This is a genomic window from Chryseolinea sp. T2, assembly GCF_037203685.1.
GTDB lineage: Bacteria > Bacteroidota > Bacteroidia > Cytophagales > Cyclobacteriaceae > Chryseolinea.
In genome coordinates this window covers 576,716-692,058 of the sequence record NZ_JBBCAU010000001.1, presented here as the reverse complement: position 1 = coordinate 692,058, position 115,343 = coordinate 576,716, and the positions used below count along the sequence as shown (strand labels likewise).

At 47.9% G+C, this 115,343-nt stretch carries 92 protein-coding genes and 1 tRNA gene (2 of these 93 running past the window's edge); 53 read left to right on the top strand and 40 right to left on the bottom strand.

Annotation, left to right across the window (positions count from 1 at the left end; translation table 11 throughout):
* Positions 1-212: the final stretch of a M81 family metallopeptidase gene (locus tag WBG78_RS02955; protein ID WP_337324872.1), read on the top strand. It extends 1,369 nt beyond the left edge of the window; the window shows 212 of its 1,581 coding nt (coding positions 1,370-1,581); the start codon falls outside the window, past its left edge; it ends in the stop codon at positions 210-212.
* Positions 213-277: 65 nt separating this feature from the next.
* Here WBG78_RS02955 and WBG78_RS02950 read toward each other — a convergent pair whose 3' ends face one another.
* The 6 genes from WBG78_RS02950 to WBG78_RS02925 all read right to left on the bottom strand — a co-directional run bounded on the left by WBG78_RS02950 (position 278) and on the right by WBG78_RS02925 (position 7,118).
* Complete coding sequence (locus WBG78_RS02950; RefSeq protein WP_337324871.1) at positions 278-1,222, bottom strand: polysaccharide deacetylase family protein; 945 nt, start codon at positions 1,220-1,222, stop codon at positions 278-280.
* Between the two features lie 92 nt (positions 1,223-1,314).
* Positions 1,315-3,738 (bottom strand): ABC transporter permease, encoded by a 2,424-nt coding sequence (locus WBG78_RS02945; RefSeq protein ID WP_337324870.1) that lies wholly within the window; start codon positions 3,736-3,738, stop codon positions 1,315-1,317.
* A 152-nt stretch (positions 3,739-3,890) separates the two neighbouring features.
* Positions 3,891-4,349, bottom strand: coding sequence for a response regulator (locus WBG78_RS02940; RefSeq protein ID WP_337324869.1), 459 nt, complete (start codon positions 4,347-4,349; stop codon positions 3,891-3,893).
* An 83-nt stretch (positions 4,350-4,432) separates the two neighbouring features.
* Complete coding sequence (locus WBG78_RS02935) at positions 4,433-4,954, bottom strand: hypothetical protein (RefSeq protein ID WP_337324868.1); 522 nt, start codon at positions 4,952-4,954, stop codon at positions 4,433-4,435.
* A 102-nt stretch (positions 4,955-5,056) separates the two neighbouring features.
* Entirely contained in the window at positions 5,057-6,421 is a 1,365-nt protein-coding gene (locus tag WBG78_RS02930; protein WP_337324867.1) for a sensor histidine kinase, read from the bottom strand.
* On the bottom strand, positions 6,405-7,118 hold the full coding sequence (locus WBG78_RS02925) for a response regulator transcription factor (RefSeq protein ID WP_337324866.1): 714 nt from the start codon (positions 7,116-7,118) through the stop codon (positions 6,405-6,407). Before WBG78_RS02925 ends, WBG78_RS02930 begins: the two co-directional genes overlap by 17 nt.
* Positions 7,119-7,407: 289 nt before the next feature.
* Between WBG78_RS02925 and WBG78_RS02920 the strand changes: the two genes are divergently transcribed.
* A complete protein-coding gene (locus WBG78_RS02920; protein ID WP_337324865.1) occupies positions 7,408-7,746 on the top strand; it encodes a hypothetical protein in 339 nt (112 codons plus the stop codon).
* A 14-nt stretch (positions 7,747-7,760) separates the two neighbouring features.
* Here the strand turns inward: WBG78_RS02920 and WBG78_RS02915 are convergent, their stop codons facing one another.
* The gene (locus WBG78_RS02915; protein WP_337324864.1) at positions 7,761-10,616 is read right to left on the bottom strand and encodes a PQQ-dependent sugar dehydrogenase; all 2,856 of its coding nucleotides are present in this window, start codon (positions 10,614-10,616) and stop codon (positions 7,761-7,763) included.
* A 193-nt stretch (positions 10,617-10,809) separates the two neighbouring features.
* Here WBG78_RS02915 and WBG78_RS02910 point away from each other — a divergent pair, with 193 nt between their 5' ends.
* Positions 10,810-11,166 (top strand): four-helix bundle copper-binding protein, encoded by a 357-nt coding sequence (locus tag WBG78_RS02910; RefSeq protein WP_337324863.1) that lies wholly within the window; start codon positions 10,810-10,812, stop codon positions 11,164-11,166.
* A 245-nt stretch (positions 11,167-11,411) separates the two neighbouring features.
* Complete coding sequence (locus WBG78_RS02905) at positions 11,412-12,407, top strand: 2-hydroxyacid dehydrogenase (RefSeq protein WP_337324862.1); 996 nt, start codon at positions 11,412-11,414, stop codon at positions 12,405-12,407.
* Between the two features lie 54 nt (positions 12,408-12,461).
* Here WBG78_RS02905 and WBG78_RS02900 read toward each other — a convergent pair whose 3' ends face one another.
* Positions 12,462-12,872 (bottom strand): PRC-barrel domain-containing protein, encoded by a 411-nt coding sequence (locus WBG78_RS02900; RefSeq protein ID WP_337324861.1) that lies wholly within the window; start codon positions 12,870-12,872, stop codon positions 12,462-12,464.
* Positions 12,873-13,147: 275 nt separating this feature from the next.
* Here WBG78_RS02900 and WBG78_RS02895 point away from each other — a divergent pair, with 275 nt between their 5' ends.
* The 13 genes from WBG78_RS02895 to WBG78_RS02835 all read left to right on the top strand — a co-directional run bounded on the left by WBG78_RS02895 (position 13,148) and on the right by WBG78_RS02835 (position 28,948).
* Positions 13,148-15,139: an FAD-dependent oxidoreductase gene (locus WBG78_RS02895; protein ID WP_337324860.1), complete on the top strand. Its 1,992-nt coding sequence runs from the start codon at positions 13,148-13,150 to the stop codon at positions 15,137-15,139.
* A 78-nt stretch (positions 15,140-15,217) separates the two neighbouring features.
* Positions 15,218-16,411 carry an anhydro-N-acetylmuramic acid kinase gene (locus WBG78_RS02890; protein WP_337324859.1) on the top strand — a complete coding sequence of 398 codons (1,194 nt, stop codon included), beginning with the start codon at positions 15,218-15,220 and terminating at the stop codon, positions 16,409-16,411.
* A gap of 157 nt (positions 16,412-16,568) precedes the next feature.
* Positions 16,569-17,372, top strand: coding sequence for a hypothetical protein (locus WBG78_RS02885; protein ID WP_337324858.1), 804 nt, complete (start codon positions 16,569-16,571; stop codon positions 17,370-17,372).
* A gap of 648 nt (positions 17,373-18,020) precedes the next feature.
* Positions 18,021-18,479, top strand: a complete 459-nt coding sequence (locus WBG78_RS02880) for a pyridoxamine 5'-phosphate oxidase family protein (RefSeq protein WP_337324857.1) — start codon at positions 18,021-18,023, stop codon at positions 18,477-18,479.
* Between the two features lie 129 nt (positions 18,480-18,608).
* Positions 18,609-20,981 (top strand): heavy metal translocating P-type ATPase, encoded by a 2,373-nt coding sequence (locus WBG78_RS02875; RefSeq protein ID WP_337324856.1) that lies wholly within the window; start codon positions 18,609-18,611, stop codon positions 20,979-20,981.
* 1 nt (position 20,982) lies between these two features.
* Positions 20,983-21,198, top strand: coding sequence for a cbb3-type cytochrome oxidase assembly protein CcoS (gene ccoS / locus WBG78_RS02870; RefSeq protein WP_337324855.1), 216 nt, complete (start codon positions 20,983-20,985; stop codon positions 21,196-21,198).
* 44 nt (positions 21,199-21,242) lie between these two features.
* The gene (gene hemN / locus WBG78_RS02865; RefSeq protein WP_337324854.1) at positions 21,243-22,613 is read left to right on the top strand and encodes an oxygen-independent coproporphyrinogen III oxidase; all 1,371 of its coding nucleotides are present in this window, start codon (positions 21,243-21,245) and stop codon (positions 22,611-22,613) included.
* Between the two features lie 118 nt (positions 22,614-22,731).
* Positions 22,732-24,894, top strand: a complete 2,163-nt coding sequence (gene ccoN, locus WBG78_RS02860; protein WP_337324853.1) for a cytochrome-c oxidase, cbb3-type subunit I — start codon at positions 22,732-22,734, stop codon at positions 24,892-24,894.
* A gap of 11 nt (positions 24,895-24,905) precedes the next feature.
* Positions 24,906-25,106, top strand: a complete 201-nt coding sequence (locus WBG78_RS02855; RefSeq protein ID WP_337324852.1) for a cytochrome C oxidase Cbb3 — start codon at positions 24,906-24,908, stop codon at positions 25,104-25,106.
* Positions 25,099-26,049, top strand: a complete 951-nt coding sequence (locus WBG78_RS02850) for a cbb3-type cytochrome c oxidase N-terminal domain-containing protein (protein ID WP_337324851.1) — start codon at positions 25,099-25,101, stop codon at positions 26,047-26,049. Before WBG78_RS02855 ends, WBG78_RS02850 begins: the two co-directional genes overlap by 8 nt.
* Positions 26,050-26,058: 9 nt before the next feature.
* A complete protein-coding gene (gene ccoG / locus WBG78_RS02845) occupies positions 26,059-27,522 on the top strand; it encodes a cytochrome c oxidase accessory protein CcoG (protein ID WP_337324850.1) in 1,464 nt (487 codons plus the stop codon).
* A gap of 223 nt (positions 27,523-27,745) precedes the next feature.
* On the top strand, positions 27,746-28,171 hold the full coding sequence (locus WBG78_RS02840) for a FixH family protein (protein WP_337324849.1): 426 nt from the start codon (positions 27,746-27,748) through the stop codon (positions 28,169-28,171).
* 96 nt (positions 28,172-28,267) lie between these two features.
* Positions 28,268-28,948, top strand: a complete 681-nt coding sequence (locus tag WBG78_RS02835; protein ID WP_337324848.1) for a sulfite exporter TauE/SafE family protein — start codon at positions 28,268-28,270, stop codon at positions 28,946-28,948.
* Positions 28,949-29,070: 122 nt separating this feature from the next.
* Here the strand turns inward: WBG78_RS02835 and WBG78_RS02830 are convergent, their stop codons facing one another.
* A complete protein-coding gene (locus WBG78_RS02830; RefSeq protein WP_337324847.1) occupies positions 29,071-30,132 on the bottom strand; it encodes a response regulator in 1,062 nt (353 codons plus the stop codon).
* Entirely contained in the window at positions 30,110-31,384 is a 1,275-nt protein-coding gene (locus WBG78_RS02825) for a PAS domain-containing sensor histidine kinase (protein WP_337324846.1), read from the bottom strand. The genes WBG78_RS02830 and WBG78_RS02825 overlap by 23 nt, the downstream gene beginning before the upstream one ends.
* Before the next feature lie 83 nt (positions 31,385-31,467).
* On the opposite strand from WBG78_RS02825, the gene WBG78_RS02820 reads away from it, so the two are divergent.
* Positions 31,468-31,905 (top strand): universal stress protein, encoded by a 438-nt coding sequence (locus tag WBG78_RS02820; protein WP_337324845.1) that lies wholly within the window; start codon positions 31,468-31,470, stop codon positions 31,903-31,905.
* 106 nt (positions 31,906-32,011) lie between these two features.
* The gene (locus tag WBG78_RS02815; protein ID WP_337324844.1) at positions 32,012-32,437 is read left to right on the top strand and encodes an SRPBCC family protein; all 426 of its coding nucleotides are present in this window, start codon (positions 32,012-32,014) and stop codon (positions 32,435-32,437) included.
* Between the two features lie 207 nt (positions 32,438-32,644).
* Here WBG78_RS02815 and WBG78_RS02810 read toward each other — a convergent pair whose 3' ends face one another.
* Positions 32,645-33,169: a hypothetical protein gene (locus WBG78_RS02810; RefSeq protein WP_337324843.1), complete on the bottom strand. Its 525-nt coding sequence runs from the start codon at positions 33,167-33,169 to the stop codon at positions 32,645-32,647.
* A gap of 216 nt (positions 33,170-33,385) precedes the next feature.
* On the opposite strand from WBG78_RS02810, the gene WBG78_RS02805 reads away from it, so the two are divergent.
* The 7 genes from WBG78_RS02805 to WBG78_RS02775 all read left to right on the top strand — a co-directional run bounded on the left by WBG78_RS02805 (position 33,386) and on the right by WBG78_RS02775 (position 39,842).
* Entirely contained in the window at positions 33,386-35,038 is a 1,653-nt protein-coding gene (locus WBG78_RS02805; RefSeq protein ID WP_337324842.1) for a carboxylesterase/lipase family protein, read from the top strand.
* Between the two features lie 180 nt (positions 35,039-35,218).
* Positions 35,219-36,169: a bifunctional helix-turn-helix transcriptional regulator/GNAT family N-acetyltransferase gene (locus WBG78_RS02800; RefSeq protein ID WP_337324841.1), complete on the top strand. Its 951-nt coding sequence runs from the start codon at positions 35,219-35,221 to the stop codon at positions 36,167-36,169.
* A gap of 151 nt (positions 36,170-36,320) precedes the next feature.
* Positions 36,321-36,629: a DUF6496 domain-containing protein gene (locus WBG78_RS02795; RefSeq protein WP_337324840.1), complete on the top strand. Its 309-nt coding sequence runs from the start codon at positions 36,321-36,323 to the stop codon at positions 36,627-36,629.
* 139 nt (positions 36,630-36,768) lie between these two features.
* The gene (locus tag WBG78_RS02790; RefSeq protein ID WP_337324839.1) at positions 36,769-37,656 is read left to right on the top strand and encodes a cation diffusion facilitator family transporter; all 888 of its coding nucleotides are present in this window, start codon (positions 36,769-36,771) and stop codon (positions 37,654-37,656) included.
* Between the two features lie 629 nt (positions 37,657-38,285).
* The gene (locus tag WBG78_RS02785; RefSeq protein ID WP_337324838.1) at positions 38,286-38,642 is read left to right on the top strand and encodes a DUF4180 domain-containing protein; all 357 of its coding nucleotides are present in this window, start codon (positions 38,286-38,288) and stop codon (positions 38,640-38,642) included.
* A gap of 91 nt (positions 38,643-38,733) precedes the next feature.
* A complete protein-coding gene (locus WBG78_RS02780) occupies positions 38,734-39,225 on the top strand; it encodes an RNA polymerase sigma factor (protein ID WP_337324837.1) in 492 nt (163 codons plus the stop codon).
* Between the two features lie 2 nt (positions 39,226-39,227).
* Positions 39,228-39,842, top strand: a complete 615-nt coding sequence (locus WBG78_RS02775) for a hypothetical protein (protein ID WP_337324836.1) — start codon at positions 39,228-39,230, stop codon at positions 39,840-39,842.
* 132 nt (positions 39,843-39,974) lie between these two features.
* On the opposite strand, the gene WBG78_RS02770 is transcribed toward WBG78_RS02775, so the two are convergent.
* Positions 39,975-41,915 carry a S9 family peptidase gene (locus WBG78_RS02770; protein ID WP_337324835.1) on the bottom strand — a complete coding sequence of 647 codons (1,941 nt, stop codon included), beginning with the start codon at positions 41,913-41,915 and terminating at the stop codon, positions 39,975-39,977.
* Between the two features lie 48 nt (positions 41,916-41,963).
* The gene (locus tag WBG78_RS02765) at positions 41,964-42,380 is read right to left on the bottom strand and encodes a winged helix-turn-helix transcriptional regulator (RefSeq protein ID WP_337324834.1); all 417 of its coding nucleotides are present in this window, start codon (positions 42,378-42,380) and stop codon (positions 41,964-41,966) included.
* Between the two features lie 94 nt (positions 42,381-42,474).
* Between WBG78_RS02765 and WBG78_RS02760 the strand changes: the two genes are divergently transcribed.
* Both WBG78_RS02760 and WBG78_RS02755 read left to right on the top strand, forming a co-directional pair.
* Positions 42,475-43,044 (top strand): YceI family protein, encoded by a 570-nt coding sequence (locus WBG78_RS02760; protein WP_337324833.1) that lies wholly within the window; start codon positions 42,475-42,477, stop codon positions 43,042-43,044.
* 193 nt (positions 43,045-43,237) lie between these two features.
* Positions 43,238-44,290: a zinc-binding metallopeptidase family protein gene (locus tag WBG78_RS02755; RefSeq protein ID WP_337324832.1), complete on the top strand. Its 1,053-nt coding sequence runs from the start codon at positions 43,238-43,240 to the stop codon at positions 44,288-44,290.
* A 215-nt stretch (positions 44,291-44,505) separates the two neighbouring features.
* On the opposite strand, the gene WBG78_RS02750 is transcribed toward WBG78_RS02755, so the two are convergent.
* Positions 44,506-44,994: a PA2169 family four-helix-bundle protein gene (locus tag WBG78_RS02750; RefSeq protein ID WP_337324831.1), complete on the bottom strand. Its 489-nt coding sequence runs from the start codon at positions 44,992-44,994 to the stop codon at positions 44,506-44,508.
* A 256-nt stretch (positions 44,995-45,250) separates the two neighbouring features.
* Here WBG78_RS02750 and WBG78_RS02745 point away from each other — a divergent pair, with 256 nt between their 5' ends.
* The gene (locus tag WBG78_RS02745; RefSeq protein ID WP_337324830.1) at positions 45,251-46,477 is read left to right on the top strand and encodes an iron-containing alcohol dehydrogenase; all 1,227 of its coding nucleotides are present in this window, start codon (positions 45,251-45,253) and stop codon (positions 46,475-46,477) included.
* Positions 46,478-46,548: 71 nt separating this feature from the next.
* On the opposite strand, the gene WBG78_RS02740 is transcribed toward WBG78_RS02745, so the two are convergent.
* A complete protein-coding gene (locus WBG78_RS02740; RefSeq protein WP_337324829.1) occupies positions 46,549-47,205 on the bottom strand; it encodes a metal-dependent transcriptional regulator in 657 nt (218 codons plus the stop codon).
* A gap of 103 nt (positions 47,206-47,308) precedes the next feature.
* Between WBG78_RS02740 and WBG78_RS02735 the strand changes: the two genes are divergently transcribed.
* The 3 genes from WBG78_RS02735 to WBG78_RS02725 are packed head-to-tail and all read left to right on the top strand — an operon-like array spanning position 47,309 to position 50,225.
* Positions 47,309-48,499 carry a di-heme oxidoredictase family protein gene (locus tag WBG78_RS02735; protein WP_337324828.1) on the top strand — a complete coding sequence of 397 codons (1,191 nt, stop codon included), beginning with the start codon at positions 47,309-47,311 and terminating at the stop codon, positions 48,497-48,499.
* 2 nt (positions 48,500-48,501) lie between these two features.
* Complete coding sequence (locus WBG78_RS02730; protein WP_337324827.1) at positions 48,502-48,933, top strand: Rieske (2Fe-2S) protein; 432 nt, start codon at positions 48,502-48,504, stop codon at positions 48,931-48,933.
* Positions 48,930-50,225, top strand: coding sequence for a hypothetical protein (locus WBG78_RS02725; protein WP_337324826.1), 1,296 nt, complete (start codon positions 48,930-48,932; stop codon positions 50,223-50,225). Before WBG78_RS02730 ends, WBG78_RS02725 begins: the two co-directional genes overlap by 4 nt.
* Before the next feature lie 62 nt (positions 50,226-50,287).
* On the opposite strand, the gene WBG78_RS02720 is transcribed toward WBG78_RS02725, so the two are convergent.
* From WBG78_RS02720 to WBG78_RS02705, 4 genes are all read right to left on the bottom strand, one after another.
* A complete protein-coding gene (locus WBG78_RS02720) occupies positions 50,288-51,073 on the bottom strand; it encodes a phosphatase PAP2 family protein (protein WP_337324825.1) in 786 nt (261 codons plus the stop codon).
* Between the two features lie 72 nt (positions 51,074-51,145).
* Positions 51,146-51,346, bottom strand: coding sequence for a hypothetical protein (locus WBG78_RS02715; protein ID WP_337324824.1), 201 nt, complete (start codon positions 51,344-51,346; stop codon positions 51,146-51,148).
* A gap of 123 nt (positions 51,347-51,469) precedes the next feature.
* Positions 51,470-52,165, bottom strand: coding sequence for a response regulator transcription factor (locus WBG78_RS02710; protein WP_337324823.1), 696 nt, complete (start codon positions 52,163-52,165; stop codon positions 51,470-51,472).
* Positions 52,162-53,388 carry a sensor histidine kinase gene (locus tag WBG78_RS02705; RefSeq protein WP_337324822.1) on the bottom strand — a complete coding sequence of 409 codons (1,227 nt, stop codon included), beginning with the start codon at positions 53,386-53,388 and terminating at the stop codon, positions 52,162-52,164. Before WBG78_RS02705 ends, WBG78_RS02710 begins: the two co-directional genes overlap by 4 nt.
* A gap of 132 nt (positions 53,389-53,520) precedes the next feature.
* Here WBG78_RS02705 and WBG78_RS02700 point away from each other — a divergent pair, with 132 nt between their 5' ends.
* Entirely contained in the window at positions 53,521-56,691 is a 3,171-nt protein-coding gene (locus WBG78_RS02700) for a glycosyltransferase family 117 protein (RefSeq protein WP_337324821.1), read from the top strand.
* Positions 56,692-56,718: 27 nt separating this feature from the next.
* On the opposite strand, the gene WBG78_RS02695 is transcribed toward WBG78_RS02700, so the two are convergent.
* The 3 genes from WBG78_RS02695 to WBG78_RS02685 all read right to left on the bottom strand — a co-directional run bounded on the left by WBG78_RS02695 (position 56,719) and on the right by WBG78_RS02685 (position 64,059).
* Entirely contained in the window at positions 56,719-59,085 is a 2,367-nt protein-coding gene (locus WBG78_RS02695; protein ID WP_337324820.1) for an FtsX-like permease family protein, read from the bottom strand.
* Positions 59,086-59,183: 98 nt separating this feature from the next.
* Positions 59,184-61,571: an ABC transporter permease gene (locus WBG78_RS02690; RefSeq protein ID WP_337324819.1), complete on the bottom strand. Its 2,388-nt coding sequence runs from the start codon at positions 61,569-61,571 to the stop codon at positions 59,184-59,186.
* A 127-nt stretch (positions 61,572-61,698) separates the two neighbouring features.
* Entirely contained in the window at positions 61,699-64,059 is a 2,361-nt protein-coding gene (locus WBG78_RS02685; protein ID WP_337324818.1) for an ABC transporter permease, read from the bottom strand.
* A gap of 240 nt (positions 64,060-64,299) precedes the next feature.
* Between WBG78_RS02685 and WBG78_RS02680 the strand changes: the two genes are divergently transcribed.
* From WBG78_RS02680 to WBG78_RS02670, 3 genes are all read left to right on the top strand, one after another.
* Entirely contained in the window at positions 64,300-65,670 is a 1,371-nt protein-coding gene (locus tag WBG78_RS02680) for a sigma-54-dependent transcriptional regulator (protein WP_337324817.1), read from the top strand.
* Positions 65,660-66,991 (top strand): sensor histidine kinase, encoded by a 1,332-nt coding sequence (locus WBG78_RS02675; protein WP_337324816.1) that lies wholly within the window; start codon positions 65,660-65,662, stop codon positions 66,989-66,991. The genes WBG78_RS02680 and WBG78_RS02675 overlap by 11 nt, the downstream gene beginning before the upstream one ends.
* 206 nt (positions 66,992-67,197) lie before the next feature.
* Positions 67,198-68,229 (top strand): RluA family pseudouridine synthase, encoded by a 1,032-nt coding sequence (locus WBG78_RS02670; RefSeq protein WP_337324815.1) that lies wholly within the window; start codon positions 67,198-67,200, stop codon positions 68,227-68,229.
* Between the two features lie 203 nt (positions 68,230-68,432).
* Here the strand turns inward: WBG78_RS02670 and WBG78_RS02665 are convergent, their stop codons facing one another.
* Positions 68,433-68,627 carry a hypothetical protein gene (locus WBG78_RS02665; RefSeq protein ID WP_337324814.1) on the bottom strand — a complete coding sequence of 65 codons (195 nt, stop codon included), beginning with the start codon at positions 68,625-68,627 and terminating at the stop codon, positions 68,433-68,435.
* Positions 68,628-68,793: 166 nt separating this feature from the next.
* On the opposite strand from WBG78_RS02665, the gene WBG78_RS02660 reads away from it, so the two are divergent.
* The 3 genes from WBG78_RS02660 (at position 68,794) to WBG78_RS02650 (ending at position 72,666) form a co-directional block, all read left to right on the top strand.
* Positions 68,794-71,829: a PVC-type heme-binding CxxCH protein gene (locus WBG78_RS02660; protein ID WP_337324813.1), complete on the top strand. Its 3,036-nt coding sequence runs from the start codon at positions 68,794-68,796 to the stop codon at positions 71,827-71,829.
* Between the two features lie 117 nt (positions 71,830-71,946).
* On the top strand, positions 71,947-72,261 hold the full coding sequence (locus tag WBG78_RS02655; RefSeq protein WP_337324812.1) for a DUF2752 domain-containing protein: 315 nt from the start codon (positions 71,947-71,949) through the stop codon (positions 72,259-72,261).
* 63 nt (positions 72,262-72,324) lie between these two features.
* Positions 72,325-72,666: a TM2 domain-containing protein gene (locus WBG78_RS02650; protein ID WP_337324811.1), complete on the top strand. Its 342-nt coding sequence runs from the start codon at positions 72,325-72,327 to the stop codon at positions 72,664-72,666.
* A 127-nt stretch (positions 72,667-72,793) separates the two neighbouring features.
* On the opposite strand, the gene WBG78_RS02645 is transcribed toward WBG78_RS02650, so the two are convergent.
* Entirely contained in the window at positions 72,794-75,781 is a 2,988-nt protein-coding gene (locus WBG78_RS02645; protein WP_337324810.1) for an AsmA family protein, read from the bottom strand.
* Between the two features lie 412 nt (positions 75,782-76,193).
* Between WBG78_RS02645 and WBG78_RS02640 the strand changes: the two genes are divergently transcribed.
* A complete protein-coding gene (locus WBG78_RS02640) occupies positions 76,194-77,012 on the top strand; it encodes a hypothetical protein (protein WP_337324809.1) in 819 nt (272 codons plus the stop codon).
* A 426-nt stretch (positions 77,013-77,438) separates the two neighbouring features.
* On the top strand, positions 77,439-78,368 hold the full coding sequence (locus WBG78_RS02635) for a hypothetical protein (protein ID WP_337324808.1): 930 nt from the start codon (positions 77,439-77,441) through the stop codon (positions 78,366-78,368).
* A gap of 132 nt (positions 78,369-78,500) precedes the next feature.
* Here the strand turns inward: WBG78_RS02635 and WBG78_RS02630 are convergent, their stop codons facing one another.
* From WBG78_RS02630 to lysA, 6 genes are all read right to left on the bottom strand, one after another.
* Positions 78,501-79,208 (bottom strand): OmpA family protein, encoded by a 708-nt coding sequence (locus WBG78_RS02630; RefSeq protein WP_337324807.1) that lies wholly within the window; start codon positions 79,206-79,208, stop codon positions 78,501-78,503.
* 7 nt (positions 79,209-79,215) lie between these two features.
* Positions 79,216-81,246: an OmpA family protein gene (locus WBG78_RS02625; protein ID WP_337324806.1), complete on the bottom strand. Its 2,031-nt coding sequence runs from the start codon at positions 81,244-81,246 to the stop codon at positions 79,216-79,218.
* Positions 81,247-81,373: 127 nt separating this feature from the next.
* Complete coding sequence (locus WBG78_RS02620) at positions 81,374-83,671, bottom strand: patatin-like phospholipase family protein (protein WP_337324805.1); 2,298 nt, start codon at positions 83,669-83,671, stop codon at positions 81,374-81,376.
* Positions 83,672-83,970: 299 nt separating this feature from the next.
* On the bottom strand, positions 83,971-85,254 hold the full coding sequence (locus WBG78_RS02615) for a peptidoglycan DD-metalloendopeptidase family protein (protein ID WP_337324804.1): 1,284 nt from the start codon (positions 85,252-85,254) through the stop codon (positions 83,971-83,973).
* A gap of 234 nt (positions 85,255-85,488) precedes the next feature.
* Entirely contained in the window at positions 85,489-87,621 is a 2,133-nt protein-coding gene (locus WBG78_RS02610) for a protein-disulfide reductase DsbD family protein (protein WP_337324803.1), read from the bottom strand.
* Positions 87,622-87,745: 124 nt separating this feature from the next.
* Complete coding sequence (gene lysA, locus WBG78_RS02605; protein ID WP_337324802.1) at positions 87,746-88,978, bottom strand: diaminopimelate decarboxylase; 1,233 nt, start codon at positions 88,976-88,978, stop codon at positions 87,746-87,748.
* A gap of 81 nt (positions 88,979-89,059) precedes the next feature.
* Between lysA and WBG78_RS02600 the strand changes: the two genes are divergently transcribed.
* The 7 genes from WBG78_RS02600 (at position 89,060) to WBG78_RS02570 (ending at position 96,312) form a co-directional block, all read left to right on the top strand.
* Positions 89,060-89,308, top strand: coding sequence for a hypothetical protein (locus WBG78_RS02600; RefSeq protein ID WP_337324801.1), 249 nt, complete (start codon positions 89,060-89,062; stop codon positions 89,306-89,308).
* A gap of 62 nt (positions 89,309-89,370) precedes the next feature.
* Entirely contained in the window at positions 89,371-90,135 is a 765-nt protein-coding gene (locus WBG78_RS02595) for an alpha/beta fold hydrolase (RefSeq protein ID WP_337324800.1), read from the top strand.
* Positions 90,136-90,170: 35 nt separating this feature from the next.
* Positions 90,171-91,043, top strand: coding sequence for an aldo/keto reductase (locus WBG78_RS02590; protein WP_337324799.1), 873 nt, complete (start codon positions 90,171-90,173; stop codon positions 91,041-91,043).
* Positions 91,044-91,182: 139 nt separating this feature from the next.
* A complete protein-coding gene (gene uvrA, locus WBG78_RS02585; protein WP_337324798.1) occupies positions 91,183-94,032 on the top strand; it encodes an excinuclease ABC subunit UvrA in 2,850 nt (949 codons plus the stop codon).
* Positions 94,033-94,045: 13 nt separating this feature from the next.
* Positions 94,046-94,291, top strand: a complete 246-nt coding sequence (locus WBG78_RS02580) for a hypothetical protein (protein ID WP_337324797.1) — start codon at positions 94,046-94,048, stop codon at positions 94,289-94,291.
* Positions 94,292-94,553: 262 nt separating this feature from the next.
* Positions 94,554-95,612 (top strand): sensor histidine kinase, encoded by a 1,059-nt coding sequence (locus WBG78_RS02575; RefSeq protein ID WP_337324796.1) that lies wholly within the window; start codon positions 94,554-94,556, stop codon positions 95,610-95,612.
* Complete coding sequence (locus WBG78_RS02570; RefSeq protein ID WP_337324795.1) at positions 95,590-96,312, top strand: LytR/AlgR family response regulator transcription factor; 723 nt, start codon at positions 95,590-95,592, stop codon at positions 96,310-96,312. Before WBG78_RS02575 ends, WBG78_RS02570 begins: the two co-directional genes overlap by 23 nt.
* Positions 96,313-96,563: 251 nt before the next feature.
* Here WBG78_RS02570 and WBG78_RS02565 read toward each other — a convergent pair whose 3' ends face one another.
* Together WBG78_RS02565 and WBG78_RS02560 are read right to left on the bottom strand one after the other, a co-directional pair.
* Positions 96,564-99,071 carry a DUF3857 domain-containing protein gene (locus WBG78_RS02565; RefSeq protein ID WP_337324794.1) on the bottom strand — a complete coding sequence of 836 codons (2,508 nt, stop codon included), beginning with the start codon at positions 99,069-99,071 and terminating at the stop codon, positions 96,564-96,566.
* Between the two features lie 96 nt (positions 99,072-99,167).
* Complete coding sequence (locus WBG78_RS02560; RefSeq protein WP_337324793.1) at positions 99,168-100,499, bottom strand: DEAD/DEAH box helicase; 1,332 nt, start codon at positions 100,497-100,499, stop codon at positions 99,168-99,170.
* Positions 100,500-100,526: 27 nt separating this feature from the next.
* Between WBG78_RS02560 and WBG78_RS02555 the strand changes: the two genes are divergently transcribed.
* The 3 genes from WBG78_RS02555 to WBG78_RS02545 all read left to right on the top strand — a co-directional run bounded on the left by WBG78_RS02555 (position 100,527) and on the right by WBG78_RS02545 (position 102,936).
* Positions 100,527-101,867, top strand: a complete 1,341-nt coding sequence (locus WBG78_RS02555; protein ID WP_337324792.1) for a dihydroorotase — start codon at positions 100,527-100,529, stop codon at positions 101,865-101,867.
* A 47-nt stretch (positions 101,868-101,914) separates the two neighbouring features.
* Positions 101,915-101,988: transfer RNA gene (locus WBG78_RS02550), tRNA-His, on the top strand.
* Between the two features lie 693 nt (positions 101,989-102,681).
* On the top strand, positions 102,682-102,936 hold the full coding sequence (locus tag WBG78_RS02545) for a hypothetical protein (protein ID WP_337324791.1): 255 nt from the start codon (positions 102,682-102,684) through the stop codon (positions 102,934-102,936).
* Positions 102,937-103,168: 232 nt separating this feature from the next.
* Here WBG78_RS02545 and WBG78_RS02540 read toward each other — a convergent pair whose 3' ends face one another.
* The gene (locus tag WBG78_RS02540) at positions 103,169-103,468 is read right to left on the bottom strand and encodes a hypothetical protein (protein WP_337324790.1); all 300 of its coding nucleotides are present in this window, start codon (positions 103,466-103,468) and stop codon (positions 103,169-103,171) included.
* 112 nt (positions 103,469-103,580) lie between these two features.
* Entirely contained in the window at positions 103,581-104,339 is a 759-nt protein-coding gene (locus WBG78_RS02535; RefSeq protein ID WP_337324789.1) for a TIGR00730 family Rossman fold protein, read from the bottom strand.
* A 36-nt stretch (positions 104,340-104,375) separates the two neighbouring features.
* Between WBG78_RS02535 and WBG78_RS02530 the strand changes: the two genes are divergently transcribed.
* Positions 104,376-105,587 (top strand): glycoside hydrolase family 130 protein, encoded by a 1,212-nt coding sequence (locus WBG78_RS02530; protein ID WP_337324788.1) that lies wholly within the window; start codon positions 104,376-104,378, stop codon positions 105,585-105,587.
* Between the two features lie 42 nt (positions 105,588-105,629).
* Here the strand turns inward: WBG78_RS02530 and WBG78_RS02525 are convergent, their stop codons facing one another.
* From WBG78_RS02525 to WBG78_RS02505, 5 genes are all read right to left on the bottom strand, one after another.
* Positions 105,630-106,535: a TIGR01777 family oxidoreductase gene (locus tag WBG78_RS02525; protein ID WP_337324787.1), complete on the bottom strand. Its 906-nt coding sequence runs from the start codon at positions 106,533-106,535 to the stop codon at positions 105,630-105,632.
* 429 nt (positions 106,536-106,964) lie between these two features.
* On the bottom strand, positions 106,965-107,516 hold the full coding sequence (locus WBG78_RS02520) for a hypothetical protein (protein WP_337324786.1): 552 nt from the start codon (positions 107,514-107,516) through the stop codon (positions 106,965-106,967).
* Positions 107,517-107,592: 76 nt separating this feature from the next.
* A complete protein-coding gene (locus WBG78_RS02515) occupies positions 107,593-109,398 on the bottom strand; it encodes a hypothetical protein (protein WP_337324785.1) in 1,806 nt (601 codons plus the stop codon).
* 283 nt (positions 109,399-109,681) lie between these two features.
* Positions 109,682-112,519, bottom strand: coding sequence for a TonB-dependent receptor (locus WBG78_RS02510; RefSeq protein ID WP_337324784.1), 2,838 nt, complete (start codon positions 112,517-112,519; stop codon positions 109,682-109,684).
* A gap of 264 nt (positions 112,520-112,783) precedes the next feature.
* Entirely contained in the window at positions 112,784-113,770 is a 987-nt protein-coding gene (locus tag WBG78_RS02505) for an AAA family ATPase (protein ID WP_337324783.1), read from the bottom strand.
* A 96-nt stretch (positions 113,771-113,866) separates the two neighbouring features.
* On the opposite strand from WBG78_RS02505, the gene WBG78_RS02500 reads away from it, so the two are divergent.
* Positions 113,867-114,553: a metallophosphoesterase gene (locus WBG78_RS02500; protein WP_337324782.1), complete on the top strand. Its 687-nt coding sequence runs from the start codon at positions 113,867-113,869 to the stop codon at positions 114,551-114,553.
* 514 nt (positions 114,554-115,067) lie between these two features.
* On the opposite strand, the gene WBG78_RS02495 is transcribed toward WBG78_RS02500, so the two are convergent.
* Positions 115,068-115,343, bottom strand: the end of a protein-coding gene (locus tag WBG78_RS02495) for an exonuclease domain-containing protein (RefSeq protein WP_337324781.1). 1,101 nt of this gene lie beyond the right edge of the window; 276 of the gene's 1,377 nt are visible here — the last part of the coding sequence; the start codon falls outside the window, past its right edge; its stop codon occupies positions 115,068-115,070.

Sequence of the window (115,343 nt, the reverse complement as noted above, 5' to 3'; positions counted from 1 at the left end):
TTGTAGTTAAACTCGGCTATCTGGTTCCGGAACTTTATGACATGCGTGCCGACTGGATCATGGCACTTACTCCAGGAGGCGTAGATCAGGATTTAGAACGGCTTACATTTAAAAGAATCGAACGTCCAATGTTTCCATTCGATCACGACATGGCGGATCCGGACCTGCGTGCAGAGATGATTCCTCTTTCAGGAGAGGGCGAAAAAGAATGACATAATATGGTCCACCATTTAACTACCTCGGTGATTACCACAGGGCGCACGATAACGTCCGCTATTTACTTCTTCAACTGCGACAATTCTTTCTCAAATGCCTCTGAATCCGGTGCTGCCCGCATCAGCTGCATGCGTAGCTTTTCATCTTTGATCCATCGGTACACCCACGATACACCGAAACGCTGCTCGTAATAATCCTGCTGTTTGTAGACAGGATCTTTCATCGCTTCATCGAGGGTAATGAACGAATAACCTCGTTTCATAAGCGCTGTTAGCAGCTCGTCAAGATAATCGGCATTCAGCAGATTGTCGTGCATGAGATAGATCTGTGAAACATTGCGTCCAAGCTTCTGATCGGTGATGCTCTCGATGTAGTCAAAGTTCTTTAAAGTGAAATCGATGAATGTTTTGCCTATGCGCTCCGCATCTTTGCCACGGCCATGCGATTTATAATATTCATACAACTGTGTCACTAGCCAATCGTCGCTGTGAACAGTGTAAGGCGTGATGATATAGCTTCTTGACTTGAGGAAGTCCGCGGCCTGCTTATGTTGCGCGGCATCCTTTCCCAGATCGTTATAAGGAAACCGGTAGTAATTCTCTCCTTTTCCATATCGCTTAGCCAGTGGGGAAGTGATCGCTTCGCCCTGAAGAACATCGATCTGAAATGAGTCGATACCCTCTTTTGAGTACATCCGGTGCTGATAGCCATGATTGCCGATAATTACATTCGGACTGGCGAGCCATTCGTCAAAAAGGTTAAGTGCCTTGTCTGCCTCCTCCACATCGAAGATCCGTACCTCGTTGATGAAAATGGCAACAGGAAGTTTCATCGAGTCGATCATGTGCAGAAGACGGCTACGGAATCCCTCGCTCTTGTAAAGCATCGAATTAGGTACGTCATCTATGGTTATGGATACCTTCTTCTGCGCAAAGGAGCCGGCTGAAAATCCAATAACGATGGCAAAAATCAGGCAAACTCTCATGACATTAAGACAAACTTTCATGACCTTGTTAAATGGCAAAAAGCCCCGGTTAAGGGGCTTTAAGTGGTGATTGGTTTGGTTATGACCTTTCGATCGGATGTGAATATAATAAATTATTCGCTTCTCAAAGAATTCACAGGATTCTGAGACGCGGCCTTTACTGATTCAAAACTTACCGTAAGCAAGGCGACGGCAAGTGCGCCAAGGCCTGCATAAACGAAAATCATGAAGTTGATGCCTACGGCGTAAGCGAAGCCTTCCAGCCATCGATTCATGGCGTACCACGCCAACGGTACGGATATAGCAAAAGCGATGATCACCAGTTTGATAAATTCCTTCGACATTAACGCTACAATAGAATTTACATTCGCACCCAACACCTTGCGTACACCGATCTCTTTAAACCTCCTCTCGGCCATGTAAGTAGAGAGGCCGTAGAGACCGAGGCAGGAAATCAGCATGGCAAGAACTGTGAAGTAGGTGATGATGCGGGATATCCTTCTGTCTTCATCATACTGCTTTTGAAGTGTATCATCCAGCAAAGAATAGTCGAAAGGAGAATCGGGAACGATACGGTTCCAGACGCTTTCCATTTTCGCCACCTTCTCCGGCATATGCTGCGTATCAATCGATCCGATAAGGAACTCAAAGTGCTTATTGTCACTGTTCATTTCAAAGCTCATGGCATCGATCTCCTCCTTAAGTGACCTCTGGTGATAGTCCTCCATCACACCAATCACTTCGAAGTGATATGTGGTGTCCTGCCAGTCGAAATGCAGACGCTTTCCAATCATACTCTCGGGCGTCTCACCAAACGACTTCACTGCTTTCTGATTCAGGATAAGCTTATTGCTTTCCATTTTATAGTTGTCAGTAAACCCGCGACCCGCGATGAGTTTCACACCCATGAGGTCCATGTAATTATGGTCAACCGAATTCCGTTTCATGTTCAGGGCTGAGTTCATGTCTTTGCCATCTGTATAAAAGGACATGTCATGAAATATCCGTGAGCCAGGCAGATAGTCAGTTGCAGAAACGTTCTTAAGGATGCCTTCCTTTTCCAGCTCCGTTTGCAAAGAAGCATACTGCTGCTTGGCTGCATCACTGCGCAAGGGAAGATAAACTTTGGCACTTGGATCAAAGCCGAGGTTCTTGTTTCTCATGAACGTGAGTTGTTGCGAGATAACGATCATCCCGCATATGAGTGTGATCGCGATCATAAACTGGACAACGACCAAACTCTTTCTCAACAAGCCTGAAGCATTGCTCATACTGAACTTTCCTTTCAGCACTTCAGCAGGATTGAATGACGACAGGTAAAAGGCAGGATAGCTTCCTGCGAGCAGACCTGTAACGATGGTAAATAATACGAGCGCTCCTGCGAAATAAAGGATGTTGTCGGTGCCGAAAGTGATCTCCTTCATGGTAAGCTCATTAAACATCGGCAACGCCACCTGGACCAGAATGACGCTGATCAGCATCGAGACAGTGACTATCAATAGTGCTTCTCCCATAATTTGACTTACCAAAGCGCTTCTGAATGCACCCATCACTTTCCTCACGCCAATTTCACTGGCTCGCTTGGTAGCCCGTGCCGTTGAAAGGTTCATGAAATTGATACAAGCGATAACCAGTACAAAAACCGCTATCGAGGATATAACATATAAATAAGTAATGCGCGGATTCGGTGAATTGAATGTTCGCAGGTGCATGTCTTTCACTGGATAGATGTCCAGCGTCTTCTTCATTCCAAGCGCCTCCATCGACTTAGCCCCATGCCGTTGAAGAACTTCATTGATCTTCCTCTTGACAGCCGCGCGATCTGCACCTGGAACCAGTTTGAGGTATCCGGGAATAAAGTTGTTTCCCGCCCATTGTTGATTGGCCTCGGGCGAACGTAGATACGCTCCCATGCCCTCACTCATCATAGAGGTCAGGAAGTTAACATGAAGATGTGTCTTCAGATTATCTTTGATTACTCCCGTGATTTTGTAATTAACACCTGTTCCCCCCTGGTTAATGTTAATCATCTTATCAAGCGCTGATCCACTACCAAACAGCTTGCCGGCAAGCTTGTCTGTAATGACAACGGTATTGGGATCCGTCAATGCCTTATGAGGCGTTCCTTCGATAAATTCATAGGTCAACACATCGAAGATCGTGGAGTCAGCAATCAGCCCATCGGTTTCATAAAACACTTTGTCTTCATACTTAATAAGGCTTTGGGTAACTCCTGGTATGGCCAGTATCCTCGCGGCATTCTCTACTTCAGGTACCTCCTCACGAATAGTCATTGTAACCGGCGGCGACACCGCAGCAAAGGCGTCGAGTCCGCGTCCTGAAGTAAAGTGCGTTGTAAGGATATACAAGTCATCCAATCGTTCCTGATGGCGATCGTAACTCAACTCATCCTGTATATACAGAGCCAGCAATAAACAGCTCGTTACCCCCAGCGACAATCCAAATACATTTATCGCGGTATACACCTTTGTACGAAAAATGTTGCGGAAGGCCACTTTCAGATAGTTTGTAAACATTATTTCCTGGATTTAAGAATTGGTGTGTGGCCAATACAATGCCACAGAGGTCAGATAAGCATAGTAGCCCAAAACGACTGGTTTCTGAAAGGTACGGTATTTGAAAATGAACAAGACCGTCCGAATCTGGACGATTACCATTTCCTGTAAATTCAGGAATTTGGATGTTTGCAAACAGCCCAGTAATCAAGAATCAGGCGGAGCCGGTCTGTCATTTCACGAAGGTTATTACCCTTTTCGAAGAATCCCTGCACGGTCAGCTGATACGCCTCCTCTACTTCGCGCTGCACAGCGTTGGTAGAAAAAAAAACAAATGGAATGGACTTCTTTCTCAAGAACTCATCTTCATCAATCTTCCTTCTTACTTCAAGTCCATTGATAAAGGGCATATTAATGTCACAAAGAATCAGGAATGGTTTCTCAGAAGTGATCCGGAGAAATTCAAGAAGAAGAACCCCGTTCTCAAATGAAATAATCTTGTTAGTATAGTTCAACGAAGTACAAACCAACTCCATCAGTTGTCGGTCATCAGCATCATCATCTACAAGAACAATTGGCCCTGATTTCACAATGTGTACGCCTCCGTCGTATGATTCCGATTGAAGATACACATTTCAGTTAAATAGTAAGGGCCGCTCATGCAGAGACGGCCCTACCCCCCTTACTCCTATAAAAACCGATACAAAAGTTCCAGTTATAATGTGCCCGCGGTGTCCGGAACCACTTTCAGTTCGGGATCAAGTTGAAAGATGCCCGAAAGCGAGTCCGCTGCTGCGTCGGCAGTCCGCTGCCACGAAATCATACGCGTTCGTTTGTTAGCCGTATGGATGTAACGCATCGGGTTGACCGATCTGTCACTCGGCATACGAAAGGTATACGCTTCAGGAGCAAGAATAAGCTCCACCTGGTTGCCTTCAACAAAATTTTCAAAGGCTCGTTGCCCCCTGCCGGTGAACAGATCCATTTCCACATCTCTGATCGTCGATGCATAGCGATTGTGAATAATCTTCGACGCTGTGATGAAATCCTTGTTGGAGATCGACTCAATGAATGCTGCCTTAGAGAAGAAGAGCAATTCAGTAATAGAAAAGTCTGAGAGTTCTATTGAATGGAAAAGAATGATCCGTTTTGGTCGGGCGTTCATTGTGGCCGCGGCCTTCACCAGATTGAGCGATTCAATCGTAAAATCCGTTGGAATTAATACATGCTGCATCATAACCTTTTGCCTTTACGCAGTACAAGGCTAAGGATCGGGCATTAGGCGGGTATAAGAATGGCATTAGAAAGTGATTAGAACCTCAGTCCTTCTCAAAAGGGCCTACTTCGCTATTGGAATGGTCAATTCCACTACGGTTCCAACGTTTACTTTTGACGTTACGCGAATGGTACCGTGATGCAAACGAAGGATATTTCTTGTTAACGGTAGCCCTATGCCATAGCCTTCGTATGGAGAAGTATTTGCTGCTCTGAAGAAGGGATCATAAATAAAGCCAATTTCGGATTCCGGGATACCGATACCACGATCTTTCACAGAGAGAATAACCTCAGTCTCCGTTGTTCCAACCGAGACGATCACAACCTCATTGTTAGAATACTTGATCGCGTTATTCACAACATTGCTGAGTGCAATCTGAAGAAGACGTTGATTTCCAATGATTCTAAGCCGTTCGGGGTTCTCAGGCATCATACTCAGATTAAGCTGCACTTTGTTACCTGGAAGCATACGGTCGATCATTTCCTTTACCTCCCAAAGTAGTTCATCAGCTCTAAGTGATTCATCGGCTTCAAGTTTCCCGGTAAATCCTGTTTGGGCCAAATAGAGCAGAGACCTTGTAATTTCATGCAGACGCTCTGCTTTGGAAAGAATTACTTTCAGTGATTCAACGTACTCCCCAGGCGCCCGGTCCTTTGCTAAAGTTACCTCAGCCTGACCGATGATTGCCGTAAGCGGCGTATTCAATTCATGCGATGCATTGCTTACAAAGTTATTTTGCGTGGCAAAAGATGCTTCAAGGCGGTCGAGCATGTTATTGAATGTTCGTTGCAGCTCACCGATTTCGTCGCTTTGAGTTTCGTCCAGCCGAAGGTGAAGACTACGGGAACTGATCTCGCGAACCTGCTGGGTGATCTTTTTCACCGGAGTGAATATCTTGGTTGAATAGGTGAGCGAAATCATCAGTGTTAAGATAGAAGTGACTGAAATTCCGATCAGCAGAAAATTCCTCAAATGGCTGAGCAAAGTAATGTTATTGTAGTTATCTGCCGAAACCACAACCACGTAGGCCCCGCTTCGCGATTCATACTTAACGCCTGCATAGCAGGTATTTCCCACCCTGTGCGTAGCCTCTCCGTTATTCACAATGCTGGTAAAGAAGGAACGCGGTAGGCTCAGCTCATTGGAAGCGGAATCGAATGTGTCATTGTCCGCGATGCGGAAGTAGTACTCTCTTTCCTCAGGCAATTTTTCGAGGTGCATTTCGCGCACTTCCTGTAGCACCTGGACACTTGCCTGTTCATGATCAAGCGTGGTGCGGGCCATTACCACAGCGCGAATCTCCAGGCGCTTGTAAAAGTCACGCAGAGAGTATCGGTCCGTGAGAAAGTACACACCCAGACTTAGGAGGATGAGCGCCCCTGACACAACGCAAAAGAAGATCAGCGCTATCTTAGTGTGTGTCTTCATCGCCGTGTTTCATTACGTATCCCATTCCAATCACCGTATGAATCAGCTTTACCGGCCAGTTCTTATCTATCTTCTTGCGTAGATAGTTCACATACACATCCACCACATTTGTCCCCATGTCGAAGTTGACACCCCATACGGCATCAAGCAATTCGGTTCGCGACAAAACACGTCGCTGATTTCGAATGAACATTAAAAGAAGACGATACTCGGTAGAGGTGAGCATGAGGCTGGTTTCCCCCCTTTTAACAGTTTTAGCAACATCATTCACAACGAGATCTCCAATTTGATAAGTATTGTCCGGCGTAATCGGGGCGGGAGGCGCTCCAATATCCGCCCGCCGCAATAATGACCGGATGCGGGCCAACAGCTCGTTGAACTTAAATGGCTTAACTATGTAGTCGTCCGCTTCTGCTTCCAGCCCCATCACGATATTTTCAGAGGCGCCAAGCGCAGTAAGAAGTAATACCGGTACCTGCCGGTTTTCGCGACGGATGGCCTTACACACATCCAGACCATTCATGCCCGGCAACATCACATCAAGAATGATAAGGTCGTATGATCCGGACGTGGCTAGTTTTAACCCTGATACTCCATCAAAGGCAAGGGTTACGTCAAACGCGGCTTCAGTCAGGCCCTTATTAATGAAAGATCCAACTTCCGCATCATCCTCAACTAACAGTAGTCTCTTTTGCATATGTCCGGTTCAATATGCAAAAAATCGGGCGTAAGCATGGCAGTCTATTATGTCATATACCAACTCCTGCCTCCAGTGATAAACGGCATACAAATTGAAACAACGGTACACAGATAGAGCTAACAGAAAGGTAAATTCAATTCAGCGATTGGCTATGTCAACTCATCGATTCGCTATGCACCTTTTGAACTACTGTGCGTTTACTTTGTTGTAGTTGCATCGCTGGTCATCAGAGCATTTTTTCCAGCGTAATATTATTCCAGGGAGGCGGGCCTAAGAATCTGAAGTTGTGGAATCCATCGTCATTAATATTGTTTGGATAATTAGCGGGTTGGGAATCATCCTTTACCCTGCCGTTTTGCTAGCCAATGTTATGAGCATGCGAAATGGCATTGATCGCGAAACGGTCGGAGCGCTGGAATACTGGCGCAAGAACCTGCCGTGGAGAATCGTGCAAATCCTCACCACCCTGTTTCCGGTGATAGAATACGCATGTCAGCGCATGTCACGCGATGCCTTTGAATCCGGCACCATGCTTCCTGCAGTTCTTTGGATGCTTCCTCCACTGCTGACCACAATCAGCATCTTCTGGGTTTTCAAACGCAGCAAATCTGGTGTGGCGGTATAAACCGCCATCTTCCATCAGTTAGCAACGAAAGTCGATTGAACAACCTGCACCAGGATCTGCCCTGGCTGCGCCTTTGGATTTCTGAAGACAAAGTATACATCATGCAATCCTTCCGTTGCCTCAAGCTTCGCGCTTTTATTGATTGACATCAGTTTTCGCATCAGATTGAAATCTATACTTGCCGCCGTTGGTGGCTCATTGGATTTCTTTCCATTGGAATTCTGTGCTGCAATCTTTGCCATCACCGCCTGACGATCAATGTGCGTAGGAACGATCAAATCAGTTTGACCGATCAGCTTACCCGTTGGCGAATCCAGGTGAACTTCGATAACACCTCCAACAGCACCGATCCGGGGTGGCGCCTGGATCATGAAATCGATCGACTGAATTCCGGTAAGATCCAGCTGCCGGTATCCAATGTAACTATTGTCTGCTATGATATTAAATGAACGGCTCGGCGTGGTCATCAACTGAGTTCCCTTGGAAATCTCGGCCTTCTCCGGATCCATGGTTGGATTTCGCAATGCTATTATCTTCTCTGTAGTCAGTCCATCTAATCCTGAAGACCCCTTGTCCTTGTAAGCGACACGCAACAGATATCCTCCTCGTCCATTGTCGCCTGCAGGAACTTCCTCTTTGAACGACCCGCTCGTGGCAATTGATTTCGCGCCAGACTTAGCTCCGCCAAGACTGATGATGTATTTAACCATCAACGCCGCATCGGCTTCGGATACTTGTGGATGGGCGCTCATGGCATGATCTCCCCAAACACCAGCACCACCGGAAATGATCTTCTTCGCGATTCGTTCCTGCTCCTTTGCATTTCCATCGTAGCGCTTAGCCACATCGATGTAAGCGGGGCCAACGGATTTCTTGTCAAGCATGTGACAGGACTTGCAATCACTTTTCGCGATCAGGTTCTGCCCCTTAGAAAAAGTTGTCCACTCATCGGTGCTGCGGTGATTTTGAGCTATCTCGATCAAATCAAATCCCTCCGGCGCGTAATCGAAGTTGATCGCCACTTCATTAGACTTTATCGTACCCGTCTTAAGGCTGCCGTCTTCCTTGTCGCTTACGTCGATCTCGTAATCGATCGATTTGCCGGGGAAGAAGAATGACCTGTTGCCCTTTGATATGTTGATCTGAGTGACAGGAGGCTCATTACCTACGCTCACATCAAACGACTGAGAATTGGACGCACCCTTGTTGTCAGTGACCGTGAGGTTCACATGATAAACTCCAGCTTTGTCAAGGTTTAACTGCGGGTTCGCATCCTGATAGCTTTGGTCAAATCCATTGTCAGACTTGACCTGCCAGTTGTACTTTAACTCATCCTTGTCGTAATCTACAGTTCCTTCTGAGGAAAGCTTCACCTGCATCGGCAACGCCCCGGCTATCCGGTCGGCGGCCGCATGAACGATTGGTTTACGGTTCCCACCGTTGAATTCGATCTTCTTGATCTGCGCATTTTCGTTACCCCGGAACCAGGCAGAACCGTACTCCAATACATAGAGATCGCCGTCCGGGCTGAACTTCATGTCTATAGCGCTACTGAAATTTTCACCTGGCAGGAATCGCTCCATCGACTGATAATTGCCTTCTCCATCCATCGTTATACTCATGATCCATCCGCGCATGAATTCCACGATAAGGAGTTTGCCTTCGTAGTAACCAGGGAATCTCTTGTCTGATTTTTCAAAATCCGCCAATCGGAACACCGGCCCTCCCGTTGCGCTGCGACCCGAACTCCCTACCAAAGGAAACTCTTCTGAATTGCCATATGGATACCAGATGAAAGCCTTCTGCGGTGCGGGCAATTCGGACAGCCCTGTGTTGTTGGGCGAATTGTTTACCACATGGGTTGAATCAAAGTAACTGCCGATCACGTTGGTTGCATAATCATAATCAGGATAAGGTTTGTTGTTGCCAATGAAGTAAGGCCACCCGAAGAAACCTGCCTTCTTTGCCTGGTTAAATTCATCATATCCTCGTGGACCAATTGTTGAATCCTTAGATGCGTCAGGCCCCACCTCTCCCCAATAGATGTACTTTGTCTTACTGTCAACCGATACACGCCAGGGGTTCCGATGACCCATAGTGTAAATCTCAGGTCTTGTTTTATCCGTGCCTTTCGGAAAGAGATTATCTTCCGGAATGGTATAGGTGCCATCGTCCTCAGGATGGATGCGCAAAATCTTTCCACGGAGATCATTAGTATTACCGGCAGTCCGCTGATCATCCCAGCTGGAGCGCTCAGGTCGTTCGTCCAGCGCGGATGTTCCCTGCGTTGGATTGCCAGTGTTATTACCTGTAGTCAGATACAAATTTCCTTCCTTGTCAAACACCATACCTCCCCCGGTGTGACAGCATACCTCCCGTTGTGTGGGTATTTCAAGTATTACTTTCTTTGTGGCAGCGTACAACGAATCATCGTGAAGCTCCCATCGGGCGAGTACGTGCTTCTTTTCATCCGGATCGGCATAGTACATGTAGATCCAGTTATTCTTAGCATAGTTTGGGTCAGCAATAATACCCATGAGGCCTTCCTCGGCCTCACGCACTACACCCTCCTTGCTTGTGTACTTCATATTCACGGGAATCGTTGCGACCTTTTTTACTTCCCGAGTGTTGACGTCGACAGATTTCACCCCCCCTTTGCGCTCAACGAATACCATTTTGTCCTTGTTGAGAAATGTAAATTCCATCGGTTCATCCAGCTGACCTGGTTGCGTAATTATCGATGTGGTGAATCTGTTTTCCTCTGGTGGAGTCGTGTCAGCAGCCTCCTCCGATTGCTTGCAGGAGAGAGCAATGAGGACAATGAGCAAAGAGAACAGAACTCGCCTGAGTGATTTTGGTAAGGTGGCCATGGATTGAAGAATTAGTATCCCAATGGTTTGATTGTGTAAAGGGCACACAATATAAAAAAACGAAGTCTGTTGATACGGCTATTTTGGGTTGATCGGTAAGGATTGCGCTGCCGATGGTGTTGCGATAGTTGCATGATCATTGGCAGGCTTTTGTTGCGCGCCTTTGGCATATCGTTTTTAAGGCGTCCCAACAATGATAACCCACGCAACTATGGATCACGAAAAGTTTCTTTCTTGTATCGATGCATGTCTCGACTGTGCCACGGCATGCGAAAATTGCTCCTCCCTTTGCCTCCAGGAGGAAGGCGTTGCCCGACTCGTAGAATGTATTCAGTTGAATCGGGAATGTGTAGAAGTTTGTTATGCTGCGGCCCGACTAATGAATATTGGAGGTATCAATGCCGGTGCTCTGTGCCACGTATGTGCTGAAATCTGCTCTGCATGTGCTTCGGAATGCGAGAAGCATCCGATGTCCCACTGCCAGGAGTGCGCCCAATCATGCCGTACATGCGCTGAAGAATGCAGAAATATGTCGATTGTAAATGGCTAACATTGGCAGTGTAAACGGCCATCGTTCAGCTTGTATCACTGTTAAGTCTTTTTGAACTTTGATGGTACTCAGTCGGGAATCTCTATATTCGGCAATGAAATGTCCATAATAGAACGGGATTAGGCTGGGACAGAACCGAAAGGCAACGTAATCCTCTGGACTTCGATATCCTAATGGATAACTAAACTGTACCAGTAACAGCTCGTTGCGCCGGGTATCAGTATTCAAAGACAGAATGTTAACAGATGAAAGTAGCTGTATTTAGTGTGCACAATTTCGAAAGGGATTATTTAATAAAGTCGAACGCCGGACGTCATGAACTAATCCTTCTCCCAACGCCATTATCAGAGTCAACTGTGGCACTGGCCAGGGGATGTGATGCGGTTTCCATATTTACGGCCGATAACGCCAAAGCTGGTGTCCTCACTGAGCTCTCACGCATGGGCATCAACTATGTGGCTATTCGCGCTGCGGGCTACAATCAGGTCGACTTAAAAAAGGCAAAAGAGCTAAACATCAAAGTTGCCCGGGTGCCTGCATACTCTCCTTATGCTATTGCAGAGCATACGATCGCGTTGATTCTGGCATTGAATCGCAAGCTTATGCGTGCACATCAACGTGTAATGGATCTTAATTTTTCGCTCGACGGCCTGGTTGGGTTCGATATGAATGGCAAAACAGTTGGCGTGATCGGTACCGGCAAGATCGGCACTGTCTTCATTCAAATACTTCGCGGCTTCGGTTGCAAGGTTCTCGCCTATGATGAATTTAAGAACCCGATAGTGGAGCAGATGGCTGGCGTCAGCTATACCGATTTCGACTCGCTTTGCAAACAATCAGATATCATCTCTTTGCATGTTCCGTTGAACGATGGCACACGCTATATGATCAACTCAAAGACCATAGCTTTGATGAAGCCCGGCGTCATGCTCATTAATACCAGCCGTGGAGCGCTCATAAAAACCAAAGACGTAATCGAAGGACTTAAGTCGCGCCACATTGGTTCACTGGGCATTGATGTTTATGAAGAAGAAGAAGGACTATTTTTCTACGACCATTCGGACGCCGACATCCTCGAAGACGACACTATCTCGCGTCTCATGACTTTCAAGAATGTGCTCATCACAGCGCATCAGGCGTTTCTAACCGAGACGGCTCTGACAAATATTGCGGACACGACGGTATCAAACCTCGACTATTTCAGCCGGCGCGAATCAAGTCCGAACGAGATCTCCGCTTAGATCATTCCGGCTATTCAGGTCATAGCCACCACTGTTGATTTTATTCCGGGATCACTACCATTCTGATCCGGTGTTAGATCCCATGAAGCTCCATCCTCCTTCGCTGAGATGAGCATTGGTTTCTGGCCAATGGTCTTTGTCAAAGCCTGGCTCTTTCTCCAGTTCTTCTTTGGTCTTATTGAGGACGAGTGCATATTCCCTGGTGTCAATGGCGAACGCTTCCATCGGAAATGCAAACAACTTTTCACCAAGCCCCAGAAATCCACCGAACTCAACCACGACGTATTCTATTCTTGAAGTCTCGAGGTTGAGCATGATGTCTTTTACTTTTCCCAGATCTTCGTGTGCTGCATTCACTACTTTATCTCCAATCAACGACGACGCTGTTAAAAACTTTACGGGGGCGTTAGGTCTTCCACCGGTAGTATTCTCGCCGGTCCTGTTCTCTTTTTCAAATGTGTTCATGATACTCCTTCTTTGATGTGGCACATAGATTAAATAAAACGTTCGCTGGTAAAGGCACGTCTCTGCTTAGTTCCACGACAATAATGATACACAAATGATGTAAGCTGAATCATCAGAATTTGTCATCAGCACCAGGCACATCTGTACTTCGTATTGCGCATTTGTGGCAAAAATTCCCCCGTTAATACTGGCACGGACCTTAAAGTCATTCAAAATAATGCCTTGTCTGTGCTGTGAATATTTTTAAACTTGTCACAAACGATAAACAACCCGTCATGAGGAACATTCTATTAGCTGCGGCTTTTTTTCTTTGTTCGATCCAGGCCTTTTCTCAGGAACGCACGGTCGACGTTTGCGTTTATGGTGGCTCATCCGCGGGCGTTATCGCCGCCTATACGGCAAAGATGAATGGCAAGAGTGTGCTCCTTATTGAACCTGGAAAGCATCTTGGCGGACTTACTTCCGGTGGGTTGGGATTTACTGACATCGGAAACAAATATGCAGTTAGCGGAATAGCCCGCGACTATTACAGACGCATCGGTGACCATTACGGAAAGTTTGAGCAATGGATATTCGAGCCCCACGTGGCTGAAGATCTGTTTAAAGAATATATCAGGCGTGCATCAGTGGAAGTATTGTATGAGCATCGGCTGGCTAATGTTACGTCCGCCAAAGGTGTCATTAACTCCATTGACATAGAGCCATCTACAGGTTCGGGTACTCATCAGGTGGTGAAGGCCAAAGTCTTTATTGATTGTACGTATGAAGGAGATCTGATGGCGAAAGCCGGTGTGAAGTATACTGTTGGTCGCGAAGCAAACAGCGACTACCGTGAAACCTATAACGGCTATCAGGTTATGCAGGGACATCAGTTTCCAGACGGCATTGATCCATATCGAATTAAGGGAAAACCAGAAAGCGGACTTCTCTGGGGCATTAGCCCTGCATCGCCGAGAACTGCTGGTTCAGGCGACAAGATGGTGCAGGCCTACAATTTCAGAATTTGCCTTACCAACGACCGGGCTAACATGATTCCAATCACCCGCCCGAACAACTATGACTCTACACGCTACGAGCTATTGGTCAGGTTGATGGAAAAGGAACCAACACGACCATTCAATCGCATCCTGAAACCGGATCTCATGCCCAATGGAAAAACGGACATCAATAACAATGGCCCGATTTCAACGGATATGATCGGAATGAATTACGACTATCCGGAGGCGAGCTATGAGCAGCGCGCACAAATGATAAAGACGCATGAAGACTATACAAAAGGGTTGCTCTACTTCATAGCAACGAGCAAACGCCTGCCACCTCACCTTGGCAATGAAATGCGTAAGTGGGGATATCCGAAAGACGAATACACAGACAATGGCAACTGGTCGCCGCAGCCTTACATCCGCGAAGCGAGAAGAATGGTTGGCGAGTACGTTATGACACAGGCAAACTGCGAAAGCAAAGAAGTAGTGAAGGATGGCGTTGGTATGGCTGCTTACACTATGGACTCCCATAACACACAGCGACTGGTCATCAATGGCATGGTTAAGAATGAGGGTGACGTTCAAGTCGGTGGCTTCCCTCCTTATCCGATTTCATATCGGTCATTGATTCCAAAGAGAGCTGAGTGTACCAATCTTTTCGTTCCGATTTGCCTGTCTGCGACACACATTGCCTATGGTTCTATTCGTATGGAGCCCGTGTTCATGGTACTCGCACAATCATCCGCCGTTGCTGCATGTATGGCCATCGACAAAAAGACTGCGGTTCAGGATGTAAATATTGCCCAGCTTCAGCAACGCCTGAAAAGTGATCCACTAAGCGACAAGAGTACACCTGAGGTCCTCGTCGACAACGATGACGCTACTGGCATTACGGTCACCGGGTCATGGACCAGGCTGGTCAAAGCACCTGGCGCATATGGACCATCCATTCTCGCTGATACCACATCATTCAAACAACCAAAATCATCGGTGAAGTTTACGCCAGCAATAGTCAAGGCGGGTACTTACCGGGCATACATCTATTGCCCTCGCACCGCCAAGGGCACGTCGAAGATGACGGTAACAGTTTTTAATGGGAAGACATCGAAAGATGTGGTGATCAGTCCGAACGAAGTAAAGGTTGAAGGTCAAACCAGTGGGGAATGGATTGGACTGGGTACATTTACATTTCCGGCGGGGAAGACTTCATACGCATCCGTCACTACGGCCGGCGCCGATGGGGCGGTCGTAGCAGACGCTATGCTGTTCGTACCGGAGCGGTGATCACCACCTTGAGCGAACTGAGAGCACCTGACAATGTGCATCCAATGAGTAGTCAACGAAATGAGTAAATAGAAAAACATGAACAAGAACATCGCCCGACTTGCGCGAATCGCTTCCAAAAAGAGCAGAGCAATAATCGGTCTTATGTCGGGCACATCGATGGACGGCCTCGACGTTGCGCTCTGTGACATATCCGGCTCTGGTATGCAGACGAAACTGAAGCTTCGTGCTTTCGAAACTGTTCCATTTCATCCGGATGTTAAGGCACGCATTGGCGAAGTGTTTGCCAAATCAACGATTGACTTTGAATTATTATGTATCCTCAATCCATGGGTGGGTCAGCTTCACGCCGATCTGGTATTGAAATGTTTGAAGAATTGGCGTATCTCTCCTGAAAAGATTGATCTGATAGCATCACATGGCCAGACCGTATATCATTCTCCGGCATCACAACATCCCGAAGACGACATTAATGCAACGCTACAGATAGGCGACGGCGATCAGATCGCTGTCCGCACTGGCATCACGACCATCAGTGACTTTCGTCAGAAGCATATCGCGAAAGGCGGAGAAGGAGCACCCCTTGCCGTGTATGGCGACTACCTCCTGCTATCTCATAAAACCGAAAACAGGATTCTGCTGAACATTGGCGGCATCGCTAACTTCACATACCTTCCTGCAGGATATCAGCCCAATAAGGTTTTCGTAACAGATACAGGGCCCGGAAACACATTAATCGATCATGTTACGCGCCGCCTCTTTCCGGGAGAGTATTATGACAAAGACGCGGCCCGCGCCCGACAGGGGACAGTGAACGACAATTTGCTGAAGGCCCTGAAGGCGGATCGCTTTTTCGAATTACCATTCCCCAAGACTACCGGCCCTGAAGTCTTCAGCATGGGTTACGTTCAAACGGCACAGGAAACCTCCGACACAATTGATCTCGATCCCGAAGACGTGCTGGCTACATTGACCCGCTTTAGTGCTGAAACAATTGCCGCAGGGATCCGGAAGGCAACAGGAAAGAAGAAGTTCAGCATCTATCTCAGCGGAGGCGGTGCGCACAATCCATTGCTCACACAATGGCTTCGCGAGCTGCTGAATGTCAACGAACTCCGAACTACTGAGGTCATTGGTGTTCCCGGCGACGCCAAAGAAGCAATACTGTTTGCCGTACTCGCAAATGAAACTGTGGCCGGTGGGGTAACCGACTTCGGACGACGTTCAAAGATCCCATCTGTTAGCATGGGCAAAGTTTCATTCCCACAGTAAGAAAATCGCGTCGGCCGAAACGAATTGCAGATCGACGAACCCTTACAATCCTTCCTCCGTTAAGGGCAGTCAGGAAGGAGACAGCTTTATATCGCGCGACTCCATTGGTTTTCAAAGAATAATTCCATTACTTAATTATATGGAGTCTGTAGTCCTTATGAAAAAGATCTTTGCTCTTCTCTTCGTTTCTCTGTCTTTTTTTGTTTGCGCCTTTGGTCAACATCCGCTCTATGGAACCTGGCAAATGATTTCGATTAAAGGCATTAATGCCAACGGTGAAAAGTTCTCCGCCGACACATCCACCATTCGCGAAACAAAAGTCATCACACCCACTCATTACATGCTCATCGCCGAAGATGTTGAGAATGACTCGCTCGTCTTTAATCGCTGTTATTTTGGAACGATTCAACTTGAGGGTGAGAAGTATATTGAAATGCCTATCCTTTCGTCAGCCACGATATTTGAAAATGTAAAAACAGACTTTACCTGGAAAGTAGTGGGCGACAGGTTCATCCAGGCTGGGACGGTTATCCGCCCGGATGGCAAGAAGGTAGTCCTGGAAGAACTCGTCTTTCAACGTGTCAAAACAGCTACATCATATCCAAAGAATGCTGCTAACGGAACATGGAAACTTGTGAAGTCATCATCGGTGAATGTTGAGGGGGCGACTCGCGAAGACACAGACAAAACTGTAACCGCTTACCAACTTATCACTCCAACATACTGGATGTATGTTATCAGTCGCGACAAGAAATTTGAAGAGGCAATGGGTGGCTCCTATTCGCTGAAGGGAGACAAGTATTACCCCAGCCTGGACGTAGCATCGTTCCCAAAGAAATTCTGGGGGCAAACTGAGATGACTCAAAAGCTATCAGGTGGTAAACTGCATTCTACAGGTGTCAGCAAACTCGCCGACGGTAAGAAATTTACCTGGGACGACTACTTTGAAAAAGTAAAATAATCTCGTGTTACTGACCCCCCGCAACTGAAAGGGGTTCTCTATATTCTCAGCAAGTCCCGGCATGTCAAATGCCGAATTCTGACCTTCGTCAAGAAATACTTCCTTGCCGTTGCCGTTCCTTACATTTTGAGTCATTCTTAATCTTCAACTAAGAGACTTGCCAGGCAAGTAGACCACCAGTTCCTCTCAATCGGCCCTCGCAAGGTCCCGATTTATCCTGTTCAGCACTCAGATGTTAAACTCACAGGTAGCAGGGTTTCCGCGCTTTATTGATGTTTTGACCGCCAAAAAATCTTGCTTAAAGTGGAAAGTCCGGTCTTATTCTTGCGCTTAAATTCAGAAAATGCCATAACCATAAAGTAATAGTGCTCTAACTCTCTTCTAACTCTTCTCTAATGCTCTGCTAACTGAACGATGAATTGTGCTGCATACCTTGGTTAAGCATCTGCAGATAAGAGTTCCACCCAACCCTTTCCCACATTACTACAGCCCTTTGCCATGGCTGTTGCAACGACTACCTTACGCAGAAGCAGCAGAGCAAGTGCCCTTCAAGCTGACGTAAGTCATTGGCCGGCAACTCCGGTTTTTAGTAAATTGTATTCGTAACAGCGCCCGCTGATTTACGCGCCTACCAAATCATAGAAAAACATGCTGGGAATCCTCACACCTGAGCAATGCCGCCACCTTCTCTCCACACAACATATTGGAAGGGTTGGGTATTCCTTTAAGAACAAACCCGCCATTCTGCCCACGACGTATGTGTTTGATGGCAAAGCCATCTATTGCAGGTCGTATGAGGGCAGTAAGATTCGAATCATGCGCAAAAACCCCACGGTTTGCTTTCAGATTGATCAAATCGTTTCCCTGCGCCACTGGTACAGCGTGCTTGCCTGGGGTACTTACGATGAACTCACAACGCTGTCAGAGCAGAAGTACACTGAAAAGCTATTCAGTGAACACCTTGCTGTTTACGCATTGGGGGAAACGGTTAGTCCCTACCGTGATTTCGATGAGCGCCCCCGCATTGTTGAAAAAAGGGTAAAGCCTGTTACCTGGAGGATAAAAGTTGAGGACCTGGCGGGTCGCTTCGAAAAGCCCACGGACTAGCACCTGAATCAAGTCCTGAAAAAGCATAAGGATCAAATCCTGACAAAAGTCAGTGTTCCGGTTGACCATCCTCAAACCAGCACGCGAGCCGTCGGAATAGATTTGTCGTCAGGAACAAAACGCGCCCTCATGACCATCGAAACCTGTGAGCAACTCAAATGCTACCATTGCGGCGAGAATTGTGTCGACACCTTTCGCAAAGACGACAAAGTATTTTGCTGCCTGGGTTGCAAAACGGTGTATGAGATCCTGAATGATAATAATCTCTGCGACTATTATCAGCTTGAAAATAGTCATGGCGTGTCGATGCGGAGCAGTGCCGCTGCGAACTTTGCCTATTTAGACGAATCATCAGTAAAGGCGAAGTTGCTTTCCTTCGATTCAGCGGAGGTATCACGGGTATCATTCACCGTGCCTGCCATTCATTGTATATCCTGTGTGTGGCTGCTGGAAAAACTTCAATCCCTTGACAGCGGAATCGTTCATGCGGAAGTTGTGTTTACGCAAAAGGTGATCAACATTACCTTCAATCCGGACAGGACTTCACTGTCGAAGATCGCTGCATTGCTTTCCTCACTGGGTTATACACCAAACATTACACTGGAGGGAAAATCAGGAGGCTCAAAAGCCGATCGTTCACTCATCTTTAAACTGGCGATCGCTGGCTTTGGATTTGCAAACATCATGCTGTTCAGCTTCCCGGAGTACCTGGGCATCAGCAAAAGCGAAGAACATCTTATACGCATCTTCAGCTGGCTAAATTTCGCGATTGCCATTCCCGTATTTGCATTCAGTGCAAGTGACTATCTGCTCCAGGCATTCCGCTCTTTCAGGTTGCGGCAGATCAACATCGACATTCCAATAGCCGTAGGGTTGATTGCCCTGTTCTTCAGAAGTGCTTATGATATAATTTCTCACACCGGTCCCGGCTATCTCGACTCGCTCACAGGACTCATTTTCTTCCTGCTTATCGGCCGCTGGTTCCAAAGTAAAACGTACGAAGCACTGGCATTCGATCGTGACTATAAAAGCTACTTTCCCCTTGCTGTCCACCGCTTGCAAGAGGGCAATTGGATACCGGTGCTTTTGAACTCATTAAAACCTGGCGATCGTATTCAGATCAGGAACATGGAGATCATTCCGGCAGATAGCACACTAGACACTGAACAGACACTCATCGATTACAGCTTTGTCACAGGAGAATCAAAGCCAGTTGAAGTTAAACGCGGTGCGCTTGCTTATGCTGGCGGACGTATCATAGGGGCACCAACCGAATTAGTAGTGGTCAAGCATACTTCACAAAGTCAACTCACATCACTGTGGAACAATCAAAGCTTTAATAAAACAGGTACCGGACGTTTTCAGCAGATCATGGATCGCGCAGCACGGCGATTCACCTGGGTCGTTCTTGTGCTTGCCCTGGCTACGTCGGTATTTTGGTTCTTCCATGAACCCGCATCAATGTGGTTGGTGATTACATCGGTGCTGATGGTTGCATGCCCATGTGCTCTAGCCCTGGCAACTCCGTTTACCCTCGGTGCCATGGTTCGCGTACTTGGAGGAAAGGAACTATATCTGAAAAATGCCGAAGTCATTGAGCGGATGGGAACCGTGGATGCAATCGTGTTTGACAAAACGGGAACGATTACCACTGGTGATGCGGAAGTAAAATTCATTGGAGATGAAAAGCTGCTCGGAAAAATCAGAAAGCTCTGCAGTTATTCAACGCATCCACTAAGCTTGCAGATCAGCAACTCAATCAACGTATCTGCTCAGTCTGCGATAACGAATTTCGAAGAACGACCGGGACTGGGCATTGAGGGCATCGTCGATGGAAAGGTTCTTAAAGTAGGCTCCGCTGCATTCAATGATTTGCATCTCAGCAATGAGGGTACCGAAAAACGGGTGTATGTTACCCATGACGTCGAATGCATCGGATACTTCTCTATTGAAACAAGCCCGAGAAAAAACATCAAAGGCTTGCTACGGCGCCTTCACAGCAAATGCCATACAATGCTTTCAGGTGATGGCGATTCCGACCGCGAACGGATGAAGGACCTCTTTCCCGAACATACCAAACTGATATTTAATCAATCACCACAGGATAAGATGAACTACATTCATCAACTCCAGCTCGCGGGTAAGAAGGTGATGATGATCGGCGATGGACTTAACGATGCTGGTGCGTTAAAGCAGGCAGACGTCGGCATTGCCGTGAGCGACAACAAAGGCATATTCAGCCCGGCGTGTGATGGTATTATCTCTGGGGATCAGTTAAGGTATATTGATCGCATGCTTCAATTCACACGTTATTCTTCTCTCATTTTGAAAATCGGTTTTACCATCTCATTCTTATATAACGCCGTTGCTCTTTCCGTTGCCGCGTCGGGGCATCTTACTCCATTGATTGCAGCGATCATCATGCCTATCAGCAGCATCAGCGTGGTAGCCTTCAGTACTCTTGCTGTCCGATACACAGCACGTAAACTAAAACTCAACTGAAATGGCCATTATTACGCTGCTCATATCGATAAGTATTACCATCGCATTGACCTTCCTTGGAATATTTCTCTGGAGTCTTAAGAGCGGCCAGTTCGATGATACCACCACACCGGCAATGCGAATGATTTTTGATGAATCAAAGTCACAAAAGAAGACCACACAGGAAGAGTCTTCTTCGTCGACGGCAACGACTGACAAAAATCAGTCGCAGGCCTGACCATTCGCAAGCACAAGGCCGGGCATTTTTGCGTGCTTGGCGGCATGATAAAGCAACCGTCACCACAAGCACTCCTAAAGAAATACGACGTCCCAACGCCGCGTTACACCAGTTTCCCAACGGTCCCGCACTGGAATACGAATGAATTTACCCGTGAGCGGTGGCAAGAATCTGTCAAACATTGCTTTGAGGAAACCAATGCAGCGAACGGAATCAGTTTATACATCCATCTTCCCTTCTGTGAAAGCTTATGTACTTATTGCGCCTGTAACACAAGGATTACGCGTAACCATACCGTGGAACGTCCCTACATACTTTCGTTGCTTAAAGAATGGAGACACTATTGCGAGATCTTCGGCTCACGGCCGGTGATACGGGAACTCCATCTGGGTGGCGGAACGCCTACGTTTTTTACGCCAGCCAATCTTCAATGGTTGATTCACACTTTGCTGGAAGAAGCTGACGTACATGCCGACCGTCACTTCAGCTTCGAAGGCCATCCTAACAATACAACGCTTGAACATCTAAGAACACTCAATGAATTGGGGTTCGACCGCGTAAGCTTCGGCGTTCAGGACCTTGATCCGCGCGTACAGCAAGCCATCCATCGCATACAACCACTCGGAAATGTAAAACAGGCAATAGAAAACGCCCGCAGCACCGGATACAAGAGTGTGGGTATTGATCTCATTTACGGCCTGCCGCATCAAACTCCGTTCAGCGTGTCCGACACGATGGACCAGGTGCTTGCTCTCCGACCCGACAGAGTTGCATTTTATAGTTATGCCCATGTTCCCTGGCTCAAACCAGGACAACGAGGTTATGAAAACACTGACCTGCCTTCTCCATATCTGAAGCGTCACTTCTATGAGATTGGCAAACACAAGCTTTGCAACAACGGTTATGCCGACATCGGTATGGATCACTTCGCCCTTCCATCCGACGAGCTTTTCAAAGCGCACATAGCAGGCAACCTTCATCGGAACTTCATGGGCTATACAACCACATCAACCAAACTGCTGATCGGTCTTGGCACATCTGCAATCAGTGATTCGGGCTACGCATATGCTCAAAATGAAAAAACAGTCGAGCATTATCACAAGGCGATTGCGCAACACTCCAGCGCGGTTACGAAAGGGCACATACTGGCCGGAAATGATGGTGTGATCCGCAAAAGCATTCTTCAGCTGGCCTGCCGGGGTGAACTGGATCTCAATATGCTGCGACAACTTGAGACTCCTGAGATCAGCCTGGCTCTTCAATCAATGGAAGAGGAAGGGCTCTTATATCGACATGATCATGGGATCACCATTACGCATGCCGGGCACCCTTTCATACGAAACATCTGCAGTGTCTTCGATCCCTATTATCAGGCACAGGATCAGACTCAGGCCACATTCAGTAAGGCGATTTAGCCTGAAGAGAATTCCTGACGAAAATCAGTTTTTCAACTAACGTCTATCAAGCAGCCAGCAGAGGCATGCGAATACCTTTAATGCCGCAAAGAAACACCATTCATTACACCTCCAAGCGATGAAAGCACAATCAGATCAGATTCCAACAGCCCTTGCTCTGGAAAAATTCAGCTACGACAATAAGATCGTAAAGGCGTTTATGATCGCCACCGTTGTTTTTGGACTCGTCGGCATGCTGGTGGGACTCACAGCAGCACTGCAGCTCGTGTTTCCCGTTTTCAACTTTGAGCTTCAGTACTCATCGTTTGGCAGAATTCGTCCCCTCCATACTAATGCGATCATCTTCGCATTTGTAGGCAATGCGATGTTCGCGGGGATCTATTACTCGATGCAACGCCTGCTGAAGACACGCATGTTCAGCGACAGGCTAAGCTGGATCCACTTCTGGGGTTGGCAATCCATTATCCTGGCAGCAGCGATAACATTACCGCTCGGATTCACAACGTCAAAGGAGTATGCAGAACTGGAATGGCCAATCGATATCGCCATCACTTTGATTTGGGTTGTATTCGGATGGAACATGATCGGAACGATCATCAAACGTCGCGAGCGCCACATGTATGTAGCGATATGGTTTTACATAGCAACATTCGTTACAGTGGCCGTACTGCACGTGGTAAATTCCTTTGAGATGCCCGTATCGGCGTTCAAGAGCTACTCATGGTACGCAGGCGTACAGGATGCGTTGGTTCAGTGGTGGTACGGTCACAACGCCGTGGCATTCTTTCTTACCACGCCATTCCTTGGTCTGATGTATTACTTCCTGCCAAAGGCTGCCAACCGCCCTGTCTACTCATACAAACTTTCTATCATTCACTTCTGGTCACTCATATTCATTTACATATGGGCTGGACCTCACCACCTTCTTTATACATCACTTCCCGACTGGGCCCAATCATTGGGTACCGTATTTTCAATCATGCTTATTGCTCCATCCTGGGGTGGCATGCTGAATGGTCTCTTAACATTACGCGGTGCATGGGACAGAGTTCGTGAAGATCCCGTTCTCAAGTTCATGGTAGTAGCGATTACTGCATACGGTATGGCTACACTCGAAGGGCCACTTCTCTCACTTAAAAACGTAAACGCGATCGCCCACTTCACCGACTGGATCGTAGCACACGTTCACGTTGGAGGTCTGGGCTGGAATGGATTCCTAACCTTTGCCATGCTGTACTGGCTTGTGCCACGCATGTGGAGTACTAAACTTTACTCGACGAAGCTCGCCAACATTCACTTCTGGGTAGGCACGCTTGGTATAATATTCTATGCGCTGCCGATGTACGTATCGGGTGTTGTGCAGAGCTTAATGTGGAAGGAGTTTAATCCCGAAGGTTTCCTTGTGTACAAGAACTTCCTGGAAACAACTGTACAGATCCTTCCCTTGCATGGACTTCGCGCCATAGGCGGTGCGTTGTATCTCTCCGGTGCCATCATAATGACCTATAACCTGATTAAGACGGCAAAATCCGGATCTTTCATTGCCGACGAAGAGGCTGAAGGCGCCCCTCTTGCAAGAATCTACGTCGCAAAGACTGGCGGATGGCATCATCGCCTCCTGGAGCATAAGCCGGTATTGTTCACTGTCCTCACGCTGGTTGCCATCCTCATAGGTGGAGCAATTGAAATGGTTCCGACGTTCCTCATCAAATCGAACGTTCCATCCATCGCCAACGTGAAGCCCTACACGCCGCTTGAATTGCATGGCCGTGACATCTACATCAGAGAGGGTTGCGTGAACTGCCATACACAAATGATCCGTCCATTCCGCTCTGAAACGGAGCGTTATGGCGAATACTCTAAGGCTGGGGAGTTTGTTTATGACCACCCATTCCTCTGGGGATCCAAGAGAACAGGTCCTGATCTGCATCGCATAGGTGGTAAGTACTCACACAGCTGGCATTACAACCATATGTATTCACCTAAGGATGTATCAACAGGTTCGATCATGCCCGCTTATCCCTGGCTCATGGAACAACAGATTGATCTCTCTGCAACGAAGGGTAAGATTCAGGGCTTGCGCAAAGTGGGTGTGCCTTATGAACCCGGATACGAAGACAATGCCAACGAAGACTTACAGCGTCAGGCATCTGAGATCACGAAAGCACTCAAGGCCGACGGTATCGAGTCTGCAGAAGATGCCGAGATCATTGCACTCATCGCTTATCTGCAGCGCCTCGGCACCGACATTAAAACAGAGAAAGTCGCTAACAATCAATAAACATCGCAGCCATGTACAAGAATGTATTGCAAAGCATCGAGAACATACAGGTATGGCCTGTGATCTCGTTTGTCATCTTCTTCCTGTTTTTTCTCTGTCTGCTGTGGTGGGTATTCACGGCTGACCGCGACTACATCGAAAAGATGAAAGGTCTTCCAGCAGAAGACAACACAATTAACAAGACCGCCTCCAATCGCCCCAGCCATGAATAATAAATTAAAAAGAGTGACGGTAGCTGCTCTGTTGTCATTATCAACGTTCGCGGCATTTGCGCAGGACAAGGCTGAAGCGGAGAAAACTTTTATGAGCGACCCAATCAACAATCCGTTGTTTCCGGTTTATGTGATTGGTTTGTTGATCATCATCGTAATAGCATTGATTGTTGTTACGGGCATTTCGATGATTCGCGTCATCAACGTACTGGCGGAACAGGCGGAACGTGAGCGCGCAGCGAAACTCGGCGTAGCTTATAAGCCACGTCAGGGCTGGTGGTCCAGGTTCTCACGCCAAATGAATGACTCCATTCCGCTCGAAGACGAAAGCACTATTGAACTTGATCACAACTTCGACGGCATCAAAGAACTCGACAACCACTTACCTCCATGGTGGAAGTGGCTGTTCTATGCAACTGCTGTTTGGGCCGTAGTTTATATGGTGGTCTATCACGTATCAGACAGCTATCCCCTGATGATTCAGGAGTATGACACTGAAGTAGCCGATGCCGCGGAACAGATCCAGAAACTAAAAGCATCCCAGCCTCAGGAAGCGATCGACGAATCCGCATTGACGTTCACGGCAGATGCAGCGGTCATAGGAAAGGGTAAGGAAGTATTTAATACAATGAATTGCGGATCATGCCATCGTCCTGATGGAGGCGGCAACGCCATCGGACCCAACCTCACCGATGAGTTCTGGATCCACGGTGGCGATATAAAGCAGGTGTTCAGCACCATCAAGAACGGTGCTGTTGATAAAGGAATGCCGGCATGGGGCAAGAGTCTAAGTCCAGCTGATGTTCGCAACGTAGCCTTCTTTGTCATGAGTCTTCAGGGCACAAACCCCGCTAATCCTAAGGCTCCGCAGGGTGAAAAGTTCGTAGCGCCGGCATTACCGAAAGCTGCAAATGACACCACGACGGTGCAGGCAGCATTATAAATCTAAACCATGAGTACTACGGCACAGCAAAAGGACAAGCAGGATCAGTGGAGTGTCTACGACGACTTCAGGGAGTCGCTCGCAACGGTAGACGCGAACGGGAAACGCGTGTGGCTGTATCCGAGAAAACCATCGGGTAAGTTTCACAACTGGCGTGTGGCCGTAACGTTGATCCTGCTTGCCATGCTGTTTGCAGGACCGTTTATGAGAATCAACGGACAGCCTGCATTATTGCTGAATGTCTTTGAACGGAAGTTCATCATCCTCGGCCAGATCTTCTGGCCGCAGGATTTTTTTCTTCTCGCCATTGTACTCATAACGTTCTTCTTGTTCATCATTCTCTTTACTGTTGCCTTTGGACGAGTCTGGTGTGGATGGATGTGCCCACAAACTCTGTTCATGGAGATGCTGTTCAGAAAGGTCGAATACTGGATAGAAGGTGATGGTCCCGCACAAAAGAGACTGGACAGTGCGCCCTGGGACTTTACAAAGATCTGGAAGAAAACAGTAAAGCATGTCTTGTTCATCGCGTTATCGGTTCTCATCGCACACACCGTGATGGCATACCTGATTGGCACAACAGAAACGTATAAGATCATTACCCACTCACCGACTGAACATCCCGCCGGATTCATCGGACTGTTATTGTTTACGGCAACCTTCTATGGCGTCTACGCGAAATTCCGGGAACAGGCCTGCATCGCTGTTTGCCCTTATGGAAGGTTGCAAAGTGTATTGCTTACGAAGCAGTCCATCGTAGTAGCTTACGATTGGCTTCGTGGCGAGCCCCGGACACATTTGAAGAAGGCTGCCACAACAGCAACCGCCGGCGATTGCATTGATTGTCATTTGTGCGTGCAGGTTTGTCCGACGGGGATAGATATCAGGAATGGAACACAGCTTGAATGCGTTAACTGCACTGCGTGTATTGATGCGTGTGATCACGTGATGGAGAAGATCAATCGCCCGAAAGGGTTGATCCGCTATGCTTCACACCAGGGCATTGAAAAGAAGGAAACGAAGATCGTGAACGCGCGCTTCATCGGCTACAGCGTTGTATTGGTTGCGCTTTTGGTTATTCTCACAACAGCAGTAGCGACTCGATCCAATGTAGAAACCAACGTATTCAAAGTGCCAGGAACGCTCTTCACACGCGATGGAGATGATATTGTAAACCTGTACAATCTTGAGTTTGTCAACAAGACTTTTGAACCCATGGAAGTGGATGTGAGGGTTGAGTCACCATCTTCAGCAAAGATTATTCGTGCCGATGGAAAAGCGATCACTATCCCCGCGGAAGGAATGACAAAGGGCGTGTATTTTATTCGGATACCGGAGTCAGATCTGCCTGAGTCAAGAACAGCAGTGAAGATTGGAATTTACAATGGCGATAAGAAGCTCGAGAGTATAACGGCAAGATTTATTGGCCCGGTTAAAACCAGGATGAAGAAGATCAGTGACGAAAGCTATTGATGCTGCATCCGGTTTTACATTTTACATTTAGAGTTTTACATTTTGCGGTTGATCCGCGATGTGAAACTCAAAATTGTAAACTAAGGATACCGAGCTCTTATTGCACAAATGAGCGAAGTGGTTTTACATTATAGTACAGAGCCTTATTGCAATACGTAACCGCAAAATGTAAAATTCTAGATGTAGAATGTAAAAGTTTAAGGAACTCTTAGGCACACCTACTATGAACATCGGAAAATGGATAGTCGTCTCTTTCGTTCTCTTCGCCGCCTTTATGGCGGTGCTTGTCACCGTGTGTATGAGACAAGACGTAAGTCTGGTATCGAAAAGCTACTACGATGAAGAGATACAATTTCAGAGTCAGATCGAGCGAGAACGCAATACGCAGCAACTGGAAAAGAAACCCACTGTTGAGTTACACGGCTCAGAGTTGACCCTTGCCTGGAATCAATCTGTACCGGTGAGTGGCGCGAGCATCAGTTTGTTCTGCCCATCTAATGCAAAGATGGACCGTACGTTCAAACTACCGGAAGGGAACACGGACCAGACAGTTCAGTTGGCGGACATGAATAAGGGTATGTATCGTGTGAAGCTGCGCTGGAAGATGAACAACAAGGAGTTCTACCAGGAAGAGGTGATTAATCTTTGATCTATCCTCGTAGGGATAGATCCGGCCTTGCCTCACCAGCAACGTAGTTTTAGGTCAGAAAGAAAGCCAACACAAACAATAAAAGAGTACGCAGCCATGTACTGGACAGCATTGATCATGGGTCTCGCCGGAAGTCTTCACTGCGCAGGAATGTGCAGTCCACTGGTGTTGGCAGCGACGGGCAACGGCAAGGCCATGCGCAGTCGCCTCATTTATAACAGTGGCAGGATCATGATGTATGGCATTCTCGGTGCCATCATGGGTGCCGCGGGATCATGGCTGCCATTTGATCAGTTCAGAAATGGCTTCACAATAATCGTCGGCCTTATCCTGATCGTTCTGGCGATCGCGGGTACCGCGTTGAAAATACCTTTTGCACAGCACCTGCTTTCAAAAGCATTGACATACTTCAAAAGAGTGTTTGCCTCAACATTAAAGGAGCGTTCAACACGATCAACATTCCTGCTGGGATTTCTCAATGGAATGCTGCCATGCGGATTGACATTTGCTGCTTTAATGGTGGCCCTTACATTCGGCGCCTGGCAGAGCTCAGTCTTCATGATCGTATTCGGAATTGGTACGCTTCCGGTAATGGTTGGCCTCACTTCAGGCCTGAACTATTTGATAAGGCGCTTTAACTTTTCGTTACCACGAATGGTTTCGGTGCTTCTCTTTGTTTCAGGTTGTTTGATGATCACACGCGGATTCGTGCATCACGAACCACACGCTGTTACATCTCACAAACACGAACTGGTTGACGTGGTATTGTGCCGTTAGTGAAATAACGCCGGTTACTGGCTTCACCCCGTAACAATCTGAAGCAAGCACAAATAGCAATCGGAGCAAACACTAAGACTGGTAAGAAAGAAGTGTTGTTGCGACCCAAAAGAATTTATTAATCAGCGAGCTACATTCCAGCGCACTACTTTATCCAGTTTCTCAGGGCTCAGGATACGGATCTTGCCGCCTTCAGTTTCAAGAATTCCCTCGTCTTTAAAATCGGCCAGCACGCGTATCACCGACTCCGCTGCAGTGCCCACCATTTTCGCCAGGTCTTCTCTCGAAATAGTTATGGTTGACCGTGCGTCCTTAAGCGCACCCGACTTAATCAACGCCTCGGCTGTACGCTGACGAACGGAATTGTAAGCAAGCGTCACTAGTTGTTTTTCGCGATCCGCCACTTTCTTGCAGAGCAGCCTGATAAAACTGGTGGACACATCGGCCTGACTTTGAATAAGGGTAAGAAAGTCCGTTCTGGGAATCATCACGACCTCCGCGTCCTGCAAAGCAACAGCTGAATCCGCATAGGAAACGTTCTCAAGAATAGACTCAAATCCGACGAAGTCGTTAGGTCCATACAATGCGGTAATCAGTTCCTTTCCATCCGGATGTCCTTTGAAACCTTTTATGTTTCCGCTTTTCACGAAGTACACATACATCGGAGTATCGCCCTCAGAGTAAACGATGGCTTTCTTCTTGAATGACTTCGTCTTCTTGTCGCGGGCAAGATCTTTGAGATTTAAGATATGGCGCGCATCATCGAGAAAGTGATCGAGCCCCTCAGCAGTTGCTGCGTAATGCTTCTCCTGCATGTCGCGTTTTTTCAGACGCGCTTCAACTGCATTAAGCAGTTCGGTATCATCGAAAGGCTTGGTGAGATAATCATCGGCACCCAGGGTCATGCCCTTCCGGATGTCAGACTTTTCCGTCTTTGCCGTGAGGAATATGAATGGGATGGCGGCCGTCCCTGGTTTTCTCAACAGGATATGCAACACGCCGTAGCCATCCAATTCCGGCATCATGATGTCGCAGATGATAAGATCAGGGAGCTCTTTTAATGCGAGATCAACACCAGCTTTTCCGTGTGGAGCGGTGACGACAGAGTAACCTGCAAGTTCAAGGATCTCGGCCGTGTTCTCTCGGATCTCAGTGTTGTCTTCAATCAATAGAATCTTTCTCATATCGTAGGGGAAGCGTTACTTCAAACGTACTACCGTGCTGGTAGGTGCTATGAAAGTTGATGTGTCCATCCAATAGTTCCGCATATCTCTTCACGATGTTCAAACCGAGACCAGTACCTTGCTCGTTGCCTGCATTACTTGCCCTGAAGAAGCGTTCGAAGAGATGTTTCTGATCGGCTGCCGGAATACCGATGCCCTGGTCAACAACACTAAAAGTGCAAGTCCCGTCCTTCGAGGAGAATATGATCTCGATACTCTTGCCTACGGACGAATACTTGCTTGCATTGGAAACAAGATTGAACAACATATTTCGGAGAATGCGCGGGTCGGACACTATTTCAGCGACATCGCTTTCATAATTCGTTTTGAGCTTTTGACCTTCCTTCAACGTGGGAGCCAGCTCCTCCCTGACTCCTTCGAGGAGTTCCCTTACTGAAATTACTTCAAGAGTCGTATCCAGGACGCCCTCTTCAAGTTTGCCGAGAGAAAGAAAATCGTTTAATATTGACGTAAGGTGATTTACGGATGACTTTATGCGCTGAACGTGTTTGTCAACCTTCTCGCGCTCACCCCTGTCGTTGTACTGACTGACCAGTGCCGCCGAACTAAGTACCGCGCTTAAGGGAGTTCTGAACTCATGTGACGCTACGGACACGAACTTTGTCTTAAGATCATTGAGCTCACGTTCACGCTCAAGCGACTTTCTTACTTCTTCTTCGGCTTTCTTTCTTTCTGTTACCTCGTTCTCAAGCTCGCGGATGGTCTTATGCAGGGCTTCGGTGCGCGTGTGAACCTTCTTTTCGAGTTCCGCCGCATATACGATCAGTTGTTCCTCGCTTCGCTTGAGCGCCTCCTCAGATTTCTTCCGCGCACTGATATCACTCACAAAAGCCATGACCAGTATTTTTCCAGCCACCTGGGTATAACTAAGGCTGATCTCAACCGGAAATTCGCGACCGTCCCGCCTTATCGCAGTGAGATCACGTCCAAGTCCCATGCGCCTTGGTTCGGGATGAGCATTAAAGCCTTTCCTGAAGTCCATATGGCGTCCGCGATAACGTTCGGGAAGAAGTTGCTCCAGTAACAAGCCAACCAGTTCATCCCTACCGTAGCCAAATGTGGACTCGGCCATTGGATTTGCAGCCACAATGACACCTTTTTCATCTACCATAACTATCCCTTCCGACATACTGTGAAAGATCTCGCGGAAGGCGTCGTTGGTAACAAGCGATTTGGTTGAATTCACCGGCATAAGGTGCAAATTAAAACGATGGTGAATCCTGACAAAAATCAGGCGAACGATTGATGTAAGTTTCTTCCGGCCCGCCACTGAAAATGTACGTTTGTACCGTGACGAATGCCTTTCAAAACCCGGCCAGCAGTATTCTCTGTACGATAGACTTTTCGAAGTCGTCGCGTGAGGCAGTGCAATGGGCCGTTCAACTGGCCCAACAGTTGAACGCTCACATTACCATATTATATACCTATCGACTTATTCAATATCGTCCTGGCGAAGCCCTGCAGCTCAAACGCGACATTGAAGCGTCTGCTACCCACCAGTTTTCAATTCTGGAAAAGGAGCTGCTTGAGAACAAGGGCGTATCGTACGACTTCAAAGTAGAGATAGGCTTTGTGGCAGATCGCGTCGAGGACTACGCAAAGAAAAACTCCCTTAACGTATTAATAACAAATAAGAATCTGCACAACGGAGGTCGCGAATCATTCGATGAACTCATAGAACACATCCGCGTGCCGCTGCTCGTTGTTCCCTAAAATTTGTCGCGACCCGCCCTTCCAATTGTCGCATCCGGCCAATCCATTTCTGTGGTGTACGCGTTATGTTTGTATCGTAATCATCGTCAAACACAAACCTACTCATATGAAAACGGCAGATACACAAAGCATCACAGTTGAAACCCTTGTTAATGCTCCGGTGGAGAAAGCATGGAAATATTTCAGCGAACCAGAACATATTACCAAATGGGCATTTGCTTCTGACGACTGGCATGCGCCGTATGCTGACAATGACCTTCGAAAGGACGGAAAGTTTAAGACCACGATGGCTGCAAAAGACGGAAGTTTCAGCTTCGACTTTGAAGGAGTTTACACGAACGTGGTTCCAAAGAAGACCTTCGAATACGCCATGGCTGATGGTCGGAAGGTTAAAGTAGACTTTGCAGCTGATGGAAGTAAAACAAGGGTGACTGAAACCTTTGATCCGGAATCACAGAATCCCATTGATATGCAACGCGCGGGCTGGCAGGCGATTTTAGAAAATTATCGCAGGCACGTTGAATCAAATTGATCGAAAGATTCGTTGTATTAGAAAATCCAGTAGAATATTAATCAGCCTATATAGGTAGCGGTTCGGTGCGCTGGCTTCTGAGGCCTGGCGCACCGAAGCTATCACCAGCGGGCTCCCGGCGCTTCGTTGTCGGTATTTTCCGAATTAGTTTACGATTCCTGATGGTCGTTTTCAGATGAGTGTTAAGGTTGCTTTCAGCAAAACATTTTAAGACTTGCTTTCAGGTGCTGGCGGTTGCTGTGAATGAAATCTCCGCTTCATCTTCCTACCTGTATTCCGACTTTGTGTGCCTGAATATGGCTTAGAGCCAACGACCATCTCTGTCGGTTCATTATCTATTGCGTAATCCTGTTGTTTCTCCTGCTTCTCAAGAACGCTGACTTCAGTGCGTTCCCGTTTTAGATCAATCCGAACCCGCGCAAACAAACTCATATATACATTGGCGATCCAAACCAGCGCAAAACCTCCAATTAAGTAACCGCGCCAGTCATCCATAAGCAACTTAAAGTCAGTCAACACGACAAACAGAACGGTGACATAATGACTAAAGCAATATTCGCATGTAAACAGATAGAAGAACTTCCGCATAAATATGGAGGTACCTTCCTTGCTGCATTTTATACAGAATTCTCTTGGCTCGCGAAATACTTCTTCGTGAGTAACCGTCCAGGCAATGCAGGCTACGGGAATTGCCAGCACGAAAAGCCATATGAGCTGTAATTGGATTGACATAACCAGCGGACTTGAAAATACCATGCCATCGCTTGCCAGTGCTTTGATGCGGCCTGGCGTTGCAAGCACTGTGGAAAAATCTCACGAAACTGTTGGCATTGCACAGACACGCCGATTTTTGCCATCTATCATATTAACACCCATCGTCACCAGATTTTCAATACATTGTGTTACGCATACACATTCCAACTTCCTCTATTCCTAACCTTACCTCCCATGAAATCCAACCGTAGAAATTTTATTCAGAAGCTCGGTGCAGGTACTGCCGCGCTGGGCATCAGCGGTCATACACTTGCAGGCCAGCAGTCGGCAAATCGTGTTGATCAGGACAAAGGAGACGGCCCTATTCTTCAGATCGGTGAGAATATCGCAGTGGCTGACACCAGCTACGGAAAGGTACGAGGCTTTGTATTGCGCGGCATCACGACATTCCTCGGAATACCTTATGGTGCCGACACCTCAGGTGCGAACCGATTCATGCCTCCGCAGAAGCCAACGCCCTGGACGGACGTGTATCCAGCGGTATGGTGGGGCAACACGGCTCCTCAGAATATGGAACGCCGATATGCAAATTCATACGCGTCATTTGTTGATCACTGGAACTATGACGATGTAAGCGAAGACTGCCTTCGTCTCAACGTGTGGACGCCATCACTTGATAGTAAGAACAGACCAGTGATGGTTTGGCTGCACGGAGGCGGCTATACCAACGGTAACGCTATTGAACAGGATGGTTACAACGGCGAGAATTTCAGTCGTCGTGGGGATACGGTCTTTGTATCCGTCAATCATCGACTTGGTCCAATGGGCTATGCAAACTTTGCTGGCATTGACAAGAAGTTCGCAGCCTCCGGCAATGTTGGACAGCTGGACATAGTGGCTGCCCTCGAATGGGTACGTGATAACATATCGCGTTTCGGCGGCGACCCGGGTAACATTACAATCATGGGACAATCCGGTGGCGGAGCCAAGGTATGCGTGCTTACTGCGATGCCATCGGCACAGGGACTGTTTCATAAGGCCGTAGCGCTGAGCGGAGTTTCACTTAAGGCAATTGATAAGACCATGTCTGAAAAGCTCGGTGATTATGTTTTAAAGGAAGCAGCGCTTTCATCGAATGAGCTGGACAAACTGCAGCAGATGCCATGGAAACAATACTATGAAATAGCGACACGTGCACTCACCAAATTCCGTGAAGACATGAAACTTCCTCCTATGGGAACAGGCTTCGCGCCTACGGTTGATGGTGACTATCTGCCTCAGCACCCGTATAATCCTGTAGCCACGCCGTTGGCAAACGATGTTCCAATGATCATCTGCTCTACATTCAATGAACAGTCGCCTAGCCGCACCGATGCAAAGCTTGAACAGATTGACCTCGAAGGTGTGAAGGCAAAGCTCAAAGATCGCTTCGGGGATAAGACGGATTCGATCGTAAACTCCTATGCGAAAGCATTTCCCGCAAAGAAGCCTATTGAGATTTGGTCAATGGTTGCCAGCAACCGACAAAACGCCGTTGCACTGGCCGACTCCAAATCAAAACAAAAGGCCCCTGTGTATGTTGCCTGGTTCGGCTGGCAGCCTCCAATGTTTGATGGTCGTATGCGCGCCTTCCATTGTATCGACATTTGCTTTTGGTATGCCAACACTGATCTCATGTATACGCATACCGGCGGCGGCGCGAGACCTCGTAAACTATCTGCAAAAATGTCCGATGCACTTGTGCGTTTTATGAAGACTGGCAATCCCTCCGGAACCGGACTAACCTGGAATCCGTATCAATCTGCCAATGGCGACACGCTTATTCTCGACGACGAACCGGTGATGAAGAATGATCCGGACCGCGAAGCGAGAAAGGCTTTTGTTTAACATTTGGATTACTTCTTTCTAAGGGTCACTTGGTACACGTTGGTACGCGGTTGAGTATGGCTGCTGATATTAGTGACTCGAATTCCCAGCTTATGTTTCCATCTGGAATAGCAGCTTAAAACTGGCTCTTGTTCTTATAAAAAGAATTACGTAACTAGTTACGTAATAACAGAACAGTCGATGAACTTTTTCCAACACGCTGGCAAAAAGGCAATTGGAAGCCGGCTTCGGCTCTTGTCCGAAACGATCACTGCTGACGCGGCTGAGATATACCGGCTGTACGACATCGACCTATCACCAAAGTGGTTTCCTGTATTTTATGTGCTGGCTGAGCTCGGGCCGCAGTCAGTAACGGAGATTGCAAAACAGGTGGGCTACTCGCATGTAGCGGTCAGCAAGCTGGTTCGTGAAATGGCGGGCGCCGGCTACGTGAATGAAACTTCTGATGCACAGGATGGCAGAAGGAATGTTGTGACCCTGGCGGCGAAAGGTTTGGAGGCAAGCGAGAAGATTAAAGATCAATACACTGATGTTCAGCGGGCCGTTGAAGAAATATCGAATCAGGCAACACACGACCTCTGGCAGGCGATGGGCGAATGGGAATACCTTCTCAATCAACAGTCATTGTTGCGCCGCGTGATCGATGAAAAAAGAAAGCGGGAAAGCTCAGCTATTACGATCATTGACTTTACGCCTGCATATGCATCTGTGTTTCGCGATTTGAACGAAGCCTGGATTAGCCGGTACTTTCACATGGAGCCCGCAGATTACAAAGCACTCGACAATCCACAGACTTATATAATAGACGGAGGCGGCACCATACTGGTAGCGCTGCATAACGATTTCGCTGTTGGTACCTGCGCATTGATCAACATGCATGATAATAAAAGCTTCGAGCTCGCGAAGATGGCTGTTTCAACCGAAATGCACGGCAAAGGCATTGGTCTGTTGTTGGGAAAGGCCGCCATCGAAAAAGCGAAGGAGATGGGTGCTGCCCGTCTGTATCTGGAGAGCAATACCGTCCTGAAACCAGCTATTAGCCTCTATGAAAAACTTGGGTTCAGAAAGGTTGCAGGTGTTCCCTCGCCATATGAACGCAGCAATATTCAAATGGAGCTTTGGTTGGTGTGATCGGAGAACATCAGATGTATAGAAAGTTTCCCGGATTGTATCCAATACTCGTCGTAAGCTAAGTGTCTTCCCCCAGTGAAATTCGCTGGCAACTTTTTTGGTGTGACATCAACAACTTGGTAGTCATATCGAAAACTAAACATGTAGCAATATGGCAAAGTATGGAAAGAAGGCGCAGACGAAAGTGAAACGCGCCATGCATGAAATGAAAGAGGGAACCTTGCGCAGTGGTCGCAGCGGCAAGAAAGTTACAAGTCGTAAACAGGCGGTCGCTATTGGTTTGTCGGAAGCCCGGCAAGCTGGAGGAAAAGTCCCAAAGAAGTCTGCGAAAAAGACTGCAAAGAAATCAGCGAAGAAATCAGCAAGAAAGATGGGACGTCCGGCAGCAAAAAGAGGGGCAACGAAACGCGGCACGTCAAGATCAACAAGGAAAACGGCACGGAAATCATCCCGTCGCTGAGAATCAGCATTTGCATTTGAAGCTCGTACACTTACGAAGGTTCACTACAAAACCAGAAGCTGTCTTTTTACCGATGTAACATCCATCGCCGAAAGACAGCTCTTTTTTGGGGCCGTAATGATTACTTTTGCCTTTCGCTATGAAGCATCCCCCACATCAGGAATCCTCACGCAAAGCTCTTCGAACTACAGCCATTGGACTGATCGTTAGCGCTGTCCTCGCCGTAATTAAAGGTGTTGGCGGTGTAATGGGCAATTCATATGCGTTGATCGCCGATGCAATCGAATCGAGTGCCGACATTTTTACTTCGGGCATGATGTGGCTGGGACTTAGATGGTCTCAAAGGCCGGCGGATAAAGATCATCCTTATGGTCACGGCAAAGGAGAGGCGCTCATTACACTGGGTATTGCGTTCGTTTTGGTTTGTGCTGCTGTCCTTATCGGAGTGAAAAGTGTTGAAAACATAATTACGCCTCACAAGGTACCTGCCCCTTATACGCTCATCATATTGCTGGTTGTTATCGTTGTTAAGGAATTGTTATATCGTTTTGTACTAAAGACCAGCAAGGAAGTTGGAAGTGGTGCAGTTGAGGCAGATGCGTTTCATCATCGCAGTGATGCCATTACATCAGCAGCTGCCTTCATAGGTATATCGATCGGACTGATCGGTGGTCCCGGCTTTGAAGTCGCTGACGACTATGCGGCTTTGTTTGCATCACTCATTATTGTTATCAATGCTATAAGGATTGCACGTCCTGCTGTGGGTGAGTTGCTTGATGAAGAGCTTGATCCAAAACTCAATCGTGAACTAGTGGAGCTTGCTGCTGGTGTTGATAAAGTTGCCCATGTAGAGTGGTGCAGAATCCGCAAAATGGGCCCTTTTAAGATTGCTGACCTTCACATTTGGGTAGACAAAAACCTCACCGTTGAAGAAGGTCATCGCATATCTCACGAAGTTAAAGACCGGATTCAAAACAGGCATCCGCTGTTTTCCGATGTGATGATTCACGTCGAACCATCAAAATAATTATTCAATTCGACGACATATTTTGAAACTCTGCGCTTGTTTCAGGCGTTGGAGGTAATAATTCGGATCATGTATCTTGAAAAGAAAGAAGATCCGTTATATTTGTAGCACGAAAAGAAAATGAAATCCTATCGCATGTCATCGATCTCATCTTGTAAAAAGCAGCGCTTTTGCTGGAAGGATGAGCTATGCCTGGGAGTTAACGTTTGATTTATCTTATTAATAGATATAAGCGAAGGCCCCGGGTTCATGATCCGGGGCCTTTGTCATTTAAGGCATGCTGTTTGTCTGGAGACATCGGCCGCGAACAACCGTGCCTTTTAAAGAAATTGTCCAGCCGTCGTTAACGCGACAACCGTTACATGTAGTAACGGGATGGCTGGATGCGTAATCAAAGGCGTGCTTCTCCTCTTCCGTTCCTCTCGCGGAAGACGGGAGGCATACCTGAATTAAGGTTATTGGGTTACTTCCGGCGACTTGCAACATAAAGCGCGATAACAACTTCGCATCTGATGCACGCCTGCCTTCAACTTAATCACCAAAGCAAACTGGAGTCTCCATGAATTGAGGTCTCTGTAATTACGATGACAATATAAAATACACCGACAATACTAAACGTTTCTACAGCCATGGTACCCGCTCACATCCAACACACCTTCAATGGGAAAGACATCGTAGCAATGCGCGATGAAGGAGTTGTAATTAACAACGCTCAGGACTTTCTTGAACTGATGATGAATCTGCCTTCTGACAGGATCATCTTCTACAAGGAAAACTTCGACGATTCATTTTTCGATCTTCGATCAGGCCTGGCCGGCGAGATTCTGCAGAAAGTATCCAACTATTCACGCAGACTGGGAATCGTTGGCGACTACCGAAGATTCGCAAGCAGAAGTCTGAATGACTTCATGCTGGAAAGCAACAGAGGAAATGACGTAGTGTTTGTAGATTCCCTCGACGAGGCCCTACGGCGTCTAAGCGCCTGATTTCCGCAATCCCCAAGAATTGTAAAAAAATCTGCACTACATCGTGTAGTATTTTATCATCCGTTATTACTTATAGAGAAATGGAGATCCGATGGCGAACGACATCGACAGCACATTTCTCGCAGTAGTCAATGAAAACCTGGGCATCGCACACAAGATTGCCCGGGTTTATTTTGACGACCCCATAGCCCGCGAAGATGTCGTTCAGGAAATGATGTTCCAGTTATGGCGGTCATATCCATCATTCGACAACCGATCAAAATTCTCCACCTGGATGTATCGCGTGTGTCTGAACACGGCGTTGACACACTTTGCCAGATCAAAACGAATGCCTTCCGAACGACTCGCCGAGCACCATCACAACATTCCGGATGTCGAGTCATCTAGCGATGATATGGATGCCATGCTGGCAGCCATTCGCTCGCTATCCAAAATTAACCGCGCTATCGTACTGCTCTATCTGGAAGGCATGAGCCATGAAGAGATAGGCTCAGTGACCGGCTTGTCACAAAAGAATGTCGGCGTCCGTTTGTTTCGAATCCGGAAAGAACTCTCTGAACTTGTTAATCGTCAAACTCAATAAGTATGGATGCATTGGATGAAATGAAAACAAAGTGGTCGCAGAAGTGCGTCCATGGCAAGTCGTACCGTACATCTAATCTGCCCGACGCTATTCGCCAAAGGATGCGCCTTCATACCCGCGAATCCATGAAATACTTTTGGGCTTCCTTCACCTTACAGATCATCGTATATGCGTTGTATAGTCATGCGCTTTTAAGGTACATGCACGATCCAATGACCGTAACCTTATCGGTGTTGGGTATAGTTGCCTACATACCATTCACGCATATCCTCATGCGCAAGTTTAAGCAACTCGCGTTGACCAAACCTGGAAGCGCTGAAGTGTCGTCAGTTCAACACTACATAGAGCAGAAAAGAAATATACTTCAGTCGTTCTTTACTTTTAAACGGCGATACGAATTCTTCCTCATCCCCGTGAGCTCACTATTCGGAACGTTGCTGGTGTTTAAGATTTATGTTCCCGGTGGTCCATTGGATAATCTCAATGGCGTCTGGATCACAATGGTGATCACGCTCATCAGTTGCTACATCGCAATCAGAAGAGAAAATCTTAAAAGTTTCCGCGCGCCACTGACTGAGCTGGATAAGTTAATTACCGAGTTTAAGGAAGACCGTTAGTCCTGGTTCGGCATATACTCTACGCGTTAAATATCGAATTGCAGAATTAGAAATGCTGATACCGTGGTCTGAACGTTTCTGAAGGAACGGTCGGAAGGCGTCGTCAAAATTTCAATGGGTACCACCAGAACACTACTCTCCTGCTTCGTTGTCGGGAAGTCCTTTCAGGTACTTATCAACAAACTTCAGTATCTCCTGCGACGCCTTGATGTTGTTGTCCTTCTTTACGAAACCATGTCCTTCATCGGGGAAGATCACGTATTCAACGGGTACGTTGTTCTTCTTGGCAGCTGCCACGATCTCATCGGACTCCACCTGCAGAACGCGTGGATCGTTACTGCCCTGAAGTACAATAAAAGGCTTCGTAATTTTTGAAGCATGAAATAACGGGGACTTGTTATAAAGCGCAACTGAATCTCTAACAGGGTCACCCAATTCATTATAGAGCGATTCCCGGAATGATGACCACCATGGTGGAATGCTTTTCAGCGTGCGTAGCCAGTTGGTGACACCGAAAAGATTAACTCCTACCTTGAAATCCTCCGGGGCAAACGTGAGTGCGGCCATCACCATGTATCCCCCATAACTGCCGCCATATATGCCGATCTTGTTTTCATCTACATATCCCAGTGATGCAAGGAGCTTCTTTGATTCTATACAATCCTTCAGATCGGCGTCACCATGTTTACGATCATCGGCCGTGAAGAAAGTCTTACCGTATCCGGAACTTCCTCTGTTATTAACGGCGAGAACAACATAGCCATGATTGACCAGATGCTGTAGTGATGCCGAATAGTTAAGGCGCGTCTGACCTCCCGGACCGCCATGTATCCAAAGCAAAGCAGGAACTTTCTCACCGTCTTTAATTCCTTTTGGTTTATACAGCAGAGCAGGAATCTCCATTCCATCGAATGACTTAAACCTGACCACCTCACCCGCTACCAGGTCGCCCTGATCAATTTCCTTCGACATGGAATGCGTGAGTTGCTTTACTTCCTTTTTATCGAAGTTGTATACAAACAAATCACTCGGAGTATTTGAACTGCTTACGTAGAAGGACATTAACTTTTCACTGCTGGAGATGTTCACTCCTGTTATGTCGCCGGCTGGAAGACCATCAATTGTCAAACGGGCACCTCCGTTCTGTTCATCGTAGATTTTGATCTCCGTTCGTGCATCGTTGTTGATGGCCACCACGCGATACTTTCCATTCTTTGACAGATAAGTATACATGATGTCCCAGGGTGCTTCCTCCACTTTCTTCTTTTCACCGGTAGCGATATCATAGCTGGCGATGTACTTGAACTCGCTTCCTTCGTCTGTGAGGTAATAGAGCTTCTTGCCATCGAGGCTGAAATACTGGGGAGAGAAGTCTACGTTGCCTTTGTGTTCTGAGATTAACTTTGTTTTCCCGGTCTGAACATCGAGCAGGTACATGTTCGAATTATCAGTGGTGATCGTTTCAGAAAGCGCGATGTAGCGATCATCGGGTGATATGGCTGCAGGGTCCAGACCCTTTTCATTTTTATAGGCCATGGTGGACGGATACAAGTTTCCTTCTTTAGGGGCATCGAGCTGGATCCTGTACAAGTCAAAAAAGCGCTTATCCCGACCGTTAGATCCATAGTAAAGCGATTTATTGTTTTGGCTCCAGCCATAGAATTGTGCTTTGGCGGTGCTGTCCCGAATGAGATCGAGTTTGGATCCGTCCTCGTTTAGCACGAACAAATGAGTGATCTCGTTTCCGCCTTTGTCCTGCTCGTAGATGATACGCTTGTCACCAGGAAAGTAGCCATCGGAATACACGGCATCATCGGTAGATGATGTAAGCGCTGATTGTTCGCCAGTTGCTACATCGATGGCAACCGCATTGAATATTCCTGTCGCTTTGCTGCTGATCAGTATTTTGCTGTCGTCAGGTGAAAAGGATCCCCCGGAAATCTGAACGACATCCATGAACTGTCGGATAGTGTAACGCTTTGGGGCTTTCTCCTCCGGGGTTGTATTTGATTGGCACGCGACGGTAAACAGTGCGATCAGTATGATCAGCAACGATGATAGTCTTTTGTACATGGTTGGGGGATTGGCGTCATTCAATTTAGCACGCCACTTCCGCAATACCTAGTGTGCCTTTCGGAAAGCTTTGCGGGCGTGTTGTATCTCGTCCTCATGACGCGTTGCCCACTCTCCCATCATGGTCATCACATCAAGCAGGCTCTTGCCAAGAGAAGTAAGCTCATATTCAACCCGTGGTGGGATTTCAGGAAAGACAGTTCTCGAGATAAGGCCATCTTCTTCCAGGGAACGGAGTGTAACGGTGAGCATGCGTTGCGAAATGCCCGACGTGCTTTGTTTTAATGCATTGAACCGCGCCTTGCCACTGTAGCCAAGGTTCAGTATTACCAGCATAGACCACTTATTTGCGAAGTGAATCAGGAAGTCGTGGATGGGGCAAAATCCCCCTCCCTTCTCTTCGAGGATTTTTCCGATTTTTTTCCTCTTGCTAAGTTGCTGACGGTCAGCAATAGTTACCTCCATGATACTAAGGGCTAAATGGTATACTTATTGTTAAGTACTAAGTTACCAAATATATTTGAGTTATTAAAAGTAACTAACTACCAAATTATAATTTATGAAAAAGAGTCTGTTGGGTTTTGCTCTCCTTTTCGCATCCGTTTCCGCTTTCGCGCAAACGTGGTCGCTCGACAAAGCACACGCAAAACTGGGATTTGAAGTAACACACCTCATGGTGTCGAATGTTGAAGGAAGCTTCAAGACATTCGATGTTAAAGTAACTGCATCTAAAGATGAATTCTCTGATGCAGTCGTTGAACTTACAGCCGATGCAAATTCAATTTACACCGACAACGACAAGCGCGATGCTCACCTCCGCAGCGCCGACTTCTTTGAAACTGAAAAGTACCCTACACTCACTTTCAAGAGCACTTCGTTCTCAAAGATCTCCGACAAGAAATATGCATTGGCCGGCAACCTCACCATGCACGGCGTAACCAAGCCCGTAACACTTGAGGCAACATTGAACGGAACTACCGTACACCCTTACAGCAAAAAGACAATTGCCGGTTTCAAAGTTACCGGAGTAATCAAACGTTCTGACTTTAACGTTGGCAAAGGTACACCTCCCGCTGTGGTGAGCGATGAGGTTACACTCAACGCCAACCTCGAATTGATCAAAGACTAAGCTAACTGCTTAACTCCAGCCAGGCGAAGGTCAAAGAGCGACTTAAAGCTGGTCAGGCGACATACGAGTTTCTTAAAGATCTTTTAATACACCGGCCCACAAGCCGGTGTATTTTTTTATATTGGATTACCTCATTGATTTGATCGCGACTGTTGGTATCAAATTTGAAAATGGGTCGAATCAAAGAAACGAGATGAAACTATATACCTGTTCAAAGTGCGCCAACTACCTGTACTTCGAGAATACGAAATGTCTGCAGTGTGGACACAAGCTCGGATTTGATTCTGATACCCTCCAACTCGTTACACTGACAGAACTGGAGCCGGGCATATTTCAGGACATAAAGAACAGCAAGAAGCGATTTAAATATTGCAGTAATATGCAATACAATGCCTGCAACTGGCTCGTGCCAGACGACCAGGAAGAACCCCTGTGCAAAGCTTGCGTCCTCAACAGGACAATACCCCCTCTCACCGACGAGAATTTGGTGCTGTGGCGACGCATTGAAACGGCCAAGCATCGTCTTATCTATTCGTTGCTAAGATTGCATTTGCCTGTCGTTCCAAAAGTGGATGGTGAAGGCCCCGGTCTCGCATTCGACTTTCTCACACAACTGACGCCCGAAGACAAAGTTATGACCGGCCACTATGAGGGTCTGATTACTCTGAATATTGTTGAAGCAGATGAAGCCACACGTGTTCAACATAAACAGGACCTGGGCGAGAAGTATCGAACCTTGCTTGGCCATTTCCGACATGAAATTGGTCACTACTATTGGGACCTTCGTTTAAAAGATAGTCCGGATCTCAAAGCATTCAGAGATGTCTTCGGCGACGAGAGTCAGAGTTATCAGGAGGCATTAAAGGTGTACTATGAGAATGGCGCACCTAAAGACTGGATGGACAACTTCATCAGTCCATATGCGTCTGCACATCCTTGGGAGGACTGGGCCGAGAGCTGGTCGCACTACCTGCATATGATGGATACACTTGAAACAGCGTATTACTTTGGAATCACGGTTGATCCAAAACCAGCAGGTGCCAATGACATTAGTGCAAATATCGATCGCGATCCATATGCCATCAAGGAGTTCAGCGATGTCTTTGACCTGTGGTTGCCCATCACCTTTGCAGTGAATAGCCTTAATCGCTCGATGGGTCACGCCGACTTCTACCCCTTCATCATGGCCCCACCTGTAGTTAAGAAGATGAACTTTATTCACAATCTCCGGAAGACAATAAAATGAAAGTGTAAGTCAACCGCATAAAATCTTTCATTGAAGTTTACCTGATGGCGCAAATAGTTCGGACAACCGCGCGTTGTTGCAACTTGCATCCAATTTCTTCTCTTCGAACTTATATTCGAAGGCAACCGACCACTCACGAAAACAAAAAAGCCCCGACTCAGCATTGCTGAATCAGGGCTTCGGGCGCCGGAAGGGCCAACGCCAGTTATATACGCTTAGTGAAGTTGAGTGCGTTTGGCATCTGCCTTATACTCATCGCGTTTGTTGCGTATCAGGTCATGAGAAAGGCGAAGCAGGTCCTTCTGATCGCGGATTATTCGCTGAATGTTTTCAGGGAATTGGGCGCTATCCTGGATAGCTTCTGCGTAAGCTTTCTGAGCTGCGTCTTCACCATATTCACATGCCTCAAGCGCTGACTTTGCATCATCGCCGGCAAATACGTCCTTCACATCCATCCATGCACGATATATCTTACCCGACATAGTGGAGTCTTCGGCTGGCTCGCCGCCGAGAGATCTGACTTCGGAAGCTAGCTCTTCCTTCATCTTCTGGCTTTCATCTGAAAGCTGATAGAACAGTGTTCTTAGAACGGCGTCGCCTTCTTCAAGATTTTCAACAGCTTTTTCATACCCGGCTATTCTATCACGATTGATTCTGATAAGATCATTGAGCACCTCAACGATTTCCTTATTTTGATTTTTCATGTCTCTATCTTTTAATGGTTATTGTCTGGCTTAACTTCAGCGACCTCGTCTCAAACTGCATACCATCCCGCAACCCTTGAAATTTTCCGTTTGAAGGGGCTGCGTCATAATTCCACACGGAACGACTTCCACAGCCCGGGAAAATCGTTCACAAAATTTCAGGCAATGAGATGTGGCAAGCTGAATGCTTACAGCACAGAGTAACGCATGACCATACTTTATCTTAACATTGCATTAACATCGTACCCCGGATAATATGAAGGCCTATAGTATTTCACGAACACCCCAGCTTCATCACGGTGAAGGGGCAATCAAGTTGATCGGCCCCGGACTGGCCTCGTATACGGGAACCGCCTCAGATAAAGGAAGTACTTCAGATAAGGGACGAGCTCCGGGTAATGGAAACGCTCTGCTGATAACCGGCAGCAGCTCATTCGAGCAACTAAAGGCCTACAAGTTCATTATGGCTGAGTGCTCGAAGCTCAATATTGATGTCCACGAGTACCGTATCCCGCGCGAGCCATCGCTGTCCTTGATCGATGAGGCAGTCGTCAGATTTGCAGAATATAATCCACAGCTGGTTGTCGGTCTCGGAGGTGGAAGTGTTATTGATGCAGCAAAAGCCATCGCCGCGATGATTCCCATCCGTGAACCTGTAAAGGATTACCTGGAAGGCGTTGGTTCGAAGAGTCATCCTGGATCCAGATTGCCCTTCATCGCATTGCCCACTACAAGCGGAACCGGCAGCGAAGCAACACGGAATGCAGTATTGTCTGAAGTAGGACCTCAGGGATTCAAGCGCTCGCTCCGGCATATGAACTTCGTACCGGACATTGCGATACTCGATCCGGAATTGACGCTTTCGTGTCCTGCAGATGTCACTGCGCATAGCGGTATGGATGCGTTCTCTCAATTACTTGAATCTTTCCTGTCAACGTCTGCAAATCCAGTAACTGATGCACTCGCCTTGCAGGGCCTCACGCTAATTTCGCATTCATTGCTGACCGCCGTTCGTGACGGCTCCAATATTCAGGCGAGATCAGACATGGCTCTTGCAGCCTATCTATCCGGCATTACATTAGTCAACGCCGGATTAGGAACTGTACATGGACTCGCCGGTGTCATCGGCGGAATCAAAGAAATACCGCACGGCGTTATTTGCAGCCGACTGATGGGCCCCGCCAACGTAATGACTGTACGCAAGTTGCGTATCACACCAGGATCGGACACTGCGTTGTCGAGGTATGCTCTGGCCGGAAGAACTTTTAGTAAGAGGTCAGGACGCAGTGATGATTATTATATTGACGCATTTCTTGATTTCATTATCGAAATGACGACAACACTAAAAATTCCGGCATTGATTCAATATGGCGTGGCTGAAAGTGATCTTCGCGAATTTGCACGAGTCGGAGATAACAAGAACAATCCCATTCAGCTGGATGAAGAGGAACGATTTAAGTTGTTACTTGACGCGTGGCGGTAGGGGCCTGCTCATAATAGAAACCAACTCACGGTAGAGGCTAACTTAAGGTAGAGGCTAGCTCAAGGTGGACGCTAACTCACGACAGAAAGATTTTCTGCTGCCTGGCGGCTGAGGATTATTTCCTTCTTGTTGTCGATACTAAGTTTCATTGAGCCATCGAATTCCTCAATTTCCACGATGCTCACATGCGATCCCGGAGCAAGGCCAATTTTGTTAAGGTATTTCAGAAAAGCATCGGTATTCTCGGAGACACCGGAAATGCGATATGGATGACCAATCTTTCCCTGTGAAAGCAGTATCGAAACCTGCGCGGGAAGTTTTCCATTCTTGTCAGGAATAGGATCACCGTGCGGATCGAACTTTGGATATCCGAGCAACTGGTCGAGTCTCTCAATCAGAATGTCTGAATGAACGTGCTCGAGTTGTTCGGCCACTTCGTGTACTTCATCCCAGGAGAACTTGAGTTTCTCTACCATGAACGTTTCCCATAGCCGATGCTTGCGCAGTATCTGGAGAGCAACCTTCTTACCCTTGTCGGTTGGCTTAACGCCACGTGACTTTTCGTACACCACCAACTTTTGCTGGCCAAGTTTCTTAAACATGTCTGTGACAGATGCAGCGTTGATCTGCAGCTTTTCCGCGATGGCAGTGGTGGACACACTATCTCCAGTGGATTCATAAATCCGGTAGATAGCTTTCAAATAGTTCTCTTCAGTTAGCGTGTGCATCGGACTGGGTTCTAAAAGTATAGAGAAATAGGTGAATTCCTAAGAATTAGGCATATCTAAATATCGTATTTTGGATATCTAATAATTGTTTTACATTTGTCATATGAAGACTATTGTACCAGCCTTAATTGTGCTGGGCGTTATTTGCGTGTCTTGCAATGAACTTATCCCTGACGCGCCGGCAAGCGATACCCTACTGGATGGACCCGTGGACGGACTTACCTATGAGCAGTCCCGGCTTTTTCTGGCTGGAGACGCGGCATTCAATGACGAAGTATTTTCTTCGGGTACCGGATTAGGGCCCATTTTCGTTGCAACGAGTTGTGGAAGCTGCCATGCAGGCGACGGAAAGGGACATCCATTTTCTACACTGACGAGGTTCGGCCAAACTGACGAAACCGGCAATCATTACATGGATCGCGGCGGCCCTCAGTTGCAGCATCGCGCATTGCATGGCTTTGTTGCCGAGACTTTACCCGACGGAATTCCATTTGCGAAGTTTACGCCTCCAGCAAACACAGGACTTGGATTTATTGAACTGGTGAGCGACGCCGACATCCTTGCAATGGCGGATCCCGACGATGCTGACGGAGACGGGATATCCGGTCGAGTCAACTGGATCCACATTCCAAACTACGTTAATCCTCACGCCGATGCGCAGGAAAACAACGGACGGTATATTGGCCGCTTTGGAAAGAAAGCAAGTGTTTACAATTTACTGCAACAAACAGTCGGAGCTTATCGGCAGGACATCGGTATTTCATCTGCGTTCGAACCTTACGACATATACTCGGGATTGGAAACAGATCCCGAGGTATCGACGCAAACCATAAATCACGTCGTATTCTATTTACAAACGCTTAAGGCGCCCATTCAGCGAACTCCTGATAATACAGACATCGTCTCTGGCAAGCAGCTGTTCATGGGTCTGGGCTGTGAGGCTTGTCACAAGTCTTCGCTAACGAGCTCCAGCTCGTCCGTTGCCGCACTTTCCAATAAGGCTTTCGCTCCATATACCGATCTCCTACTTCACGATATGGGTTCACAGCTTGATGATGGCTATACTGAAGGGTCCGCTACTACCGCGGAATGGCGCACGCCGGCACTTTGGGGGCTTGGCCTATCACCTATCACTCAAGGGGGAGGCTATTTCCTTATGCATGATGGACGAGCTCGCAGTATTGAAGAGGCCATTCTTATGCATGGTGGCGAAGGCGCTGCGAGCAAACAAAGATTTGAAAGCCTGTCATCATCAGAAAAGGACAAACTGATCGCCTTCCTTAAGTCGCTTTAGCCATGCAAAGAAAGGAATTCATAAAGCAATGCACCGGTTGCCTGGGACTTATGGTTGCCCCTGCGCTTCTCCAAAGTTGTAGTGGCACCAAATACCTAAATGCCGCAATTGAGGACAGCGATATGATCGTTCCTATTGACGCATTCGCCGATAAGGGCAATGGCTCGTTCCGGTCCTACGTAGTTCTGGAGAATGAGATCCTTCAGTTTCCTATCTGTGTATATCGGATTTCTGCAGACGACTACAAAGCTCTTTGGATGCAATGCACACATCAGGGCAATGAACTGCAGGTGTTCGGTGACATGTTGCAATGCCCCGCACATGGTAGTGAGTTCACCAGGACAGGTGCAGTTCAAAACGGACCAGCTTATATGTCGCTGCGAACCTTCCCGGTTACTGTTGCCAACGACAGACTCAAGATAAGTTTGAAATGAAAACCCAAGCGCGCTTACGATGGCGTAAACTCTTCGCCACAAACTCATCCCCGGCGCCGCACCAGGGCACGCTTGTGCTGATAATTCTGGCCATCATATTTTCTGTACCGGCAGTGGCGCAGATAGACTCCACGTTGCTTCGTCGGGTACCCAGAGACACCAGTGCGCGCAAAGCGATGAACATGGATGCCGTCTACAACCGTCCCTTCCTATCGGTGTCCAAAGTACCTGTTGCTATTGGTGGTTATGTCGAAGCAGACTACAGTTATATCGGTACGGATGGAGTGACAGAAGGACATTCCTTTAGAATACCGCGGCTGACTTTATTTGTTGCCTCGGCTATTCATCGCAGAATACGATTTCTGTCAGAGATTGAATTTGAAGAAGGAGGTCGTGAAGTCAACATTGAATTTGCGTCTCTTGATTTCATCTTTCATCCGTTGGTCAATTTCAGAGGTGGCGTTGTTATGAATCCCATTGGAGCATTCAATCAGAATCACGACGGACCCAAGTGGGAGTTTGTTGATCGTCCTGTGGCTATGACTCAAATGCTTCCGGCTACCTGGAGCAACGTTGGCTTCGGCCTTTATGGTAAACAGTTTAAAGACAGCTGGTCGTTCGGTTATGAATTCTATCTTACGAACGGCTTCGACGAAACGATTGTTAACAATTCATTGAACAGGACCTACCTTCCCGCAACGAAGCAATCATCAGAACGCTTTGAGGAGAGCAGCAATGGGCAGCCGCTTCTGACAGCAAAGATCGCGGCAAGGAGAACAAAGATCGGCGAGATAGGATTGTCTTATATGGGCGGGATCTATAACAAATTTAAAGACGATGGCATCGTGGTAGATGATAAAAGACGCCTCAATGTAATGGCCGTGGACTTTAATACAACACTGCCTGGTCTTAGTACCTACATAGTAGGTGAGTGGGCCTGGGTGTTATTGAACGTCGCTGAGACCGTTGGCGACCAGTATGGTGATCGTCAGCAAGGCGGGTTTGTTGATATTGTGCAGCCAATTGTGAGAGGACGACTTCTGGGCTTTAACAATGCTACGTTAAATGTAGCCTGTCGCTTCGAGTACGTCGATTGGAATGTGGGAACATTTCAGGAGACGGGAGGCAATATCGCAGATGATTATGCCGCAATTGTTCCTGCCATCAGCTTCAGACCAACATCTCAAACAGTCATCCGCCTCAACTACAGACGTTCCTGGCAGCAGGATCTGCTCGGCAATCCACCCTCTAACACAGGAGGAATTCAATTTGGAATTTCGAGCTATTTTTAGTCCGGACGTGATTCCAAGTCGAGCCTAATCGTTTGGCGTAATGGTACCTGACCCGTCTTTCATCACTTCTTCGGCCGGGCAGGAATGAGCAGTCTGTTCAGAGCGGGGATAGCCAATAGCCCATGGGATATGATAAGTCCGAGTGCGGCGCCAATAGTGACATCCAATGATGTATGTACGCCAAGAACCACGCGTGATAGTCCAACGAGAGCAGCCCAGATCACAGGCACATATAGCCATATCGTAATTCGCCTCTCGTTCAATTCGTAAAGTGAAAACGACAACATGCTTGCCAGCAGGAATGCGTTAAAGGTATGTCCTGAAGGCATGGAATAGCCTGCCTCATCGATCCAATGAGAAAGAACCATTTTATCGATGCTATGAAAATGCACGGTATCCGTGTCAACGACGCTTCGGAAGAACTTTTGACGCTCAGGAACAACAAGCAGATAGATTGAATCCAGATTGACTTTTGATCCCGATTGCCGGATAATGAATTGATGGCTAGGACGTGAGATGGCAAACGTCGACTTGATGTAGCTTTCATTAAGCTTGGCGAACGAGCCGAGTACAACTACTAAAGAAAGTAACGTTCGAAAGAACGCGACGATCCTCGCCCGCGGATGAAGTGGAATGAAGGCAAAGGCGCTGCTGATGATCAATACGATGATGAGCGATCCTACCCATCCGCCGGATTGCGTTATCCAATACATTGTCAGACACCACGGATTGCCCGGCTCGCAGCCATTGAATCCTGGCATGATAAACCAGACCAATATGAGCATAAGCGCATAGGCGGGGAGTGATATCTGAAGGAAGCGTTTGATAGTACGTGATTTTGCCCGCAAAATTTACGACAAAATCGAATCAGAAGTTCGCTGCAGGGTTATCGCTATTTCCTTAAGCGTCTTCTTAAGTCGTCACAGTGCCTTTACGAGTTTAAAAGGGAACAACAAAATGGCACCCACGAGCTTAAATGCGGCCTCGATAGTGAACGCTGCTATTCTGAATGGTAGCAGGATCAGCCATATAAGAGGAAACAAGACCAGCACAAGCAGGGCGATTGGCCAGCAACAAACCAGTAAGAAACACCAAAGAATGAGGGCAATTAAAGTGCGCATGAGCGAAGTGATTTTCTTGCTTCATCTATTGCAAGAAGACGGCCAACTGATGTAATGCTTCAATTTGCGCTGCAAAGGGCAATACCCCTGGCATAGGCTGTCATTATCGAACACCTGAAGTGATCACTTTTGTACATCCAGCTGTTTCATCTGATAACCGATTGCGCGAATGTTTTCGATTTTCAGGCGTGAGTCCGGCTGAAGGTATTTTCTCAAACGCGACACGAATACGTCCATACTGCGGGCAACGAAGAAGCCGCTATCCTCCCAGGCAACTTTAAGGAACACATCTCTTTCAATCAGTTTATTAGGATGCCGGAAGAACAACTGAAGCAGTTGTGCCTCTTTATGAGTTAACCGTGTTGAAACGCCGGCAGACTCGAGGGTAAGATTGTTAAGATCAAGTATCGAATCGGCTACACGCAGAATGCCGTTCAGGGGCTTCTCAGATGACCCTCGTCTGACAACGGCCTCCAATCTGTATTTAAACTCTTCTATGCTAAAAGGTTTGCACACATAGTCATCGGCACCGACCTGGAAGCCGCGAATACGATCTTCTGTCAGGCTTTTGGCGGTGAGGAATATTATGGGAACGCTTTGATTGAACTTGCGTATCTCTGTAGCAAGGTCGAAGCCGTCGCGGTTAGGCAACATTACATCAAGAACACACACATCATAAGAGTGGCTGAGAAATGCAGACAGTCCTTTCTCTCCATCGGGGTAACGAGACACACTCCAACCGGCGGAGTCGAGTGAATCTTTGATGAGGAAGGCCAGACTTTCATCATCTTCAACCAAAAGCAGGTTACGACCGCTCATGCCACCGGAAGAAAGATTTGCACTGTAGTGCCCTGATTCAATTCTCCCCGAAGATTGATCTTGCCACGATGAGAGAGAATGACATCCTTTACAAAGCTGAGGCCGAGGCCGAAGCCCTTTACGTTGTGTACATCTCCCGATGGAATTCTGAAGAACTTCTCGAATACCTTCGAGCGCATGTCTTGAGGTATGCCAATGCCGTTGTCTTCGATTTCAATAGCCACACCGTTGCCTGTGTCGCGGGTGCGGACGGTTATACGCGGCGAGCGATTAGAATACTTATCGGCGTTATCAACAACGTTGCCGATAGCCTGTGCGAGAAGTTCGGGATCACCTGCAACCGCGTGATTCGTTGCATTCAGCTCCAGGCTGATTACGCCGTTTCGCTCCTGCATCCTTAATTCAAACGATGCTGCACATTCGGCAAGAAGGCGATGAACATCCAGTGTAACGAACGATTCTGGGCGAACGTGATAAGCCGATGATCCAAGCAACACCTGATCAATCTTGTTCCGCAGCTTATTGTTCTCTTTTAGCAAAATGTTGACATACACAGACAACTCGTGATTTTCAGGCAGCTTGTTTTTAAGGATCTCACCTGCTATGCTGATGTTTGTTACGGGTGTCTTGAACTCATGCGTCATATTATTGACGAAGTCACTCTTGAGAGTCGAGAACCTTCGCTCTCTGAGCACCGAATAGATTGCGTAAGCAAAAAAGCCCATCATGAGCATCAGGGCGATGGTTGATACGATCCAGATGTCGAGGCTTGCGAGAACTATACTTGCTTTGGCGGGAAAGTATACCGCGAAGTTCTGAGGGTGTGATTCATCAGTCACCCCGTTGCCTGCCGACATCCTTGGCTGCGTTGCCCGGACGTAGTTTCCATAGACCAGCGTATCATCATCTGCATTATAAACGCCGAGTTCATAATCAAGATTGAGACGCCTTATCAAAAGTTCATTTTTTAAGAGACGGTCTATATCCTGGCCGTTAAGATTCTTCGGTGTTTCAACGAGAAAGAAATTGGAGGCAATCTTCCGGACCTCGGCCGTTGACGACACTGAATCTGCAACGCGACGGAGGGCCACCTGCACGCTGTGATCAAATTGCTGCTCTGCCACGTCGAATGCTTTCCGAAACCAATAGGCCTGAAGCGCGCCCAGCGAAATGAGCACCAAGGTTCCGAGGGCTATGATCTTTCGAAGATGTCTGTTGTGCATATACTAAATTAATGCTTTTTCCTCCTCCCTTCCGACAAGCGGATCACTTTAACACTGCATTAACACTTCTTTACAGTCGTTAACCCGGGGGCAAATTTCTCAATAATAACATTGTTGAAAGTTTCGCTGCACATGTTTACAAGAAAAGATTACCGCCTGTTCATCATCGCAATCGCGATCATAACCACCGCATTTGCTCTTATGGCCATTGATCCTGAACCGAATGGATTCGGGATCATGACCCTTTGGATAGCCCCTCCGCTTCTTCTCATCGGATTTGCATTGCCGGTGATTGGAATTGTCGGAACAGATATAATGCAACTACGCCCCCGCATTAAAACGACAAAAGCGGTTGTGGGTTTTGCCGTTTGGGCGATTGCTATGGTGACCTATGGCGTTACTGTCGAGCCGACAGCCAGTCTCTGGGATTGCTCGGAGTTCATTGCTGCAGCCTACAAACTTCAGGTGCCGCATACGCCAGGAACTCCGTTGTCTTTGCTTGTGGGGCGAATGTTCGCTATGCTCTCGCCGGACAGAACCAGTATTGCGTTAATGTTGAATATCTCCAGCGCGTTCTTTTCAGCACTCTGCGCTTACCTGGTATTTCGTATTGTTTACCACTTCGCCAGCCTTATTGAAAGAAAGGCGTCAGCGTTAACGCTGGAAAATCAAATCACATCTATTGAAGGAAAGGAATCAGCCGAACAAGTTGTTGCAGCAAGTTCAATCCATCGGTCACCGATTGGAAGAGGCAACATTCCAGCGTTGCTGGCTGCAGTTCTTGGCAGTCTTTCGCTTGTGTTCTCAGATACGTTCTGGTTCTCAGCCGTGGAGGCCGAAACATATGGCATTGCCTGCTTTTTTCTGCTGGTACTCTTTACGCTCATTATTGAGGGTCGCGAACTGGAGGGCGAATTAAGAGCACGTCGCCTTATCCTCATTGGTTATGTTGCAGGCTTGAGTTATTGCATCCATCCCATGTGTGTGCTTGCACTGGCGGTATTGCCGTACTACTGGCTTGGAAAGACCTACAACGTATCCATTATACGCCTCATGCTGCTGCTTGCCTCGGGTCTCATTCTCGTCTTTATGATTAATCGTATTGTGGCCATTGGCATCTTTCAGTTCGCATTCGGCGTAGATAAGTTCTTTGTTAACAACGTAGGTCTTCCGTTCTACAGTGGCGCCGCCCTACTCCTTGCTGGAATGATCGCGGCTTTCACCTGGATCATCAGAAGGCAACCACAGTGGCAAAGCAGCTCCTGGGCTACGGTGTTCCTTATTGTCGGATTTTCACCTTACGTCATGCTCTTCGTACGATCAAATCACAATCCGCCGATCGATGAAAACAATCCGGAGAATCTACCCATGATCAAGGCATACATGAACAGAGAATCGTATCCGACAAGTCCTCTTCTGTACGGCCCATATTTCGACGCAGAGGTTGAAAGCGTTGAGGCTGGGCGTCGCGTGTATCATGAGGAAGGTAGTCGATATGAAATTTCCGGTACCCTCTCTGAGTACAAATACGAGAGTCATCGCAGCACTATTTTGCCACGCATTTATAGCAACGATCCCGATCATGTAGCAGCATATCAAGAATGGCTTGACCTTAAGCCAGGCCAGCGACCAAAGTTTGGTGATAACCTCTATTTCCTCTTCACCTATCAGATCGGTCACATGTACCTGAGATATCTCCTGTTTAACTTCGCAGGAAGAGAAAGCGATCGGCAGGGAGCAGACTGGTTGCGGCCGTGGGATAGCGCAAATTCCGCGGACTCAATTTATGCAAGCAAGGCGCGCAATCAATACTGGATGCTGCCGTTGCTCGCCGGTATCGCAGGTGCATTCTTTCAATGGCGTTATGATCGCAAAGGATTCATCGCTGTTCTTTCGCTTTTTCTCATCACAGGTTTGGTTCTCGCTCTCTATCTTAATTCACCTCCCATCGAGCCGCGTGAGCGAGATTACATCTATGTTGCCTCCTTCATCGCGTATTCTATCTGGATTGGGTTGTCAGTGACTGCCATAGTTCACTCAATAAAAAACCAAAGAATAGCCATCCCGTTAACATCTGCATTAGCATTTGGTATTCCGCTGTTGTTACTAAGGCAGAACTTTGACGATCATGATCGTTCGGGACGGACGTTTCAAGTTGATAACGCACGTAACACACTTGCCAGCTGCGCGCCGAATGCAATACTGTTCACTGGCGGCGATAACGACACGTTCCCCCTTTGGTATGTGCAGGAAGTAGAGGGATTTCGAACCGATGTCCGCGTTATGGTCCTGAGTTATCTGAATACGGACTGGTACATTAATCAGTTGCGCAAGGCATACTATGATTCAGCACCGTTCGCACTTACCCTAAGCCCGGCAGACTATCTCCAGTATGGGCCTAACGATGTATTGTATCTTCAGGAATCCATAAAGGAAGGCATCGATGCAAGAAAGTACTTAACGTTGATCAGCCAGGGCAACACCGCACTGCGCGCGCAGTCTTCCACCGGCGACTACTTCACCCTTCTTCCGTCGAGAAAATTGCTGATACCTTCTGCAGATACTTTGTCACAGCCAGTATCAAAGCTTACTGCGACAAAGGCAGCGACCGATTCCATGCGACCTTCATATCTCTCGTTAAGCGTCAAAGGAAATTATGCTACAAAGAGTGTACTTGCCATCATCGACGTGATGTTATCAAATCAATGGCAACGACCCATGTATTTCAACTACACTTCGCTTAATACGGCAGGGCTGGAACTGGAGGATCATGTTGTGCAGGAGGGCGCTGTGTATCGTTTCGATCCGACGACGCGTACATCAGGAACAGGCATTGTAATCGACAACACGACGATGCATAAGAATCTCGTTGAACAGGCCAATTACGCAAACTTGTCAGACACAGATGTACACTTCAACTATGAAGACTACACGCTGCGGATGATCTCTCCTGTAAGGCAATCATTTAATACACTGGCGAAGTCGTATATCGATGCCGGCGATAGTGATAAAGCGCTGTCGGTGATGAACTTTGCAAAAGAGAAGCTCTACAAAACGCACCTGCCACCGACATACGCGAATCTTGAAGCAGCCGAAATCCTGGCGTCCCTTGGAGACCGCGACAGCGCCGCCGCCTTATGCACGACACTCTTCCAGTGTCACGCTGCAGAATTGAAGTGGCAGAAGGAGAACAACAGGCCACTCGATAACCTCGATCGGTTTCTGGCGGACCAGGCGTCGCGTATACTGGCTGCGTTGGGTGATACTGATGCCGAGGAACAACTTAAGAGGCTCGGTATTTGAAACAGACCTGGTGGGAACGCGATTGAATTAGTCCGTCCGAAGCACCCTTGCAGGATCCGATGAAGCAGCCCGCCACGCCTGTGATCCAACAGCCACGAGGGCAATAAATATGGCACCACCGGAAGCAAGCACATAGTAATACAACGGTATATCTACGCGGTACTCAAAAGCTTTTAACCAGTTGGAAAGCATCAGATGACTTAAAGGAATCGCAATGATTATTGCAATCAACACAATACTCATAAATTCAGTCGATAACAATGAAACTATACCTGCATTGGTCGAGCCAAGTACCTTACGGATACCAATCTCTTTCGACCGACGTTCAGCTGTGAAGGCGGCCAGTCCAAAGAGGCCCAGGCAACCGATCACGACGGTGACTCCGGAAAAGTAACGCGATAGCGTTGCTACACGCTGCTCAGCCTGATACATTCTCTGATAATCATCGTCTAAAAACGTGTATTCGAATGCCAGACCCTCATTGTATTTCCTGAAGAACTTCTCAATCCGATCAAGGGTGGATTTCTGATCTCCCGGTTTGAGTTTCACCATAATTCTGCTCGGATACCCATCGACCATCGGAACCAACTGAAAGAAGCAGGGGCCAACCTTGCTGTACAACGATTCAAAATTGAAGTCCTTAACGATGCCAACGATCTCTTTATCGTCGCCCCAAAGCTTGATGTGTGTACCGATGGGGTCCTTAAGGTTCATGGCTTTCACTGCCGACTCGTTAAAGATGATCTGATTCAATGAGCCGAAATCACGACGAAAAGAATTCCCCTGCGCCATACCGAACCCCATAGTCTCAACAAGGTCATAGCCCATTTCGAGGTTGCCAAAGTTCACATATTCTTCGGGGTCGCGGCCGGGCCAGTCTACAGCGCCGGTAGAACCATGCCTGCCCATCAGGTCGTGATAAAATCTTCCTGCATTGGTTACACCGGGAATTGCTTTCAACTCATTCATGAAGGCATCACTCACGTTCTCAGTTTCGAAGTGTATCACGCGATCACGATCATAACCAAGATTCCGGTGGTGTATGAAATCAAGTTGACGATAGACTACCAGCGCAGCCGTAATCAGAACGACGGAAATCACAAACTGAAAGACGACCAATACTCTGCGCGCTACCAACTCGCGCTTCCCCGTATGCACTACACCACGTAGTGTAGCTGCCGGGTTAAACCGCGACAGATACAATGCCGGATATGCTCCTGCCAGAAGACTTGTGACCGCCATAATCACAACGACGACTCCAACCAGTGCGGGGTCAAACGTGAGAGAAAGATGCTTGCCTGAAAGTGTGTTGAATGGATTCAGCAGCAAGTCCGCAAATAGCAGCGCGAGCAGCATGGCAATGCCAACTACGGTGCAAGATTCTCCGAGCTGCTGGATTATGAGCCACCGGCGTGGCGCGCCTATTGCCTTCTGAATGCCCATCTCCTTTATCCTGCGCGCGGCCTTTGCAGTTGACAGGTTCATATAGTTGATCGCAGCAATCACGAGTATGAATACACCGATCAGAGTGTACAGCTTAACATATTGAATGCGACCACCAGTGTTGACGCCGTTCTCGAACGAGCCATGCAAATAGCCGTCAGCATAGAGATGGGCGATGAGATGCTGTTTTGATTTCGGCACTTTCTTAATAATGAAATCAGAGATCTTGCTTCGGAAAGCATTAACATCGGCGTCAGGCTTCAGCAGCACCATTGTGAAAGGATCGGAACTACCCCAGGTCTTCAGCCAGTCATGGGTCTTCAGGAACAGATCATAGTTTAGTAGAATATCAAACTGCATGGTTGCGTTTGCAGGCGGTGTCTCGCATATCGCTGCGACAGTAAAGAGGTCTTCACTTCCAAACTCCTTCCATTGCACCGTCCTGCCCACTACACCATCCGTTGTGCCGAAAAGCTTTCGCGCAAAGTCGGCTGTTAATACCGCGTTCTTCTCATCGCCGAGGCAGGTAGCACCGTCACCCTCCAAAATACGAAATGAGAACACTTTGAAGAAGTCCTTACTTGCAAACTGGGTCTTCGTCTTAAAGCGCTTCTCCTCCCATTGTACAACTGGCAGACTACCGTAAACATCCCATGGCACATAAGCAGTGGCACTTTCAATTTCGGGAATCTCATCGGCCAAGGCTTGTGCCAGAATACCGGGAGTACTTGCGCCTGTGTGTATTCCATCGTCATCAACAATGTTTTGCCTTATATGATAAGTTCTCTCCGAATTCGTGTTGTACTGATCTATCGAGAGCTCGTCGTTTACCCAGAGGTAAATCAGAAGCACACTGGTAAGTGCTGTCGATAACCCAAGGAGGTTGATCACAAACACGCTGCGAAAGCGACGAAAGCCGCGGGATATTAATCGAAGGTAATGCAGTACCATTGTTTCAGTTGAGTAATGACTTTAATTCTATACTATTCATTTGAGACCACAGGTTCAAACGCCTTTCAGACTACTGTTGTCTTCCCTGTTTCTTTTCACTATTCCTCCTTCAGGCATTGAACGGGATTCACACGTGATGCTTTAACAGCCTGCACCCCAACGGTAAGCAGTGCAATCAGCAAGGCCGTAGCTGCAGCAACCGGGAAGTACCACCAACTTAGTTCTATCTTATAAGCAAAGCCCGAAAGCCAGGATCTTGTAATCACGAATGCAATTGGAAGCGCGATCGCGCTTGAAAGCAACACGATTTTTGAGAAGTCAGCTGAGAGCAGATAGATGATACGCCACTCCCCTGAACCGAGCACCTTTCGAATGCCGATCTCTTTGAGACGCCGCTCTGCGGTGAAGGCGGCGAGTCCGAAGAGTCCAAGGCATGAGATGATAATGGCGAGTGTTGCAAAATATCCGGAGAGAACTCCAACGCGCTGCTCAGCGACATACTGAGCTTCGTAGTCTTTACTCAGGAACGTATATACGAAGGCGAATCCTGGATTGGTTTGTTTATATAGTTGCTCAAGTCCTTCAAGTGCTTCATGTTCCTTGCCGCGCTCCAGTCTCACCAGAATTTGCTCAACTTCACCGGGAGCGAGTCGGAAAAACAACGGAGTGACTTTTTCATGGAGCGACTGAAAGTGAAAATCTTTGGCTACACCAATGATTGTTAGCTCCTTTCCCCATAGATTGAAAATCTTGCCAAGCGGGTCTTTCATGTTCATCACGCGAATAGCTGCTTCGTTCAGAATGATCGCTGAGCTGTCCATGCTATGTTCGCGCGAAAACGTTCGGCCCTGGGCCATCTCTACTCCCAGCGTTTCGATGAGGCCGTAGTTACAGTTCACGATCTCAAAAGGTATCTGCGCGTCAGGGTCTTTGCCTTCCCAGTTGAAATATCCTACGGTTGATGCGCGTGAGCCAATAATGGTACGCGCAATTGATGACGCATCGGCAACGCCTTCAACACGACTCGCCTCGTTGAGAAACGCATCCATGTGACTCAGCGTGTAGGCTTCCGGTTTGATATAGATTAACTGGTCCTTATCATAGCCAAGGTTCTTATGCTGAACAAAGTCGATCTGTTTGTAGATCACCCATACTGCTACGATGAATACGATGGAAATAATGAACTGGAATACGATCAGTCCTTTGCGTGCGAACAACTCGGCCGCCGAATGAAGCATTGTGGAGCCTGCTCCTGCAAGCTTACCCTTCAGCACAACGGCCGGACTGAAGCGCGACAGGTAGATGGCCGGATAGAATCCCGAAAGCAATCCTGTTAAGATCGTTATGCATCCGAGGAAAGCAAACAGCATGGGGCTTGCGTGAAGGGCGAGATTCTTACCAGTGATCTGATTGAACACTGGCATGAGCAGGTCGGCCATCAGCACAGCAATTACTACTGACAAAACTGACATGAGCATTGACTCGCTCAGATATTGCAACGTAAGGGATGTACGCCCTGCCCCGATTGCCTTTCGAACACCTACTTCACGCAGGCGTCGCGTAGCACGGGCAGTTGCAAGATTCATAAAGTTGATACATGCAAGAGCAACGATCACTATCCCAATCAAAGAAAAGAGCCTGACATACTCGATCCTTCCGCCAGAAGGACGTCCTTCGACATATTCGTTATGGAGATAGTAGTCGGCGTACGGTGCCAGTTGCAATGTTATTCGCGAGTCCGGCGCCTTCTTCTTCACGAAGCCCGCGATCTTGCTGCTTACAGTTGCCGCATCAGCATTTGGCTTCAATACGAGAAAAGTGTTGCACCCAAAGTTTCCCCAGTGAAGGTCCTGCGGACCAACGATGTCCTTGAAGATCTCGAATGACAAAAGGTAATCTGCATGGAAGGATGACCGTGGAGAAATGTTTTTCATGACAGCAGCAACAATCGATTCTCCCTTTCCATGCGGATGTTCCCATTGTACCAACTTGCCCAGTGCATCCTCGGCGTTACCAAACAGCGCTTTCGCCGAAGACTCAGACAGAACGATGTTCTTCTTGTCGTTGAGAGCATCCTTGCGTCCTGCCAGGAGATCGTAGGAAAAAATCTGGAGGAAGTTCGCATCGACCATAGATGCTTTTCCCATTTGGTGCGTCTCACCATTTGCAACTGTAAGATCGAAACCACCGCCGAGGGTGGTGACGGCCTTCTCGACTTCGGGAACTTCAGCCTGAAGCGCATCACCCAGGATAGCCTGTGTCGTTGATGATGTTTCCAGCTTGCCATCGAGCTTGTTATCAACCAATACTCGATAAAGCCTGCTGTCGAGCTCGTGAAACTTATCCATCTGGTATTCATCGGTCACCCACAATGCAATAAGAATTGCGCAGGCGAGTCCGGTTGAAAGACCGAGAAGGTTAATAACGAAGGTGCTTTTGTATTTTCCGAAGTTCCGGAGAATGACGATGAGATTGTGCCGGATCATTTACTGTATTGATAATCTGTAATGAACTAAATTCGAAATAATAGTATGCCTACACTATGTGTTTTATGACTTATACTATGTACTGTATGCGTCACTATGTACTTCAGACATTATTTACATCGAAGAGCTATTCGCTTCGAAGACACTTCACCGGATTGATGCGCGATGCCTTCGCTGCCTGCGACGCAACTGTGAGCCACGCAATCACGAGGGCTAGCAGTCCTGAACCAATGAAGTACCACCACTCCAACTCGATCTTGAATACAAAACTGTCGAGCCATTTCCTTAAAATCAGGAAGCTGACAGGAATTGCTACAACAATCGCTATAGCTACGACTTTGGTAAAATCGGACGACAGGAGATAGATGATTCCAAAGTTGGAGGACCCAAGTGCTTTCCTGATACCGATCTCCTTGAAGCGTCGTTCGGCAGTATGGGCAGCCAGGCCAAACAGTCCGAGGCATGAGATGATGATTGCTATGCCGGCAAAATACCGTGACAACATGCTCACACGAATCTCCGCATTGTATTGAGCGTTATAATCTTCATCAACAAACCGGAACTCAAATGGAAACTCAGGGTTAAATTCCTTGTGAAGCTTTTGAAGTTTTTCGATTGCCGGTCCCGGATCGCCGGCAGCGAGCTTGGCCATTACCTTCTGGGTATAAGCGGGAGCAAGTATGAAGAACATGGGAGCAATTGCAGAGTGCAGCGATTCATAATGGAAGTCGCGCACAACGCCTACGATGGTAGGCTTAAAGGGACCAAGTGTTACTGTCTTACCAATGGGTTCCTTCATTCCCATCGCTCGTATAGCTGCCTCGTTAACGACGATATTCATACTGTCCTGATGCTCGCGCGAGAACAGTCTTCCTTCTGTGAGATTAAGATCCAGCAGTTCAAGCATTCCATAGTTGACAGGTCGGACGGCAAATGGAGTTCGGTCGTTGGGATCCTTTCCATCCCATTCGAGGCTGGTCGTATTGCCCCCTCCCACAAGACTTTCGCTGATCGTGCTCACGCCTACAATGCCAGGGATTCGGCTTGCTTCCTGGAGGAAGGCTTCCCGGTTCGTTTGCGTATTTCCTTTCATCTGAAAATACAACAGGTTGTCGCGGTCGTAGCCGATGTCCTTGTGCTGCAGATATTGAATCTGATTGTAGACAACAAGAACAGCAACGATGAACACGACTGACAATGAGAATTGAAAGATCACGAGTCCTTTTCGAATCATGAGTTCACCGAAAGTAGAATGCAGTTTTCCTTTCAATACAGCGGCGGGGTTGAAGGCAGACATGTATAGAGCAGGATAGCTGCCGGAGATTAATCCAGTTACTAACGAGATACCTATCAGCGTAGCGATTAGAATGCCATCAAACTGTAAGTCGAGTTGTTTGCCAGTAATCACATTGAACTCAGGAAGCAGAAGATCAACCAACAGCAAGGCGACGAGAAGCGACAGGAAACTCATGAACATCGACTCGATCATGAATTGAGAAACGAGAACGAAGCGACCCGCTCCCACTGCCTTCTTAATTCCAACTTCCTTAATCCGTTGAGCAGCGCGGGCGGTTGACAAATTCATAAAGTTGACGCAGGCGATGGCAACTATAAAACACGCGATCAGTGAAAACATCAGCACGTATTCAATACGTCCGCCTGACTGAACGCCCTGCGCGTTGTAGTTGCCATGAAGATACATTTCAGTGAAAGGCACTGCGAACAGCGAACGGTGCTTTTCAGTGATCTGTGAGGATATGATGTCTTTGATCTTACTTTGAAATTGTTCTACGTTGGCGCCTGGTCGCAATGTCGCGAAGGTCATAGGGCCGGCGTTGCGCCAGTCCAGAGTTTGGGGTACGAGCTCCTTCCATTTTTCAAATGAGAAAACAGCATCAAAGCGACTGGAAGAGTTTCGGGGAACGTCTTTAAAGATGCCGGTTACAGCAAACGTCGTTGTGCGGTCAACTTCCAGTGATTTACCCACGGCGAGGGTAGCATCTCCGAAAAGAGCACGGGCCGTTGATTCTGACAATACCACGGACTGCTTATCCGCCAAAACTTTGTCAGCAACTCCCTCCATCAATTCAAAAGAGAAGATCCTGAAGAAGTCCTTGCCGGCGTATATGGCAGAGGTAGCCACCTGCTTTTCTTTGTTCGCGAACTGAAAAGGACCGAACCAATAGGTTGGCGTGACGGTGGCTGCGTACTCGATTTCGGGTACATCGCTGGCCAGTTTCTCTGCCAGAAGGCCTGGTGTTGAGTTGGTCACCCGAATGTTGTTCTCTGAATTCTTCTGGAACTCCATCAACTCGAACAGGCGATCACCTGCCGCATGAAACTTGTCCATCATCACTTCGTCGCGCACCCAGAGGAATATGAGTAGCGCGCAGGCCAGACCGGTGGACAATCCCAACAGGTTGATCAGGAAAGAGCCTTTAGACCTTTTGAAATTCCTGAGAATGATGAGAAGGTTGTGAGAGAACATAATATCCGTTTCGACCCGGTATTACGAAGGTAGTGCCATTTCATCAAATGGCGTTTTCAGGCATCGAGAGGCCACTTTTTAAGTTAATAACCCCGTAAATGACCATTTGTAGAATCAGCACTGTCCAATTATGGGCAGTGCATGCATGACTTTACAGGAGTCCTCAATACTTTAGCGCTATTAGTTCACTTTTCTAAGCGGCCGCACAGTTGAGAACGGTTAGCACCCAATAAAAGCACCATGGCCAAATCGAACGGAAGTATCTTAATAGTAGACGACGACGAGTTTGTGTTGCTGTCTATACGGCTTTTACTGGAACCGCATTTTCAGAATGTGCAGGCGATCAATCAGCCGGAACGGATTCCATCGTTGCTGGAGCGCGAGCAGCCCGACGTAGTTGTTCTCGACATGAACTTCAGACAGGGAGATACTACGGGCAATCAGGGAATGTTCTGGCTTAGAAAGATTGTGGCGCTCTCTCCTGAAACTCAGGTAATATTAATGACGGCCTTTGCTGACATATCGGTCGCTGTTGAATCAATTAAAGAAGGCGCGCTGGATTTTGTTGTTAAGCCCTGGCAGAACGAGAAGTTACTCGCAACGGTGAGGACGGCGAATGTTGTTAGCCAGGAAAAGAAGAAAGTCCGGCAGTTGAAGTCACAGCAGAAGTCGCTGGTTACTGTGTTGAATCATCATGAACCGCTAGTAGGTAACTCCGAGGCTATGCGTTCGATACTGCGAACGATCGAAAAAGTAGCTCCTACTGAAGCGTCGGTATTGATACTGGGGCAGAACGGAACGGGTAAAGAGGTTGTCGCGCGTGAGATACATGCGCGCAGCCATCGCGCCGAAGGGATCTTTATGAGTGTCGATGTTGGTTCGCTGAGCGAGACGTTGTTTGAGAGTGAGCTGTTCGGGCATCGGAAGGGAGCATTCACGGATGCGAAAGAAGATCGTGTCGGGCGTTTTGAAGCTGCGAGGGGAGGAACGATTTTTCTTGATGAGATCGGCAATCTATCGCCCGGGCTACAGGCCAAGTTGCTCACTGTTCTGCAGCATAAAAAGATAGTGAGGCTGGGCACGAACCTTCCGATCGACCTTGACGTGCGCATCCTCGCGGCAACGAACCGCGACCTCAGGGCCATGGTTGCTGCCGGCACATTCCGTGAAGACTTATTATACAGGCTTAACACTGTAGAACTCACGTTGCCCGCTCTATTTGAGAGGATGGAAGATTTGCCATTGCTCGCTAATCACTTTCTCGCGCGCTTCGGTCAAAAGTATCATAAGTCACAGCTAGAGTTACCTGTTGAAGTGATGAACTCACTGATGCAATACAGCTGGCCTGGAAATATTCGCGAACTGCAGCACGCCATTGAACGCGCTGTCATCATGAGTGACGGAAACAAGCTGTCGGATCAGGACTTTGGACTTGGTCGTGAGAACCAGGGGGGTGCATTTACTTTTGAACGTTTGAATCTCGAGAGGATCGAAGAGTGGGCCATTCGAAAAGCTATTGCCAAGCATGGCGGGAATATCAGTCATGCTGCAGAAGAGTTAGGCCTTTCACGGGGCGCGTTGTACCGAAGAATGGAAACGTATGGTATCTAAACACTTCACCCTCCAGGTACTATTTCGTGTGTTGGTGTTAACGGCACTGCTTGGAACGCTCATGTGGTGCGTTGTTAATGAGCTTTGGCTGCGAAGCATGTATGCCGGCGTTGCATGCGTCGGATCATTAATAGAATTGCTTTGGTTCCTGGATCGCTTTCAACGTGACTTCAGAACGTTCCTCATCAGTCTTCTACACCGCGACTTCACCATCCACTTTGAACAGACCGGACGGGGCAAACGCCTCAACGCCTTATACGACGCCATGAATCAAATCTCGTCGGCGTTCAAGAAGGTTAGCGCAGAGCGCGAGGCCAAGCACCGTTTCCTTGAATTGCTGGTCGAGCATGTTCAGGTCGGTATTATCAGTTTCAATGATGAGGAACAGATCCACCTCATCAACAAAGCGTTGAAGAACATGTTACAGCTTCCCCTGGCCACACCTATGGATAAGCTACGTGGAGTAGACCCTGCGTTGCAACAGGTGTTGAGAGAAATAAAGGCCGGCGAGACACGACTTGTGAAAGTAAAAGCTGGTCAGGACACGCTTCATCTCACCGTGCATGCAACAGCGTTTCGACTCGAAGAAGATTTCTATAAGCTCGTAAGCATGCAAAACATCCGTTCGGAGCTCGATGCGAGAGAAATGGAAGCCTGGCAAAAGTTGATACGGGTGCTCACGCATGAGATCATGAATTCCATATCACCCATCACATCACTCAGTGGCACGCTGCACAGTATGGTCAGTGCCTACGTTGGTAAGGAACCACCGCCAACGTTGCTTACGACACTCGATGAAGGACTGGATGCCATTAAGAAACGAAGCGAAGGACTGTTGAGCTTCACTGAAGTATATAGGAAGCTAACGCGGGTACCCACACCTGTAATAAAACCGACGAACGTTCTGGCACTCCTCCGCCGAATGCAATTGCTTTTTCACGAAGAGCTATCGAGGAAGAGTATAACTCTTTCCATCGATGCACACGAGCAGGAGATCCTTGTCGACAGTGATTTGATGGAGCAGGCGCTTATTAACCTGATCAGAAATGCAATCGACGCGCTTGAAGGAAGAAGTGAACCGGCCATTCAGCTGTCGCATTTCGTGACGCCGGATGGTCGTTCGATGATTACCATCAGCGACAACGGTGATGGAATTGAGCCAGACAAAATTGACAGCATATTCATTCCGTTCTTTACCACGAAGAAGAATGGATCAGGCATTGGACTTGCGATTACGAAACAGATTGTGCTACTACATGGTGGATCGATTAAGGTGAATAGTACGGTGGGGAGAGGGACGGAGTTTTCGGTTTATCTGTAGGTAGGAATTAAGAATTAAGAATTAAGAGTTAAGAATTAGGGGGCGCGATCTGCGATCGCGACTTTAGTGTGGTGATACCTATTTCGGGAATCGCTATTCCACCATATCGTTCTTTCCAGTGTGGAGCTTTTCCAGTATATCGCTTTGAATGTTAACTTGCAGGCTCTTTCTAAGCAGATTATACCTTACAAGCAGATGCATTTTCCATGATCGAGGAAGCCGTTAACGATGATGAGCAGGATGATGAGTTATTTGAGCATCATCGGATAGTAGCGGACCCGAAGCAGAGTCTGGTGAGGCTGGACAAGTTTCTCATGGACAGACTTCCCAACGTAACGCGCACGAAGATCCAGGGCGGCATAGAGGAAGGGTTCATACGCGTGAACGACAAGATCGTCAAGTCAAACTATCGCGTTCGTCCTGCGGATATCATCACCGTATCATTGCCTCAGCCGCCGCGCGACACCGATGTAAAGCCGGAAAACATTCCACTCAACATCGTGTACGAAGACGCGTATCTCATGATCATCAACAAACCTGCAGGGATGGTAGTGCATCCCGCGTATCAGAACTGGTCGGGGACATTGGTGAACGCACTGGCTTATCATTTCGAAAGTCTTCCGGAAATGCCGGGAAATACGGGACGGCCAGGGCTTGTACATCGTATTGACAAAGACACGTCAGGGCTACTGGTCATAGCGAAAGATGAAGACACTTTAACTGGCCTTGCTAAACAGTTCTTTGATCACACCATTGAAAGAACATACAATGCCATTGTGTGGGGTATACCCGATCCGCCGTCTGGAACGATTGACAAGAACGTGGGTCGGAGTTTGAAAGACAGACGGGTAACTACTGTGTTTCCAAATGGTGATATGGGTCGTCATGCAATAACGCACTATGAGTTGTTGCAGGATTTGCGTTACGTCTCGCTCGTGCAATGCAAGCTTGAAACAGGAAGAACGCATCAGATTCGCGCGCATATGAAATACCTGGGGCATCCTTTGTTTAACGATGCGATGTATGGTGGTGATCAAATATTAAAGGGTACGACGTTCTCTAAGTACAAACAGTTTGTGGAAAACTGTTTCAAGGCACTGCCGCGACAAGCATTGCATGCTAAGACGTTAGGATTTGTGCATCCCAAGACGAAGGAATGGATGCAATTCGAATGTCCGCTGCCTGACGACATCAACGACGTGCTGGCGCGCTGGGACAATTACGTGAAGTACAACTGAGACAGGTGTTTTCAGTCTTGAGTCCTGAGTCCTTAGTCCTGAGTGGGTCAAGAGTATTGAAAGACCTTAGTTACACTCTACTCATAGTAGATGGCGGTCCCACACAGCTAAGGCAGCTGCTTAAGTGAAATAGATTTTAGAAGAGAGGACTTCCCGGACGAATGCACAACGCATCGCCTAGACGTCGGACACTGAAGGATCGCTTAGAATGTGGCCTTCAGCTGTTCGTTAGTCAGGGCCATTCTGATTTCATTCATGGCCTGATGCTTGAACATCCTGTACTTCTCTTCATCCCTGGCTTTCAACGGAAGTCCCTTGATATACTCAAGGACTTTCTCCGCCTGTTGGGAGTCCAGATTACTGAGTGATTCCAGTATCTGGAGTCTGTGATAAGTCATTGTCATTGTAGTGGTGTTGATATTACAAATAACGGAAACGGACACACTGAGTTTCAAGTCATTAGGCGCTTATTAATCTAAAAACAACACGGTTGTAATATTCCGGTGACGACTTCCGATTTTCTGGCTCTCCTCGTACCTTTCAAACGTTACCAACCGATACCTTATGCGCACTGTCCAGATTACCACCCTCCTGCTGGCGTTTCTTTTCGTCGCCGGCAGCTGCTCGAAAAAGTCATCCGATGAAACAACTGCTGCTGACGAGCATGATCCCCAGCAATCGCTCGCGGATTTAAAGGCTGCCCAGGGCCTGGAAGTCAAGCTGTTCGCTTCGGAACCCATGTTTTCTAATCCTACGAACATTGCCATCGACGAGAGAGGCCGCGTTTGGGTATGTGAGGCTTTCAACTACCGTAACCAATACAATCCGAAGAATCCTGTTAAGGCAGAAGGTGACAGGATCATGATCCTTGAAGACACCGATGGCGACGGTCAGGCGGATAAGAGTAAGGTTTTCTACCAGGGAACAGATGTAAATGCGGCACTGGGGATTTCACTCGTGGGTGACCGGATTATTGTGTCGTGCAGTCCGAACGTATTTGTGTTTACTGACGCAGATCATGACGATGTACCTGAAAAGAAGGAGGTATTTTTTCAGGGTATTCAGGGACTTCAGCATGATCACGGCATGCACACGTTCGTGTTTGGACCCGATGGAAAGCTTTACTTCAATTTTGGAAATGAGGGCAAGTCGTTGTTAACGGCGGCTGGCGACACCGTTGTGGATGTAAACGGCAAGAAAGTGATTGCGAACGGTAAGCCATTTCGTGAAGGCATGGTTATGCGCGCCGATCTGGATGGAAGTCATGTTGAGGTGCTGGCGTCGAACTTCAGAAATAACTTCGAGGTGGCAGTCGATCCATACGGTACCATGTGGCAGTCGGACAACGATGATGACGGCAACAAGGGCACGCGTATCAATTATGTAATGGAGTATGGAAACTACGGTTTCAAGGATGAAGTTACCGGCGCGAGCTGGAGTTCGCGACGTACCAACCTGGAGAGGGAGATACCGTTGCGTCACTGGCACCTCAACGATCCGGGTGTGGTTCCAAATGTGTTGCAGACCGGGGCAGGATCGCCGTCGGGGATTACGGTTTATGAGGGGACTCTCCTACCGAAGGAATTTTACGGACAGATGATTCACGCCGAGCCCGGAAACAACGTGGTTCGGTCATACCCTGTTGAAAATGACGGAGCTGGTTACAAGGCAACTATTGTTAAGATCCTCGAAGCTCAGAAAGATCAATGGTTCCGGCCCATTGATGTGGCCGTTGCTCCGGACGGTTCGTTGTTCGTTGCTGACTGGTATGATCCCGGTGTAGGTGGCCATCAGGTTGGCGATGTTAACCGAGGAAGAATATATCGCGTCGCTCCTCCAAAGACAGCATATAAGGTTGAAAAGATAGACTTATCTACCATTGATGGCGCGATCGCAGCATTACAGAATCCGAATCAGGCCTGGAGATTTCTGGGATGGACAGCGTTGGCGAAGCAAGGTGTTGCAGCGGAAGCGGCGCTCAAGAAAGTTTGGCAAAGTGAAAATCCAAGGCATCGTGCGCAGGCGCTTTGGTTGTTGACGAAACTTCCAACGGCCGGCCTATACCTTGATGAAGCACTGAAAGACAAGGATGCCAATATCAGGATCACCGCGATAAGAATTGTCCGGCTACTCAATAAGGACGTACTGGCTACTGCTTCAAGAATGGCAAAGGATGAATCGCCACAGGTACGACGGGAGGTTGCCATTGCCATAAGAGGAATGAACTCTCCTGAGGCGGCAGGTGTATGGACAACACTGGCTGATCAATATGACGGTAAGGATCGCTGGTATCTCGAGGCGTTGGGAATTTCGGCGACGGGAAACTGGGACCTGTACTTCAACATCTGGAAGGCGCATGTTGGTGCTGACTGGAAAAAGTCTTCTAACCGCGACATCGTTTGGAGAAGCCGCAGCAAGTATGCGATACCGATGGTTGCCGAGCTGATTAAAGAATCAGACGATAAGGACATGCTTCGTTATTATCGTGCGCTCGACTTCCAGACCGATCCTTCGAAACAAGTTGTACTTACACAGCTAGTGCAGCAAGCCAAAGGCGATAAGGTCCTTTATGCGCTGAAGCATATGGATCCTTCAAAGCTGAAGATGACGCCAGCAATCAAGTCGGCGCTTGATAAAGTTCTGACGGAAGAGAAAGGCAAGATTGAATTTGTTGAGCTTGTTACGTCTTTCAAGTTGCAGGACCGTTCGGGAGAACTGATGAGCATGGCGTTGCAATATCCTGACAGCCTGACGGGCAGGGAAGCCATGCGCACATTGCTTGCGTGGGACAAAACCAGTTTGATCCAGCAGGCGCTGAACAGTAAGACCACAGGTGAGCCTCAGGCGGCGATCAGAGCGCTCCGGCCGCATATGTACAACCCCAAGGCTATTGCTTTGGTTGAGTCTGTGATGATGGATTCGACAAGAGATATTGAATTGAGAAAAGTATCCGTTAAAAACTTTGGCGGCCCATGGCAGGCGGAAGACCGGTTGTTGTTGCTTGCCAAAGAAGGAAAGATCCATGCGTCACTTCACACTGCTGCTGGTGGCGTGTTTCAAAGCGCGTGGCGGGCTAAGCTTCGCGATGAAGCAGCAGCGTATTTGACATTGCCGGGAAGCAAGAGTGGCTCACCACTTCCTCCTATATCTGCAATGCTCGACAAGAAAGGTGATCCTATAAAAGGAAAGGAAGTATTCGCCACGTTATGCAGTAACTGTCATCGAGTGAATGGCGAAGGAACAAATTTTGGTCCTGATCTGAGCGGGATTGGGGACAAGCTGTCGCGCGAAGCATTGTACACATCGATACTCTTTCCTGACCAGGGCATCAGTTTTGGATATGAAGGTTACAAGCTTGTGCTGAGTGATGGTAGCACGGCCGTTGGTCGTATCGTTTCCGAGACAGGAGATAAAGTTGATCTTCAATATATGGCCAATCAACAAACGGTACAGAAGTCGAACATTTCTACACGAACGAAACTGGATAGCTCGCTGATGCCATCGAATTTGCAATCGAGCATGAGTGAAGAGGAGCTGGTGAATCTTGTTCAGTACTTATCCTTGCTTAAGGACGAAGCGAAAATCAGCGCCAACTATTGATCTATTGTTTCACCCCGCCTGGGCGTGGCAGGCTTTCAAAGCTGCGGTTCCAATCGACAAATCAACAAGCCTGCCACGCCCAGGCGGGGTCAACCAATAAATCAATAATCCGTATATATGATCATCGAACAGGTTAGGCATTTAGTCACGAAGTTTCCGCTCGAGGCAGTTATCTGGATGTCGGGGCTCATTGCGTTGGCATTTGTAGATCCCTCGCAAGCATCGCACGTAACCATTTGCCCGATCGCTTATTTCGGATTTGACTTTTGTCCCGGCTGCGGACTGGGACGATCAATTGCCTGGCTGTTTCATGGCTCATTGAAAAATTCATTTAGCGCACATCCACTCGGTATCGTCACGCTGGTGGTGCTTGTGCACAGAATTATTCAGCTCATCAACAATCATTTAAGACGTCAATTGCGTGCAATGTAACTGGCTGGGTTTCCTGGCTGCATTTACAATCACTAAGTCAATAAATCAACAAATGAATAGTCTATGGCAAAAGTAATCACTGTACTGCCGGAGCTCACCGGCGAAGAGATGGTCTACGTTCAAAAGCTTATTCTCGAATTCGATGATGAGAAGGCAAGAACATTTGCCACGGTTTACCGTGCACGTAGAAAAGATCCAACAATGATTCTCGTTCTTACTCTTCTTGGATTCCTGGGATTTGCGGGAATACAGCGAATGGTTGTGGACCAGGTTGGAATGGGAATCGTTTACCTTCTAACGCTGGGGCTATGCTTTGTAGGTACGATTGTCGATCTGATCAATTACCAGAAGATGTCCTTTGACTATAACCGCCGCATGGCGGATGAAGTAATTATGATGCTCTGATCATTTGGAGATTTATTGAAATAGGGATTTGGAGATCAGGTTTCAGCTGCGCTGCAGCTGAAGTTCTTACGCCGCAGCGCGTGAACTATAATCTCCAAATCCCTATATCATTAATTCTCCAATGCCACTATTGGTTTTTCTTCTTCAGAAGGTTTTGGATTTTTTTCTTGGCATCTTCCTCCAATTTCTTCTGGACTTCGTCAGTTGCTGATGGAGCTTTTGTTTTAGCAGTGTCGGTGGTGGTGGCGACGGTGCTGTCTTTCTTGCTGGTGCCGAGGATGTCTTTTACGTACTTCTCAGCTTCAGTTCCTTTCACAGCTTTTTCAAGTTGTTTCTGTCCCTCCTCTTTAGCTGCATTGGTGATTGCTTCCTGAGCCTGTGCCTTCTGCTCTGCCATATCGACGTTAATCTTAGGAGCGTCGTACTTGCCGCCGATAGTAACCGTCAATGGAATGTTCTTGTTCGGGTCGGTCTTTCCTCCGGTGTACTTAGCTATTAAGGCATTGTATTCAGTGCCGAGCTTACCGGCAGGGACATCCATCTTAAGATTGTAGTCCACCGATTTGTCGAGGCCAGTGCTTCCGGTTACCGTTGTCTTGTATTCGCCGAACTTTACGTCGAAAGGTTTCACAGAGAGACGGCCGTTGGAGATTGATGTCGCCATCATCACATCCTTCAACGTAACCTGATCGGCGTCTTTGAGGCTTGTAAGTGAAGTTACTCCGGAGATAAGTTTAGAATCCTTCAGCGACGCCTGCGCGATCTTTACGTTACCTGCACCATTAACAGTTGAAAGGTTAGGCATCATACTGTTCAGCAGCTCTCCGCTGATACGGAAATCAGTTGAGAAGTTACCAGAGACCAGACCAGCGATCGGAGCGTAAGAAGCAACGAGTGAAGACTTGTTGGCAGCCTCGCGAATTGACAATTTGTCGATCTTCAACCCGAAGTCGTATTTAGGGTGTTTGATATCCTGAGTATTGTATGCTCCGTTAACAACAAACGCACCACCAAGCATCGTGAAGTGCAAGCCACTGAGGTTGGCAATACCGTCACGGACGATGATATCGCCTGTGGCATCGGTGATCGTGTAATCCATCAGTTGTGTCTTCTTAATGTTTGTGTTCAGAGCGAAGTCGATGTTCTTCGGTATCTCGATCACGCCATAAGAAGCGGTGTCGGTAGAGGTAGTTCCGTCGTCAGTCATGAACTGGTTGAGGTCGAGATAATTTGAAGCGAAGTTCACGTTACCCTTGATCGAGCCATCCTTACCCAGTACATAGCCGAGGTAGTTCATGAGCGAGCCGCTTACGTTGATGTCGCTATGGCCAACTGTACCTTGAAGACGCTCGAGAGTGATCTTCTTTGGATCAAAAACCATTGAAGCCGTTTTGAGGTTGACTTCATAAGGAAGATCCTTAGCTGTGTATTTGAACGCAGTGAGCGTTGCTTTACCGCTCGTTGGAAGCTTTTCATAACGCTCGGCCTGGAGGTCGGAATACTTTCCTTTTGTTACGATGTCGGCGTTTACTTTACCCGCGAATCTCATTCCATCGACCGGGAATATCTTAGTGATCTTCTCCAGGTCTATGCCACCTTTTGCTTTCAGGTCCCAGGTGTAATCGTCGAGGTTTTGAAGTGCGAGGTCTGCTGCGAACTTCTCATTATCCACGACCATCGACAGGTCGTTGACATTGATAAAGGTTTCAGCCATGCGACCAGTTGAGTTCTTTATTGTCGAAGTAAAGTGAAGGTCCTGCATAGGAAGCGGAAACTCCTTTGACTTCACATATCCGTTGTTCAAAGACATCGCTGCTTCTATGGCGGGTATCGTCTTCTTCAGGCTGTCATAAACACCTTTTGCCTTAAGGTCGAGGGCATAAGCACCTTTCATTTCAAGACCTTCGAGGGGGAACATCGAAGTCAGTTCTGCGAGATTCAGTTTCGCCTTCACTTCTGCATCGAGGTTTGTGGGATACATCTTCGTGATCAACGCCTTTGCATCTACAGGATTCTTTCCGAAGTCGAGGTGCATCTTCTTCAGGTCGATCACCGTGTTGTCGATGACGCCATCTTTATTGTCAATGAGAAGATCTACATTAATGTTGTTGATGGCGGTAGGGAGTTGAGGATACTTGAACATTGCATCCTTCACGAGCAGGTTCACATTGAAAGCCGGCATCTGCTTTTCGCTGTAGGTACCTTTTACGGCGCCGTTGAAGGCAAGGTCACCGCTTGTTTCAATGTCTTTGAAATCCTGGGTATACATTCCAGGAATGATTGAAAGCAGGCTTTTGAAAGAATTATCAGGGCTCTTGAATGTGATATCCATCTGATAATCGCTTTCGTTCATTTTGAACCATCCATCGAAGCTCATGGCAAAGTCGTTGATCTTTGCGCTGTTCTCCTTGAATGTGTACTTCGAGTATTGTTCGGCAATAGAGATGATCGCATCAAGCGTAAGTTTCTTTTCGCTCATGTAGGCCGTGCCATCATAGATGACATCGAGGCTATCGACGACCGTATGAGTTTTGAGATCGAATTCGTCCTGATCAAAGTCGCCGCTTCCATCGTGATTAAGGCCGATCATGGCCATCTTGAAAGGGAGTGAGGCGTCATCATAAGTTATGTCGCCGTTTACGATCTCCCAGTGGTCGATGCCGAAAGAGAAATCGCCGGATTCTTCAGTTGTTGTTGTGTCGGCAGAAGGAACGGCGATGTCGTAGTTGGCGCGGCCATCTTTCAAAACCTTAACATTGATGACGGGGTTGATTAATGAAATGCCCTTGAGGCGGAGCTGATCACCAAAGAGGATGTCCTTGAGATTAACTTCGACTTCGAGCTCCTCCGTTGCAAAGAGCATCTCGCCGGCGAATGGCTCCCGGTTCATGACGCCGAGATTGCCGACCTGTACCGTTACGTTGGGAAAATTACGGAACAGGGTCAGGTCGAATCCCTCAAAGACGACTTCCGCGTTCACGGACTTGTCGATTTCCTTCTGGGCCAGTCGTTTGATGTCGTCTTTAAAAACTATGGGGACAATCACGGCTGCAGCCACCAGCAATACGATGAGGCTGCCCAGAACGATGAGAGACCATTTCAATACTTTATTCATATCCTGTTGTTTAAAAAAGTTGGTTTTAACGCCATCAGAAAGCAAAGTTAGCTAAGAAGAACTTTACCTATTGCTCGCGGCAAAGGGTGTAAGGTTCGCTCACAGACTTATAGGGTCACTAGGCCCCGCTCGTAGCGGGACAGGCCCCGCTTGTAGCGGGACAGGCTCCGCTTGTAGCGGGGCAGGCCACGTATATAGGCGTGACATTCCCGGCTTACGACTGGTAAGCCCGAACTTGCTCTCCTGCAAAAATTGAACCCGCATCGCTCGCCGCGGCGGCAGGCCCGACGTGCAATAATACCACAGGCCGTGCCCATCGTCATTTTCCCGGATTAACGATTCATAAAGAATCCTTTTGTCGTATATTAACTAAACATTAAATTGTGTAACAATTCGTTAACATTGGGTTAACATGAGATTTCTGGCCGCGTTTCTACTTTTTGCGTCGCTGGGCTCCGCTTCAGCCACGACTCTTCCCGGACTTGGGTTCGAGGGTTATGTGGCAACATTTTCATCGGTTGATGGTGTGTCTACGGACAGCGAGAAATTGCAACAACTTGTCCGAAAGCTCAGCGAAAAGCAGCTGAAGTCGGGGAAGAAGGCGGCCTTTGTTGACTACCTCTTTACAAAGACCAGGCAACAGTTCCTCCGAAACTACACAGACTACGCCACCTTCACTGAGACGATCAACACCGGAACGTATAACTGCCTGACAGGAACCGCGTTGTATGCGCTTTTGCTCAGCCACTTCGAGATTCCCTATCATGTTATAGAGACCAACTATCACATCTTCCTTATCGCTGATACAGAGAGCGGCCGGGTCCTTCTGGAAGCTACTGATGCAGAGAGTGGTTTTGTTCAGGGTGAGTCTAACATTGACGATCGCATTAAGGAGTATCGCCAGAGTCCTCCTCTGAAACACGATCGTTCGAAAACATATTATCAATACGAGGCAGACCTCTATAAGGAAGTGTCGCTTGATGAGCTGACGGGCCTGCTCTACTATAACAGGGCCATCGTTGCTTATAACCAGCACGACCTTCCTGGTTCAATTGAGAATCTGACTAAGTCGGTTGAGCGTTATCAGTCAGCACGCACTTCGGAGTTTGCATCGATCCTGCAGATCACGGTAGCTGGTAGCGACCTTGACAATGACATTAAGCGTCAGTATCTCAGAGAGATACAGCGGCTTCGGACCGCGGCAGCAAATCTTAGCGCCCGCGGAAACTAATTTATCCAATTTACGTTTTTGAGGGCCGAGGCGAATTCATTCGCCGTCGGCTCAATCCGTTCCATCAACATATTTAAAAGGTGATAGGCGGTTTCGGGCACTTAAAGGCGTATATTGTACATACGACATTGCGAATCACTGTTGAGTTCCTTCAACCGCAACGGCAACAGGTATCAGGATTTGGCAAAGTTGGGTTCTATAACCCATTTTTTAGGCCAATTTCGAGTTTTAATGCTGATAAAAGTCATTATTCAGCCCAATTTCAGCATATTTAAAGATTTTGCTTGGACAAACAGTGGATAAACTATGGACGAACCTTGTATAAACAGTCCGCGAACTGGCATGGTACTTGCTCTGTTCATCATTCCCTGATGACAAGGTGTCGTCAGGTTAACATGTTGTACAAAACAAAAACAGAATTGAACTATGCCAAAGATTAGAAACAACGTAGTGGTGCAGGGAGCCTCGGGAAAACTGGGTGACAATGTTTGCTTCCGAAGGCTTCCTAATGGTGAAACCATAATCGCCAACAAGCCTAAGAAGCGGGAGAAACTCTCCGACCAGCAGGTGGTGGTCGTTGATCGTTTTTCCGATGCTACCTATTATGCCAAGCACAAAACCCGCATACCAGAGTTTAAGACACTCTACAAACGAGGGATTAACAAAGAAAAGCTAATACTGAGTGCCTATAATGTCGCCGTTCGGGATTTTCTCAACGCTCCTATTGTCGAAGCGATTGATGTGAAAGACTATTCAGGTCGGCCAGGGCAACTCATCCGCGCCAGGGCCACAGATGACTTTAAGGTGATGTCTGTGACCATTACCATTACAGACTCAAACAATAAGGTGATTGAAAAAGGTGAGATGACTGCCCGCGGTAAGAAAGGTCTGTGGAGATACAGCACTACTGTGAAGAACCTCAATGTAGAAGGCACGATGATCACTGTTGTGGCAAATGATCTTCCAGGCAATGCAACGAAGGAGACATTGACGATTGTGCGCTTTGAAGAAGGTACAGGTTTGATGGTGACGGAGACGACGATTAAGAAGGAGGGTGAAACCGATAAAACGAAAGAGAAGTTGACAACCCAGGACAAAAAGTTGAGTCCTCCGATGATACAGAGCGCGCCAGTTCAGCAAGAAAGCGAGGCTACGAATGAGACGTTGGGGTCGCAGCAAAAGGATGATGTCGCTGCATCAAAGCATACTGCGACCGCTGATAAAGGGGTTAGCGCTCAAAACGCTCTTACGGATCCGTCATCCACGATTCAGCAACGTACTGGCGTCGTTAACCGATGTCCGGGGTCCTGGTTTCAAAGACAGAGTGTGAGGAACAGTGTGAGAGCGATGATTTAGAGACAGAGTGTGAGGAACAGTGTGAGAGCGATGATTTAGAGACAGAGTGAGGAACAGTGTGAGAGCGATGGTTCATTCTTTTCTAAGAACCAGGAGAAAACTCAGGAGTAAGGACTAATTGAATCAGAAGGACTAGTTCTCCAGTATGCGAAGTTCTACGCGCCGATTCATTCTGTGCGCCTCGGGCGTGTCTTCGCGGGAGAGCGGCTGTGTGCCACCAAATGCCTTCGTCTTTATCCTGTTCTTTTGAATTCCCTTGTAAACCAGATAGGACTTGACAGCGTCCACGCGTCCCTGAGATAGTTTATTATTTTCTTTGGCATCGCCCTGGTAGTCGGTGTGGCCTTCGAGCTGGATGACCATATCGCTGTTGTCCTGCATCATCTTGGCAACGGTGTTGAGTTCCTCGTAGGACTCGGGGCCGATCTTAGTGCGTCCCACCTGGAAGATAAGATTGTCGAGACGGATCACATTGCCGACGGCTACGCGTTGTCCTGTTACATGGCTGCCTTTCGTGAGCTCGATGTTACGGACGAGTTTGTTTTCACCTTTTGCTTCGGCGGGGTCGAGCAGATACTTCGCCATTTGATATCCGGGCGCTTCGACCATGATGGAGTACTTCTCCATTTCAAACATTGGAAACGAATAGGTGTTGTTGTTAAGCACACCGACCTTATTACCATAAGGCACGCTTTGATACGTGATGCGGGCGGTTACAGGCTCTTTTGTTTCAGCGCTGATGATGTTTCCCTCTGCATATATCAGGCTATCGGGTGTTTGACTGAACGCTGGGGTAATGAGGAAAAGAGGTGCAATGAGTTTAAAAAATTCTCTTCTCATATTATAGTTAGACTTTCAGGATCTTGAACTCCACGCGTCGATTTTTCTTTCTACCCTCACGGGTATCATTTGGTACCATCGGCTTTTTCTCGCCGAAGTATTCAACCGTCATGCGCGACTTGTCCACTCCCTTTCCAACGAGATACGATGCTACAGAGTTGGCGCGTTGTTTTGAAAGGCTGAGGTTATACTCATCAGAACCTGTGTCGTCGGTGTGACCGGCAATTTCAATTTGCATGCCGGGCTTCTCGTTCATCAGGCTCACAATACGGTTCAGTTCTGGATACGACTCCGGTCTCAGTGTAGCTTTCTCGAGGTCGAAGAAAAGGTTGTTGAGCAGAATGCTGGCATTCTCTTCAACCCTTGCGACACCGATAGGATCCAAATCGAAGTTACGTTCGATCGTCTGATCAAACTTGATATCGCGGAGGTCGAGGTTTTGACTTTCAGAAAGGCTGCCGGCAGACTCTGCTCTCAGTCCATACATCTGACCTGCAGGAAGACGGATCTCGTACTCGCCTGTTTCAGGATTGGATTGTGAAATGCCGAGGCCTTTTCCGTCGGGCAGACGTTCATAAACGATCTTAGCTCCGAGTGGTTTGTTTGTTGCCTTGTCGATGATCTTTCCTTTTACAGTAACGAATGGCTCGGGGCTCTTAACGATAGGAAGTTTGATGCGGAAGATATCGGTGTTGGTTTCGCTTACGCCGCGGGAGTAATAGGCGTACTCGCTTGATGCCGGTATATTAAAGAAGAGATCTTCGAGGGGAGAGTTCAGTTCAGGTCCGAGGTTCTCAGGGTCTGACCAATTTGTCCACGTGTCATCCAGTCTTCTTGTTACGAAGATGTCGCTTCCGCCGTAACCGCTGAATCCGTTTGATGAGAAGTAGAGAGTTTTGTCGTCGGAGGCGAGGAAGGGAGCTGATTCTTCACCGGCAGTATTCACTACATCGCCGAGGTTCAATGGCTCACTCCAAGAGCTGTCCGCTTTCATAAAAGAAACATACAGGTCGCGATCGCCGAAGGAGTCATCTCTTTCGACAGACATCAACAGGGTCTGGCGATTGTCGGCGAGGAAGTAGTTTGCCTTTTGAGCAAGGTTATAATCGTTAGCAATGTTGAGTGCCTTTGGTGTTCCCCACTCGCCATTAACGCGTGTGCTTATACTTACGCCGGCCAGCATCTTTCCATTGGGCATATACTTGTTGCCAAGTACCATGATAGCCGATTTACCATCGGGTGTTGTTGACTGGATTGTATTGACGAAGTTGGGACCGGCGTTATTGAACTTTGTTCCCATGTTACGTGCAAGCTGCCACTGTCCTGAAGCGTCGAGTTCAGAGTACCAGATGTCTTCTTTATCGTTTACGCCTCCGACGTTTTCAGGGTGATTTCTTCTGCTGAAGTAGAGTGTTTTGCCATCGGGTGAGAGCAAGGGATTAAGTTCGTCGTATTCGCTGTTGACATTTTTGTCGAGTGCTTCGATAAGTATGCCGGAAGCGAGAAGCTGCATGGTTGGGATGTCGGCGATGATCGGATAGCTTGAGTCGGAGATGGCGACGGCATCGATACTGAAGTAGTCGGTGATCGCGGCGCCGTCGAATTCGATGCGGACAGCTGCCACTTTATAAGGAGTGGGCTCGACAAATATATTGAGCATTCTTCCTTTCAATGGCACTGCCATTGGATTGAAAGAGTTGATCACGTGTTCGGTTCCCGCTTCATCATAAGCGAGCACGCGATAGATAGCACTTGGATTGTATGATTCAGCAATAGCAATCTGACGGATGCTAATAGGATTAGAGAATCCCAACTTCAGGAATTCTTTTCGCTTGGGCTTATCAGGTGCCCACGCATTCGGGCTTTGTCCTCCAGCTGGAAGAACGTTAGGTTTTCCCAATGCTTGCTTAGCCGAATACTGAATGGGTGTAAGCTCTGATGAGAACTCAACAACCTTAGACGCCCATTGTACGACTTGACCCCTTGTGTATCCGATGACCAGGACAAACAACAGGAGAGTAAGTGAAAAACGCCTCATGCGCGGCTTTAAGTTTGATTTTTGAATAAACTTACCTAAAAAATATCGAATTAGACCGCCGCCGCCTCAAATAATACCCTATGGTCTGAATTCGTAAAGCGCAACAAGTTACAACTCTTCTGTTGTATTATTCAAGTGAGTGCTTGTTAAACAATAAGAAACCTACGTGTAACAAGACACCAAATTGGTTCTCATCGTCGTCGTAATAGTTAGCACTCAGGCTTACTGGACCTATCGGTGAATGATAAACCAGACCTGCAGTACCAGCAAAAAATATCAGGCTCTTGTCTGTACTTTCAAATGCCCGTTGCTCCGTGTCTTCCAGAATTGCCTGAAATGGTTTGAACAAGAAAGCATCGATGCGTGCTTCAAACTTGTTATGTATTACGAAAATGTTTTTCAAACCGGCCGCTGCATAATTAAATGCTCTGAAGTTTTGAAGTATGAGTGTGTGTGAATCCTGAATGGGCATGAATGCCGGAGCATTGATGATGGTACCGAAGTAATTCTGAAAATACGGTTGATTGGAAGCAACGGCCTCCGCCGTGTACCCCGGCCGGTACCAACCACTTCCGAAGTATTGTTCTGCTGATGCCCTGAACCTGAACCAATCGTGATATTTATTAACTGTCTCTGTTTGTATTGAAGTACTACCAGGAATAAACTCTTCTTTGAGAGAGAAGAAGTCGGCTGCAATCGAATACATAGCACCCTCCGATGGATACTGACGTCGGTTAAGTGTGTTCGAAGAAGCGTGGATACCTGCCTTGAAGCCGCGAAGGTTCAGCACATCGAGCTTGTCTGTGCTGATGAAAACCGGACCATTGATATAGTTGTCCGTTGTGTTGATGGCTTCGAAGGCGAGTACACCTTTAAATGCATCGCGCACGGGAATACCGAAGTTGAATCCATACTTTCTGTTCCAACGTTTCAATATTGTAGGTAACGAAGGCGCCGACACTTCATTGAGCAGGTCGTCGTTGTTCAGATAATTCCAGCTGTCGAAAGACACATAGGGTTCACCATAAAACTGATAGGGAAAGTCCATTCGGACTTTCATTAGCGCGGACTTGTAGAAGTTACCCGTTTGGAAGCCTACCGAAGCATGGGTCAGTATTCGGTTGAATTCATAGAAGTTTATGCCAAGAAAAACATTGCTGATGTCGCGGGTCGCGATCACGCCTCCGAAGCCGACCTGGAAGTTCTGCTGTGGCCGCCTGGTCAGTTCCAGTCTGAAAACGTTCCTCGTTGTATCATACAACATTCTTGGATACACGTTCCTGAAGTACTCTTCGGATACGAGCTTGAAGTAGCCTTTCTTGATTTCACTGAACGTGAAGTTGCCTCCGGTTGATTTGCTTCTGAAGATTGCGCGGATATAACCACGTTGCCTGGAGTTGAATTTTTGAAAAGCCAGTTCCCCAAACTTATAGGGCACCTGCCTGTTGTGAAAGGCATTGCGGCGATCGGCCATTTCATCACAGGTGACGCGTTTGTCGATCTTGAGCTTAATATCTTCTATCTGACGCATCGCTTGCCGGTATCCGCTATCGATCAGTGCTTTTGCATGGCCGAAGTCGTAAGAGTTATAGCCACGGAGGTTGGGCTGAATGTAAACGCCGTTGTCGGGAATTCGTGATGGGTCGGATTTGTCGAGGAGCAGATAAAGTAGTGAGTGAGAAATGAGTTTATCATCGGTGTCGTAAGGATATTCATCGAACACCTTGCTGGAGACGTTTATGCCGATGACGACATCCGGATTGAAGTCTTTTTGGGCGACGTCGACGGGAAAGTTATTGTAGACTCCACCGTCGAAGAGATATTTTCCGTCGACACGAATGGGGTTATAAAAGAACGGAACCGTTTGCGTTGCGCGCATGGCGTCGCTCAGAGATCCTTTGGAGAGTACGACTTCATGCTGGGTGAAGATGTCGGCGGTGACGACACGTAGCGGAACAAAGAGGCTGTCGAAGTTATTGCGTGAAATGACTGATGCCTGTGCTGTTCGTTCGGCGATGGCAAAGTTCAGCGAGACATCGCTTGCGATGGTTGAATTGAATTGAAAGCTGAGAGTTGAGTCAAGCGCCATGTTCACTTTCACGAACTGTGGCGTTTCATCGGAGCGATGATAGTAATAGTTGTTTCCGGTTTCGGGAAGGCCGTTGATCCAGCCGATGAATGATGGGGAGAGCACCATTCGTTCGATTTCTTCGGGGCTCATGCCGCTGGCGTAGCAACCACCGATGATTCCACCGATTGAGGTACCTACGATGTAGTCGACGGGAATGTCGTTTTCTTCGAGTGCTTTAAGGACGCCAATGTGTGCCAGGCCTTTAGCAGCTCCGCCGCTGAGGACGAGCCCCACGCGTTGGGCGGCAGCGATGAAGCTGAGCGAAGACAACAGAATAGTAAGAACAAACCTCATGAGTCGCGACGCTCTTATACATAATGCAATCGATCGAAATGCAATTCAATTGAATGCAATGTCGAATTGAAATGCAATTTTGAATTTTTTGCTACAGACAGAAGATCCCTCCGGGATCTCAAATGCAGATGCAAATCGATCTTCTATTGATCTGTGATCTTCTATTGATCTGTGATCCCTATGGGATCGAATGCAAATTCAGTCTTCTATTGATCTGTGATCCCTTGCGAATAATCTGTGATCCCTACGGGATCCAAATGCAGATCAATGACTTTACAACGTAGCGACTACTGAAAAGTTTAGAGCGATGCGATTGGAGCGTCTGGTGTGGTGAAAGGAGTTTGGTCAAGCTTTTGAGTAAGCTCTTCCTTCATCTTGTTGAAGGATTCCAGGTTTTCCTTTTTCACAGGCTCGGAAGCTGGAAGGTCGGCACGCAAGGCATCAACCTGAACGCCATTTTTCCAGAAGCGATAGCAAAGGTGAGGACCACTTGCAAGGCCGGTGCTACCTACGAAACCTATGGTTTGACCCTGATGAACGCGGGCACCAGCGCGAACGTTAGGTGCAATTCGCGACATGTGCAGATACTGTGTAGTATAGGTACCGTTGTGTCTAATCTTAACATAGTTACCGTTGTTCGACTTGTACTGTGCTTCTACAACAATGCCTTCGCCAACGCTACGGATAGGCGTACCGGTAGGAGCGGCAAAGTCAGTACCCAGGTGTGGCTTGTAGCGCTTCTGCACGGGGTGGAAGCGATTCAGGTTAAAGCGTGAGCTGATGCGTGTGAATTCAATAGGATACTTCAACAACGCCTTGCGCAGGCTCTTGCCTTCGGCGTCGTAGTAGTCAACGCCCTCGCCCTGATCGTAAGGGAATGCGTAGTAAGGGCTTGAAGAATGTTCGAAGTAGATAGCATTGATCGACTTGATACCCACTGACACGCCTTCAACAGTTGCTTCTTCGTAGATGAGTTTGAATTTGTCGCCTTTCTGAAGACGGGCGAAGTCAACCTGCCATCCGAAGATATCGACGAACTTGTTGGTCAGCTCGTGAGAGATACCGAGCTCTTCGATAGTTTCTGAAAGGTTTGATTTGATTTCACCGGTGACCGTCTTCTCCTGGATGATCACGTCGCGCTTGCAAACGTCTACCCAAAGGGTGTCTTCGAAACGGAAGACGATGTATTCGATAGGGTTCGGCTCGTAAACGAGAACCTTTGCTGTCTTATTGGAATCCTGCTCGCAGAGCAGTGTGTACTTCTTGTCCGGAGCGATCTTGCGCACATCGAAGATGTTGCGTGAAAGCTGTGATACCTGGTGGATGATGTTTGCGGGTACGTGGTATTCTTCGAGAATCTTGCCGAGGCTTTCGTTGCGTTTTACCTTGTCTTCAACGACTTCGTATTCATCGACAACCATGCCGTATAATACTTTGGGTTCCTTCACCTCCATCACCGTCTGGTTGGTAGAGTCAGTGCTCATGGTTTCGGTCAACATAGGTTCAACGTAATACCTGTTGACTGTTACAACTGCGACGATAAAGAGGGCGATTCCAAGGAATCCAAACCAGCGTTTTTGCATTCTTCTAAAAGTTTACACCCCGCCTCTGCGGGACCGTTAATTAAAAAATGAGAGGCAATTTACTACGTTCAAAAAGTATGGGCCAGGCCCATGTAAGAATCCTCCCGACATTCAAATATAGAGATTGATTTGAATTATCAAAACGTTCAAAATGAGGTTGGAACCTGCGATTTGGTTAAATCTTACTTAAAACGGGGTAAGAAAATCGATGTGAATACCTGATGGTTGCAGGTATCAACGGGAGCTGATTTGTTTGAATTTCTGAATGCCTGTATCGAGGAACTTCACAAACGATGGTACGTCTTTTTCATATCCGTAAGGCGACACCAGTACCCGTTCGTCGGTGCCTAACAACACGTAAAAAGGCTGGGCATTGTTGTTCAGGTTAGTGATCTGAAGATCGGCGTTCTGCTTGCCTATGGTCTTTTTCACTTTCTTGTCGTAACTTGAAGTGTACCAGTCACTTTCGGGTAATTCCGTCTTGTCATCAACGTACAGGGCAACCACCACAAACTCCTCCCTCAGACGCTTGAGAACTTCTGGATCTGACCATACCACGCTCTCCATCTCGCGGCAGTTTGTACAGCCGTGTCCGGTGAAGTCGATGAAGATTGGTTTGCCTTGCTGACGGGCACAGGCGAGGGCCTGATCGTAGTCGAAATAACCTTTGATTCCATGGGGCAAATGAAGGAAGTCGGCGTACTTCGGATCGTCACAAATATTTCCTCCTTCACCTTCCTGAGAAGCCAATAAATTAAAGTCGTGAGTATATAATGGAGGAAGATAGCCAGCGAGTGCTTTCAATGGAGCACCCCAAAGACCAGGTATCAGATAGACGACGAAGGTGAAGGACACGATAGCCATGATAAGTCTTGGAACACCGATGCGTTTGTCTTCGGCATCTTTGCCCGTATCACCGGGAAGCCGGAAAGCTTTCATCAGATATAACCCAATTAGGGTGACGATCACGATCCATATGGCGATGTTGATGTCGCGATCGAGGATCCCCCAGTGGAATGCCTGGTCGGCGATGCTGAGAAACTTAAATGCGAGAGCCAGTTCAACGAATCCCAAAACCACTTTCACCGAGTTGAGCCATCCGCCTGACTTAGGCAATGAGTTGAGCCAACCCGGGAATATGGCGAACAAAGTAAAGGGAATAGCGAAGGCCATCGAGAAGGCGAACATGCCGACGATGGGTTTCAGGAATGCGCCGCCTGCGGATGAAACAAGTATGCTTCCTACCAGCGGGCCGGTACATGAAAATGATACCAGTACCAGCGTGAAGGCCATGAAGAAGATGCCGATGTAACCGCCCTTTTCGGCCTGCTGATCTACTTTATTGATGAATGTTCCGGGCAAAGTGATCTCAAATAAGCCGAGGAACGACAATCCAAAGATGACGAAGACTGTGAAGAAGATCAGGTTAGGGAGCCATTCTGTGGAGAGGTGGTTCGCGGTTTCGGGACCCATCAAAGGTGCAAGGGCGGCACCGATCAATGTGTAGATGCCGACGATGGACAGTCCATATATAAGAGCTTTGGATTTCGAGCCGCCATTTCCCGTGAAGTAGCTTACGGTCATGGGGATCATTGGGAATACGCAGGGGGTTAGGAGTGCTGCGAGTCCGGCGACGAATGAGAGGATGAAGAAGCCTAAGAAGGACTGCTGAGTAGGATCGGCCTGGATTAATGCGGGATCAAGAATAGGGCCCTTGCTCTCGCCATATACTTTCTTCTTATCTAACGTCTGGGCTGTACGCGACGAGGTGTCGACCAGCTGAGGACTCGTTGCAGTGATCTGTGGCGTGGTTTGAGATTTCGCGTCTACAGGATTTGCTGTCGTGTTAGCAGCAGAGGCGTTGTCAGTTTTTTTTTCTGTGCTGGCTTTCGGAGATATTGCCGTTCCAGTCACTTTCAATTTGCCAAATGAAAGGTCGCCATCGAAGAGGACACAGCTGCCCGCGGAGCATACCTGTCCATCATAGGTTCCGGCCAGTTTCACATTGGGTGACAGTATCCTGATCCTTTGCCTGAATTCGCCGGTTCCAATGAAGACGCGTACGTCGCAGTCGAAAATCTCATCGTGCTTTGGTTTGTCGTGCGGAGCGGTGAGCCCTCCGACCAGTTCGAAGCTGGGGTCTTTCTGAAGTTTAACTTTCGTGGGAAGAGGTCCGCAGACAGTGTCGAACCCGACCGTATATACGTACCAGTTTTTGTCGATCGTGGCCCTGAAAACCAGGTCTACTTCGTCCCCTACCTTGAGTGGTGTGTCCGGTGTTTCGGCGGTGAGTTTAGCGGGCTTCAATACCTGGGCGTGCAGCGCAGCCGTAGCGAAAAAGAGGACAATCAGGGCGGATAGACGCATGCGATCAGTTATTTGAAGCGTGAAAGTAGCACGGTTTCGAACATGAAGGTAACACGTTCCGCCACGAAAAAGTTGTCACAGTTCCGTGAATGGTGGCCAGAGCCGTCTATGGGGTTTTAAAGGCCTACACATCCACTTCCACCTGGTGGCGGAGCAGGTCTTCGACAGTTTCGCGCTCCCGAATCAGTTTTGCCTCTTTGTTAATGACGAGCACTTCGGCAGGTTTCAAACGTGAGTTGTAGTTTGATGACATTGCGAAGCCATAGGCACCGGCGTTCTTGATTCCGATGATGTCCTTTTCGCGTACCTCATGGATCTTACGATCGGAACCAAACGTATCGGTTTCACATATATATCCTACAACGGTGTAGACCTTCTGGCCGCCTTTAGTGTTGGAGACGTTAACGATGTGATGATAGGCATCGTACATCATTGGACGTACAAGGTGATTGAGACCGCTGTTCACGCCGACGAACGTTACGGTCGGAGTTGACTTCACGACGTTGGCCTGCACCAGTAACGTACCGGCTTCGCTTACGATATACTTACCAGGTTCGATCCACAGTTCGAGCTTGCGTCCATAGTGCATGCAAAACTCATTGAAGCTCTTGGTGAGTTTCAATCCAACGTCATAGACATTGGTCACCATGTCTCCTTCTTTATAGGCAACTTTAAAGCCGCTGCCGAAGTCAATGTATTTGAGGTCGGCAAAGTCGACAGCGAGTCCGAAGAGAATCTCGGCCATCTTGAGGAAGATGTCGGTTTCAGTGATTTCGGAACCTGTATGAATATGGAGTCCGTGGATCTTTATCTGATGACGATCTACGATCTCGCGGATTTGAGGCAACTGGAAGATGGAGATGCCAAACTTCGAAGTGCTGTGACCTGTTGATATCTTATAGTTTCCACCGGCGAGGATATGCGGATTCATCCGGATGCCGCAAGGGTAAGTATTCTTATAGCGCTCACCAAACTTTTCCAACGCAGGAAGGTTGTCGATGTTGATGGCCAGACCCTGTTCCACGCCTTCAATGATCTCACTGAAGTCAACGCCGCTCGGAGTAAAGACAATTTCGTTTGGAGTGAATCCTGCCTTCTTCGCGATGTAGGCTTCCTGCAATGAAACCACTTCAATGCCGGCGCCATGTTTCCGGAGCAACTTCAATATAGAGAGGTTCGTTAGCGCCTTTGCCGCATATTTTACACGCACCTCGGATCCCGAGTATGCGGTCCGCAGACTTCTCAACTGACTTGTGATCTTATCTCCGTCGTATAGATAAAGTGGTGTTCCGAATTGCTGAACGATGTCGAGTACCGGAATACCCTGAATTGTATATATGCCTTCTGTTAGTTCCATCAGTCAATGATAAAAGTCCCAAATATACCGGTCGTGATGAAAATTCTGAGTTCTGACTACTTAATTCTATTTTTAACTGCAATGCGGAGAGATATTTTGCAGAATATTGCGCGACGACAAATGTCGACAGCGTCCCTTGCCAGCAGAATGAAAAGAGAAATTACGCTTGCTATAGGCACCCTGGTTGGAGGTCTAATTCTTAATGGGTTTGCATGGTCGACGAGTATCAGAGAGCCCATACCAACCATCAGTCTGGTTGCAGGACTTTTGATGTCGGTTGTCGGTTTTATTATGACTATCTATCTGATAAAGAAAAATCGTTCACAGTAGGAAGGCGCAAGAGGGAGCCCACAAAATATACCCTGGAAAAAAACTAACATTGGAGGGAAAACATGAAATTATTCTTTAGGGAGTACGGAGACGGAGCGCCGATAGTTATCCTTCATGGGTTGCTGGGTTCCAGCGACAACTGGCTTACGCAGGCCAAGCTTTTATCACCGACATATAAGATCTACACGATAGATCAGCGTAATCATGGTCAGTCGCCGCATGATGATGCATTTGATTATCAGTCGATGGTAAACGATCTGCTGGAGTTTCTGGATGACCGACAACTTAAGGATCCGATTCTGCTGGGTCATTCGATGGGTGGGAAGACGGTGATGAACTTTGCGCTGCAACATCCTGATCGGGTGAGCAAACTTGTGGTGGTGGATATTGCGCCGCGGGCCTATAACCTGGAACACTATACGCTGGTGAGTGCGATGGTTGAGTTGCCGTTGAACGAGCTCAAGTCGCGTAATGACGCCGATGCACTGCTTGCAGCAAAGGTGGCTGAGCCGGATGTGAGACAATTCCTGTTGAAGAATCTTCAACGTTCTGCTGAGGGAGGATTTTCATGGAAGGTGAACCTGCCCATCATTCAGCAAAAGCTGGCGAATGTAGGCGTTGACTTGCTGACCGATACAACTTTTGATAATCCGACATTGTTTATCCGCGGTTCGCGCTCGGCATACATAAAAGATGGGGACATGCAGGCGATACAACGATATTTTCCGTCGGCGACATTGGAGACGATAGATACGGGACATTGGGTGCAGGCGGAAAGTCCGAATGAGTTTGTGGGGATTTTGAAAAAGTGGATCGGGGACAATTAAGAATTAAGAATTATGAATTCTTAATTTGCCAGACTATGAAACGCATAACGCTCAGCAAAGGAGGCCCTTCCTTCTCCCGTATCGTTGCCGGTGCATGGCGGTGGACACTTTCGGTTGAAGAGATTGAAGGGCTCATCCATCGCGCATTGGAAATCGGGATGACGACGTTTGACAACGCCGACATCTACGGTGACTATCAGAATGAAACGCTATTCGGAAAAGCATTAGAAAGAAATTCGTCGCTTCGTAATAAGATGGAGATCGTTACGAAGTGTGGCATCATGCTCGTTTCGAAGAACCGACCCGAGAATACATTCAAGCATTACAACACATCAAAGGAACACATCGTCTGGTCGGCGGAGAATTCATTGAAGCTGCATCATACTGATCGAATCGATTTGTTATTGATCCATCGTCCGGATCCGCTGATGAATGCTGCTGAGGTAGCGGATGCATTCACTTTGTTGAAGAAGCAAGGGAAGGTGTTGCACTTCGGTGTCTCCAATTTCACGACATCACAGTTTGAATTGTTGCAAAGTCATTTGGATTTTCCGCTTGTAACGAACCAGCTTGAGATCTCACTTACACATCAACAGTATTTGTTTGATGGAACTGTAGATCATCTTATGAAGATAGGTGTCGTGCCTATGGCGTGGTCGCCGCTGGGTGGGGGAAAGCTTGTTGCTCATCCATCGGATGTGCTTGCTGAAAAGGCGCGCAAGTATCAGGTAACGCCTTCTCAGCTGGTGCTGGCATGGCTGCTGCGTCATCCGTCGAACATTGTACCCGTAGTGGGTACAACCAAACCCGAGCGACTGAATGAAGCGGCAGTGGCTCTTGACATTCAGATGGACAGACAGGATTGGTACGATCTGTGGAGCGCGGGGAAGGGTAGTGCGGTTCCGTAGGTCTTCACGGGAGACGCAAAGCATTGCGTCTGTACGGCAAGGCGAAAGGGGGACGCAGGCAGGGAGAAGGGATGAACGTTACGTTTTATGCCGGAACAAATGCCGCAGTTTTTTGGTTATAGTTTTCTTATCCTGATTTATGGCAAAAAGCGCGGCCACACGGCCTGCAGAGCATATATACGACCACGATACGATTGAAATCGTAGGCGCCAGGGAGCACAACCTGAAGAACATCAACGTTACGTTTCCGCGTAACAAGCTGATCGTTATTACCGGAATCAGCGGAAGTGGTAAGTCGTCGCTTGCCTTCGATACCATTTATGCTGAAGGTCAGCGGCGATACATGGAAAGTTTTTCCGCCTACGCGCGGAGCTTCATGGGCAACCTGGAGCGTCCTGATGTGGACAAGATCAACGGGCTTAGTCCTGTGATTTCCATTGAGCAGAAGACCACGTCGCGCAACCCCCGCTCTACTGTCGGGACGGTAACTGAGATCTACGATTTCCTCCGCCTCCTCTATGCGAGGGCGGGAGAAGCGTTCTCATATCTGAGCGGCGACAAGATGGTGCGTCAGTCGGAGGACCAGATCCTGGACACGCTGCTCCAGCATTTCAAAGGGAAGAAGCTTGTACTGCTTGCTCCTATAGTGAAGGGACGAAAGGGTCATTACCGAGAACTGTTTCAGCAGATCAGAAAGTCGGGTTACACCAAGGTGCGTGTAGATGGGGAGTTAATTGAGATCTCCGCAAAGATGCAGGTTGACCGTTACAAGATCCACGACATTGAGGTGGTAACGGACAGGATAGTGGCCGATCCAAAAGATCGCGCACGCATCGGACAGTCGATCAACAAGTCGCTCAAGGAAGGTAAGGGTATCATGATGATCATGGAGGAGAATGGAAAGGTGCATCACTTTTCGAAGTTCCTCATGGATCCGAAGACAGGCCTTTCGTACGATGAACCTGCTCCCAACAGCTTTTCATTCAACTCTCCCTATGGAGCATGTCCGACCTGTAATGGTTTGGGACAGATCAATGAGATCACTGAGGCGTCGGTCATTCCTGATAAATCGCTTAGCATTAGCCGTGGCGGGATACTTCCGCTTGGCGAATACCGCGACATATGGATCTTCAAAAAGATTGAGGCCATACTCAAAAGATATAAGCTTGCTCTAACCACCCCGTTGAAGGACGTTCCCAAGGAAGTCATTCAGATACTTTTGTATGGAGATGACGTTCCTGTGGCGGTGTCGTCGGTGAAATATCCCGGCACAGAATGGAATACTAAGTTTGAAGGCATCATCAGCTTCCTTGAGAAGCAACGCGAGGAAGGATCGGAAGCCATCAAGAAGTGGGTGGAAGATTTTACGGTATCGAAGGAATGCCCTGAGTGCCATGGTGCACGCCTGAAGAAGGAGTCGCTGCACTTCAAGATTGATAACAAGAACATTGCTGAGCTGGCGGTGCTTGATATTCTGGCATTGAGGAAATGGATGGAAGGTCTTGAAGACCGCGTGAACGACAAGCAGCGGGTTATTGCCACGGAGATATTAAAAGAGATCCGGAAGCGGATCGGGTTCCTCCTCGACGTGGGACTGGATTATCTCAATCTCAACAGGCCGATCAGGACGCTTAGTGGTGGTGAGTCACAGCGTATAAGGCTTGCCACGCAGATAGGCACTCAGTTGGTGGGTGTGCTCTATATTCTTGACGAGCCTAGTATTGGATTGCATGCACGCGACAACGTGAAGCTGATCAAGGCACTGAAAGATCTGCGGGACCTTGGCAATTCTGTTATTGTTGTCGAGCACGACAAGGACATGATGCTCGAGTCGGATTACATCATTGACATAGGACCAGGCGCAGGACGACACGGCGGCAACGTGGTGTCGGAGGGAGATCCCAAAACATTTCTTAAAGGCAATAGCACGACAGCGCGATATCTCACAGGGCAATTAGGAATTCCTTCGCAAGCTGAAAGAAGGAAAGGAAGTGGTGATAAGATTGTTGTTACGCAGGCGCATGGAAACAATCTCAAGAATGTCGATCTGAAGATCCCGCTTGGGACACTAACGTGTATTACTGGTGTGTCGGGAAGTGGTAAGTCGACGCTGATACATGACACGTTGTTCCCTATTCTCAATACACACTTCTACAACTCGCGCGCTGTGCCCATGCCTCATAAGAAGGTTGAAGGTTTGCAGCATGTTGACAAAGTAATTGAAGTGGATCAGTCGCCGATTGGTCGCACGCCGCGTTCAAATCCGGCCACGTATACAGGTGTGTTCTCCGACATACGCGATTTGTTTGCGCAGTTGCCGGAGTCGAAGATCCGGGGATATAAGACCGGAAGATTTTCATTCAACGTGAAGGGTGGACGCTGCGAGACCTGTGAAGGAGCGGGACTTCGATTGATTGAGATGGAGTTCCTTCCTGATGTATATGTTCCCTGCGAAACGTGTAAAGGCAAGCGTTACAATCGCGAGACGCTCGAGGTAAGGTTCAAAGGCAAGTCAATCAGTGATGTTCTGGATATGACTGTAGAGGAGGCAGTAGGGTTCTTTGAGAACCAGCCGAAGATCCTGCGTAAGATCCAAACGCTGAGTGAAGTGGGGCTTGGCTATATTTCTCTCGGCCAGCATGCGACAACCCTTTCAGGTGGTGAAGCGCAGCGTGTGAAGCTTGCTACGGAATTATCAAAGCGCGATACCGGCAAGACGTTTTACATTCTTGATGAGCCGACGACCGGATTGCACTTTCAGGACATTGCCCATCTGCTTGATGTTTTGCAGAAGCTTGTGGACAAGGGCAATACGGTACTGGTTATTGAACACAATATGGATGTTATTAAATCGGCGGATTATATAGTTGACCTGGGGCCGGAAGGTGGAGAGAAAGGTGGTCGTATTATCGCTACCGGAACGCCCGAAGAAGTAGCGAAGAACCCCGCGAGTTACACGGGAGCATTTCTCAAACACGAGCTCAACTGAACCATCGATATTCATGAATGCAACATTCCGGCAGTACGGTTTTGCGATCATTTTTCTGGGAGTAGGTATTTATCAACTGATCAATCGCGACGCGCTTGAGGCGAGCTTATATCTGTTGGGGGCGGCGGCATTCGTGATGAACAACCTAGCTTCATCAACAAAAATGGCAGCCTACAAGAAGCCGCTGGTGATCGTGACGTGGGCACTTATTGCAGCGGTAGGGATTCTGTTCCTGTACATGATTCAGTTCAAGCGATGAAATTCAGAGCGCAGAAGTGAAACAGAGCGAGGAACTGAAAACAGAGTGAGGAACAGTGTGAGAGTGAAGGAGGGTGAGGAACAGTGTGAGAGTGAAGAAGGGTGAGTAAGGGTGAGGAACAGTGTGAGAGTGAAAAAAAGGCGTGTCTTTTCGTCGCTCTCACACTGTTCCTCACTCTGTCTCTGTTCTGGTTTCTCCACTTACATAAAAGCGCCGGCCGGACTGGCCTAAATAGCTACCTTTACCAGTTAGTCCCCAGGCAGTGAACCGAGAGCGTCTATATGTTATTTTCCAAATCTGTGGCTGGTCGATCTATACCTTGTTTCAGATCGTTTACAGCTATGATTCGTCGGGTAGTATCACTACGAGGCGCCTGGTATTCTTTATTGTAGAAGGCTTTCTATGCCTTGCGGTAACGCACGTTTTCAGAAACCTCATCAGGAAATGGAAGTGGCTGTCGGCACCTATGCACAAGCTTGTTCCCAGCATCTTCATTGCCGTGTTTGCCATGGCGCTGGTGGTCTACTTCCTGAAGATACCAGTAAACGTTTTACTCGGCAGGCTGTTCAATCCACAGACTGCATTTGATCTGCAACAGATCCTAGGTCAGTCGATCGTGTATTCTATAGTTTTCTTTTTGTGGACAGTCTTCTACTTCACTTATCACTACTTCGATCAATATAATAAGTCACTGAAGTATGAGGCTTCGATGATTGAGATCGAGTTGACCAATTTGAAGTCACAGCTCAATCCGCATTTCATCTTCAATGCGCTGAACAGCATACGTGCGCTGGTGGATGAGAATCCGAGGAAGTCGAAGCAGGCGATCAACCAGCTGAGCAATATCCTTCGGAAATCGCTGGCATCGGATAAGCAGGGATTGACTAACTTCGATGATGAATTAAAGATCGTAAAGGACTATCTTGGCCTCGAGAGTATCAGGTTCGAAGAACGTCTGAAGACGGAATTCGACATTGATCCCGAGTCACAGCGATTTCTCGTCCCCCCCCTGATGATACAAACGCTGGTAGAGAACGGGATCAAGCACGGCATTTCAAGACTTACGCCCGGCGGACTTATCCAAGTAAAGACGAAAGTCGAGGGCGGCAAGCTCAGGATTCAGATCCGGAACAGCGGGCACATGGTTAATGGCGTGAAGCGAGGCAAGTCCGGATTGGGCATCAAGAATACCGTTCAAAGGCTGAAACTGTTATATGGTGAAGAAGCCACTTTCAAGATTGCGAACGAAAACGATAATTTTGTACTTACAGAACTAGTTATTCCACAAAATACAAGCCATGAGAGCATTAATCGTAGATGACGAGCGCCTGGCGCGCAAAGAATTGATGAAGTTGTTGGAGGACCATCCCAGCATCGAAGTTGTGGGCGAGGCTATGAATGCCGACGAGGCTATTCAACTGGTGAACGATCTCAATCCCGACCTTCTTTTCCTCGACATACAGATGCCGGGCAAGACCGGTTTCCAACTGCTTGAGGAACTCGATTCAGTGCCCCTTGTGATATTCACTACTGCTTACGACGAATTCGCGCTTAAGGCTTTTGAGGTCAATGCGCTTGATTACCTTTTGAAACCTATCCAGCCGGAACGTCTTTCTGAAGCGATCTCGAAGCTTGCCGACAAAGAGCGGGCAAAGAATGCCGCTACACGGGGGCCGGAAAAGAAGCTTGGCCTGCAGGACCAGGTGTTCGTTAAAGATGGCGATCGTTGTTGGTTTGTGAGCCTTACCAATGTCCGGCTGTTTGAATCAGATGGAAACTATATCAAAGTTTACTTCGATAACAATCGTCCGATGATTCATAAGTCATTGAACGCGTTGGATGAGAAGCTTGACGAGCGTGCGTTCTTCCGCGCGAGCAGAAAGCATATTGTTAATTTGAGTTGGGTGGAGGGCATTGAGCCGTGGTTCAACGGCGGCCTTATGGTGAAGTTGAGAGGCGGAGATAAGGTTGAGGTTAGCCGGAGACAGGCGGCGAAGTTTAAGGATATGATGTCACTGTAAATTGATAATTGATAATTGACAATTGATAATTTGGAGACGACGCGATTCACCATCGCGTCGTTTTTGGTTTAATGGGGATGCATCCCGGGGTTTGCATTATCATCGTACATATGGGTTCGTGCGGATTCGATTCCCATGTGTATCCGTGTCGTTGATCCGGAACGTGGTGTAGAGACGCAATGCATTGCGTCTCTACGACGGGCGGCGTACACGTGGTTTTCCATTTCGCGCGTCGTTATCCGGAATCGGATTTACCGTTCAATGCGTTCCGTGAACGTGCCCTTCACGCGATCGGAGAATATGATATAAGGGATCCAGATAATTGCCGTCAATATCGTGCGCATGGCGGCCGTTGAATTCTCTCCTTCGAATACGGTTGGCAGATCCATGGTGTGAAGCCAGATCGAATCCAGAAGAACGAAGGCCACATTGGCTCCATACATAATAGAGGCAAAGAGAGGAAAGCTCGTTCTTCGTCTTACCATCAGCACTACAACGAATACGCTGTACGCCAGCAACGCGATCTCATAGAGATATTCGATCAGCACCAGGGCACCAAGCTTTGGGTTATAACTTCCGTGAGACGGGTTGGTAAGAATCTCCCATTGCAGGTAGTTGAAGAATCCGTTCTTAAAGATTTCAATCATCGCCCAGACGGGAGTCAGGAATATGCCTATAACAGGCAGGACGAGCCAACCGCCAAATCCTTCGTATGACATCTCATAGTCGCGTGAGCGTGGATCGTATTTGTATAGCCATACGAGTCCGAAAATGATCAGCGGCAAAGCGAAGATGCCGATGATGAGGAACGGAATATTGAAGGCCGAGGTGGTTTCATTTTGTTGTGCGTAGGTCAGCTGAAAGGACAATGCTTCGAGGGCGCGGTCAGTGTCTTTCACATGTTTCACAGCTTCGCTTGCTACGATGTGATCCTTGCGCGATTCGTAAGTATATCGCAGGTAGATTTTTTCGTCCATGTAGTCCGTCTCGCTGGTGAATCTGAAGGCGTTTGAAGACACATCAGTTGATGACTTCTTCACACTCCAGAATTCAGGAACATGGATCGTAATGTTTTGAATTACCGATACCGGATGGCTGATTGCGAAAGGCATGTTCCTTAACTTCGTTGACGGCTGTTCGAAGTATTGACCAATAGAACGGGCGTAGAATTGAGTGATCTGAGTTCCTGTGAGGGAGTCTTTCGTCCAGAAGTTTTCTATTGTGTAATTCTCCGTTGATTCAATGATGTTGTCCGTTTCGTTGTCCGTGTACTGGACATAGTCGATCATTGTTATCTCCGGGTATTCGTTCGCATAGAAGTTGGTATAGTTCTGTTTGATATCCTCCTTGTCGTTGGACTTATAATAGCTGCGCATAGAGTTCGCCTGCGAACCCGTGTAGACCGTCTTGACAGTTAGTTCGGCGGATCCGCCAACGACGTTGAAAGAATATACTTCATTGAGCTTAACGGTCGAGCGCTCTGCTGGCATTTTCATAACGGTGAGGTCCGTGGTGCCAGGCGAGATGACCAGCGCGTGTTCATAGTTGGCGGTGCGGCTCTTTTTAAACGAACCGCGCTCCAGCGACACCGTTGGATCGATCCAGTACGTGGTATCGTTGAGGACCAGTTGGGTGATGCAATGATCGAATGCATAAGGGGATGGCAGCGACTCATTAAGTGTTTTGCCTGCGCTTGAATTGACCAACGCCGGGTTGGCAGTGATACCGAGCTGCCGCAGCATAGTTGTTAGCAAGAGCGACTTGTCTTTACAGTCGCCGAACCGCTGCTTCATTACAACGGATGGGTCATGCGGCCGGAATCCCTGTATGCCGTCGGAAAACGAAAGGTATCGGATCTCATCCTGCACGAAGTGGATTGCTGCAGCGACTGTTCGCTCGGGTGCGAGATTTGAAGATTTGATCTCCTCCACCTTTGAGTCGATTACTTTTTTGTCGGCCGGGGTTTGCACATATAATGGCAATGCCCAGTTGGCTACATCGCTCCATGAAGTGAACTCCGATATTTCGGCAGCGTCGTAAGTGCGATACCAGTCGGGTACGTTGTCGTCAATTTGTTGCGCGGGCACAAACTCCGACATCCAAAGAAAGCTTTGCATGTCGCCATTGATTTCGTGAACAGGCTCTTTGGCTTTGTTGAACAGTTTGTAGTTCACTTTTCGCGATGCCCTGCAAATGAGGCGATCAACACTTTTTCCGAGGGGAACTCCGAAGTTCAGTCTTATGCTTTTGATGACCTTGCCATCGAAGACGGGATTGAGGCCCGCAACGGAGTAGCTATACTCGATGATATCACCAACCTGGACGTCTTCAATGTTGAGCATAGCGTCGAGGCTCTTGTCGTAGATCTGCCGGTCCATGTTCTCTTCACGGCGAAGCATTTCAAATTTCGCGTGAGGAAGCACGTTGATCTCCTGCCCTCCCCTCTTAATGATGAGTTTGTGGAAGGCGAGCTTCTGATAGGATGGATCGAAGTTGACGGAAATGTATGACGCCGTTGACAGTCCTTTTGGAGTGAGCACCTTTACGGCAATCCGGAAATAGGCTTCCTGCTTTTCCGTATGCTGTTGCCATTCAGAAAGCAGATAGTAGAAGCCGCCGGCACCAACAGTATCACGGGGACTTTGGGGATAATCAAACGCAGTGACCCAGCTGGGTGCGGGCAGGGTTTTTACTGAGGACTGAGATTGTGCGGAGATAGCCGCGATAAGAAATAACGAGAGCAGCGCAAAACGGTTCATGCAAGGGTGCGAAATCGAAATAGATCCCTCAATATAACAAATGGTAAACACGCGCACCGTCGAAATGTGGGTGCGATCTTACGTGGCAAGGACGTACTACCTGTGTTTGTTTTTCCTGTCGCGTTGCTGGGACGTATTGTCTGGCTTGTTTTTCCTCTCGCGTTGCGGGGGCGTGCTATCTGGCTTGTTTTTCCTTTCGTGGAAGGCGCCTTTGAAGTCAGGATCCTCTTTGCGCTTCTGGAAGTCGATGTCCTTTGCCATGGCTTGCGATTCTGCATAAGGAGTGCTCACAACGGTGACTTCGGCTGGTAGTTTTTTTACCGGTATCCGTTCGCGAATGATCTCTTCGATCTTGTCGATGTGATACTTTTCGGCGGGAGTGGCGAATGTTAATGCAGATCCCTCGCGGAAGGCTCGGCCAGTTCTACCGATGCGGTGGACATAGTCGGCATGGAAGACAGGTACGTCGAAGTTGATCACGTGCGAAACTCTTTCAACATCGATACCGCGTGCCGTAACATCCGTAGAAACGAGAATGCGCAGCTTGCCCTCCTTGAATTCATTCACGGCATTGATGCGGCTGTTTTGTCCTTTGTTGGAGTGGATGACGCGCGTTGGTCCGAAGCCTTTTGTTTCCAGATAGGAAACGATATTGTCGGCACTGCCTTTCGTTCGGGCGAAGATCATTACGCGGTTATATTCCTCTTCGTTCTGAAGGAGATATCCCAGGAAATTCAGTTTAGTGCCGATGTTCGGAATATGATACAACGACTGGTCTACTTGTTTAGCAGGTGTAGCAGGAGGCGTTATCTCTATCTTTCTTGGGAACTCGAGAAACTCAGCGGAGAGTTGTTCTACTTTGCCAGAAAAGGTAGCGGAGAACAGGAGGTTCTGACGCTTGCGTGGAATGACTTCGAGCACCTTTCGCAGCTGACCCATGAACCCCATTTCCATCATTCGGTCGGCTTCGTCGAGGACGAGAAACTTGAGGGCCGCAGTTGGCAGTTCTTTCTTAAGATAAATCTCCATGAATCGGCCTGGTGTGGCAACGATGATATCGACGCCTTTCCGGATCATTTCGATTTGGGTCTTTGGGCCGACACCTCCGTATAAAGGTTCAATTCTGAGGTCGGTGTACTTAGCCAGTTCGGTGGCATGTGCTGCGATCTGCACGACGAGCTCTTTGGTTGGAGCAAGGATCATAGCACGCGGATCCATTCCCTGCGCGTATTTGATCTTCATTAGCAAGGGCAACAGATATGCCGCAGTCTTTCCAGTGCCCGTCTGAGCGATGCCAATGATATCCTGGCCTGCAATGATGGCTGGAATTGCCCTTTCCTGGATTTCCGTTGGTGTCGTGAAATTCTGGTCGGCCACAGCATCAAGCAGCTGTTTGTTCAGATTAAAACTCCTGAAAGATTCGCTCACTGATGCTTTACCTTTATTTTTACCGCGATGAAGACGCAACTAATTGTCGATGCAAATATAGTCAATGAGGGCGAGGTGTTCGAAGGCGATGTGCTGATCAGGGGCACCTTCATTGAGGCCATTGGACGAGACCTTTCGTCAAAGCAGGCTGACGAGGTTATAGATGCCAGGGGGAAGTTATTGTTCCCCGGGGTAATAGATGACCAGGTTCATTTTCGCGAACCGGGGCTTACGCACAAGGGCAACATTTATTCGGAAGCCAGAGCGGCTGTTGCCGGTGGCGTTACCTCCTTCATGGAGATGCCGAATACAAACCCTCCGACATTTACACAGGAGTTGCTGGAGCAGAAGTATGCAACGGCGGCTGCGAGCTCGCTGGCGAACTATTCGTTCTACATGGGTGCTGCCAACGACAACTTCGAGGAAGTAATGAAGACGGACATCCGGTCGGTGTGCGGGTTGAAGATCTTCATGGGGTCCTCAACGGGGAACCTACTGGTCGACGATCCGAAAATGATCGAACGTTACTTCTCGAGCTTTCCGGCATTAATTGCTGCGCATTGTGAAGATGAAGGAACGATCAGACGGAACAATGAATTGTACCGTGAGAAGTATGGCGAGAATGTGCCGATCAGTTGTCATCCGCTCATACGGAGCGCGGAGGCCTGCTGGTTGTCGTCGTCGTTTGCTGTAGGGCTTGCGAGGAAGTTTGGCACCAGGTTTCACGTGCTGCATATATCAACGGCCCGCGAGATGTCGCTGTTTGAAAACAATGTTCCCCTGGAGCAGAAGAAGGTTACCGCCGAGGCATGCATTCATCATCTCTGGTTTAATGACAGCGACTACGAGCGCAAGGGTACGTTGATCAAGTGGAACCCCGCTGTGAAGACGGCGGAGGACCAGGCGGCTATATTTCAGGCGTTGCTGGACGATCGCATTGATGTGATTGCCACCGATCATGCGCCCCATACATGGGAAGAGAAGCAGAACACTTATTTCAAGGCACCTTCCGGGGGTCCGCTGGTTCAGCACAGCCTTCAGGCGATGCTGGAGTTCTATCATCAGGGCCGTGTCGGGTTGCCCTTTGTTGCCCAGAAGATGAGTCATAATCCCGCCAGGCTGTTTCAGATCGAAAAGAGGGGATTTATCAGGGAGGGTTATTATGCCGATTTAGTGCTGGTAGACCCTAACGGCGGATATACCGTTAATAAGGATAATATCCTGTATCACTGTGGATGGTCGCCATTTGAGGGCGTCACATTTAAGTCCCGGATTGCGAAAACGTGGGTTTCAGGCCATCTGGCGTGGCAGGACGGTGTTTTTGACGAGACAAGAAAAGGTCAGCGATTGAGTTTTACCCGCAGTTAGGTTTTGCAAAATCCAATGCGGTGTCTAAATTTGCAGTCCTCTAAACGGTGGATGTAGTTCAGTTGGTTAGAACATCAGATTGTGATTCTGAGGGTCGTGGGTTCGAGTCCCATCATTCACCCAACAAATAAGCGAAAAGGCTGTCTGCAAAGGCGGCCTTTTTTATTTGGTGACTTGTTGATTTGGAGATTTGGAGATTTGTTGACCAGCCTTCGGCTGGACAGGTTGTTGATTGGGTGCTTTCGGATCCTCGTTTTTTTCACAGCCAATTTTTTGTGTGACCCCGTCCAATAAGATGGGTGTCAGATTTTACGGATGGAAGCGGATTCACTTTTGTAATCTGTTCACAACTTACGTTAAGGTAGCGGATAATCGTTGTTCGTTTTTGGCGAACTAAGGTTGATTCACTTCACACATCCGTTTTTATGAAATGGAAATGAATGCGTGTTGTGAATCGTTTTGCACATGCGTTGTGATCTGCGGATACGATAATGAACTACACAAGTTTGTATCCCTCCAAGAATCAGGAAGCCAGGATTGGACATTGTAAACATTCGATTGTTTCGATATGCAATGCAATAAGCGATGTCTTCAACGGGCACGGTTATTGGGGATTCACATTTTTGAAACGTTTCAACATGCTTCATCGTTGCAAAATAAAATGCGTTTACACGCGTTAATTTTTTTGTTCGCGTGAGTGAAGTATGGTTAGTTTTTTGATGGAGCAAATAAGTTTGAGCACACGAGTTCTTTAAGGAAAAAGTTGGCTTCAGTCAACGTTGTGCTCGAGATATTTTTACACTATGTTTATTAAATGATCACTAGTACAGAATTTGCGGAGTTGACGTTGAATGATAAGATCAGTTTACTTTACGAGAAGGGAACATTCGTAATGGCGATACGCTATTACGGTTATAAAGTGAATCTGTACTTGCTAGGAAACTATTACCTCGAGGTGTTTGTGAATCATAAACTTTCGTTGGTAGAGAAGATTGTTCCGTTAGATCCGAGTCATTCGAGAATGAAGTTCTATTCGGATCAGATACGATTGCCGAGAGAGGCATATTGAAAACGTGGAGATGCAATCTGCCTGCATCTTGTTAGTAATCCAAAGTCTTGTAGCAATCAGAATGAGTCGGTGAGAGACGCTTAATCACCTTCCGAAATCAATCGTTGAAAATCATTTCATGAATACACGTGCCGCGCATAAGCATATTTGTGTGTTAATGATGGCGCGCGTTTGTTGTAATCGTGAATCATATTCGTAAGGAGACGCAAAGCATTGCGTCTCTACCCCGTTGTTACACGACGTGGAATACCCATTCCTGGTAGGATGTATCGGCGGGATTGAAATCGCCACGAACGAGGAAATATCTATCCAATAGCTCTACCGTTGAGCATTTCATTAGCTGGAGATTGCGATAGCCGGGAAGGCGTGAGGTGCCGGCGTATCCGTCTTCCTGCCAGCAGATGATCATGATTTTGTCGCGCTGCGTCTGACACAGGCCGTAAGGATGTATGATGCGCGGTTCAGGTTCGTTTTCCAGCGAAAGGCTGCAGATGCGTCGGCGACGCGTGGCCTCGTACAATATCTTGGTCACAATTTCCACAGTTGCGTTCATGTTGCGCTGAAAAAGATGGCAATAACACGAAAAAAATTCAGGTTGCATGATATCCGTGCCAACTATCACGGATATCCGACGAGAGCGAACGTTAAAAGTTAGGCGAGAGAAGGTACTTGGAGTAAAACTCATCGATCACCTTTACGGCGTCGGCAGGTGTATCGACGAGATTAAAAAGATACAGATCGTCGGGATGGATCATTTTATCTCTCACGAGGGCCTTCTTAAAGAAGTCGATCAGCCCGCCCCAGAACTTCTTTCCTACAAGCACGATGGGAAAGCGCCCGATTTTCTTTGTCTGGATCAGCGTAAGGGCTTCTGTCAGCTCATCGAGGGTACCGAACCCGCCAGGCATTACGATAAATCCCTGTGAGTACTTCATGAACATTACCTTGCGCACGAAGAAGTAATCAAATGTGATCAGCTTATCGGGATCTATGTAAATGTTTCCTTTCTGCTCGTGTGGAAGATAGATGTTCAATCCGACGGACTTTCCTTTTGCGCGATGTGCACCGCGGTTACCGGCTTCCATGATACCGGGGCCGCCGCCTGTAATGACACCATATCCATGCTGAACCAACTGATATGCAATTTCGTCGGCCATCTTGTAAAATGGATTGCTCGGTTTTACGCGTGCGGATCCGAAGATGGTAACACATGGTCCGATCTTGGCAAGCTTCTCAAGGCCTTCCACGAATTCAGACATGACCTTAAAGATCATCCAGCTGTTGGCGCCTTTTAATTCGGCCCAATCCTTGTCTTTAAATGCCTGACGGATGAGTTGCTCCTCTGCAAGTGTCTCTTCACTGACGATGACTTCGGCAACTTTTTTCTTCTTGTTCGACTTCATACTGATAACTTACAGGTAAATAACGTACATGAATCGGTGAAATTAAAGTCTAATCTGTTCAAACAAATCCTGGCGACGGTATTCTGCATATATGCTGCCACGGCCTGCACTTCGCATAAGAAGGAGGAAGTCCAATCTTCGGAACAAACCGATCAATCGGACTCAGCGGGCTGGAGCTTGCTGCCCTTTGAAAAAGTTGATAGTCTCAATCCGATACTGACCAGTGGGATGAGCACATTCAAATGCCCGATATTGAAGAAGTCGATTCGCTGGGATGAAAAAGACGTGTTCAATCCGGCGGCGGTTGTGCATGGTGATAAGGTGTATATGATTTTCCGCGCTGAAGACAATATCGGAAAATATGCCGGCACGTCGCGGCTTGGCGTTGCTGTAAGTGAAGATGGACTTCACTTCGAGCGTATGGCGTCGCCTGTATTTTATCCTGACAACGATAGCCTCAAGCGATTTGAATGGGAAGGCGGCGTTGAAGACCCGCGCATTGTAAAAAGTGAAGATGGAAAATACATCATGACGTACACGGGTTATGATGGTACAACGGCACGACTACTGGTTGCGTCGTCGACGGACCTCATTCATTGGACGAAGCACGGAACGGTACTTCAGGGAAAGCATAAGAATACGTGGAGTAAGTCGGGCGCTATTGTGTCCAGCATGTATAAGTCGGGTGATCCCGAACCTGTGAGAGCGCTTGAAGATTCTGTTCCAAAACATAAAAAGGATCTGGCAGTTCCCGGAAAGAGCGGCACCGTTGTGGCGACGCGGGTCAATGGAAAATATTGGATGTACTTTGGAGATACGGACTTGTTCATGGCAACATCCGATGACCTTATTCACTGGACTCCCGTGGAAGAAAACGGCAAGTTAAAGTCTGTGCTGAAACCGCGTCCCGGTTACTTCGATAGCCGGCTTGTTGAGAGCGGACCTTATGCGTTAATAACAGATGATGGCATTGTGTTGATGTATAATGGTATGAATCTCGAGACTGGTGGCGACACAACGCTTGCGCCAGGCGCATACTGCACGGGGCAGGCGCTATTCGACAGGAATGATCCATCAAAGGTTATCGACAGACTTGAGACGTATTTCATGAAACCTGATAAGCCATACGAAATCACCGGGCAGGTGAATCAGGTTTGCTTCGTGGAAGGGTTGGTGTATTTCAAAGACGAATGGTATCTGTATTATGGCACGGCAGATTCGAAGATCGCTGTTGCTGTGAAGAGATAGCTAAAGCGAGGTTCAGAGTTTGTTGAGACCGCTCCGCGGTGTTTAAACGCTGAGCACATCTTTCAATGCTTTGTCCAAATCAGGATACTTGAACCGAAAGCCCGTTGCTGAAAGTTTTTCAGACGAGACCTTGCATCCACCCAGCACAAGCAGAGACATTTCGCCGAGTACGATCTTTAAAACAAAACCCGGAACGTTGGGCATGAACATTGGCTTGCGCAATACGCGTGTAAGTGCGCGTGTGAATTCCTGGTTGGTTACCGGGTGAGGCGCGACGCTGTTATAAGGACCATGGATCGAATCATTCTCTATGGCGTGAATCAAAACACTGCAATGATCGTCGATGTGAATCCAGCTCATGTATTGATTGCCGCTTCCGAGAGGAGCTGCGAAACCCAGACGCGCCTGTTTGGCCATTGGCTCCAATGCGCCACCGGAGGGGGACAAAACAACACCTGTTCTGATGCGCACAACGCGGATACCAAGTTCAGAGATTTCCGAGGCTGCCTCCTCCCACATTCGAGAGACGTCGGCGAGGAAGTCGTGGCCCGCGTGATCGCCTTCGCCTTTGATGATATCTCCGGAGTCGCCGCCGTAGTAGCCGACAGCGGAGGCGCATATGAAAGTCTTCACCTGGTGGTGCGCCTTCCCCAGTTCGCCATGTAATAATTGCGTGGAGTTGATGCGGCTGTCGAGGATTTCTTTTTTGCGTTGCGATGTCCATCGTCGTTCTCCGATGTTGGCGCCTGCAAGGTGGATGATGGCGTCGATGCCTGCCAGCGCATCGGCATCGATCGTGCCTGCGTTGATGTCCCAGAGGCGTGTCTTAACGCCTGAATTCTTTTTAGAGCGTTCCAGATGGACGACGGCGTGTCCGCGCTCCAGGAGCATTGTGGTGAGCCTGGAGCCAATCATTCCTGTGCCGCCGGTGATTAGTACTGTTGCCATCAGGTCCGTAGGTTGATTGCTGCCGATTATGCATCAACAATAGCTCCAACTATTTTAAATAACAACCGGGGTGTTTCGTGGGCTGGTTGGTGCGTTGTACGAAACATGTAGGGTCGCCGCGAATAAAATGCAGGGTCGGGAGGAAGGGGAGGTTTAGAGTTTTCGGGAGGTGCGTTGATTTGGAAGGTCTGTACTTTTGCTAAAGTTGCTTTTGGACAGGTCGTGCTTCGTAGTCCGTTTAATTCCGCGACGGCGCGGAGCGCCGCAGGCAGGGGAGATTGCCGCTTTGCTTTCCCACATTTGAAGTTCGGTTGATGGCTGTTTGTAGTACTGAAGTTCGTTTAGTGCTCTGTTCTGCAGAGCGTGTAGGGGCGCCGCGAAAAAAATGCAGGGTCGGGAGGAAGAGGCACAATTCTTAACTCTTAATTCTTAATTCTTAATTTTCCACGCTCTCTCATTAGCATCATAGAACGTGTTGTCATCGGGGAACTCGATGTATTCTTCAGGGGCAGTGAATTTCGTTCTGAACCGTTCGAGAGATTCGCCGGACACCATCTTATCAAACAACATGTAGCTGCGTCTCTTCAGGGTATCGGGAACCAGCTTCCAGGTGCGGAACACTTCTTCATAACGGGTAAGCTTTCCATCGTTCATTTCCAGCAGCCCACCCGTTGCGTTGCGCTTTTCGGTGAGGCTTGGTGCGGGCTGAGAGACCAGAAAATATTCAGTGTTACCGTCGCGGTGATAGCGTTCCAGGCGGAAGCTGCGCCCCTGCTTCTGGTAGTACTCATCGTATTGTTTCTGGAAGCGTTCATCGCCGGAGACATTCTCGGGAGGCTTGATTGCGTAGCGAATGATCGTTGACACTAGTTTGTCCTTTTCCTGTGGTGCGAGCGAATCCGAAGGGTCGTAGCTTTTTGATCCACAATTTGCTAATGCAATAGATAAAGCAATAATCAGCAATGCCCTAATTAGTTTCATGTTCACGATGTAAAATTAGAAAAGGCCTGCCAGTGTACAAACCGGCAGGCCTTTCAACTTAAAGTTATCCTGTATACTAGTAAGCCTTATTCAGAGGCTGGAATTCTGCCCAACCGTTAGTCCAGTCGGTTGTACCGAATGCACCGCGGAATGTAACAGTACCGTCGATTGCTGAGTTGCCAGTGAGTTTCGCATGAGTGAAGTTGGCACCAGAGCTCAGTGTTCCTGTTGTTACAGCGAAGTCAGGGTTCGAGGGATAGTTCGAAGATGTGTTACCGCCCCAGAACTGTGCTCTGTTGATACCCAGTTCAGCGTATGGTTCAACTGAACCAGCAGGTGTGCCGGCAACTGGTGACCAGGGTGCTGATGCAGTAGGTTTCACGAGGGTATTGTTGTGAGCATCGAAGTAAGTTTTCACAACTGCTGCATCGCCGAGGTTTAAGCCAGTTGAGAACGCTACGTTTGAAGCGGAAGTGCTAGGGCTGGAAGCCACCTCGCTCGTATTAGGAGAAGCCAATACGTTATATGCGTAGTTAGCGTCGCCGTTGTTGAGGTTATCGAGTGTAGGCTGATCATCCAAACGGATACCGACAGGGAATCCAGAGAAGAATGAGTTGAAGATCGACAGGGCGCTTCTGCGACGGAGGTGCAGGGCATTCTGGTAGTTAGCAGAGATTGCGCGTGCTGCAGTACCTGAACCTGTTCCCGTTGTTACGTCGCGTGGACCGAGTACGGTGATGTTGCTGAATACTGCGCGTGTGTAACCTGCGAGACCACCTGGTGTGTCGTTCGCATTACCCTGGTTGTCGCTTTCGAAAGCGTTAGAGCCTGACTGGTCGGCGAAGAAAGTGTTTCTAACTGCAAGACCAAACTGGACGTTACCACCGAAACCGAAGTCTGTATCGAAGTCGTCATCCCATGTAGAGAGAGAGATAAGGTACTTGGCATTTACTGTTCCACCGAACCACTCGAATCCGTCATCGCCGCCGAAAGAAGCCTGTACGTGATCGATCGTTGTGCCTGTTCCTACACCGCCCATGGTAAGGCTGTTTGTTTCGTTGTTAGGCGTTAACTCAATACCTGCATATTCGATTCTCACATACTTCAATGAACCAGCATTGTTGTCTGCGTTAGTTGTAGGGCTGGTGATGTTACCATAGGTCTGTGACGGAGTGATACCTTCGATAGCAGGAAGTGCAGTCTGGTTAACCCAACCATTTCCGAGAAGGATGATGCCACCCCAGTCGCCGCGATCGCGTGATCCAACGGGAAGGTTAGACGTAAACACGATAGGGTTTGATTCAGTGCCGTTGGCGATCAGCTGACCACCTGGCTGAACAATAAGAGTAGCCTTTGTAGTTTTATCACCCTTGATCAATGTTCCTGCAGGGATTGTTACGACAACACCACTTGGAATGAATGTCTGGCCTTTGATAAGATATACTGTTGCAGCATCAAGCGTTCTTGTTGCAAGCGTACCTGTCAATGTAACAACAGGGTCACCAACAGTTAAAGTATAGTTAGCAATTGCAGAAGAATAGCCTTTAGCATCTAAAGCCTGGAAAGAGATTACAATTGTTGATCCAATGACAGCAGTTTCAGGGACCGTGTAAGAGAATTCCTGCGTGAAATCAGCGGCACCAGCCATATCATAAGTTTCTGTTTCAGCTCCTCCAACGTAAACTGTAAGCAGATCACCACCAGCAGGTGCGGACACGGTGGCAGTAATCTTAACTGAAGCTCCGGGTGTTTGTGAACTTCCGGGTGCATCCAAGCTTACAGTTGGAGCTGGCTTAAGTCCCTCTTCGTCGTCGCACGACTGAATCACCAGTGGTGCGATAATAGCTCCGAGGAAAAACAGGAGCTTAGAAATTCTTTCCATGATTGAAGTATTTGGTTAACGTGGGCAAAGGTATAGGTGTGATCACGGCAAGCGGTTACTGGTTCATTATGAATTCTTTACCGGAGTGTTATGCATTTCATCAAAACTTAACATTGAAAATGACGGGAAAACTCAACGGATTGCGCTCGGAGAAAGCAAAGATTTCCCTCAACAGACAGAAAATCCTTCCGGGATTTGAGTGCCAGGTTATCGTAAATAAAAAGGGATCTACATAGATGCTATTCCATGAGATCCCTTTGTAAGGATTGCGCGCAATGGTGATCTAGTTCATATCAAGTTTGTAGCTCAGACCAACAGTAAACAGAGTTCCTGTTTGGTAGCGACGAATCTGAGCTTCCTGATCTTCGATTTTGTTGTTAAGGTCGTTGTCCTGATAGATTCTATAGGCCGCGTTCAAAAGATTTTGAACGTTCAGGCGAGTCTCGAAACGGTTCTGCATCCATTTCTTACCAACCTGCAAATCGAGTGACTGGCGTGGCAGTTCCCACCATGTAGGGAAGTTGACGTCTCCGACAGAGAAGATGCGGGGACCGAACACGTTGTATGCCACGTTCGCTGTGAAGCCGCTTTCTTCATCCTGATAATACAGGCCGGCGTTTACGATGTAAGGAGATTGTCCTTGAAGTGGACGTTTCTCCTGAAGGTTCCCCTGCGATGATCCGACGTTCACTTCACTCTGAATCCAGGAAGCGTTTACGTTTACAGATGTGTTACGAAGGAACTTTGAAACGCCAAGGCTTGCAAGATTCTTTCTGAATTCGACTTCAGCACCGTATGAATATGCCTTCTCAGCATTTCCATAGTACAATTGAGGGTTATCTGAAGTTACCTGCAGATACATTTCGATAGGATCCTTGAAGTCCTTGTAGAAAGCTCCGATGCTGATCATCTCACCCGCATTTGGATACATTTCCCAGCGGAGGTCGATGTTGTTAATGAATGCAGTCTTCAAAGTTGGTGTTCCATACAAGCTTGCCTCCATCTCAAACTGGTAGTAGAGGAACGGAGCGAGTTCGCGGAATTCAGGCCTGTTAACGGTGCGGCTATAGGCGATTCGTGCCAACGACCGGTCTGTCAGGTTGTATGCGATATTGAGAGAGGGGAGAGGCGCAAATACCGGATTGTCGACATCGATCGCCCCTCCACTAGTTCTGAGTGCCGTCAGCTTCATCACGTTGTATTCACCACGGAAGCCAGGCGAAATGTCAAACTTACCAACCGGAATAGACGCTCCGACATAACCGGCAGTTAAGAGGTTATTGCCTTCATAAGAGTCTTCAGGTGAAGTCGCATCTTCAATAACAAAGCCATTCGATTTTTTAATGTTCTCAGGCGCGAAAATATCACTCAAAGGCAATCGGATAAGTTCTTCGCCAACAGCAGGATCAAAGCCAGCACCGCTTGGATACAGGTAGTTAATTGTGCGGGCATTAAATGATCTCGTCTTATACTCTACATAATAGCCAGCGCGAATAACAGGAATCCGTTTTTCATCCTTGTTTCCAAATTTCTTTTCAAAATTCAGACCGTTTGAATAGCCCTGGTCTTTCAGTTCAGACCAGAAACGACCGGTTTCAAATATGTTACCACCGGCAGGAAGCTGCATAATAAACGGTTCTTCAGTATCCTGATACATCTTGTCGCGGAATGTTCTAAACCTGCGATAATCGGGTTCATTGCGTGTGAGGTCGTTGTAACCAAACACCCAATTAAGTGATGCTGTCTCACCGGCAAATGTATGCGTGCCTTCGAGTTGGCCTGAGTAAATCGTACGGCTCAGATAATGCATTGCATAGTTTTGCCTGTCATAGTTTGGACCCTGATAAAAATGTGTTCCGCTTCTCAAGATTGTTTCATTCTCACCAAGTTGTACGAACAGGTTTTTGAATTCGATTTTGAATCGGTCGCTTATGTCGAAAAACCAATTGCTAAGCGCGTTTACCCTTACTGAATTGCCTGTGTAATCATCTACATACGTGAATGTCGGTTCGGCTGAGGTTGCTGTAAATGAGTTGTAGCGATTAAAGTCTGCGGTGGTGTGTTGGTACGTATTGGAATAACCAATAACAGTCAGGTTATTAACGTTCAGGTTGCCAATGGTGAACGGTTGTGATGTGGAAATGTTGAAGCCCATATCAATGGGAGCCTGACGCGTTGTATAGTCAAAATTATTAGTCAGCGACTTGCCTGCACGTTCGCGAAGCGTCGAATTTGTTGCTGACGCATCCAACGCTTGTCGTGAAGGGAAGCCAGCGGGCAGGTCGCGGAATCCGTTGTCGAAACCAAGCCAATCGGTACTGCTTCCTTTTGATTGGTAATAGTTTTCACCCGTGGTATTTGTCCTATATCCGGCTGAAGCACCGACCTGAATGAATCTTTCGTCAGTTGGCTTCTTCGTAACTATCTTAACAAGACCGCCAGCGAAGTCACCAGGAAGTTCTGCAGAACCAGACTTGTATACCAGCAGCTGATCGATAGCGCCGGCAGGAATAAGGTCAAATGAAAATGAACGACGGTCGATTTCAGTGCTTGGGCCGATGATGCCGTTGATCATTACCTGGTTATATCTTTCAGGAATACCGCGAACAAGCACAAACCTGTTATCAGAAATTGTCACACCAGAGACACGTTGCATTACCTGAGCAGCATCGCGGTCCGGAAGCTTGGTGATCTGCTCGGCAGAGATACCGCTTACTACAAGTTTGCTTTCTTTGATAGCGTTAACGAGCGACATGTCGTTGTTGATCTCGCGCGTTCCTTTGATAACAACTTCGGCAAGTTCAGTTCCCGCATCTTCCAGCAACGCAGCCTGGATATTTACAACCTTGCCAGGCTCTACAATGATGTCCTGAATAAGGTGAGTCTTATAAGTAATGAAAGAAATAGCAAGATTATAAGTGCCCGGCTTCAGGTTAGCGATAAGGAACTTTCCTTCGAGGTCAGTTGCATTTCCGACCTGTGTACCCTGAATGATAACGTTGGCACCGATGATGGGCTCCTTCGTTTTTTCGTCAGTGACGGTTCCTGAAATCGATCCGTTTTGCGCGAATGCGACGGTTGCTGTAAGAGCAAAGGCCAGGAATAGTAGAATGCGCGACATATGGTGTTATTTGTCGACAAATGTCTCGCTCCAATATTACCTGACAGGTACGCAGCTGTTACCAAATTGTTAAGACGGTAACGCATGGGTTATGCGTTATCACGGTATGTTATCCACATTCTTTGCAATATTCTGATAATCAATCAACTACAGATATTGCTCTTAACAATTATGAAAGATTCCGTTAACGTTTTTAACGCCCAGATAACAAGTTTTGCATCAATTGCGGAATGCTGTGGTGTTAAACCGGGCGCGCACAGAATACTATTTGTTGATAGGGATCTTGTTCAGAATGGTTTTGATGATGTCCTGTGTCTTTACGTTGTCGGCTTCCGCCTCGTAGTTCAAAATAATGCGATGGCCCATCACATCTCTTGCTACTTCCTTGATATCCTCAGGAAGCACGTAATCGCGACCATCCATGTAAGCGAGCGCCTTCGCCGACAGGTTCAGGTTGATACTCGCCCGCGGTGAAGCGCCGAACTGAATGTACTGACCTTGTTCTGTAAGTTTATACTCCGCAGGATTGCGGGTAGCGTAAACGAGCTCAATAATATATCGTTCCAACGATTCGGATATACGCACGCGGTTGACCTGATCACGGATAGCAAATATGTCTTCCTTGCTCAACACCGTGTTGACGGTAAAGTCAAAACGCATGTTGGAAATACGGCGCATGATTTCTATCTCCTGAGTCTTTGTTGGATAATCGACAAACACTTTCATCATGAAACGATCGACCTGCGCTTCAGGAAGCGGGTAGGTTCCTTCCTGGTCAACAGGGTTCTGTGTGGCCATAACAAGGAATGGACGATCCAGTTTAAAAGTAGTCTCCCCGATCGTTACCTGCTTCTCCTGCATTGCTTCAAGCAATGCTGACTGAACTTTAGCCGGGGACCGGTTGATCTCATCCGCCAATATAATGTTGGCGAAAATGGGTCCCTTCTTCACGTCGAAGCGTCCATCTTTCTGATTGTAAATCATGGTTCCAACAAGGTCGGAGGGCAACAGGTCGGGTGTGAACTGTATGCGTTGAAAGTCCAGGTGAAGCACCTGAGCAAGGGTACTCACCGTAAGGGTCTTTGCCAGTCCGGGTACGCCTTCCAACAATATGTGGCCATTAGTAAACAACCCGATCATGAGTCGGTTTACCATATACTCCTGACCAACTACAACTTTGCCTACTTCAGAATAGACTTGTTTGATCTTTGCCTTATGTTCTTCGTGCTTCTCAGCGGATACTGCTTCCATGCATTGTTGCGATAAATACGATGGCCAAAAATAGTGTAATTATTGGCAAATAGGGCCTTAATTTATGGTGTAAAAAAAGGATGTAGAATAAGCGAAATGGGCAAATTGTTCGTTCTGGGTGATATTCATGGGGCATACCGCGCCTTGCGTCAATGCCTGGAGAGATCTTCATTCGACAATGAAAATGACCATCTGGTCTTTCTCGGTGATGTCTGTGACGGATGGCCTGAGACGCGTGAGTCGATCGACGAGCTCATGCGGATAAAACATCTCACGTGCCTGCTGGGCAATCACGATACCATGTCCCTGCCGTGGATGAAGAGAAAAGAAATTCAATCCTCATGGGTGAATCAGGGCGGAGAGGCAACCATGAAATCTTATGCTGACGGTGTTCCCGGGAGTCATATCGCATTTATTGAAAGCGCACTCCCCTATTATGTACTTAGTGAACGATGCTTTGTTCATGCCGGATACGATCCTGATCGTCCGCTTGCGTTTCAGGATATAGAAACATTTACATGGGAACGAAGCCTGGCGCGTCGCGCTTTGGAAGCATACCACACGCGGGCTACTGGAAATCTCACTCCTTTCGCAGAGACGTATGTTGGTCATACGCCCATTCCCTTTGGAAAGCCAGTGTTGGGTGGAGGAGTTTGGTTGATGGACACTGGTGCGGGCTGGTCGGGAGTGCTGAGTATGATGAATGTGGAGACGAAGGAGTTGTTTCAGAGTGATGCGGTACCAAGTTTATATCCGGGAGTGAATGGAAGGGGACAACGATAAGTTCTTCGCTCTCGCACTGTTCCTCACACTCAAACCTATTTTGCAGAGTGCAAGAGTGAGGAACAGTGTGAGAGTGAAGAGAAGCCGAGGAATTAACAATTAAGAGTTAAGAATTGGGTGGCGGCTGGGCGCCGAAGGGTCTTTCTTCGCTCCCGCACTGTTCCTCACACTCAAACTTATTTTGCAGAGTGCAAGAGTGAGGAACAGTGTGAGAGTGAAGAGAGGCCGAGGAATTAACGTGGCGGGTTGTTTCTTCGCTCTCGCACTGTTCCTCACACTCAAACCTATTTTGCAGAGTGCAAGAGTGAGGAACAGTGTGAGAGTGAAGAGAAGCCGAGAAATTAAGAATTAAGAGTTAAGAATTAAGAATTAGGTGGCGGCTGGGCGCCGCGGGGTCTTTCTTCGCTCCCGCACTGTTCCTCACACTCAAACCTATTTTACAGAGTGCAAGAGTGAGGAACAGTGTGAGAGTGAAGAACAGAGTGAGGAACAGTGTGAGAGTGAAGAAGTTGAATTAGCCCTCGAACGTAACAACAGATACGCCGCGGGGCTTCGTGATGTAGGAGTTCACCAGGTTTTGAATGGTTCGGTTTTCGGTGCCGCGCTTTACGAGGTCGCGGGCTGATTCGAAATCAGAGATAGCGATCGCTCGATCGAAGAATCCATAGCCGATGTATGCGCCCCTCTCGATCAACACGAGTGACTGTTCTTCGATATTTCTCCCTTTGCCAACCAGGGCAACAGTTTCGCCGTCGCCATGAAATGCTTCGATGGCCTGCTCCATGCGCTT

Excerpts from the sequence above, each read along its gene's own strand:
- WBG78_RS02945 (WP_337324870.1), bottom strand. The coding sequence starts at position 3,738 with ATGTTTACAAACTATCTGAAAGTGGCCTTCCGCAACATTTTTCGTACA.
- WBG78_RS02895 (WP_337324860.1), top strand. The coding sequence starts at position 13,148 with ATGAGGAACATTCTATTAGCTGCGGCTTTTTTTCTTTGTTCGATCCAG.
- WBG78_RS02655 (WP_337324812.1), top strand. The coding sequence starts at position 71,947 with ATGATCATCGAACAGGTTAGGCATTTAGTCACGAAGTTTCCGCTCGAG.
- WBG78_RS02580 (WP_337324797.1), top strand. The coding sequence starts at position 94,046 with ATGAATGCAACATTCCGGCAGTACGGTTTTGCGATCATTTTTCTGGGA.
- ccoG (WP_337324850.1), top strand. The coding sequence starts at position 26,059 with ATGAGTACTACGGCACAGCAAAAGGACAAGCAGGATCAGTGGAGTGTC.
- WBG78_RS02595 (WP_337324800.1), top strand. The coding sequence starts at position 89,371 with ATGAAATTATTCTTTAGGGAGTACGGAGACGGAGCGCCGATAGTTATC.
- WBG78_RS02640 (WP_337324809.1), top strand. The coding sequence starts at position 76,194 with ATGAGATTTCTGGCCGCGTTTCTACTTTTTGCGTCGCTGGGCTCCGCT.
- WBG78_RS02835 (WP_337324848.1), top strand. The coding sequence starts at position 28,268 with ATGTACTGGACAGCATTGATCATGGGTCTCGCCGGAAGTCTTCACTGC.
- WBG78_RS02925 (WP_337324866.1), bottom strand. The coding sequence starts at position 7,118 with ATGCAAAAGAGACTACTGTTAGTTGAGGATGATGCGGAAGTTGGATCT.
- lysA (WP_337324802.1), bottom strand. The coding sequence starts at position 88,978 with ATGGAACTAACAGAAGGCATATATACAATTCAGGGTATTCCGGTACTC.
- WBG78_RS02850 (WP_337324851.1), top strand. The coding sequence starts at position 25,099 with ATGAATAATAAATTAAAAAGAGTGACGGTAGCTGCTCTGTTGTCATTA.
- WBG78_RS02900 (WP_337324861.1), bottom strand. The coding sequence starts at position 12,872 with ATGAACACATTTGAAAAAGAGAACAGGACCGGCGAGAATACTACCGGT.
- WBG78_RS02680 (WP_337324817.1), top strand. The coding sequence starts at position 64,300 with ATGGCCAAATCGAACGGAAGTATCTTAATAGTAGACGACGACGAGTTT.
- WBG78_RS02815 (WP_337324844.1), top strand. The coding sequence starts at position 32,012 with ATGAAAACGGCAGATACACAAAGCATCACAGTTGAAACCCTTGTTAAT.
- WBG78_RS02700 (WP_337324821.1), top strand. The coding sequence starts at position 53,521 with ATGTTTACAAGAAAAGATTACCGCCTGTTCATCATCGCAATCGCGATC.
- WBG78_RS02915 (WP_337324864.1), bottom strand. The coding sequence starts at position 10,616 with ATGGCCACCTTACCAAAATCACTCAGGCGAGTTCTGTTCTCTTTGCTC.
- uvrA (WP_337324798.1), top strand. The coding sequence starts at position 91,183 with ATGGCAAAAAGCGCGGCCACACGGCCTGCAGAGCATATATACGACCAC.
- WBG78_RS02625 (WP_337324806.1), bottom strand. The coding sequence starts at position 81,246 with ATGAGGCGTTTTTCACTTACTCTCCTGTTGTTTGTCCTGGTCATCGGA.
- WBG78_RS02775 (WP_337324836.1), top strand. The coding sequence starts at position 39,228 with ATGGATGCATTGGATGAAATGAAAACAAAGTGGTCGCAGAAGTGCGTC.
- WBG78_RS02910 (WP_337324863.1), top strand. The coding sequence starts at position 10,810 with ATGATAACCCACGCAACTATGGATCACGAAAAGTTTCTTTCTTGTATC.
- WBG78_RS02770 (WP_337324835.1), bottom strand. The coding sequence starts at position 41,915 with ATGTACAAAAGACTATCATCGTTGCTGATCATACTGATCGCACTGTTT.
- WBG78_RS02520 (WP_337324786.1), bottom strand. The coding sequence starts at position 107,516 with ATGAAACTAATTAGGGCATTGCTGATTATTGCTTTATCTATTGCATTA.
- WBG78_RS02645 (WP_337324810.1), bottom strand. The coding sequence starts at position 75,781 with ATGAATAAAGTATTGAAATGGTCTCTCATCGTTCTGGGCAGCCTCATC.
- WBG78_RS02695 (WP_337324820.1), bottom strand. The coding sequence starts at position 59,085 with ATGGTACTGCATTACCTTCGATTAATATCCCGCGGCTTTCGTCGCTTT.
- WBG78_RS02565 (WP_337324794.1), bottom strand. The coding sequence starts at position 99,071 with ATGAACCGTTTTGCGCTGCTCTCGTTATTTCTTATCGCGGCTATCTCC.
- hemN (WP_337324854.1), top strand. The coding sequence starts at position 21,243 with ATGATAAAGCAACCGTCACCACAAGCACTCCTAAAGAAATACGACGTC.
- WBG78_RS02500 (WP_337324782.1), top strand. The coding sequence starts at position 113,867 with ATGGGCAAATTGTTCGTTCTGGGTGATATTCATGGGGCATACCGCGCC.
- ccoS (WP_337324855.1), top strand. The coding sequence starts at position 20,983 with ATGGCCATTATTACGCTGCTCATATCGATAAGTATTACCATCGCATTG.
- WBG78_RS02930 (WP_337324867.1), bottom strand. The coding sequence starts at position 6,421 with ATGAAGACACACACTAAGATAGCGCTGATCTTCTTTTGCGTTGTGTCA.
- WBG78_RS02730 (WP_337324827.1), top strand. The coding sequence starts at position 48,502 with ATGCAAAGAAAGGAATTCATAAAGCAATGCACCGGTTGCCTGGGACTT.
- WBG78_RS02630 (WP_337324807.1), bottom strand. The coding sequence starts at position 79,208 with ATGAGAAGAGAATTTTTTAAACTCATTGCACCTCTTTTCCTCATTACC.
- WBG78_RS02800 (WP_337324841.1), top strand. The coding sequence starts at position 35,219 with ATGAACTTTTTCCAACACGCTGGCAAAAAGGCAATTGGAAGCCGGCTT.
- WBG78_RS02795 (WP_337324840.1), top strand. The coding sequence starts at position 36,321 with ATGGCAAAGTATGGAAAGAAGGCGCAGACGAAAGTGAAACGCGCCATG.
- WBG78_RS02705 (WP_337324822.1), bottom strand. The coding sequence starts at position 53,388 with ATGCACAACAGACATCTTCGAAAGATCATAGCCCTCGGAACCTTGGTG.
- WBG78_RS02740 (WP_337324829.1), bottom strand. The coding sequence starts at position 47,205 with ATGCACACGCTAACTGAAGAGAACTATTTGAAAGCTATCTACCGGATT.
- WBG78_RS02810 (WP_337324843.1), bottom strand. The coding sequence starts at position 33,169 with ATGTCAATCCAATTACAGCTCATATGGCTTTTCGTGCTGGCAATTCCC.
- WBG78_RS02570 (WP_337324795.1), top strand. The coding sequence starts at position 95,590 with ATGAGAGCATTAATCGTAGATGACGAGCGCCTGGCGCGCAAAGAATTG.
- WBG78_RS02830 (WP_337324847.1), bottom strand. The coding sequence starts at position 30,132 with ATGAGAAAGATTCTATTGATTGAAGACAACACTGAGATCCGAGAGAAC.
- WBG78_RS02690 (WP_337324819.1), bottom strand. The coding sequence starts at position 61,571 with ATGATCCGGCACAATCTCATCGTCATTCTCCGGAACTTCGGAAAATAC.
- WBG78_RS02510 (WP_337324784.1), bottom strand. The coding sequence starts at position 112,519 with ATGTCGCGCATTCTACTATTCCTGGCCTTTGCTCTTACAGCAACCGTC.
- WBG78_RS02660 (WP_337324813.1), top strand. The coding sequence starts at position 68,794 with ATGCGCACTGTCCAGATTACCACCCTCCTGCTGGCGTTTCTTTTCGTC.
- WBG78_RS02805 (WP_337324842.1), top strand. The coding sequence starts at position 33,386 with ATGAAATCCAACCGTAGAAATTTTATTCAGAAGCTCGGTGCAGGTACT.
- WBG78_RS02725 (WP_337324826.1), top strand. The coding sequence starts at position 48,930 with ATGAAAACCCAAGCGCGCTTACGATGGCGTAAACTCTTCGCCACAAAC.
- WBG78_RS02755 (WP_337324832.1), top strand. The coding sequence starts at position 43,238 with ATGAAACTATATACCTGTTCAAAGTGCGCCAACTACCTGTACTTCGAG.
- WBG78_RS02885 (WP_337324858.1), top strand. The coding sequence starts at position 16,569 with ATGAAAAAGATCTTTGCTCTTCTCTTCGTTTCTCTGTCTTTTTTTGTT.
- WBG78_RS02745 (WP_337324830.1), top strand. The coding sequence starts at position 45,251 with ATGAAGGCCTATAGTATTTCACGAACACCCCAGCTTCATCACGGTGAA.
- WBG78_RS02855 (WP_337324852.1), top strand. The coding sequence starts at position 24,906 with ATGTACAAGAATGTATTGCAAAGCATCGAGAACATACAGGTATGGCCT.
- WBG78_RS02675 (WP_337324816.1), top strand. The coding sequence starts at position 65,660 with ATGGTATCTAAACACTTCACCCTCCAGGTACTATTTCGTGTGTTGGTG.
- WBG78_RS02840 (WP_337324849.1), top strand. The coding sequence starts at position 27,746 with ATGAACATCGGAAAATGGATAGTCGTCTCTTTCGTTCTCTTCGCCGCC.
- WBG78_RS02555 (WP_337324792.1), top strand. The coding sequence starts at position 100,527 with ATGAAGACGCAACTAATTGTCGATGCAAATATAGTCAATGAGGGCGAG.
- WBG78_RS02710 (WP_337324823.1), bottom strand. The coding sequence starts at position 52,165 with ATGAGCGGTCGTAACCTGCTTTTGGTTGAAGATGATGAAAGTCTGGCC.
- WBG78_RS02935 (WP_337324868.1), bottom strand. The coding sequence starts at position 4,954 with ATGATGCAGCATGTATTAATTCCAACGGATTTTACGATTGAATCGCTC.
- WBG78_RS02525 (WP_337324787.1), bottom strand. The coding sequence starts at position 106,535 with ATGGCAACAGTACTAATCACCGGCGGCACAGGAATGATTGGCTCCAGG.
- WBG78_RS02620 (WP_337324805.1), bottom strand. The coding sequence starts at position 83,671 with ATGAGGTTTGTTCTTACTATTCTGTTGTCTTCGCTCAGCTTCATCGCT.
- WBG78_RS02825 (WP_337324846.1), bottom strand. The coding sequence starts at position 31,384 with ATGCCGGTGAATTCAACCAAATCGCTTGTTACCAACGACGCCTTCCGC.
- WBG78_RS02665 (WP_337324814.1), bottom strand. The coding sequence starts at position 68,627 with ATGACTTATCACAGACTCCAGATACTGGAATCACTCAGTAATCTGGAC.
- WBG78_RS02615 (WP_337324804.1), bottom strand. The coding sequence starts at position 85,254 with ATGCAAAAACGCTGGTTTGGATTCCTTGGAATCGCCCTCTTTATCGTC.
- WBG78_RS02890 (WP_337324859.1), top strand. The coding sequence starts at position 15,218 with ATGAACAAGAACATCGCCCGACTTGCGCGAATCGCTTCCAAAAAGAGC.
- WBG78_RS02750 (WP_337324831.1), bottom strand. The coding sequence starts at position 44,994 with ATGAAAAATCAAAATAAGGAAATCGTTGAGGTGCTCAATGATCTTATC.
- WBG78_RS02715 (WP_337324824.1), bottom strand. The coding sequence starts at position 51,346 with ATGCGCACTTTAATTGCCCTCATTCTTTGGTGTTTCTTACTGGTTTGT.
- WBG78_RS02610 (WP_337324803.1), bottom strand. The coding sequence starts at position 87,621 with ATGCGTCTATCCGCCCTGATTGTCCTCTTTTTCGCTACGGCTGCGCTG.
- WBG78_RS02790 (WP_337324839.1), top strand. The coding sequence starts at position 36,769 with ATGAAGCATCCCCCACATCAGGAATCCTCACGCAAAGCTCTTCGAACT.
- WBG78_RS02515 (WP_337324785.1), bottom strand. The coding sequence starts at position 109,398 with ATGGAAAGAATTTCTAAGCTCCTGTTTTTCCTCGGAGCTATTATCGCA.
- WBG78_RS02545 (WP_337324791.1), top strand. The coding sequence starts at position 102,682 with ATGATCACTAGTACAGAATTTGCGGAGTTGACGTTGAATGATAAGATC.
- WBG78_RS02950 (WP_337324871.1), bottom strand. The coding sequence starts at position 1,222 with ATGAAAGTTTGTCTTAATGTCATGAGAGTTTGCCTGATTTTTGCCATC.
- ccoN (WP_337324853.1), top strand. The coding sequence starts at position 22,732 with ATGAAAGCACAATCAGATCAGATTCCAACAGCCCTTGCTCTGGAAAAA.
- WBG78_RS02505 (WP_337324783.1), bottom strand. The coding sequence starts at position 113,770 with ATGGAAGCAGTATCCGCTGAGAAGCACGAAGAACATAAGGCAAAGATC.
- WBG78_RS02735 (WP_337324828.1), top strand. The coding sequence starts at position 47,309 with ATGAAGACTATTGTACCAGCCTTAATTGTGCTGGGCGTTATTTGCGTG.
- WBG78_RS02785 (WP_337324838.1), top strand. The coding sequence starts at position 38,286 with ATGGTACCCGCTCACATCCAACACACCTTCAATGGGAAAGACATCGTA.
- WBG78_RS02685 (WP_337324818.1), bottom strand. The coding sequence starts at position 64,059 with ATGTTCTCTCACAACCTTCTCATCATTCTCAGGAATTTCAAAAGGTCT.
- WBG78_RS02760 (WP_337324833.1), top strand. The coding sequence starts at position 42,475 with ATGAAAAAGAGTCTGTTGGGTTTTGCTCTCCTTTTCGCATCCGTTTCC.
- WBG78_RS02535 (WP_337324789.1), bottom strand. The coding sequence starts at position 104,339 with ATGAAGTCGAACAAGAAGAAAAAAGTTGCCGAAGTCATCGTCAGTGAA.
- WBG78_RS02780 (WP_337324837.1), top strand. The coding sequence starts at position 38,734 with ATGGCGAACGACATCGACAGCACATTTCTCGCAGTAGTCAATGAAAAC.
- WBG78_RS02875 (WP_337324856.1), top strand. The coding sequence starts at position 18,609 with ATGACCATCGAAACCTGTGAGCAACTCAAATGCTACCATTGCGGCGAG.
- WBG78_RS02635 (WP_337324808.1), top strand. The coding sequence starts at position 77,439 with ATGCCAAAGATTAGAAACAACGTAGTGGTGCAGGGAGCCTCGGGAAAA.
- WBG78_RS02600 (WP_337324801.1), top strand. The coding sequence starts at position 89,060 with ATGCGGAGAGATATTTTGCAGAATATTGCGCGACGACAAATGTCGACA.
- WBG78_RS02820 (WP_337324845.1), top strand. The coding sequence starts at position 31,468 with ATGTACGTTTGTACCGTGACGAATGCCTTTCAAAACCCGGCCAGCAGT.
- WBG78_RS02670 (WP_337324815.1), top strand. The coding sequence starts at position 67,198 with ATGATCGAGGAAGCCGTTAACGATGATGAGCAGGATGATGAGTTATTT.
- WBG78_RS02590 (WP_337324799.1), top strand. The coding sequence starts at position 90,171 with ATGAAACGCATAACGCTCAGCAAAGGAGGCCCTTCCTTCTCCCGTATC.
- WBG78_RS02880 (WP_337324857.1), top strand. The coding sequence starts at position 18,021 with ATGCTGGGAATCCTCACACCTGAGCAATGCCGCCACCTTCTCTCCACA.
- WBG78_RS02765 (WP_337324834.1), bottom strand. The coding sequence starts at position 42,380 with ATGGAGGTAACTATTGCTGACCGTCAGCAACTTAGCAAGAGGAAAAAA.
- WBG78_RS02905 (WP_337324862.1), top strand. The coding sequence starts at position 11,412 with ATGAAAGTAGCTGTATTTAGTGTGCACAATTTCGAAAGGGATTATTTA.
- WBG78_RS02650 (WP_337324811.1), top strand. The coding sequence starts at position 72,325 with ATGGCAAAAGTAATCACTGTACTGCCGGAGCTCACCGGCGAAGAGATG.